Origin of the sequence: Cupriavidus pauculus (assembly GCF_002858765.1) — a bacterium.
Lineage (GTDB): Bacteria > Pseudomonadota > Gammaproteobacteria > Burkholderiales > Burkholderiaceae > Cupriavidus > Cupriavidus pauculus_B.
The window spans coordinates 55665-170772 of the sequence record NZ_PJRP01000003.1; the positions used below are offsets into that span (position 1 = coordinate 55665).

Below are 115108 nucleotides of genomic sequence, written 5' to 3' on the forward strand. Positions count from 1 at the left end.
AAATGATGCATGCCGCGCACCACCTGAACGGCCCCACGTTCGCGCATGAAATCCTGACCACCGGCGAGCTTGTCGCCGCCCTGCCCGCCACCCTGTCCACTGCCACACAGGAGGCCACGGCATGAACCTCACCGGCAATCTCCTGATCGGCGCGCAGGAAGTGCGCGCCACGGCCGGCGCCATGCGCGCGCTGAACCCCGCCACCAACCTCACGTTTGCACCCGATTTCGCATTTGGCGGCGCCGACGAGGTGGACCGCGCCGCGCAACTGGCCGATGAAGCCTTCGACAGCTATAACGCCACCAGCCTCGCGGTACGGGCGGCATTCCTGGAACGGATCGCTGGCGGGCTGGATGCCCACGCGCGGGTGCTGGCCCAGCGCGCTTCGCTGGAAACCGGCCTGCCAGCCGCCCAGCTGGAAGCCGAGGCCGCCAAGTCGGCAACGCAGTTCCGCCAGTTCGCGGGTGTCGTGCGCCGGGGCCGTTTCCGGCAGGCCACGATCGACCCGGCCCAGCCCGATCGCCAGCCGCGCCCGCGCATGGACCATCGCATGCAGAAGATCGGCATCGGCCCCATCGCGATCTTCGGCGCCAGCAATTTCCCGATCTCGTATTCGGTGGCCGGGGGCGACACGGCGTCGGCGCTGGCGGCGGGCTGCCCGGTCATCCTGAAGGCGCACAATGCGCACCCGGGCACCTCCGAGATCATGGGCCGCATCATCCAGCAGGCGGTCAAGGACGCCGGCCTGCATGAAGGCGTGTTCTCGATGCTGCGCGGCGACGGCAACGCGATTGGCGAGGCGCTGGTGGATCATCCGCTCGTCAAGGGCGTGACGTTCACGGGCTCCGAGGCCGGCGGCATGGCGCTGTATCGCCGCGCCCAGCAGCGGCCCGATCCGATTCCGGTCTTTACCGAGATGACCAGCGTGAACCCGACGTTCGTGCTGCCGGACGCCCTGGCAGCACGCGGCGCGCAGATTGGCGACGGCTTTGCCGAGCGGATGCTGGTCAACGTGGGCCAGGCCTGCCTGAAGCCCGCCATCCTGCTGGCTGTCGACGGCGCCGGCTACGACGCAATGCGCGAAGCCATGATTGCCCGCGTCCACGCCATGCACGCCCGCACGATGCTGACGCCGGGCATCCAGCAGGCCTACCGCAAGGGGCTGGACCGCCAGCATGCCGCCGGCGCGGAAACGATTGCCGCCGGCGTGGCGCCCACGGGCACATGGGACGGCCAGTCGTACCTGTTCGAGGTCGATGGCGCACGGCTGCGCGATGAGCCGGCCCTGCTGGAAGAAGTGTTCGGGCCGGCGGCGCTGCTGGTGCGCGTGAAGGATACGGACGAACTGGTCGCCATCGCGCGGCGCTTCCGCGGCCAGCTGTCGGCCACGCTGCATCTGGAACAGGCCGACCTTTCGCTGGCCACCCGCCTGCTGCCGATCCTGGAACGCCGTACCGGCCGCATCGTGGTCAACGCCTTCGCGCATCCGCAGGAGGTGTCCGATGCATCGATCCATGGCGGCCCCTTCCCGGCCACGTCGGACAGCCGCTTCACGTCGGTAGGCATGACCGCTGTCGAGCGCTTCCTGCGACCGGTCTGCTACCAGGGTTTTCCGGACGCGCTGCTGCCCGAGGCCCTGCGGCACGACAACCCGCTCGGCCTCTGGCGCCTGACCGATGGCGAACCCGCGCAGTCCTGATCACCGTCCCGAATCGAGGAGCCCCTCATGCAATATCTTGTTCTGGTATCCCGCAATGCCGTCGCCCCCAAGGAACCGCCGACGGCGGCCGAGCGCGAAGCGGAGTCCGAGTTCGTCCGTCATCTCCATGCGGAAGGCATGGTCCGGCAGATCTGGCTGCGCGATGGCGGCGCGGTGATCCTGGCGGAAGCTGCCGATGCCCAGTCGCTTGAACAGACGTTCGCCACGCTGCCGCTGGTGCAATCGGGTTTCCTGGATGCGCCCACGGTGATCCGGCTCCAGCCGTATCCGGGGTTCGGCCCGCGAGGGCCGCTGGGTTGAAGTAGGCCGGTGGGCGGCCAGGCTGGCGATCAGACGCCCGATGAGGCCGCCAATCAGGTCGCCAAATCAGGCCGCAGTGATGCAGTCCTGCTCGGCCTGGACGGCGGGCTCCGGCTCGTCGTCGGGCCCCATGCTGGAGGCCAGCACGAACTGGTCGCGGCCGCACTGCTTGGCCATGTAGAGTGCGCGGTCGGCTTCGGCAAACAGGTTGCGCCACAGGCCGTCGCGGCTCGACGGGCCGCCGTGCAGCTGCGCCACGCCGATGCTGACGGTGGCATGGGCACAACCGGGGCCGTCGCCGTCGGGCAAGGCAATCGCCCTGACCTTGCGCAGGATGCGGTTGGCCAGCGCCGTGGCCTGGTGCTCGTCGGTGTGCGGGCAGAGGATGCAGAATTCCTCGCCACCGTAGCGCGCGGCAAAATCCGAAGCGCGCCGCGAATTGTCGAGCGCGGTAGCGATGTCGCGCAGCACCTGGTCGCCGGCGTGGTGGCCGTGCCGGTCGTTGACGCGTTTGAAGTGGTCGACGTCGATCACCAGGCACGACAGCGGATCGCCATCGCGCTGCCAGCGCGCCACCAGGCCGATGGCGGTCATGTCCAGCGCGCCACGGTTCAGCAGGCCGGTCAGCGCGTCCAGGCGCGCGCCACTTTCATTGCGGGCGATGATCTGTTCCATCGCCATCAGGCTGAAGCCGAACAGGCCCAGCAGCACCGCCACCATCGGCGCCAGCGGCCAGATCGACGCGCTGGTCTGCAGGAAGAACGGCGTGATGGCCAGCCCCTTGAACGTGGCGCCGTAGCTCAGCGCCGCCACCTGCGAGCCAAGCAGCACGAGATGCGATGCCAGCACCAGCGGCCCGCCGATGCTGGTACGGCCGCGCCGGCTGCGCAGCATCGTGACGATGGTGACGAACGAGATCATGGCCAGCATGCCGTACGCCACGTTATGCAGCAGCACGCGGCCATCTGACAGGCCGGTCATCAGCACCAGCAGCACCAGCGTGACCAGCCCGATGACGCGCAACGGCAGCGCGCGATCCGCCAGGCCATAATAGACGCGCACGCCGCGATAGATCGTCAGCCTGCCGATCAGGTAGGCCGCGGCGCCCAGCGCGGAGAGCTGCAGCGAACCGCCGGCGGCGCTGGTGGCCACCACCAGGCCGGCGCCCGATGCCACCACATGCCCCACGGCCCACAGGCGCCCTGCCTCGCTGGCGCGCAGCGCGAGCACCAGCCCCGCGGCCATGACCAGCGTGCTGGAAAACACCACCATCATGACGACCAGAATCGTCTGCTGAGCCAGGTGCACGGGAATCGGTTTCCTCTTAAAGCTACCGGGGGCGGCTGCCGTTATGCACGTTAACCCTTTCTGGGTGACCCGACGTGAAGTGACAGTGGACTGAAACGCCGCGCAGGGGTGCGAGTCGAAGGCGAAAGGACGCATCATAGCCCGCACGCCAGCCGGGGCGCACCCCCGGCAAGCCGGGTACTCACCCCATTTTTGCAATGGTTTGCAATGCGCGGGAAAACCGCCAGGCGGAATGCTCAGTCGTCCTGCGGCGGGGTGGTCGGCATCGATCCGGCGCTGGCCGGCCTGACCTCCGGGAACGTGCCGCCCAGGGCCAGCGTCAACGCGCGCGCGGCGTCCAGCACCTGCTCGCGGAAGGCGTCGCTGAAGCGCGGCGTCGGGCAGGTCAGCGTCAGCGCGCCCTTCAGTTCGCCACCGGGGCCGAACACCGGCGACGACACGCCGGCGATGTCGGGGCTGCGGTCGCCCACCATCGCAATCACACCTTCGTCGCGAATCCTCTGGTAGATCTCGCCGCGTGCCCCGGCAAAGGCCCGCAGCACGCGCCCGCCCGAACCCCGGTTGCGTGGCAGCAGGTCGCCGGCGCGGATGTGGTCACGCACCGGCTGCGGCGAATCCACGCGATACAGGCACAGGCGGTGCTCGCCCTGCTCGATGTGGAACGCGGCCGATTCCCGGGTGACGCGCACCAGTTCGCGCAGCGCCGGCACCACCACCTGCTCCAGCGAGAACGACGCCGCGTAGACCGCGTTGAGCCGCGCCACTTCGGAACCCAGCGCGTAGCGGCCATCGGGCAGCCGCTGGATCAGCCGCGCGTGCTCCAGCGAAGCCAGCAGCCGCAGCAGCGTGCTCTTGTACAGGCCGCTGCGCTGGGCCAGTTCCGCCAGGCCCAGCGACGTGTCGCCCTCGCGGAATACCGACAGCACGAAGAGCGCCCGGTCGACGGCAATCGCACCGCCATCGGCGGCGTTCTTGTCGGCTTCGGAGAGCTGGGCGGCTTTACGTGGCATAGGCGGGCAGGCGGGGACAGGCCAATTGGAACGGGCGTCCACCGTATAGAACGGCCCCAGTGTTGTCAATGAGACCACAGCGGCGCATCAATGCCCCACGCGATGGCGGCAATGCCGGTATGATGGCGCCTTCCGGGTTTTCCCTAGGTCGTCGTACCAGGCGAGTCGAAGCCCGGCCAACCCGCGCCCCCAGAATCACCCATGTCCGCCCCGAGTCATTCATCGGTCACTCCGCCGCATGGCGAATCCGCCACCGGCAATGTGACCCGCCGCATTCTTGCCGTCGTTTTCTTCAACTTCATCGCCTATCTGGCGGTTGGCCTGCCGATCGCCGTGGTGCCGGGCTTTGTCCACGGCGACCTGGGCTACAGCGCCGTGCTGGCTGGCCTGGCGGTCAGCATCCAGTACCTGGCCACGCTGATGAGCCGCCCCTGGGCCGGCACGCTGTGCGATACGCAAGGCCCCAAGCGCTCGGTATTGACCGGCCTGGCGCTGGTCACGGGCAGTGGCGTGCTGACGCTGGTGGCGTCGCTGTTCGCTGGGAACGACTGGCTGGGGCTGGCCTGGCTGCTGGCGGGACGCCTGATGCTGGGCGCGGGCGAAAGCCTGGTCACCACCGGCACCATCGCCTGGGGCATCGGCAGCGCCGGGGCGCGTCATACCGCCAAGGTGATCTCGTGGAACGGCATCACCACCTACGGCGCACTGGCCGTGGGCGCGCCGGTTGGCGTGGTGCTGGCCAAATGGGGCGGCCTGGGCTCGATCGGCGTGGTGACCACGCTGATTGCCGGCGCGTCGCTGCTGCTGGCACGCCGCCGCACGCCCGTGCCGGTGCTCAAGGGCGACCGCCTGCCGTTCCGCCGCGTCTTCCGCGCCATGACACCGTTCGGCCTGTGCCTGGCGCTGGGCTCGGTTGGCTTTGGCGTCATCACCGCGTTCATCACGCTCTACTACAACAGCAAGGGCTGGGACCACGCCGCGCTGGCGCTCACCGCGCTGGGCACCTGCTTCGTGCTGACGCGCCTGGTAATGGCCGATGCCATCGCGCGCTTCGGCGGCTATGCGGTGGCGCTGGTGTCGTTTGCCGTGGAAGCCGCCGGCCTGGGCATCATCTGGATGGCCCACGCCCCCTGGCAGGCGCTGGCGGGCGCGGCTGTGGTCGGCTTCGGCTTTTCGCTGGTGTTCCCGGCGCTGGGCATGGAAGCGGTCAAGCGCGTGCCGGCCACCAATCGTGGTTCGGCGCTGGGCGCCTATGCCCTGTTCCTCGATTTCGCGCTGGGCCTGACCGGCCCGGTGGCCGGTTTCATCGCCCGGCAAGGTGACTACCCGAGCGTCTACCTGTTTGCCGCGCTCAGCGCCGTGCTGGCGCTGGTGCTGAGCCAGCTGCTGGCCGCGCGCTACCGCGACCAGCTTGCCCCGGCTACCTGATTACAGCCGTTCGCAGCAATAGGCTTCGGTACTGTAGGGAAACGACACCGCGTCGCGGCCCTGCAGCGCCGGATCGGCGTCGATCACCGCATGCAGGCGCGCCCGCACGGCGTCCTGCTCCGGCTGCGGCAGCGACGCGACGAAGCTCACCGACATCACGCGGTCGACAATCACCTGCTCCGGCGCGCCGGTATGCGTGTAGGGAAAGCGCGTCAGGCCGAGCGGCCCGAAGCCATCGGCCGGGAAGACCTTCTTCCAGTCGCCCTTGTAGAAGCGCGGCGCATCGCCCTCGTAGGGCGTCATGATCTCGGTCAGCCTGGCCACCCAGCCCACCGATTCGTCTCGCACATTCCAGATCAGCCCAAGCCGGCCGCCCGGCTTCAGCACACGGGCGATTTCCTGCATGGCGGCGGGATTGGCAAACCAGTGAAAGGCCTGCGCGCAGACCACGGCGTCGACGCTGGCGTCTGGCAGCGGCATCGATTCCGCACTGCCCTGCACGGCCCGCACCGCCGGCAACTTGCCCGAAAGCTGGGCGCGCATGGCATCGACGGGTTCCACGGCGATCACGCTGGCGCCGGTGGGCAACAGCAGTCGCGTGAACTTGCCGGTGCCGGCGCCCAGGTCAACCACGGTCTTGCCGGGCGCCAGCCCTAGCGTGTCGCGCAGCCAGGTGCCGAGTTCGGCGGGATATTCGGGACGCCCGCGGGCGTAGGTGTCGGCCTGGGACGAGAAGCCCTGGGCCGCGGCATGATGGATGGTCGTCATGACCCCGCACGATACGCCGGCGCCGTGACATCGGCAAGTCGCACCGCCGCAGGCGGCACCCATTCTTTCAGTGCTGCAGGCCCCAGCGGCGTACCGTCAGGCGTTCCAGCGTGGTGAACACCAGCCCCTCCACCGCCAGCCCGATCAGGATCACCGTGGCCAGCCCGGCGAAGACGCGGTCGGTGTACAGCTCGTTGCGGTTCTGGAAGATGTACCAGCCCAGCCCGCCCTTGCCGGACGACGCGCCAAACACCAGTTCGGCCGCGATCAGCGTGCGCCAGGCAAACGCCCAGCCGATCTTGAGGCCCGACAGGATGGCCGGCAGTGCCGCCGGCACCAGGATCAGCACCACGTAGCGCAGGCCACGCAGCCCATAGTTGCGGCCCGCCATGCGCAGCGTTTCGGGCACGCCGCGAAACCCCGCATAGGTGTTCAGCGCCAGCGGCCACAGCACCGAATGAATCAGCACGAAGACCAGGCTGCCCGTACCCAGCCCGAACCACAACAAGGCCAGCGGCAGCAGCGCAATGGCCGGCAGCGGGTTGAACATGGCCGTCAGCGTATCCAGCAGGTCGCGCCCGATGCGTGTCGACACCGCCACCGTGGTCAGCGCGAACGCCAGCACGATGCCCGCCACATAACCCTGCAACAGGATGGACAGCGACACCACGGCCTTGCCGGGCAGTTCGCCGCTGGCCATGGCGTCCACGAAGGCACGGGCGGTGGCCAGGAAGGTCGGCAGCAGCAGGTCGTTGTCCTGCACGCGGGCGACGATTTCCCACGCCACGGCCAGCACCAGCAGGATCGCGGCCTTGCGCAGCCAGCCCTGCTGCCACAGTTGGCGATACCACGGCAGCGCGCGGGACAACGGCACGGCGGTGAAAGGTTCGAGTTCGCGCTCGTATTCGGGGCGCAGGGCGGGGAGGATCGTCGACATGGTTCAGGCGGGGGACGGTGGGGCGTTCAGTGCGTGGCGGCGTGGTGGGTGCGGCCGGGCGCGGGGCCAGTGGTGGCGCCAGTCTCCTCTGGCGTGTCGAACAGCATCGCGTGGATACGCTGGGCAGCCTGCTGGAATTCCGCGCTGCCCTGGCTGGCCAGCGAGAACTGGTGGCTGTTCAGCTCCGCGCGCACCCGGCCCGGATGCGGCGACAGCAGCAGGATGCGGCTGCCCACCACCAGCGCCTCTTCGATCGAATGGGTCACGAACAGCAGCGTGAACGCGGCCTCGTCCCACAGCGCCAGCAGTTCCTCCTGCATGCGCCGGCGCGTCAGTGCGTCCAGCGCGGCGAACGGCTCGTCCATCAGCAGCACCTTGGGCCGCGTGGCCAGCGCGCGGGCAATGGCCACGCGCTGCTTCATGCCGCCGGACAACGTATGCGGGTAGGCATCGGCAAAGCCTGCCAGGCCCACCTTGCCCAGGAAATGCATCGCCACGTCGCCGGCTTCGGCCTTCGACAGGCCACGCGCCTGGCGCAGCGGAAACATCACGTTCTGCCTGACCGTCTTCCACGGCGGCAGCTGGTCGAACTCCTGGAACACCACGATGCGGTCCGGTCCGGGCGCCTGCACGCGCTGCCCTTCGAGCCGGATCTCGCCCTCGGCGGGCGGCACGAAGCCGGCAACGGCCTTGAGCAGCGTCGACTTGCCGCACCCGGACGGCCCCAGCAGCACGAAGCGGTCCGACGCATGCACGTCGAAGCTCACGCGGTGCGTGGCACGCACCACGCGCGTCGGCGTACGGTACTCGAGCGACACGCCATCCACCTGCAGCAGCGGCTGCGGATGGGGCACCACGCGCAGGTGCGGGTTTCCGTGATTTCCGTGATGGCTGTCGGCCATGTCAGCTCCCCTGCGCGGTGGCCGGGTCCTGGAAGAAGTAGTCCTGCCAGGACGCCGGGCGGTTCTTGATGGCGCCCACGCGATGCATGAAGTCGGCCAGCGGATAGGTGTTCTGCGGCGCGACCTTGAACTGCACCTGCGGGTTCTGGAGGATCTTTACCAGCAGCGCGCGGTCGATCTTTGCCTTGTTCACGCGGATGTAGACGTCGGCGGCGGCCTCGGGGTTCTTCGTCGCAAACGCGGCGGCCTCGGCCAGTGCATCGACAAACGCGCGATAGGTCTTGGGGTTCTCGTTGCGGAATTTCTCGGTGGCGTACAGCACCGTGGCCGAGCTTGGGCCGCCGAGCACGTCATACGAGTTCAGCACGATGCGGGCGTTCGGGTTGCCGGCCAGTTCCTGCTCCTGGAACGGCGGATTGCCGAAGTGGCCCGTGATCTCGGTACCGCCCGCGATGATGGCGGCAGCGGCATCGGGGTGCGGCACGGCCACGGTCCATTTGTCGAAGCGGTTGAATTCCTTGTCGCCCCACTGCTTGGCCGCGGCAAGCTGCAGCACGCGCGACTGCACCGACACGGTCACCGCGGGCAGTGCGATGCGGTCCTTGTCCGAGAAGTCGGCAATCGACTTCACCTTGGGATTGTTCGAGACCAGGTAGTACGGGAAGTTGCCCAGCGACGCCACGCCCTTCACGTTCTGGCGGCCGTGCGTGCGGTCCCACAGCGTCAGCAGCGGGCCCACGCCGGCACCGGCGATATCGATGGCGCCCGACAGCAGCGCGTCGTTCACCGCCGATCCGCCCGACAGTTGCGTCCATTCCACCTTGACGTCGATGCCCTGCTGCTTGCCGTGCTTCTCGATCAGTTGCTGGTCACGCGCCACGTTGAGCAGCAGGTAGACCACGCCGAACTGCTCGGCAATGCGGATTTTTCCCTCCGCGTGCGCGGTGCCGGTCAACGCCATGCCGGCGGTCAGGACAGCCAGCGTGGCGCGGCGGGCGAAGGAGTTGGCAAAGGGGCTGGCGAACGAGAAAACTGACTTGCGGACTGACATGCAAAGGGCTCCGGGGACGCGTGGTATTGGAATCGGATGAGGCTTAGAACGGCGTATCGCCTTCGATCGTGGTGCGGAACATCACGCGGCGCAGGTGGTCGGGCGTGCCGGCCGCCAGATGCAGCAGCGAGCGGTTGTCCCAGAACACCAGGTCGTGCGCGCGCCACGGGTGGCGGTAGACGTACTCGGGCCGCACGCTGTGCGCGAACAGTTCATCGAGCAGCGCACGGCTTTCGTCGTCAGGCAGGCCCACGATCTTCGTCGTGAAATGCTCGCTGACGAACAGGGCGCGGCGCCCGGTCTCCGGATGGGTGCGGACCACCGGATGCACCACGGGCTTGACCTGCGCGATCTGCTCCGGTGTCAGGTTCGGCCGCCACGGACTGCGCTTCTGCAGTTCGGCGTAGCGCGCCAGGTAGGTGTGTTCGGCGGTCAGCCCTTCGATCTTCTGCTTCAGCGCCGCCGGCAGGCCGTCGTACGCGGCGTGCATGTTGGCGAAGAGCGTGTCGCCGCCTTCCGCCGGCAGTTCGATGGCATGGAGCAGCGACCCCAGGCTGGGCGTTTCCTTGTACGACAGGTCCGAGTGCCAGAAGTGGCCCGCGTCGCCCAGCCCGATCGGCTTGCCGTCCTTCAGCACGTTGGACACGATCAGGATCTCGGGGTGATCGGCCAGCTGGAACTGGTGCAGCACGTGGATCTGCAGCGGGCCGAAGCGGCGGCTGAACGCAATCTGCTGGGCCGGCGTGATGCGCTGGTCGCGAAACACCACCACATGGTGATCCAGGTGAGCGCGGTGGATGCGCCGGAAGTCTTCGGCGGAAAGGGGCTGATCGAGGTCGAGCCCGATCACTTCCGCACCGAGTGCGGCATCCAGCGGTCGGATCTCGAAATCCTGCACGGTCTCTACGTCGGCAATCGTCATGGCAATTTGTGGCCTTGGGGGAAGCACAAGCCTTGCACTCTAGGGAGCCCGGATGCGGCACACAACGAATCAAATCGCGCGCCGTTATGCGGTCAGCGCATATGCACCCGTTGTGCGACCGACGCATAAGCAAGCGCACTTTCCTTCGTTCCCGCAGCACGCCACGTTGCGTAGGCTGACAGGTTGGTTCTCTCGAAGGATTGCCGCAATGTCATTCCCCAACACCACCCGCCGGCGCATCGTGCTGGGCGGCATGGCCGGCCTGGGCGCCATCGTTGCGCCCGCCATCTCGTCCACGGCCGCGCTGGCCGCCGACACGCCCGAGACGCTGCGCATTGGCTACCAGAAATCGTCGACGCTGATGATCTGGCTGAAGTCGCGGCAGGTACTGGAACAGTCGCTGGCGCCGCGCAAGGTCAGCGTGCAGTGGCACGAATTCACGTCGGGGCTGCCACTGCTGGAATCGCTCAACGTCGGCAACCTCGACCTGACCGCCGACGTGGCCGATGCCGTGCCGCCGTTCGCGCTGGCCGCAGGCGCCAGCATGACGTACTACGCCATCGAATCGCCGTCGCCCACGGCGCAGGCCATCGTGGTGCGCAGCGACTCGTCGATCCGCTCGGTCGCGCAGCTCAAGGGCCAGCGCGTGGCGTTCTCGAAAGGCGCCGGCGCGCACTACCTGCTGCTGGAGGCCCTGAACGAGGCGGGCCTGTCGATGCGCGACATCGAACCTGCGTACCTGACCCCGGCCGACGCCCGCGCGGCGTTCGAGCGCGGCAGCGTGGCCGCTTGGGTGATATGGGACCCGTTCCTGGCGGCGGTGCAGCGCCAGGCCAACGCGCGCATCCTGCGCGACGGCGCGAAGCTGTCGAGCTACCGGCGCTTCTATCTGGCCGCCACGCCGTACGCCAAACGCCGGCCCGACGTGCTGGCCACCGTCTATGGCGAACTGCGGCGCGCGGGCGAATGGGTCAAGGCCAACCCTGCCGAGGCCGCCGCATGGCATGCACCGCTGATCGGCCTGGACGCCGCCACCGTCGAAGCCGCCAACGCACGGCGCACCTATCAGGTACAGCCCGTGGACGCCGCCGCGCTCGACGAACAGCAGCGCATTGCCGACGCGTTCGCCGGCCAGTCCATCCTGCCGCGCAAGGTCACCGTGGCCACGTCGCCGGTCTGGAAGCCGGCGTAAATCGATCGGGTCTTCTCCCCTCTCCCGCAACGTGGGTGAGGGGTTGGGGAAGCCGGCATCGGGGCGCGGCTTGCCGACATCCCGTAGCTTGAACTGCCGGCACGCTTCCCCATTCCTCTTCCACCATGCTGAGGCGGGGCGAAAAGCGATACCTCGCGCCGTGCGCCAGCGCACGCCCCATCCCCTGTTCCGTGCCCTATAGTCGAAGGCAGCAGCGTCCACAAGATGCTGCGCCGCACAGGACACAGCGAACCACAAGGGGACCACCACATGGGCACTGTTGCGCGCTTTGACATCGGTTTTACCCGCTACCTTTCTCCCGAGGGCGCGCCTGCCCCGGACCTTCCCGCCTTCGCCCGCGACCCGGCCGCCCTGCTGCCGCTGTATCGCGCCATGGTGCTCACCCGGCAGTTCGACCTCAAGGCCATCGCCATGCAGCGCACGGGCCAGATCGGCACGTTTGCGTCCGCGCTGGGCCAGGAGGCGATTGGCGTGGGCACGGCCACGGCCATGCGGCCCGACGACGTACTGATACCGTCCTACCGCGACCACGCCGCGCAGTTTGTGCGTGGCGTCACGATGACGGAGAGCCTGCTGTACTGGGGCGGCGACGAACGGGGCAGCGGATTTGCGGCAGTGCCGCATGACTTCGGCAATTGCGTGCCCATCGGCACCCAGGTGGGCCACGCGGCCGGCGTGGCCTATGCGTTCAAGCTGCGCCAGCAGCCGCGCGTGGCGGTCTGCATCATTGGCGACGGCGGCACGTCCAACGGGGCTTTCTACGAAGGCATGAACATGGCCGGCGCGTGGCAGGTGCCGCTGGTCATCGTCATCAACAACAACCAGTGGGCCATCTCGATGCCGCGGGCCAAACAGACAGCGGCGGCCACGCTGGCGCAGAAGGCGATTGCAGCCGGCATCCCGGGCGAGCAGGTTGACGGCAACGACGTGATTGCCGTGCGTGATCGCGTGGGCGACGCCATCGAACGGGCGCGCGACGGGGCCGGCCCGGCCCTGATCGAGGCCGTCACGTATCGGCTGGGCGACCACACCACGGCCGACGATGCCTCGCGCTATCGCGACGACGCCACGGTCAAGGAAGCCTGGCTGCACGAACCCGTCAAGCGGATGCGCGACTACCTGGCCAGCGTGGGCGCGTGGGATGCCGGGCGCGAGGAAGCGCTGATCCGCGAATGCCAGCAGGCCGTGGCCGCCGCCGTGGAGGCCTACCTGCAACTGCCCCACCCCGACGTCTCGGCGATGTTCGATTGCCTCTACGAGACGTTGCCGGCCGCCATGGCCGACCAGTTCGACACCGCGCAGCGCTACGCCGCCCAGCACAAGGAGACCCAGCATGGCTGAACTGCATATGGTGGAAGCGGTCAACCTGGCGCTGGCCCACGCGCTGGAGCACGACCCCGACGTGGTGCTGCTGGGCGAGGACATCGGCGTCAACGGCGGCGTGTTCCGCTCGACGGCGGGCCTGCAGCAGCGCTTTGGCGAGGGGCGCGTCATCGACACGCCGCTGGCCGAAGGCGGCATCGTCGGCGCGGCCATCGGCATGGCGGCGATGGGCCTCAAGCCCGTGGCCGAGATCCAGTTCGCGGGCTTCATCTATCCGGCCATCGACAACATCCTGAACCACGCCGGGCACCTGCGACACCGGACGCGCGGCCGGCTCAGCTGTCCGCTGGTGGTGCGCGCGCCCAGCGGGGCCGGCATCCACGCGCCCGAGCACCATTCCGAAAGCCCCGAGGCGCTGTTCGCGCATATCCCGGGCCTGCGCGTGGTCATGCCATCGTCGCCGGCCCGCGCCTACGGCCTGCTGCTGGCCGCGATCCGCGACCCCGATCCGGTGATCTTCTTCGAGCCCACCCGGCTCTATCGCCTGTTCCGGCAGGAGGTGGAGGACACCGGCGAGGCGCTTCCGCTCGATGCCTGCTTCACGCTGCGCGACGGCACCGATATTACGCTGGTCAGCTGGGGCGCGATGGTGCAGGAAACGCTGGCCGCCGCCGACCAGCTGGCCGACGATGGCATTTCTGCCGCCGTGATCGACGTGGCCACGCTGAAGCCGCTGGACATGGAGACGATCCTGGAATCGGTGGCGCAGAGCGGCCGCTGTGTGATCGTGCACGAGGCGCCGCGCACGGCCGGGGTCGGCGCAGAGATTGCCGCCAACCTGGCCGATGCCGGGCTGTATTCGCTCAGCGCGCCGGTGCAGCGCGTGACCGGCTACGACACCGTGGTGCCGCTGGCACGGCTGGAACACAGCTACCTGCCGTCGGTGGCACAGATCGTGGACGCGGCACGGCGCGCGCTGGACGCCGGCTAAGCACTGCCAACCAGGAGACAACGATGCGGATCTTCAAGCTGCCCGACCTGGGCGAAGGCCTGCAGGAAGCCGAGATCGTGACGTGGCATGTCAAGCCCGGTGACGCCGTGCAGGCCGACCAGCCGCTGCTGTCGGTGGAAACGGCCAAGGCTATCGTCGAGATTCCCTCGCCGTTCGGCGGCCAGGTGGCCAAGCTGTTCGCGCAGTCCGGCGACATCGTCCACCTGGGCGCCCCGCTGGTGGGCTTCGAGGGGGCGGGCGCCACCGACGATGCGGGCACCGTGGTGGGCAACGTCAAGGTGGGCACGCACGTGGTGCGCGAAGGCGAAACACGCGTGGGGGCCGCCGGCATCCAGGGCGGGCACGGCCTCAAGGCCACGCCGGCGGTGCGGGCGCTGGCGCGCAAGCTGTCGGTGGACCTGGCCATGGTGACGCCTTCGGGCCGCGACGGCGTGATTACCGCTACCGATGTGCAGCGGGTGGCCACCACGCTGGCGGAGGTCGGCCCTGCCGAAGTGGTGCGCGGCGTGCGGCGTGCCATGGCCCAGAACATGGCGCGTGCGCAGAGCGAGGTGGCCGCGGCCACCGTCATGGACGATGCCGACCTGCACGCCTGGCAGACCGTGGGCACCACGGCGAGCGGGCACGACGTCACGATCCGGCTGGTGCGGGCGCTGGTGGCCGGGGTACGGGCCGAGCCCGCGCTGAATGCCTGGTACGAGGGCCGCACCGGCCGCCGCCATCTGCTTGAACGCATCGACGTGGGCATTGCGGCGGACCTGCCCGAGGGGCTGTTCGTGCCGGTGCTGCGCAATGTGGGCAAGCGCGATGCCGCGGACCTGCGCAACGGGCTCGACCGCATGCGGGCCGACATCAAGGCCCGTACCATCGCCCCCGAGGAAATGCGCGGCAATACCATCACGCTGTCGAACTTCGGCATGATTGCCGGCCGCTATGCGGCGCCGATCGTGGTGCCGCCCACGGTGGCCATCCTGGGCGCCGGCCGCATCCGCGACGAAGTGGTGGCCGCCGGCGGCCAGCCGGCCGTGCATCGCGTGATGCCGCTGTCGCTGACGTTCGACCACCGCGTGGTCACCGGCGGCGAGGCGGCGCGCTTCCTGCGTGCGGTCATTGCCGACCTGGAACGCCCGGACTAGGGAGTGACGCGCGCGATACCGGGCAACAATCCGCCATCGGAAGGAGCGCGTTCGTCACCGGGTGTCCCTATACTGGATAGTTCCGGCCACGACGGCTGCCGCGCCTGGCCGGACGATCCCATCCGATAACTGCAAACTACCCTGAAGGAGCCTGACCATGGCCATTCGCATTGGCGAGACCGCCCCCGACTTCACCGCAGAGACCACCGAGGGCAAGATCAACTTCCACGAATGGATCGGCGACAGCTGGGCCATCCTGTTCTCGCACCCCAAGGACTTCACGCCGGTCTGCACCACCGAACTGGGCTACATGGCAAAGCTGAAGCCCGAGTTCGACAAGCGCAATACGAAGATCATCGGCCTGTCGATCGACCCCGTGGGCGACCATTCGCGCTGGGCCAAGGACATCGAGGAAACGCAGGGCACCGCCGTGAATTACCCGATGATCGGCGACCACGACCTGGCCGTGGCCAAGCTCTACGACATGATCCACCCCGAGGCCAGCGGCAGCGGCCCGCGCACGGCCGTGGACAACGCCACGATCCGCTCGGTGTTCTGGATCGGCCCGGACAAGAAGATCAAGGCCATGCTGGTCTATCCGATGAGCGCCGGCCGCAATTTCGACGAGGTGCTGCGCCTGCTCGATTCGCTGCAGCTCAACGCCAAGCACGCGGTAGCCACGCCCGTAAACTGGAAACCCGGCGACGACGTGATTATCCCGACCTCAGTTTCTGACGACGACGCAAAGAAGAAATATCCGGACGGATTCAAGACCCTGAAGCCGTACCTGCGTACGGTGGCCCAACCGAAGTAACGCACGCCCACTGGCGCGGTATACCTGTTTGAGTTAGTCCATATGGCCTGTGGAACTATCCACAGGTTGCGTGGATAATCGCCCTCTTGACAGCCCGCAAACCCGCGCCAGCATTGAAGGGAGCTGGACTGCCTTTTTTTTGGGCAAACGTCGTTGCGGGGGTTTTATTGCCTTCGGCGGCGATTTATGCAGGGCGCTGCCGGACACCAAAATGACGCGCCCCTCGCCCGTGGAACGGGAGAGGGGCACAAACCTCCGGAAGCTGAAACCGACCGCGCCTGGCGCTTACGGATGCCGCGCCAGCACGCCGCGGATCGTATCGGCCAGGTCCTTGGCCAGGAACTTCGATACGTAGGCGTCGGCGCCCACCTTGCGGACGTGTTCCTCGCTGGCCTCGCCCGACAGCGACGAATGGATGATCACGGGCAGCGACTTCAGCCGTGCATCGGCCTTGATCTTGCGCGTCAGCGTGAAGCCGTCCATCTCCGGCATTTCCAGGTCGGTCAGCACCAGCGCCACTTCATCGCGGATCGGCTTGCCCTGGCTGGCCGTCAGTTCGGCGATCTGGCCAAGCATCTCCCAGGCTTCCTGCCCGGTCTTGGTCATCACCACCTGCACGCCCATGGCCTTGAGGCCGTTCTCGATCAGCCCGCGCGCCAGCGCCGAGTCGTCGGCGCACAGGATCTTGCTGCCCGGCCGCAGGTTCAGCTGCGGGCCCACCGTGGCGGGGTCGACGTCCGGCTGGCGGGTCGGCAGTACGTCGCGCAGGATCTGCTCGACGTCCAGTACCTGCACCAGTCGCGGGCTGTCGCCACCGACGTCGAGCTTGGCAATGCTGGTCACCAGCCCGCCCTTGACGCTGTTCTCGGCCGAGATCACCTGGCTCCAGTCCAGTCGTACGATCTCTTCGACGGCCTCGACCGCAAAGCCCTGCGTGGAGCGTGCGTACTCGGTCACCAGCATGATGTTCAGGCCCGACTTCGGCGAGCATTCCAGCAGGCGCGGCAGGTCGATGACCGGAATCACCTGGCCGCGGATGTCGGCCATGCCCAGGATCGACGGCTCGGCCCCCACCACCGTGGTGACCGGCGGCATGACCAGGATTTCCCGGACCTTGAAAACGTTGATGCCGAACAGTTCGGACTGTCCGCTATGCGTCGCATCGCCAAGTCGGAACAACAGCAACTCGAACTGGTTGTTGTTGGTCAGGTTGGTGCGCTCATCGATGTCTCTCATCGCGCTGGTCATGCTCTGGCTCCGCTTCGGCTCGGTATGTGTGGATATGGGTGTTGCCAAGGGGCTATCGGCGCCCCTGCCGTGACCTTTAGCCCGACATGCGCCACCGGCGCCGGTTGTGACGCATCGGTGGCCCCTTTTGCAGCACTTCACGGCCGGCGGACGACCCATGGCGTGGATCGAGGGAAATCCCTGAGCCGTCCCAGGCACCGGCCAGCCGTGGTTATTCGGGCGACGGCATGTTCCGCATGCGGCGCCGATGATGAACGTGGCGGATCCCTCGCCTACCTTTGAGCCTCGCCAGATCCCGCCCGTCAGAGGCATCGGACCGGCACCCGGCCCGAGTGGCCGGACACCGAGGAACGAGACACCCGCACCTTGCCCGATGCCAACGGGATCTCCGCCCTCGCACACCCGGAACCACGTGAGACGAGGCTGACGCCCGATCCGTACGCGGACGCGCGCAGCGCCCCTGCAAGGAGACAGACCATGATCGAACAGCCGTATCCGTCCGTCACGGACGTGGACGCTGCGCCGCCGCCGGCCAGCGGCAAGCTCGACCAGTATTTCGAGATCAGTTCACGCGGCAGCACGCAGCGCCGCGAAGTGCTGGCTGGCGTGACCACCTTCATGGCGATGGTCTATGCCGTGTTCGTCGTGCCCGGCATGCTGGGCAAGGCCGGCTTCGACACCAGCGCCGTATTCGTGGCCGTTTGCCTGACCACCGCCTTCGGCTCGCTGTTGATGGGCCTGTGGGCCAAGCTGCCCATTGCCATCGGCTGCGCCATTTCGCTGACGGCCTTCATGGCCTTTGGCCTGGTGCTGGGCCAGAAGCTGTCTCCCGCCGTGGCGCTTGGCGCGGTGTTCCTGATGGGCGTGGTGTTCACGGCCATCTCGGTCACCGGGGTGCGTTCCTGGATCCTGCGCAACCTGCCCGCCGGCGTGGCGCACGGCGCGGGCATCGGCATCGGCCTGTTCCTGCTGCTGATCGCGTCCAACGACGTGGGCCTCGTGGTGAAGAACCCCGGCCCCGGCCTGCCGGTGGCGCTGGGCCACATCACGGCCTTCCCGGTGATGATGTCGGTGCTGGGCCTGGCCGCGATCTTCGGCCTGGAACGCCGTCGCGTGCCGGGCGGCATCCTGCTGGTGATCGTCGCGATCTCCGCGCTGGGGCTGCTGTTCGATCCGGCCGTGAAATACACGGGCGTGTTCGCGCTGCCGTCGCTGTCCGCACCGGGCCATGCGTCGCTGATCGGCGCGATGGACATTCGCGGTGCCCTGTCGGCCGCCGTGCTGCCCAGCGTGCTGGCCCTGGTGATGACCGCGGTCTTCGACGCCACCGGCACGATCCGCGCCGTGGCCGGTCAGGCCAACCAGCTCGACGCAACAGGCCGCATCCACAATGGCGGCCGCGCACTGACCGCCGACTCGGTCAGCTCGATCTTCTCGGCGTTCTTCGGCGGCGCACCGGCCGCGGCCTATATCGAATCGACAGTCGGCGTGGCCGCCGGCGCGCGTACCGGCCTGGCCGCCGTCACCGTGGGCCTGCTGTTCCTGGCCGTGATGTTCTTCTCGCCGCTGGCCGGCCTGGTGCCGTCGTACGCCACGGCGCCGGCGCTGATGTACGTGGGCCTGCTGATGCTGTCCAGCGTATCGCGCCTGCATATGGACGATATGGTCGACTCGCTGTCGGGCCTGGTCTGCGCCGTGTTCATCGTACTGACGTGCAATATCGTCACCGGCATCATGCTCGGCTTCTGCACGCTGGTCATCGGTCGCATCGTCGCGGGCGAATGGCGCAAGCTTAATGTCGGCACGGTGGCCATTGCAGTGGCGCTTGCCGGGTTTTACGCAGGCGGCTGGGCTATCTGACCGTACGTCGACAGCCCGCCATTACCAGTCGGATATCCGCCAATAAGCGTCCGCCACCCGGACGCCCGCTATCGCGGCAACGAGGTCTCCTCCACCTGGATGACCGGTGGATTTGATGGCCCTCGGGGACTTTCCCCCCGGGGGCTTTTTTTATTGGGCGACGCCATTCGCTGCCATTCGCTGCCATTCGCCACCGGCGCCATATGGATCCGTTTCCAAGCCGCTCCGGTAACCCTCGATAAACTGGCGCGGATCGCCTGTTTCATTTGGCGTTAACGTTCGCCGCCCCGCTTCAGCCAGAAACATGCCAAAAATATCATCGCTGACAATCATGTAACTTGAAGCCCCATCCGTGAATCGCGGAACGAAAGCGGATAGGAACGGATGGAAGCGAAAATCCACGTCGGGTAAAAAATGCAATCGACTTGCCGGGATTGTTCGCACATGGATTTACGCGAATATCCGGGTGTCCACGGTTGCTTCCCATTACTGATTCTGGTTAGGATGCGGACCGGCGCCATTGAGAAACGCCGCGTTGGCGCCAAAACAATCTGGAAGAACCCGATAACAAGCTAGAGGGCATGCCGGTTTGATGCCAAGAGGGTTACGATTTCATTCCAATTCGCGTTTGAATCGTGCTTTTCCGGATAATTCTTGTAATATTTTTGTTATGCGGGCCGCTTTGCAGTCGTACACAACAGCGCCGCCAATCTGAACGGGGATCCAAAAATGCCAACTTACAAGCAACTGCTGGCTGAAAAAGAAGCACTGGAAGCAAAGCTCAGCGAAGTGCGTGCCAATGAAGTGGCCAGCGTGATCGAGCAGATTCGCCAGTTGATGGCCGATTATGATCTGACCGCCGAAGACATCGCCCCGAAACGCCGTCGTGGACGTCCGGCCGGTAGCGGCGCGGCACACAAGGCAGCCTCGGCACTGCCGCCCAAGTATCGCGATCCGAAGACCGGCAAGACGTGGTCCGGCCGTGGCCGCGCCCCGGCATGGCTGGGCAAGCGCCCGGAGCGCTTCCTGATCGAACAGGCCTGATCGCCCACCAATTCGCGGGACGCGCCGCCTAGCGCGTCCCCGCTCCCGTCCCCGCCCCTGCCTTCGCTCCGGCACCTGCCCCGGCCTCGCACAGATACTCCGGCCGCAGCGCCCTGAACCCTTGTTGCGTCGGCTCCTGAACCACCGTTGCCCCGCCTTCCGCATCCGGCTGCAGCCGCAGCACGCGCGCCGTGCATTGCGTCGCGGTGTCGTCGCGCATGTATCGGATTTCATACTGGCCGCTGACCTGCGGGACGAACGACACCCCGGTCGCGCAGCGCGCGTCGTCAGCCGGCGGCGCCGCGTACGATGTCACCGCGATATAGATCCGCTTGCCCGGCAGCACCTTGCGCTCGCGCGTGCGCGACGGCGGCTCCGGCGGCATGCCGGCCATATCCAGCGTCGAGTCGCGCCCCATCGAGGCCAGTTGCTTGCCCATGCCGGCCAGCACCTGCGGACGCGGCGCCGGACACTTGGCGGGGTCCAGCACGTTGAACGTCGTCCGGTCGTCGGTACTGGTCATCAGGCGCACGCTGGCATACGGCGCGTCCGACGGGATGCGGTAATATGACACGCAGCCCCCCAGCGGCAAGGCCAGGGCGATGGCAACAGGCACGGCGGCAATCGGAATCCTGCACATAGCGGGCGCGAAGCGGACAGTTGACCGAGGTTGGTGCCAGAGCATAGCCTTTCAACGACCGCGCCGACGTGGGCTGGACCACGTTGAGGATATCCACAGATTCTGTGGATATCCTGCCATGTCGCCCCGGCGAGGCCCAGTCAGTGCGGCATCGCACCGGACTGCCCAAGAATTAGGCAACCCCAGGGCATCTTCCGACACACGGCCGCAACAAATGACTGTAGGTCAGGTTCGCGCCGAACCCAAGTCCGACATGCCTGGCGGCGTTACGCTCCAGTGTTCGGCCAGGAAATCCACGAACGCCCGCACGCGCGGCGGCACCAGCCGGCGCTGCGGCATGACCGCGTAGATGCCCGTGACCGCGATGGGATGGTCGGGCAGAACCTGCACGAGCCGACCCGCCCGCAGGTCATCGCACACGTGCCAGGTGGAATGCATGGCGATACCGAACCCGGCCAGCGCCGCGTCGGCCAGCAACTCTCCTGTATTGGCCTCCACCCTCCCGCGCACCCGCACCGCAATCTCGCCGCCCTTGCCATCGTCGAAACGCCAGACATCCGATCGACCCTGTGCGCCCACCAGGACCAGGCACTGGTGCCGGGCCAGATCCTGCGGCGCCAGGGGCCAGCCGTGTTCGCGCAGGTAATCGGGCGACGCGCATAACAGGCGCTGGTTGTCCGCCAGCTTGCGTGCCACCAGCGTCGAATCCTCCAGCGCCCCGATGCGGATGGCCAGATCAAAGCCGCTGCTGACCAGGTCCAGCACATGGTCGGTCAGGTTGATGCTGACGTTGACCCCGGGATACCGCCTCAGGAATGCCGTCAGCAGCGGCGATACGTACTGGCGCCCGAACGATGCCGAGGTGGTCACGCGCAGCGTGCCCGTGATGCCGGTTCCCGACTGCCGCAACGCCCCCGACAACGCCTCCAGGTCTTCCACCAGTGCCCGCCCCTGTTCGGCCAGCACCGCGCCTTCCGGCGTGGCATGCAGGCGGCGCGTGGTGCGATGCAGCAACCGGACGCCAAGATCGCGCTCCAGCCGCTGCAGGCGCTGGCTGGCCACGGCCACCGAAATGTCCAGGCTGCGCGCCGCCGCGCTGATCGATCCCTGATCCAGTACCCGCAGAAAGAGCCCGATGTCTGCAATGCGATCCATGATTCTCAACAAATTCTTGAAACTGATTATTGATCTTGCCCGTTTTTCAGAAGATAGGAAAGGCCGACACTGCGGCCTTCCCTGCCATCCCATCGTCGGCTCAATGCCGGCCACCACCGGAGAAATCGCCATGGCTGCGCCCCCTTCCACCCCTGCCGCAGGGTCCCGCACACGGATGCCTGCGGCCCTGTACGCCCTGACGGCCGGCTCGTTCGGCATCGGCTGCGCGGAGTTCGTCATCATGGGCCTGCTGCTGCAGGTGTCGGCCGACCTGGGCGTCACCATCGCCTCGGCCGGCATGCTGGTTTCCGGCTACGCACTCGGCGTATTTGCCGGTGCGCCCGTGCTGACGCTGCTGACACGCCGCATGCCACGCAAGGCGGTGCTGATGGCGCTGATGATGATCTACACCGTCGGCAACGCGGCCTGCGCGCTTGCGCCCGACTACACCACGCTGATGATTGCGCGCGTGGTGACATCGCTGACGCACGGTACGTTCTTCGGCGTGGGCGCCGTGGTGGCCACGAGCCTGGTGCCTGCCAACCGTCGCGCTTCGGCCATTTCGGTGATGTTCTCCGGCCTGACGCTGGCCACGCTGCTCGGCATGCCGGCCGGTGCATGGCTGGGCCTGCAGTTCGGCTGGCGCTCGACGTTCTGGGCCATGACGGCGATCGGGCTGGTGTCGTTGACGGTTATCGCGCTGCTGGTGCAAACCAGCCGTGACGACGCCGCGCCCGTGCGGCTCGTCGACGAACTGAAGACCATCGGGCGTCCGCAGGTACTGCTGGGCCTGCTGATGACTGTGCTGCAGGCGCTTGGCACGTTCGCCGTCATCACGTACATCCAGCCGATGTTGACGCGCGTCACGGGCTTTGGCGAAAGCGCGGTGTCGCCAATCCTGCTGCTGTTTGGCGGCGGCATGATCATCGGCAACATTCTCGGCGGACGCATGGCCGACCGTCGCCCCACGGGTGCCCTGCTTGGCGCGCTGATCGCGCTGACGGTGGTGCTGGCCAGCATGACCCTGTCGCTGCACAACCATGTGGCCGTCGTGGTCTTCGTCGGCGTGCTCGGCATCGCGGCTTTTTCGACGGTATCGCCGCTGCAGTTGCGCGTACTGCGCCACGCCCAGGGTGCCGGCCAGAACCTGGCGTCGAGCTTCAACATTGCCGCCTTCAACCTGGGCAACGGTCTCGGCGCCTGGATGGGCGGCGCGGTGGTGGATCACGGGCCGGGACTGCAGGCCCTGCCGTGGATCGCGGCCATCGCGCCACTGGCGGCGCTGGGCATCGCGCTGCTGGCCGTGCGCATGGAACGCAGCGCATCGGGCAAACCCGGGGCGTACCATCTCGATCCTGCTTGACGACCGTCAACAAGGCCTCGACCGAACTTCACGATCATGCCCGCATGCTGCGGGCGTGCTCCGGTTCGTCGCAATACATGGCGCCTGCGCATCGACCCTGTGCGTTCCCCTCGCACCGCTCCGATTGCACAACCCGCTCGCCATGTCCGACGCCATGCTCGACGAAAACGATCTCTACAACCGCATTCAGGACGATTTCCCGCTGCACACGCGGCCCTACCAGACCGCCGGCGAGGCGTTCGACCTGTCCGAGCGCGCCATGCTCAGCCTGCTGGCGCGCGACGTGGGCAACGGACGCATCAGCCGCATCGGCGCCGTCTTCGCGCCCAACACCATCGGTGCCAGCACCGTGGCGGCGCTGTCCATCCCCCTCGCACGCATCGATCGCGTGGTCGAGCGCATCAACAGCGATCCCGATATCAGCCAGAGCCATGCCCGCGAGGGCCATCGCTACAACCTGTGGTTCGTGGCCGGTGCGCGCGACCGCACCACGCTCGATGGCGTGCTGTCGCGCCTTGCCATGGATATCGGGCAACGGCCCATCGACCTGCCCCTGGAACGCGAATACCGTACCGACCTGGGCCTGCCGCTGGGCGTCACCCGCAGCCCGCGTCGCGCGCCGCAGCAACCCTTGCAGATGTTGAATGCCCCCTTGCGGCCCGACCTCGACGAAGCAGACTGGCGGCTGGCCGCCGCGCTGGAGTCCGGCCTGGCGCTGACGCCGCAGCCGTATCACGCGCTGGCGCGGCGTACGGGACTGGCGCTGTCGGAAACACTGGCACGGCTGGCCAGGTGGCGAAGCGCGGGCGTGATCCGCCGCTTCGGCGCCATCCTGCGGCACCGCCCGTTCGGCTATACCCACAACGTGATGTGTGTCTGGAACGTGCCCGATGCCCGTGTGGATGCGGTCGGCCTGCGGCTTGCCCATGTGCCGCACGTCACGATGTGTTTCCGGCGTACGCGACGGCTGCCCGCGTGGCAGTACAACCTGTTCGCGATGATCCACGCCCGCAGCGCCAATGAACTGCACACCACGCTGGCGCGCTTCGACGCCGTGGGCGGCCTGGCTGACGCGCCGTGCGCGGTGCTGCAAGCCAGCCAGTGCTACAAGCAGCGCGGCACCCGCTTCGGGGGTGCCATGCCCGAGTTCTGATTCACGCGCCGCGCGGCTCCGGGAACAGCAGCGACAGCCGCTGCGCAAGCGCGCCCAGCCACTCGGGCCGTGGCGCCGCATCGAGCCAGTACTTGACCTCAAGGCCCAGCGCCGTGTCGCCGCGGATCGACAGGCGGCGCTGGAAGAACAGCGTGTCGGTGTCGGCATCGCCGCTGATCAGCCGCAGGTAGCTCAGCGCCGCCGCATGCAGCGTCAGGTCGGTTTCCCGGCCATCGAACGGCCCCGGCAGGAATCGGCCATTGGCGCACTGGAAGCGCACCTCCAGCCCCACATCGTCCACCGTCAGCGAGAACGTGCGGCCGTCCAGCGCCGCAGGCGGCTCCATCCAGCCGGCGCGGCGCATGGCCTCCAGCGCCACGACCAGCGGCGCGGCACGCATCGGCGCGGGCATATGCCGATGCACGCGCGTCATCATGGATTTCAGCATCGTCATGCCACGGCCCCTTCCTGCGTCAGCCAGTGAATGCCAGGCTTGCCGCTCCAGTACCCGTTGCTCGGCGTCGCGCCGGCCGGCATCACGGCACTTGGCGACGCGGCCCGTTCTCCGCGCCGGATGGCATCGAGATGGGCAATCGCTTCGAGCGTGCCTGTGGCATGCGGACTGACACGTGCGTACTCGATGCCCCCCTCGGCCATCTGCGACACCTGTGCGCACAGATCCAGGCAGGTAGCTGATTGCGTCTGGATGCCGTTGAGCGTGAAGAAATCCTGCCCTTCGCCTGTCCGGGCGACCAGGCCATCGGGATACTCGATGCAACGGAATTCGCAGGCGTCCTTGCGCAGCCGATGATGCCGGGCCGTGAAGCAGCGCGCCGAGAATGCCAGCGGCATGCGACCCCAGACCATGGCTTCCAGCGCCAGCCCTGCCGGGCGGGCCGCCGCCAGCGCCGCCATCGTGGTGCCATCCATCTCCACCGGCACCACGCATCCCTGTGCGCCCAGCCCGGCCAGCCACGCCAGCGTATCGGCGTGATAGACGTTCAGGTGCGGACCGCCCACGAAGGGCCGACCCGCCAAGGCGCGCACGGCGCCAAGGTCGTTGGCCTCCACCAGAAAATCCTCCTGGGCACAGACCCGGCGCATCACCGCGATATCGCTGTCCGACTCGACCAGTACCGGGGTGGACAGCACCACCTGCTTGCCCGCGTCGCGCAGCATCTGCGCCACCTCGATCCAGTCGGCCAGCCGCATTTCATGCCGGCGCGTGCAGACGGCCTCGCCCAGATAGACGCGCTCGACCGCGGTGTCGGCGATCGACGCATAGAACTCCAGCACCGTCGTGCGCGGCCAGTAGTACAACAGGGGGCCGAGCGCGATGCGGAACGGCTCGGGATTCAGTGGGATGATCGTTGCCATGATGGGCTGGAATGGGTCGGGTCTTGGAGAAAAACGGACCGGCGGCGCGGTGGCCGCCCAGGAGAATGGATCTACCGCCAAGGGCGGTCGTAGGCGCCTTGCGTCACCTGGTCGCCCTCGGCATGGCGGCCCAGCGTGGCCTGCCAGTCCTGGCGCGGGACAAAGCGTTTCGGGTCGCGGCAGGCATCGTCGATGGCCGCGCGCAGCACGCCCACCACATCGGCCACGTAGCGCGGGCTGCGCTGACGGCCTTCGATCTTGATGGCCGCGATGCCCATATCGATCAGCGACGGCAGCAGCGACACCGCATTGAGGCTGGTGGGTTCCTCCAGCACGTAGCCGCGCTCGTCTTCCACGGTGAATCGCCCCTTGCACAGCGTGGGATAGCCGGCCGGCTCGCCCGGCGCATAGCTGTCGATCAGGATGCCCGACAGCCGCGCGTGCATGGTGCCGTCCTGCTCGTCCCAACGCACCGCATGGGCCGGCGAACAGACGCCCTTGTTGTTGGGCGAATCGCCCGTGGCATATGACGACAGCAGGCAGCGGCCTTCGGCCATCACGCACAGGCTGCCAAAGCCAAAGACTTCGAGTTCGACATCGGTCTGCCGGGCCAGCCGGGCAATCTGGGGCACGGCCAGCACCCGGGGCAGCACCACCCGGCGGATACCGAACTGCTCGCGCATCAGCTCGATGGCGTCGGCATGCGTGGCGGAACCCTGAACGGAGAGGTGGATGCGCAGCGACGGGTGCCGCTTCGCGGCGTAGGCGATCAACCCGGCGTCGGCCATGATGACCGCATCGGCACCCAGGGCGGCGGCGGCGTCCACGGCATGGTGCCAGCGCTCCACATGGCCCATCTGGGCAAACGTGTTGATGGCGAACAGCACCTCGGCGCCGCGCGCATGCGCTTCGGCCACGCCGGTGCGGATATCGTCCTCGCTGAAGTTCAGGCCGCCGAAGTTGCGGGCGTTGGTGGCATCGCGCAGGCCCAGGTAGACCGCGTCGGCGCCGTGCTGCAGCGCCATGCGCAGCGCCGCGAGCGATCCGGCCGGCGCTACCAGTTGGGGGCGGCGAACAGGGTTCGCCGTAGATTGTGTCATCGCGTGATGATCCGGGAAGGGGAACCCCCGGATGCTAGCGATTCAACGAGATTGGGCCTTTGACCCTACGCAAACGTTGAGAGGGATCAACGCGCCGCCGCTGCCAACGTTGTCGATGCGGGCGCGCCCAGCCGGGCCGAAAGGCGGTCGGCCAGCGCGCGTACCTGCTGGCCGATGCGCTCGCCGGTGGCCGTGTCGATCTCGCTGGTCAGGTAGCTGACGGCGATGGCGCCGGTCGCGCGTGTCGCCTGCGCATCGAACACCGGCGCGCCGAAACAGGTCATGCCTTCGCGCATCTGGCCGTTGTCGACCGAATAGCCCGCCGCACGCACCTGCCGCAGTTCATCGGCCAGGGCGTCCGCCGAGGCCACGCTCGCCCGCGTGAGCGGCGGCGGCAGGCCATCGGCAAACAGCCGCTGGACATCGGCGGCAGGCATGGTGCTGAGCATGGCCTTGCCCGTGGCCGTGTAAGGCGCCGGCAGCCGCATGCCGATACGGAAGGTCACGCCCAGCGGACGGTCGCCGTTCTGGCAGGCCAGGTAGACCACGGCGTCGCCCTCCAGCATCGACAGCGTGACCGTGGCGTCGTGGAACGCGTCGGTTTCGTCCCACAGCGCACGGAATTCCTCGGTGATCTGCGTCTGCGCCAGGAAGGCGTTGGCCCAGGTCATCACGTGCGGCCCCAGCGCCATCGCCCCGCTGGGCAGCCGCTTGACCAGCTGCAGCTGGACGAGCGTGTCGCACATGCCATGCAGCGAACTCTTGGGTGCCCCGGTCAGCCGGGTCAGATCGGCCAGCGTCAGCGGATCGGGCGACGCGGCGATGGCATCGAGCACCTGCACGGCCCGTACCACGGCGGGAGACGTCGGCCGGTTGCCGGTGCCGCCCAGGGCGTCGGGATCGCCGGAAGTGGCGGAAGGGGTGGCGTAGGCGGATTTGGGCATGACGGACATTCACTATCAGAAGGAACAGACGGGACGAACCTGACCGCGTACGGAACGCGGGAGACCTACTGGCGGTCTCCCCAGCATGCGGGTATGATCGCGTCATCGTTCGACATACGGAATATAGTTCAATCTATTGAACGCAGGCAAGTCTTTTAGCGACCGAGCCTGTATTCGTGACTTCGGGGAATTTCGCCATGCAACTCAAGGATCCTTCACTGTTTCGCCAACAGGCCTATGTCGATGGCCAATGGCTGTCCGCCACGTCGGGCGCCACGTTCGACGTGACCGACCCCGCCACGGGCGAGGTCATTGCCAAGGTGGCCGACCTGGGTGCGGCCGAAACCGAGCGCGCGGTAGCCGCCGCCGAAGTGGCCCAGAAAAGCTGGGCCGCGCTGACCGGCAAGGCGCGCGCCAACATCCTGCGCCGCTGGTTCGATCTGATGGTGGCCAATACCGACGACCTGGCCTACCTGATGACCCGCGAGCAGGGCAAGCCGCTGGCCGAAGCCAAGGGCGAAATCGCCTATGCCGCCAGCTTTATCGAGTGGTTCGCCGAGGAAGCCAAGCGCGTGGATGGCGAAGTGCTGGCCAGCCCCGCCGCCGACAAGCGCCTGGTCACGCTGCGCCAGCCGGTGGGCGTCTGCGCCGCCATCACGCCCTGGAACTTCCCGGCCGCCATGATCACGCGCAAGGCGGCGCCGGCACTGGCAGCCGGCTGCGCCATCGTCATCAAGCCCGCCGAACTGACGCCGCTGTCGGCGTTTGCGCTGGCCGAACTGGCCCATCGCGCCGGCGTGCCGGCCGGCGTGCTGCAGGTGGTGACTGGCGATGCAAAGACCATCGGCACCGTGCTGACGGGCAGCCCGATCGTGCGCAAGCTGTCGTTCACGGGATCGACCGAAGTGGGCCGCATCCTGATGGCGCAGTCGGCGCCCACGGTCAAGCGCCTGTCGCTGGAACTGGGCGGCAACGCGCCGTTCATCGTGTTTGACGACGCCGATGTCGACGCCGCCGTCGAAGGTGCCATCGCCGCCAAGTACCGCAATGGCGGCCAGACCTGCGTCTGCGCCAACCGCTTCTATATCCAGGACGGCATCTACGATGCCTTCGCCGCCAAGTTCGCCGAGCGCACCAGCCAGCTACGCGTGGGTAACGGCCTGGAAGACGGCGTGGTCATCGGCCCGCTGATCGAGGACGCCGCCATCGACAAAGTGGTGTCGCTGCTGGACGACGCCACGTCCAAGGGCGCCCGCGTGCTGACCGGCGGCGGCAAGCACAAGCTGGGCGGCACCTTCTACACGCCCACCGTGATCACGGGCGCCACGGCCGACATGCGCGTGGCGCGCGAGGAAATCTTCGGGCCTGTGGCACCGCTGTTCCGCTTCAAGACCGATGAAGAAGCCGTGGCCGCCGCCAACGACACCGAATTCGGCTTGGCCGCCTATCTCTACACGCGCGATATCGCCCGCGCGTGGCGTACGGGCGAGGCACTGGAGTACGGCATGGTGGGCCTCAACACCGGCCTGATCTCGAACGAGGTGGCGCCGTTTGGCGGCATCAAGCAGTCGGGGGTCGGCCGCGAAGGCTCGCGCCACGGCATCGAGGAATACCTCGAGATCAAGTATCTTTGCCTGCAGATGTAAAGTTCCACTGTTGGAGGACGCCCCTCTCCCGCGCACGGGAGAGAAGCGTCCCGCGATAAAAACTCATCCCGGAGACACCATGAACCCGTTCCGCTTCCAGACCGTGCCGACGGTCGTCGTCGAATCCGGCGCGGCACGCCGGCTGGGCGCGCTGCTGCGCGAGGCGTTCCCGCAGGCACAACGCCTGTGCGTGATCACCGATGGCTTCCTGGCGAAGAGCGGGCTGCTGACGCCGGCGCTGGAAGACCTGGGCAAGCACGACTGGCAGGTGACCGTGATCGACGACGTGGTGGCCGATCCGCCCGAGCATGTCGTGCTGGAAGCCACCGAACGGGCCCGCCAGGCCAATGCCGAAGTCGTGCTGGGCCTGGGCGGCGGTTCGTCGATGGACGTGGCCAAGCTGATTGCCGTGCTGCTGCCGGCCACGCAGTCCATCAAGGACATGTATGGCGTGAAGAAGGTCACCGGCACGCGGCTGCCGCTGGTGCAGATGCCCACCACGGCGGGCACGGGCTCCGAAGTCACGGCGGTATCGATCGTCACCACGGGCGAGACCACCAAGATGGGCGTGGTCGCGCCGCAGCTGTTCGCCGACCTGGCCATCCTCGATGCGGAGCTGACGCTGGGCCTGCCGCGTGGCGCCACGGCGGCCACCGGCATCGATGCGATGGTGCATGCCATCGAGGCCTACACGAGCGCGCATCTGAAGAACCCCGTCTCCGACATGCTGGCCGTGCGGGCACTGGAACTGCTGTCGCAGAACCTGATGCGTGCCTGCGACAACGGCCACGACCTGGCTGCGCGCGAGGCCATGCTGCTGGGCGCGATGTTCGCGGGCCAGTCGTTCGCCAATTCGCCCGTGGCGGCGGTGCATGCGCTGGCCTATCCGATCGGCGGCATCTTCCACGTGGCGCACGGCCTGTCCAATGCGCTGGTGCTGCCGCACGTGATGAAATTCAACGCCCCGGCCGCCTGCAAGCGGTATGGCGAACTGTGCGATGTGGTGTTGCCCGGCACCACCGGCAGCGACGAGACCAAGGCCGCCGCGCTGATCGCGCATATCGAGGGCCTGATCGAAGCGACCGGCATTCCGCGCACGCTGCGCGACGTGGGCGTCAAGGAGCCGGACCTGCAGCGGCTGGCCAGCGATGCGATGCTGCAGACGCGCCTGCTCGTCAACAATCCGCGCGAAGTCACCGAAGCCGACGCCTTCGGCATCTACCGCGCGGCGTTCTGAGGCAGGCCCCGTGCCGGCCCGGCCCCATGATGCGCCTCAGGCGTCGTGCGGCCGGGCTTGTCTTGCAGGACGCCATCGCAGGCGTCGTCTTATTCCTACACCCATATCAGCCCCTGCCCGCCTCTGGGCGGAGTGGTGCTGTCCTAACCTGCAATAACAGGGACAGGCGCGCGGCGGCCTTGAAAACCGCAGCGCAGCCAGCACCACAACAAAGGAGCGCACCATGGGTATCGGCACCATTCTTCTGATCGTCCTCATCCTGCTGCTGGTTGGCGCACTGCCAACCTGGCCGTACAGTTCCGGCTGGGGCTACGGGCCAAGCGGCGGCCTGGGGCTGATCGTCATCATCGTCGTGCTCCTGGTGGTGTTGGGCCGGATCTAGCCGATCCGGGCCGTGGGTCGCGTGCCTCACCGCGACCCTAACCGCGAACGAAGGAGATCGACATGCCAGCCAAATCCAAGGCACAGCAGATGGCGGCCGGAGCCGCCTTGTCAGCGAAGCGCGGCGAACGCAAGTCCGGTTCGCTCAAGGGCGCATCGAAGTCGATGGCCAAGTCGATGAGCGAAGGCGAACTCGAGAAGATGGCCAGCACGAAGCAGAAGGGCAAGCCCATGCACAAGTCCAGGAGCTAGGGCTGGCTGGCCTTCGACACACGCCGCGGACGGGCGCTCCGACAACGGGCGCCCGTCCGCGGCGTTTTTTGCGTGCATCAGCGTTCGCGCGATCCCAAGCGCCCTCTCTGAGCGCCCTCCCCCTCAGCGCCCCTCCCGCTCGCACTTGCCCACGAAGCCCGGCAGCCGCTTGGCCTTGCTGCTGCGCGCCAGCTGGATGGCCTGGGTCATCGCCAGTGCAAAGCCCGGAATGCTTTCCATGTCCTCCGCCACGTGCCGGCGGAAGAACGCCGCCCAGCGAAAGTCGCCGTACGCGTTGCCCGGCTTGCGGTACGCGCCCGCATTGCGCGTAAAGGCGGCCAGGCTGCGGTACGGATCGTCGCGCATGCCCATCACCGTGGCGGGCAGGTCTTTCTCGGAAAGATGCTCGCCGTGTTCGTCGTAGGGATGCACATGGCCCAGCGCACGCATGCGCTTCCAGAACTTGCCGGGCGGCAGATGGCTCAGGTCGTCAAGGATGGCGACCGGCGCTTCCTGCCAGCCCAGCTCCAGCCAGGCACGCGCCCAGTGATGATGGTCGGCGATGTACAACGCCCCGCCTGGCCCGGCAATCGTCTGGATGCGGTGTTCCTCCAGAAACCGGCCTAGCGCCTTGGCGCTGCGTGGCCTGGCCGCGACGTCCATCTTTTCGTGGACCTGATAGAGGCCCAGCGTGATCTGCGTGGGTCGAAGCGTGCCCAGTTCCGCCTTGGCATGCGTGGCCATGGGTGCGTCCGTCCGTCGTCAGTTGTGGCTGGCGACCTGGCGGTCGACGTAGTGTTCGAGTTCGCTGCCGGGATCTTCGTTGCCGGTGCTGTCCTCGGCCACGGCTTCCTCCGCCACCGGCGCCGCATGCGCGGGCCGGGCATCGCCATCGGCCCCCTTGGCGGCACCCTGGCCGGGGATGGGCCAGCATTCGCCCTCGGCCGCATCCACGAGCGCGGGCGCGTGCGCCGGGTTGAAATCGGTCCACTGGCCGCCCTCCCACTTGCCCTTGGCCGCTTCACAATCGCTGGCGCCGCCTTCGCGCAGCACGTCCAGCACCTCGTCACGGCGGTCGCCCTTGGCGCGTGCGGCGAGCAATACCCCCGGAGGGCGGGCGCCGCCCGGGTCCACCGACATGATCGAGACGTCCCACACCGAGAACCCGCGCGCATACAGCTTCTGCGCGGCGTGCTCTGCCTCGGGAATGGACGCAAAGCGCCCGGCAACTATCGAAGACATGATGTTTCTCCCTGTGTTCAAGCGTTGACCACTTCACCTCCGTTGATATGGAGGATCTGCCCGGTGATATAGCTTGCGGCTTCGGACGCCAGGAACACGTAGCCCGCAGCCACCTCGAACGGCTGGCCCGGACGGCCCATCGGCGTCTTCTTGCCAAACTCCGCCACTTCGTCGGCGGTAAAGGTCGACGGAATCAGCGGCGTCCAGATCGGCCCCGGCGCCACGCCATTGACGCGGATGCCGCGCTTGACCACCTGCAGCGCCAGCGAGCGCGTGAACGCCACGATGGCGCCCTTGGTAGCAGAGTAGTCCAGCAGATGCGCACTGCCGCGATACGCGGTCACCGAGGTCGTATTGAGGATCACGCCGCCCTGCGCCAGATGCGGCAGGGCCGCGCGGGTCACGTGGAACATCGCGAACACGTTGGTCCGGAAGGTGTTCTCCAGCTGCTCGGTGCTGACATCCTCCAGAGATTCCTGCGGATGCTGCTCCGCCGCATTGTTGACCAGCACGTCGAGCCGGCCGAACGACTTCAACGTGTCGGCGACCAGCTTGTCCGCATGCTCCACGTTGGCGATGTCCCCGGCGATGGCCAGCGCCCGCTGGCCGGCCTCGGCCACAAGCCGTTCGGTCTCCCTGGCATCGTCGTGTTCGTCCAGGTAGGCGAACGCGACGTCGGCCCCCTCTCGGGCAAATGCCACGGCAATGGCGCGGCCGATACCGCTATCGCCCCCCGTCACCAGGGCCACCTTGCCCTTCAGGCGGCCGCTGCCGACATAGTCTTCGGCGCCGCTGTCGGGCCTGGGCACCATTTCGCTTTCCAGGCCAGGCTGGCGGTCCTGATGCTGTGGCGGGAGTTTGCTCGGGGTAGACATGGCCGCTTCGCTTTCAGTGCAATCGTCAATGCTGTCGGGGTGCGCAAATTCCGTGCCGCGCCTGTGCATTTGCGCGGCCCCGGCGCCATGCGGGCCAGCGGCGGTGCCCGCGCGCCGGAGATGCGTAACGGTTACAAGCGGTGGCAACGATTGCCGGAAGCGGAGCGCCTGCGACGCAGCCACAGCACGGCACAAACCTTGCTGCTTGCTGGCCAGTTCCTTGTCCTGGAGATCAGACACCCATGGCGAAACGCACACGGCGGCTTGGCAAGGATGCGGCACTGATGGTGCCCATCGGTCACCTGCACCCCACGCAGATCACGGTCGGGGCATACCACGTCGCGCAGAAGATGCATGTCACCCGGCGCCTGGCCCATTCCGACGTGCCGGGCTTCCTGGACCAGCACCGCGTGCATATCGTGATCGGCCCCGAGCAGGCGCTGTATATCGTCGATCATCACCACTGGGTGCGTGCTTGGCAGGACATGGGCATCGACATGGTGCCGGCGCTCGTCCGCAACGACTACAGCCATCTGTCGGTCCGCGCGTTCTGGAAGCGGATGACCGACGAACACATGGTGCATCCGTACGACGAACGCGGACGGCGGCGGCCGATCAGCGAACTGCCATCGGACGTCCACAGCATGCGCGACGATCCTTACCGTAGCCTGGAAGCGTTCGTGCAACTGGCGGGCGGCTATCGCAAGGTCAAGACCGCATACTCCGACTTTCGCTGGGCCGACTTCTTCCGCAAGCAGATCAAGGGGCCACTGGACACGCACCACACTTTCGCGGCGGCACTTGCCAAGGGATTGCAGCTTGCCACGAGCCCGAAGGCGCGTGACCTGCCCGGATACCTTGGGCCGTGCAGGAAGACACGCCAGAAACGCTAGTGCCGTTCTGGCGGCGTTCTCGTCAACATCACGCGACCGCTCCGCGCCGCGCGCGATCCCGCGCGTTGTCGCGCGCCAGCGTCAGCACGCAGCACAGCAACAGGTAGGCGCGCTTGAATTCGCCGGCGGCCTCGCGCGGGCTACCGCTGCGCGCGTGGCGAAAGCCGGCATCGAGCCTCGCCTCGATACCGCGCTCCACGTCGGGCTGGGTGTAGAGGGATCGTGTACGGTTCTGCCACAGCGCCATGGTCGCCGTATGCCGGCTGTCGAGCGCAGCCGGGGAAAGTGCGTCCTCGCGCTTGCTCAACGCCAGGCGCATCTCGCACAGCGCCTGCATCAGCACGCGCGCCTGGCGCAGGTCATTGCCACGCGGCGCCCGGGCCGTCGCACCCTTGCCATGCAGCGCCTTGGCGGCCAGCCGCGCGGGCGATACATGCAGCGCTGTACCGATGCCGACGCAACTATCGTCGGCATCGTCGGCATCAGATGTTGAGAAATTCCCAGCAGTGGGTAGCGACTGACGCGCTTCCGTGAGATAGGTTGCCGGGCTGCTGCTGTCAGCCTCAAGGAAACCGATGACTGCGTGTTCCACCTTGGACCTCGATTGCTATGCTGTTCTGCTTGTTGTTGGTACAAGCATCGATGCAATAGCCGTGCCGGTTTGCAAAGGCGCCGACGCCCGCTGTCTCAAGCCGCTCTCCGGGTGGGTCGCGCCAGCGGGGCGGTACTTTCCAGCAGGGCCAGCAGGCGCGCCTCGTCGGTACGCAGGCGCATGCCTGCACGGGGTGCCGGTAAAGCCTGCAATGCGCCAGCCATGAACGCGGCCAGCACATCCGGATGCACATAACACTTGCGGCAAACCGCCACCGTGTTGCGTAGCCGCTGCGCCACGTTGCGGATCACGTCGACCATCGCCTTCTTGCGGGCTGCCTCCGTATCGGCCGGGGTCTTGCGCAGCAGCGCCAGCGCATGCACGCTGCCCGCCCATGTGCGGAAGTCCTTGGCCGTGAATTCGCCGCCCGTGACCTCCTGCAGATAGGCGTTGACGTCGACCGAGCCAATCTCGCGCACCTCGCCGTCGCTGTCCTTGTACTTGAACAGCCGCTGGCCCGGCAGGTCCGCGCAATTGCGCACCACCCGCGCCAGCCGCGCGTCGTTGACCGACACATCGTGCGTGACGCCGCTCTTGCCAGTGAACTGAAAGCGCAGGCGGCTACCTTGCACGGCCACGTGTTTGCGCTTCAGCGTGGTCAGCCCGTAGGTGCGGTTCTGTTCCGCGTAGCGAGGCGTGCCCACGCGCACCAGCGTGGCATCGAGCAACGTCACCACCGCAGCCAGGACCTTCTCGCGCGGCATGCCATTGCGCGCCAGGTCGCGTGTGACACGGCCCCGCAGATGCGGCAGCGCCTGGCCGAAGGACATCAGCCGCGCGTACTTGTCGGCGTCGCGCAGCGCGGCCCAGTCGGCGTGATAGAGATACTGCTTGCGGCCGCGCGCATCGCGGCCCGTGGCCTGCAGATGGCCGTCGGGGTCCATGCAGATCCAGACCGATTCGTAGGCGGGCGGAATCGCCAGCGCATCGATGCGCGCCTGCGTGGCGGCGTCCACGCGCTTGCCGTCGGGCCGGACATAGGTGAAGCCCTTGCCGGCCCGGCGTCGGGCGATGCCGGGCTCGCTGTCGTCGACATGATGCAGACCCGCCTTGCGCAGCGCTGCATCAAGGGTTGGGGTCGAACTCGGCGTCGAAGTCTGCCTGTCCGGATCGGCAACAGTGGTCTGGGTCATGTGCATGCGCGTACGCATGAGCCATGCCATCCGACTTCAACGCGCCACGGCTAGGTGGCGCATCGCGCGCTTGCAGTATTTACCGATCCAAATGGGCTTCGGCAGGCGCGCATTGCAAATTCTGCCGTCCGACAGGAATGCTTCTTGCGCGATCCGGCGACGTACCTGCCGCCCATCCCTCTCCCCGCATGGCATATGAAGGAGCCTCCTCATGCCAGAACGTATAGAACGTAGCTGCAATCGTGATCGAACCTCCCAGCGCATGTCACGCCGCTGGCCGCTTCATGTCGTGGCCATTGCCATGGCCTGCTGCGGCGCAGCAGGCGTCTCGCTGGCGCCAGCCGCTCCGCCGGTAGCCGACGCGCCGCTGGCCCCCACCCCGCCAAAGCCGGCCAAGCCGCCCGCCACATCGCTGTCCACCGACGACCTGCGCTTCGTGGACGAGGCGCAGATGACCACCCACCTTGAGATCTCGGCCGGCGAAATGGCGCTGGAAGTGTCCAGGGACCCCAAGATCCACGCCTTCGCGCGCCAGATGGTGGAGGACCACAAGGAAGCGCTGGGCGCCCTGCGCGGCATCGCCGCCGACAAGGGCATCACGCCGCAGGATCGCGTGCCCGAGGCCCCTGAACTGACACGGTTAAAGTCTCTCAAGGCCGATGAATTCGACCAGGCCTATATCCGGACCATCGGCATCGACGCCCACGAGCAGGCCGTGCTGCTGTTCCAGAACCAGTCCACGCGCGGCAAGGATCCTGCCCTGCGCGCCTTTGCGTCGCGCCTGCTGCCCGCGCTGCGCGAGCACCTGAAGCAGGCGCGCGCAATGGACCAGCGCGTCACGGCGGGTCGCTAGCCGCATCGGCAGGCCACGGCCACCGCTACTCCGCCGCGCGCTCGGGGCGCGGCCGCGCGGCAATGACCTGCGGATCGTTCTCGTCGTCCCCGCCCGCCAGCACCGCCTCGCGCGCCATGTCCTCGCCACCGTTGCCCTTGCGCTCCGGTTCCAGCCCGTCGTCGTGATGCGGCGTCTTTTGCGCCGTCGATGCCTTGGACGGCCGGGCCGGCACGGCTGGCCCGGTACGGGCCTCGGTGACCATCTCGCGCAGCCAGCCCAGCAGCAGCTTCGTGTACGCGCGCTGACTGTCCTCGCTGTTCAGCCCGTGGTCCGCACCCTTGAGCACGCGGTACGTGATCGAACTGGCCTGGATGCAGGCATCCACGTAGCTCAGCACCGCCGTGTGCGGCACGATGTTGTCGTGCTGCGATTCCACCACCAGCACATCGCCCTTGAAATTGGTGCAGGCACGCAGCGCGCGATTGGTATCGGCAGCCACCACCTTGCGACGATAGGCCACCAGGTCCTGGTCGCGATGCAGTTGCCGCTTGGGCGATTCCCACCCTTCGTCCATGTACAGCGCCGGCGCACGAAATGCAAGCCAGCGCACGGGCCTGAGTTCGCACAGCACGGCGGACAGATACCCGCCGTAGCTGCTGCCCACCACCGCGATGGCGTTGCGGTCCACCTCGGGATGCCGCACCAGCATGTCGTAGGCGGACAGTACATCGGCCAGGTTGCGCATGCGGCTGACCGTCTCGTATTGCGCCGACGTACCGGCGTGACCGGTCAGGTCGAAGGTCATGCAAACCGCCCCCAGGCCGGCCACTTCGCGGGCCCGGGCCAGGTACTGCTGCTGGCTGCCGCCCCAGCCATGCACGAACAGCACGCCGGGCAGCTTGGTGGCGGGAGAGATCACGGTGCCCGCGATCATCCCGCCTTCGGTATGGATCTGTATCGATTCTTCATGGGTTGCCATCGGAAACGGACTCCAGTCTCGCGTATTTGGTCAGTGCACCGACACTGCGGTCTTCTCCCTGGAAATAGACGTCCGCATCTTCCGGTACGGTTGCGCCCTCGCCATAGATCTCGCGCGTACACGCGGTGGCACGCACGCATTGCGGATCGTCGCGGAACGCGGCCAGTGCCGCCAGTTCCGCGCCCGTGGCACCACCCACGCGCCACGACTGTTCCAGCACACCGAGTCGCGGCTGGCCGTTGTCGCTGCCAAACGCCACGTCGTAGTTGCAGCGCGACATCAGCACACCCGGAAAGCACTCGACGGCAGCCGCGTGATACGCCATCGCGGCCAGCACGGCATCGCGCAGGTGGACTTCGAGCGGATGCGCCAGCAGGTCTTTCAGCGTGCCACGCACCACGCGCAGCGTAGACCCGCCATAGACCTTGCGGCCGGTGTTGTCGGGCGTCAGGTCCTGCGTGCCGCAGTAGCTGGCGCACAGTTCGCCGATCTGGATCTGCCCCACGCTGAACGTGAGCACATCGTCGAGATTGCGTTCCAGCACCAGCCCTTCTCGCTCCACACGCGCCGCATCCAGCGTCTGCAGCGCCTGGTCCAGTTCCGCATCGTTCGCCACCACCTGCTGGCCTAGCCCGCCAATCCCGCACGGCTCCTTGACGCGTACCTTGCCATCGCGCAGCATCGCACGCCCGGCGCGGCGGGCGTCGTCGAGCGAGAACGCCGTGAACCCCGGCAACACGTGCCCGCGAATGCGCGCGGCGAACGTATCGTTCCAGCCCGCGGGGGCGGCGGCGTCGGGCGCCACCCGCCCGTGCGAGATCGCCTTGGTGGCGATGAACGCGTGCGGCACCACGCCGCCCAGCAGGTCATCCAGACCAGCGATGCCAAGCTGGCGCGCGCTGTCGACGCCGGTCAGCGTGTCGGCCGGCACGAAGTAAAGCCGGCCGTCCGCGGGCCGGTGCGTGGTCGCGTCGTAGCTGCCGGCAAACGTGAAGCCGGCCAGCTTGGCCACCCGCTGGGCGATGCCCTTGAGCGTGGCACCCTGGTGGCTGTCCGGGTCATCGCAATCGGCACGGCCGTACACCACCACGCGCACGTCGCGTTGCTGCGGATCGGGGGCCGGGGCGGCATCCATGGCCACCGCGGTAGCTGCTGCATCGGGAGTCACTGGGGTTGCCAAGTCGGGCTCCTCTGCGGCCAGGCCGCGTTTGTCGTTTCAGCGTTTCAGGATCCGGTGGTCGCCTGTCGCGCCTGCCACTACGCCGTGGCTGACGCCTGACGGTTGTCCTCCGGCTTGCGCCGTGCGTGCCGCACGCGGGACTTTTCGGCGTGGTTCTCGTTGGCTTCGTCGATCGAATGGCTGCATTTGACGTCGCCCTCCTCGTCGGCCAGTTCGGCCAGATGGCGATAGAACTTCACCAGCTGGCGCAGTTCCTCCTCGTCAAGATCCTCGATGGACACCAGGTGGTTGCTGGCCTCGCGGTGCGACGCCAGCAACTCGTTGAGCTTCAGGTGGACCGCCATGGCGTCCTTGTTCTGGCTCTGCTGGATCAGGAACACCATCAGGAAGGTGACGATGGTGGTGCCGGTGTTGATGACGAGCTGCCAGGTCTCGGAGTAACCAAAGAGCGGCCCCGTGACGGCCCAGGCCAGGACGACAAAGACGGCGAGCGCGAAGGCCACCGGCGAGCCGGCCTGACGCGTCGCGGCGCCGGCAAAGTGGTCGAACAGGTGGAACAGGCGGCGATGCGTGGGCTGCTGTTGCATGAAACGCTCCCGTGGCAAGGCAGGACTGTCTACATTGTAGGGAGCGCCTCAACGCAGTTTCAGTCGGTGGCGTCCTACAAGGATGTCATCCGGCACCGTGACATGTCGTTTTTACAAGCAACGATCCGGAGGCCGGGGCGCTGCGGTGGGCATGGCGATTGCGTCTCACCGGCATTCCGGGCGCGGCGTTGCCGCCGCGCGCCATCACCTACCAGACGAGGACCGCCATCATGCAAACGGAAAGCGAAGCACCACGCCGCACCAGCCCAGACGACGATGACGAACTGCTGCGCGAGCGTGTCGGCACCTGTATCGCTGAATTCTGCGGCGGCGATATGCCCGACGGCGTGGCCGTGCATGTGGTGGAGCGCCGCGTGACGATTACGGGCCAGGTAGAGGACATCGATATCGCCCAGCGCATCGAAAAGGCCGCATCCACGCCCCCGGGCATCCTCGGCGTGTCGAACCAGCTCACCACGCGCGTACCCCCGCCGCGCGAGGTGCCCGGCCAGCCCCCGCTGGCCACGGGCATACGCGCCGATCCAGCGGAAAAGCCGGCCGGCCAGATCAATCACAAGGTTTGACAATGCATACGGCGCCGGCCCCTGGAGCGGGGGCGGCGCCGCGCAAACCTGCACCGGGGCATTCACCCCGGCCCGCATTTCACCCCGGCCCGGTCAGGCCCACGGGTCGTACCGGTCCTTCTCCCAGTATGGCGAGATGCCGTAGTACTCGTGGATGCTCGTGGCCCACTCCGAATTCGCCATGGTGGGCCAGTGCTCCTTGTCGAATCCCGGCGCGGCCTTGATGCGTTCCTTTTCGATCCCCAGCACAAAGCACTTGCGGCGCGTGTCCAGCGTCAGAGCCGACCACGGCAGCGCATGGAGCTTTTCGCCAATGCCGAGGAAGCCGCCCATCGCCAGTACCGCATAGGCAATACGGCCGCCCAGCACGTCGACCATGATGTGGTCGATGGTGCCGATCTCCTCGCCGGACGGGTCCACTACCTTGTTGCCTTCCAGCGTGTCGGACGCCATCACGAACGGCCCGCATCCGGCCGTGGTCTGGTCAACGTCCCCAATAATTGACGCGCCGCGCGGCGGCGTACCGGCGGGCGGGGTCTGCGGGTCCATGGGCTTCATGTGCGGTTCCCACATTCATCGGCTCGCCGGCACTGGCGCCGCCAGCGGATCGAAATCCTCCCAATGGCCATCGCGCCACTGGCCCTCCGCGCGCTCCACATCGCGCGCGCCGCCGCGACGCAACTCGCCCGCCACCAGGGCCGTATTGGCGTCACTCACATGAGCCGCCAGCAGCACGCCGGCGTGTCGCACCGGCCCGGCGCTGCGATCGGTGCCGGCCAGCGCGCCCATCAAGGATCCGGCATAGGCGCCAACCCCTGTGGCAAAGGCCATGACCAGTACCAGTACCCACGGCTGCAGAGACGCCGCGGCGAACCATGCGCGCGCGGCCGCAACCAGGCAGACCCCGACGGCAAAGCCGATGACGGCGCCGATCAGGATGCCGCGCCCGGCGCCGGGTCCGGCGTCGCGTGCGCCGGGGTCCACAGCCTCGTCACCCCCTATCGGAAAGGTGGCGTGCTGGCCCGGCGGGTTGACATAGAACATGGTCAGATCGTCCTGCCTGACGCCCTTGGCCATCAAACGTGATGCAGCAGTCTCGGCCCGGGCAAACGTTTCAAATCGTCCTGCGATGATCGTAGACATCCTGAGGCTCCGTTCAAAGGCATGTTGCAGTGCAAGGGTGGGGCAGCGATCACATGGCGATCGGAAGGTGCCACGGGATGTGCCCCGAAGGGGTGACCTTGGCCTTCCTTCAGCCCCTGCCTTGCTCAACGCTTCTTGTCACCGCGGTCACTGACGCCGGTGCGATGCGCGGCGGCCTTTTCGCCCGCTGGCTGATGTTCGCTGCCCTTCTTCAGCTTCCAGTCCACGTCGTCGCGGCGCGTGGCGGTCTGACGCTCGGCATGTTCGGCCGCGCCCGGCGAGATCGGGTCGCTGGCGGGGAAGGTCATGTCGAGCGATTCATCCACGGCGGCCTGGTAGGTCTTGGCGGCCTTGTCTGACTTGCCAGCGCTGGCCTTGTCCGCCGAGGGGGTAGATGGCTTGGTCGACGGCTTGGTAGATGGCTTGGCCGAAGGCTTGTGTGAACCCTTCGGAGCATGAGCGTGTGACATGGCATCTCTCCTGTTCGGAATCGGATTCGGGTCCCCTGTCTGCGAGGCTCCGTCCGTGAACGATGCAAACGCCGGGCCAGCGCCGCAAACCCGCTCAAGATCGTGGCGGGGTGCGCGCAGCGGCGCGTCATGGCGGGAACAGCCGGGAGAAAGTGGGAGGGAAGGCGTACCGTGGCGCTGCAGATTGTGCGCCATGCGGTAAAAAATGCTCAGGCGGGACGTGCCGTCCCCACGCGCGGGAAGCGTACGGCGATGCAGACCGTGACGTTGTCGGTGTCGCCGCAGTTTTCGTTCTCTGCGGTCAGCGCGGCACCTTGCAGTTCCACCATCCGCCGCGTCAGCAACAGCGCGGTGCTCTGCCGGGGCGAATGCCCGCCGCTGGCTGGTGCGCGGCGGCCGAAGAAGTCGCTCAGCGCGGCAAGCCTGGTCTCGCCTCGCGTCCGCTCCACGGGGGGGCTTTCGGTAATGCGGAACTTGACGTAGCCGGCTTCGGCGCTCAGGTACACCCGCACCGACCCGCCGGCGGCCGCGCGCCAGATGCAGTGGACCAGAAGATGCCTGAGCAGCGGGCCGATGCGCAGCGCATCGCCCGGCACCGTAAATCCGGTGCCCGCGTTGTCCTGCGTATCCAGTGTTGCCAGGATGACACCGCGCGCTTCGGCGGCGGCCCGCTTGTCCTCGATGGCCAGCCCAGCCAGCACGCGCAGATCGGTTTCTTCCCAGGACGGACCGCGATCGTCGGCCAGCAGCCGCACCCCTTCTTCCATTTCCTCGATCAGGGCCAACTGCTGCTGCATGCCCGATCGCATGCCGTCCAGCGCGCGCTGCGCCGGCGCGGCCAGCGAATCGATCGAGCGGTCCAGTACGTAGCTCCAGCTCTGGATGGCATTGAGCGACGACCGCAAATCATGCGCGGCCTGCTCGATCAGCGCACTCACCTCGCTAATGCTGCGCACGGCGGGCGGGGCGTCGTCTGGGGCACCCCCGCCGGCCGAAGGCGGCACGGCAGAAGGAGGAATGCGCGGAGCGTCAGTCATGTTCAGCCATTGGATCGGCAATCATTTCGGGAACGATCATGTTCCGAACACGCAAGAACCATGCGCTGGCATCGCCAGCCCGTCTTGCGCGCCACGTCGCATGCGTCCGCAGCCTTGGCCCGACACCCCGTCACGAGGCGGCAGGCGGGCTGGCGTCGCCGCTACGCGATGCCCGCAGCCATTCCGGCAACTCGCCTTTGGCTGCATAGTCCTCCAGCCGGTTGTACAAAGTCTTCAAACTGATACCCAGAATTTCCGCTGCGTGCTTCTTTACGCCGGCACATTGTTCCAGCGTGGCAAAGATCAGCTGGCGGTCGGCCTCGGCCAGCGACATGCCCACCGGCACCGACACCACGGCCGTGCCGGTGCTGGGCGCGGCGGCCACCTGCAACGGGATCTGGACTTCAGTGATGACATCCTGGTCGGCCATGATGTACGCGCGCTGTACGAAATTGCGCAGCTCGCGCACGTTGCCGGGCCATGAATGCATGCGCAGGCTCTCCAGCACGGCGGCCGAGAACCGGCGCTGCGTGCCCTGCTCGGCGTTCAGTTGCTCCAGCATCGTGTTGCCGATCTGCACCACGTCTTCGCCACGGGCGCGCAGCGGCGGCAGTTCGATCGGGAACACGTTGAGCCGGTGATACAGGTCCGCGCGCAGCTTGCCGTCGGCCACGGCCTCTTCGGGATTGCGGTTGGTGGCCGCCAGCACGCGCACATCCGCATGGGTCTCGCGGTTGGTCCCCACGCGCATGAAGGCACCGGTTTCCAGCACGCGCAGCAGTTTCACCTGCAGCTCCGCCGGCATCTCGGTGATTTCGTCGAGAAACAGCGTGCCACCATCGGCGCGTTCAAAGTAGCCCTTGTGCTGGCGGTCCGCACCCGTGAAGCTGCCACGTTCGTGACCGAACATCTCGGTCTCGATCAGCGTGGGCGAGATGGCCCCGCAGTTGACGGCCAGGAACGGCTGGCGGCGGCGCGCCGACAGTTCATGCACGGTTTGCGCGGCCAGTTCCTTGCCCGTACCGCTTTCGCCGATCAACAGCACGGTGGCCTCGGTGGGGCCCACCTTGCTGAGCTGGTCGTAGACGACCTGCATGGCCTCCGAACTGCCCAGCAGCCGGCCAAAGCGCCCGTAGCGGCGCAGTTCGCCACGCAGCGAATGCACTTCGGCACGCAGTTCGCTGGTGGTGGCAATGCGCTTGAGCACGGTCTGCAGCCGCGTGACGTTGATCGGCTTGACCAGATAGTCGGTGGCACCCAGGCGCAGGGCCTCGACGGCCGATTCCACGCTGGCGTAGCCGGTGGTCAGGATCACCTCCACCCCGGCAGAACCCACCTCGTCGAACAGCTCCATGCCATTGCCGTCGGGCAGGCGAAGGTCGGCCAGGATGGCATCGGGCATGCGCCACCCGATTTGCAGGCGGGCCTCGCGCAAGCTGTTGGCACTGGCAGAAGAAAAGCCTTCGATCGCAACGATCTCCGCCAGCGCCGCGCAGGCGTTCTCGTCGTCGTCAACGATCAGGATATGTGGCATAGGAGAGTCGGGTCGCGTCGTGAATAGCGTCGTATGACCGGCGTCTGTTTGTCATGGGCCCGCAGGTGGCGGCTGATTGGCCAGGGCGCATGCGGACGGCACACGCCTGAGAATAGGCTGAAGTGTAACGACAGTCCCCTGGCCATTATGCCGGTGTCCGTCTGACACGCCTGTGGGACCATGCCGCGACAGCGTTTCAGGCGGTAGCCACCCGGCGCGTGAACAGATAGCATGATAGACATCTTCCACCATTGCGACGCGCCTGCGCGCCCCGGCCGCCCCCGAATTTGCTTTTCACGCGCCGGACAGCAGGCTCCATCGACCCCGTGTCAACCACTGCCACGCTCCCTTCCGGCCGCCCCGCCGCGCCGCCCCGCCCTGCGGGCCGCCGCGCCGCACCCGCGCAGGTTTCGCTGCTATGGGAAAGTACCTCGCCAGCCATGCAGCGGCTGATCGGCCAGCTGAATCGCGTGGCCGCCACCGACGTGACCATGCTTGCGGTCGGAGAAAGCGGCAGCGGCAAGGAGGTGGTGGCGCGCGCGGTGCATGAGCGCAGCACCCGCCGGTCGGGGCCGTTTGTCGCGGTCAACTGCGGCGCCATCGCGCCCACGCTGATCGAATCCGAACTGTTCGGCCACGAGAAAGGCGGCTTCACTGGCGCGCTGGAGCAGAAGGCCGGCTATTTCGAGCAGGCCCAGGGCGGCACGCTGTTCCTGGACGAAGTCACCGAAATGCCGCTGGAGATGCAGATCAAGCTGCTGCGCGTGCTGGAAAGCCGCTCGTTCCATCGCGTGGGCGGCGACGCTCCGATGGTCAGCGACGTGCGCATCCTGGCCGCCACCAACCGCGACCCCATGGACGCCGTGCGCGGCGGCCAGTTGCGCGAAGACCTGCTGTACCGCCTGGCCGTGTTCCCGCTGCATATCCCGCCGCTGCGCGAGCGCCCGGAAGACATCATTCCGCTGGCGCGCCATTTCCTGGACGAGTTCAACGCCATGGAGCAGACGGAAAAGTCTTTCTCCCCCGGCTCGCTCGAACGGCTGGTGCGCTACGACTGGCCCGGCAACGTACGCGAGCTGAAGAACTCCATCTACCGCGCCTACATCCTGGCCGACCGTCAGGTGGAGATCGGCAATCCAGGCCTGGCCAGCCAGCCGCCGCGCCCCACCACGGTGGACGGCGTGGTCAGCGTGCGCGTCGGCACCACGCTGGCCGACACCCAGCGCGAGATCATTCTGGCCACGCTGGCCAAGTACGATGGCGACAAGCGCCAGGCCGCCAAGGCACTGGGTATCAGCCTCAAGACGCTGTACAACCGCCTCGACGTCTACCGGGCAAGCTGAAGCGCGTTTCCCAAGGCATCGCCCATCCTGCTGGTCTGCCGTGTGGTGGGCCGGCGCCTTGCTCACCCCTCGCTCATTCCCTGGCTGACGCCTTCGCGATTCCCCGCGCCGGCACCCATTCGGGTGTCCTGAAAGCCAGCATTCCGACCGCCGGGCATTCCTACGCCCCAGCCGTTTCGACCCTGTATTTCTTACATAGCTGACTGCGCAGCGGTGTTGTCCGACATCCGCGCGATCCCTTGCTGCACCGCACGTCGGGCGTGACGACAAGGCTGGCGCCGTCGCTGGCATGCCCTCTGCATGTCCTCATGGAATTGACATGACGCGCGCCCGCCTGCCCCACGGGCGCCCCACGGCCAGAGGACGTGTGACGTGCGCATTTGCCAAATCAACCTGACGGAATCGCGGGCACTGGACAACGACGCACTGGTGCGCGCTGCCAGGCTCGGATTCGACCATATCCTGCTGGCCGGCTGGTCGGCCTCTCACTCCCGCCCCGACGCCCTGAAAGCGGCGTTCGACACCTGCCGCAAGCACGGCCTGGCGCCGCTGCTGGACCTGGCGCTCGATCGCTTGCCCAAGGACACGGCGGCCATGCACGACGGCTGGGTCGACCATGCCCGGCCTGCCGGCAGCCCCAGTGCCACCGATAACCACCTGCCCGGCGTGCGCGTGCGCTGGTTCGACGACGCCACGGCAGGCCAGTTGCTGGCCTGGTGGAGCGCCCAGTTGGGCGATGCGCTGGCCGCTGGCGCGGCGGGCTTCTGCTGCAGGGCACCATCACGCGTGCCCGGACGGCACTGGGCCGCGCTGATCGAGACGCTGCAGCGCAACAGCGGGCAGAACAAGGACGCCAATGGCGGCAGCGGCGGCAGCACGCCGCTGTTCCTGGCGTGGACACCCGGCACCACGCCGCAGCAACTCGATGACCTGGCCACCGCGCCCTTCGACGGCGCCTTCTCGTCATTGCCGTGGTGGGACTATCGCAGCGCCTGGCTGACCGAGGAAATCGCCCGTCTGCGACGCTTTGGCCGGGTGCTGGCGGCGCCCGCACTGGCGCCGGACGGCGTCGACGTGCTGGCCGCGCGGCGGGCACTGTGGACGGCCGCCGCCATCGGCGATGGCTGGATGGTGCCGGCCGGATACGAGACCGGCGCTGCTGCCGCGCATGGCGCACCCGGCGCCGCGCTCGATGCATCGCCCAGCGCGCAGGCCGACGGCCATCCCGACGATATCGTCGACGCGCCCTACGATCTGACCCATGAACTGATGCAGGCCAACGCCTGGCTGGCGGCGCGCGACGACGAGCCCGCCGTGGCGGTGCGGCAGGTCAGCGGCCCCGACGCCCCGCTGACCGTGCTGGCGCGCGTGCCGCGCCACGCGGCCAACGGCGCGGCCGGCGAGCCCGCGCTGACCGTGGTGCTGAACCCCTGCCCCGTGCAGCCGGCATCGTTCGGCGTCGACCGGGTGCTGAGCGGCCTGCCGCAACCATCGGCCACGCTGACACCCGTTGACGGCGGCCCCGGCGGCACGCTCGAAGACGGGCTGGACAACCTGAGCCCCTGCAGCACGATCACGCTGCCGCCCGCGGACATCCGCCTGTTCGAGGCCGTGCCGGCGCCCGTCGTCACGACGACCGGGCGCAAGAATGCGGGCAATGGGGCGCGCAAATCAGCAGACCGGGCGCCCGACCGCACGCTGGCCGCCGCCATGGAAGCCCCGCGCGTGGCCATCGAGAACCTGTCGCCCACCACCGACAACGGCCGCTTTGCCGTGCGCCGCACCGTGGGCGAACGCGTGGAAGTCAGCGCCGATATCTGGATGGACGGTCACGACAAGCTGGCCGCCGTAGTGCTCTGGCGCGGCCCGGGCGAACAGGCGTGGCGTGCCGCCCCGATGGTCCACATCGTCAACGATCGCTGGCGCGGCAGCTTTCCGATGGTGGCCATGGGCCGTCATGAATTCACGGTCGAGGCCTGGCGCGATACCTTCGCCAGCTGGCTGGACGAAGTCGGCAAGAAGCGCAAGGCCGGCGTCGACATCAAGCTGGAGATCGAAGAAGGCGCGCGACTGGTGGCGGCCACGCTCGGCACGCCGGACGCGAGTGCCATCGCCGATGCCGGCGCGGTCATGGCCGATCTGTCGGCCGCCGCCGACGACGCCCTGCGCCTGGAGATCCTGCTCTCGCCGCGCACCGAGGCGGCCATGCGCGCGGCGATGGAAACCCCGGCTGGCCGCCCATTCGCCAGCCGCTATCCGACCACGATGCCCATCGAGGCCGACCGCCTGGCTGGCCGCTTTGCCAGCTGGTACGAACTGTTCCCGCGCTCGGAGAGCGGCGACGTGAGCCGCCACGGCACGTTCGACGACGTGATCCGCCGCCTGCCCGCCATTCGGGCGATGGGCTTCGACGTGCTGTACTTTCCGCCCATCCACCCCATCGGGCAGGCGCACCGCAAGGGCAAGAACAACAGCCTGAAGGCCGAGCCCGGCGATGTGGGCAGCCCGTACGCCATTGGCAGTACCGAGGGCGGCCATGACGCCATCCATCCGCAACTGGGCACGCTGGAGGACTTCCAGCGCCTGCGCCAGGCGGCTGCCGACATGGGCATCGAACTGGCGCTCGACTTCGCCATCCAGTGTTCGCCGGACCATCCCTGGCTGCGCGAGCGCCCCGAATGGTTTTCGCACCGGCCGGACGGCACGCTGCGCTATGCCGAAAATCCGCCCAAGAAGTACGAGGACATCGTCAACGTCGATTTCTATGCGGCGCCACCCGGCGGCGAACAGCTCTGGCAGGCGCTGCGCGACGTGGTGATGTTCTGGGCCGACCAGGGCGTACGCATCTTCCGCGTGGACAACCCGCATACCAAGCCGCTGCCGTTCTGGGAATGGATGATCGCGGACGTGCGCGCGAAGCACCCGGACACGCTGTTCCTGGCCGAGGCCTTCACGCGGCCCAAGATGATGGCGCGGCTGGCCAAGCTGGGCTTCTCGCAGTCGTACACGTACTTCACCTGGCGCAACACCAAGGCCGAGCTGATCGAGTACATGACGGAGCTGACGCAAAGCCCGCTGCGCGAGTTCTACCGCCCGCACTTCTTCGTCAACACGCCGGACATCAACCCGTTCTTCCTGCACGATGGCGGGCGCCCGGCGTTCCTGATCCGTGCCGCGCTGGCCACGCTGCTGTCGGGCCTCTGGGGCATGTACAACGGCTTCGAGGTCTGCGAAAGCGCCCCGTTGGTGCTGAACGGTGTGGAGAAAGAGGAATACCTCGACTCCGAGAAGTACGAACTGCGCGTGCGCGACTGGCAGGCGCCGGGCAACATCGTGGCCGAGATTTCGCGGCTGAACCAGATCCGCGCGAACCATCCGGCCCTGCAGAACCACCTGGGCCTGCGCTTCTATCACGCCAGCGACGACGCCGTGCTGTACTTCGCGCGCTTCGTGCCCACCGGGGCCGAACACGCGGGCGCATTCGGCGACGACGTGCTGCTGGCCGCCATCAGCCTGGACCCGCGCGCCCCGCGCGAGACCGACATCGAACTGCCGCTGTGGGAATGGGGCCTGCCGGACAACGCCGCGCTGGATGCCGAGGACCAGATGTTCGGCACCCGCTTCACCTGGCACGGCAAGCGCCAGCGCATCCGCCTGAATCCGCAAGAGCTGCCGTTCTCGCTCTGGCACGTCAGGCCCCAACGACAACCGGGAGACCCGGCATGAAGCCACTCTCCGAGCGCGCCAACGCCGCCCTGCTCAACGCCGATCCGCTCTGGTACAAGGACGCGGTGATCTATCAGCTGCACATCAAGTCGTTCTATGACGCGAATGGCGACGGGGTGGGCGACTTTGCCGGCCTGCACGCCAAGCTAGACTACCTGGTCAGCCTGGGTGTCGACACGATCTGGCTGCTGCCGTTCTACCCGTCGCCGCGCCGCGACGACGGCTACGACATTGCCGACTACCGCAATGTCCACCCCGACTACGGCTCGCTGGCCGAGGCGAAGCGATTCGTGTCGGCGGCGCACGCCCGCGGCCTGCGCGTCATCACCGAACTCGTCATCAACCACACGTCCGACCAGCACCCCTGGTTCCAGCGCGCCCGTCGCGCCAAGCCCGGGTCCGCCGCGCGCAACTACTACGTATGGTCCGACAACGACCAGAAGTACACCGGCACCCGCATCATCTTCTGCGACACCGAGAAGTCCAACTGGAGCTGGGACGCCGAGGCCGGCGCGTATTTCTGGCACCGCTTCTACTCGCACCAGCCGGACCTGAACTTCGACAATCCGCAGGTGCTCAATGAAGTGCTGTCGGTGATGCGCTTCTGGCTCGACATCGGCATCGACGGCCTGCGCCTTGACGCGGTGCCGTACCTGGTGGAACGCGAAGGCACCAGCAACGAGAACCTGCCCGAAACGCACGAGGTGATCCGCAAGATCCGGCGCCACCTGGATGACCGGTATCCCGGCCGCATGCTGCTGGCCGAGGCCAACATGTGGCCCGAGGACGCCCAGCAGTATTTTGGCGGGGCCAGTGGCGGCGGCACCGCCGACACCACGGGCGCGGCCAGCCCGGACGGCGGCATCCAGGGCGACGAATGCCACATGTCGTTCCACTTTCCGCTGATGCCGCGCATGTACATGGCCATCGCCCGCGAAGACCGCTTCCCGATCACCGACATCATGCGGCAGACCCCCGAGGTACCGCCGAACTGCCAGTGGGCCATCTTCCTGCGCAACCACGACGAACTGACGCTGGAAATGGTGACCAGCAGCGAGCGCGACTACCTGTGGGAGGTCTACGCATCGGACCGCCGCGCGCGCATCAACCTTGGCATCCGCCGCCGGCTGGCGCCGCTGATGGAACGCGACCGCCGCCGCATCGAACTGATGAACAGCCTGCTGTTCTCGATGCCGGGCACGCCCGTGATCTACTACGGCGACGAAATCGGCATGGGCGACAACATCCACCTGGGCGACCGCGACGGCGTGCGCACGCCGATGCAGTGGTCGCCCGACCGCAACGGCGGCTTCTCGCACGCGGACCCCGAACGCCTGGTGCTGCCGCCCCTGCAAGGGCCGCTGTACGGCTACGAGGCCGTCAACGTCGAAGCGCAGACGCGCGACCCGCATTCGCTGCTGAACTGGATGCGCCGCATGCTGGCGCTGCGCCGCCAGCACCGCGCCTTCGGCCGCGGCACGCTGCGCTTCCTGTTTCCGGGCAACCGCAAGATCCTGGCGTACCTGCGCGAATACGATGGCGAGCACATCCTGTGCGTGGCCAACCTGTCGCGCGCGCCGCAGGCCGTGGAGCTTGACCTGTCCCAGTTCAATGGCCGCGTGCCCGTGGAAATGCTGGGCGCCACGCCCTTCCCCGCCATCGGGCAACTGACGTATCTGCTGACGCTGCCGCCGTATGGCTTCTACTGGTTCGCGCTGAGCGAGGACGCGCAGCCGCCGTCGTGGCACGTCAACGCGCCGGAGCAGATGGTGGATCAGGTCACGCTGGTGCTGCAGAACCTGGGCGGCCGTTCCGAACTGACCGACTCGGCACGCCGCGTACTGACCACCGAGGTCTTGCCCAACTACCTGGCGCGCCGCCGCTGGTTCGCGTCGAAGGGCGAGCGCATCGAACGCGTGACCGTGGCCTATGCCTGTCCGGTAGCGCGCATCGGCACCAGCGAGGAGGTCTGGCACTGCGAGGTCGAGGTATCGCTGCCGGGCCGCACCGAGTGTTACCAACTGCCGGTGGCCCTGCTGTGGGACCGCGAAAGCACCGACGGCATGTCGCAACTGATGACGGGCCTGTCGATGGCCCGCATCCGGCGCGGCGCCCGCGTGGGGGTGGCCACCGACGGCTTCGTGGTCGAATCCTACGCCCGCGCCGTCGTGCAGTCGCTGCGCGACAACGCCAGCGTCGAGACGTCGCACGGCACCATCCGTTATCTGGCCGAACCGGGCCTGGCCGATGCCCAGCTCGAAGACGAGCCGGTGCAATGGATGTCGGCCGAACAATCGAACAGCTCGCTGGCTTTCGGCAACACGGGCGTATTGAAGCTGGTGCGGCGCGTGGCCGGGGGCATCCACCCCGAAGCCGAGATGACGCGCTACCTGACCAGCCACGGCTACACCCATTCGGCGCCACTGCTGGGCGAAGTCGTGCGCACCGGCGCCGATGGCACCCCGCACACACTGATGCTGCTGCAGGGCTACATCCTCAACCAGGGCGATGGCTGGGACTGGACGCTGGACTACCTGGGCCGGTCGATCGACGACGCCCTGCCGGCCACCGAAACCGACAACGACGACGAGTTCGGCGAAGCCATGGCCGGCTACGCCACCATGGTCGGCACGCTGGGCCGGCGTCTGGCCGAACTGCACGCGGTACTGGCGCAGCCGGCCCACGAAGACGCCTTCGCGCCGGTGGCCGCCACCGAGGCGCAGGCCACCGAATGGGCCGAAGAGGCGCTGCGCGCGCTGGAAGAAGCCCTGGCCCTGCTCGAAGCGCGCCGCGCCAATGCCACCGGCGCCTTCGCCCGCGACATCGACACGCTGCTGGCCGCGCGCGGCAAGCTGCCGCATCTGGTGGCGCGCCTGGCCGCCGCCGCGCCCGACAGCCTGCAAACGCGTATTCACGGCGACTTCCACCTGGGCCAGGTGCTGATCGCCCAGAACGACACCTACCTGGTCGACTTTGAAGGCGAACCGCGCCAGCCGCTGGCCTTCCGCCGGCGCAAGACATCGCCGCTGCGCGACGTGGCCGGGCTGTTGCGGTCGATCGATTACGCCGCCGCCACCGTGGGCACCGACCGGCAGGAACGTACGCACGCCGCGCTGCCGCCCGCGCAGGCCGAACGCCGTGCCGCACTGCTGGACCGCTTCCGCACCACCGCCGGCGACGCATTCCTGAACTGCTACCAGCAGGCCATGGCGGCCGCGCCGCAGCCCTGGGCCGCCGCCGGCCAGCTGCAACCGCTGCTGGACCTGTTCCTGCTCGAACGTGCGGCCTATGAAGTGGGCTACGAGGCAGCCAACCGCGTGGCCTGGATCGACCTGCCGGCCAGTGGCCTGGCGCGCCTGGTCCGCAAGCTGCTGGGCGACGAGCCGCAAGGAGACGACCATGGACAGGAATGATGCCGCCATGCTCGAATCCCCCGCGCCGACACTGCCCGGGCCGGTCATCGATGCGCTGCGCGAGGCCCGTCTGGCCGATCCGTTCGGCGTACTGGGCCCGCATCGCGACGAACACGGCGCGGTGGTGCGCGCCATCGTGCCCGGCGCGGCGGCGATCCAGCTGACCGGCGCCGACGGCGAATTCCTGGCCGACATGACGCGCCTGCATGCCGATGGCGTGTTTGCCGGCCGCCTGCCCGGCTTTTCGGACCGGCAACCCACCGCCCCCGATTACCGGCTGCGCATCCGCTGGCCGGACGGCAGCGAGCAGATCGGCGCCGACCCGTATGCGTTCGGGCTGCTGCTGGGCGAACTCGACCTGCACCTGTTCAACGAAGGCCGCCACCTGGAACTGGGCAAATGCCTGGGCGCGCAATGCCTGACGATCGACGGTGAACCGGGCGTCCGGTTTGCCGTATGGGCACCGAATGCGCGGCGCGTGTCCGTGATTGGCGAATTCAACGGCTGGAACCCGGCGCGGCACCCCATGCGGTTGCGGCACGGCTCAGGCGTCTGGGAACTGTTCGTGCCGCAGGGCATGGGCGTGAGGCCGGGCAGCCGCTACAAGTACGACATGACCGGCCCGCAGGGCGAAGCACTGCCCGACAAGGCAGACCCGGTGGCGCAGGCCACCGAACTGCCGCCGGCCACGGCATCGGTGGTGGCGTGCGCGGGGCATGCCGCCCCGCCGTTCGGCTGGAACGATGCCGCATGGATGGCGCAGCGCGCCAGCACCGATCCCTATGCCGCGCCGATGTCGGTCTACGAGCTGCACGTGCTGTCCTGGCAGCGCGCGGCCAACGACAGCGGCCGGGGCTGGGACATCCTGGCCGAACGGCTGGTGCCCTATATTCGCGACCTCGGCTTCACGCATATCGAACTGCTGCCCATCACCGAACACCCGTTCGGCGGATCGTGGGGCTACCAGCCGCTGTCGCTGTTTGCCCCCACGGCGCGCCTGGGCTCGCCCGAGCAGTTCGCAACGTTCGTCGATCGCTGCCACCAGGCCGGCATCGGCGTGATCCTGGACTGGGTGCCGGCGCACTTTCCGACCGACCCGCACGGGCTGGCGATGTTCGACGGCACCGCGCTGTACGAACACCAGGACCCGCGCGAAGGCTATCACCAGGACTGGAACACGCTCATCTACAACCTGGGCCGCAACGAGGTGCGCGGCTTCCTGCTGGCCAACGCCGTCCACTGGCTCGAACACTTCCACGTCGACGCGCTGCGCGTGGACGCGGTGGCGTCGATGCTCTATCGCGACTACAGCCGCGAAGCGGGCCAGTGGGTGCCAAACCGCTTTGGCGGCCGCGAGAACCTGGAATCCGTGGCGTTCCTGCGCGAGATGAACACCGTGGTGCACGAACGCTGCCCTGGCGCGCTGACCATCGCCGAGGAATCCACGGCATGGCCCGGCGTCACGGCCAGCGTGGAATCGGGCGGACTGGGCTTCAGCTTCAAGTGGAACATGGGCTGGATGCACGACACGCTGCGCTACCTGGGCCACGCGCCCATCCATCGCCCCTGGCACCACGGCGACATGACGTTCGGCATGGTCTACGCGTGGTCGGAGGCGTTCGTGCTGCCGCTGTCGCACGACGAAGTGGTGCATGGCAAGGGATCGATGATCGGCAAGGCGCCGGGCGACGACTGGCAGCGCTTTGCCAACCTGCGCGCGTACTACGGCTTCATGTGGACGCATCCCGGCAAGAAGCTGCTGTTCATGGGCGGCGAGTTCGCGCAATGGCGCGAATGGAACCACGACGACGAACTGGACTGGGGGCTGCTCGACCAGCCCGCGCATCGGGGCGTGCATTCGCTGGTGCGCGACCTGAACCGGCTGTACCGCGACCTGCCGGCGCTGCACGCGATGGATCACCGTCCCGAGGGCTTCCAGTGGATCGTGGGCGACGACCACCAGAACAGCGTGTTTGCGTACCTGCGGCGCGCCGGGCCCGACAGCGAAGACGTGGTGCTGGCCGTCGTCAACATGACGCCGGTGCCGCGCCACGGCTATCGCCTGGGCGTGCCGTTCGCCGGAACATGGGAGGAATGCCTGAATACGGATGCCGAAATCTACGGCGGCAGCAATCTGGGCAACGGCGGGCGCGTGCAGGCCGACGCGACGCCGTCGCACGGCCAGCCCGCGTCGTTCTCGCTGACGCTGCCGCCACTTGCCACGCTGATCCTGCGGTACGCACCGGAGCCTGCTGCCTGACACCCGGAAGTCCCGACACTGCCAGCAGGACGAGCCATCACCACACACATAACCAGAACAACGAGGAGCTTCACGCATGGCGAGCCTTACCGTTGATCGCCTGCTGCCCGGCAAGCCGTATCCGCTTGGCGCCCACTGGGACGGCCTCGGCGTCAACTTCGCGGTGTTCTCCGCGAACGCCAGCCGCATCGACCTGTGCCTGTTCTCGCCGAACGGGCGCAAGGAGCTGCAGCGCCTGGCGCTGCCCGATTGCACCGACGAAATCTGGCATGGCTACCTGCCCCATGCCCAGCCCGGATTGCAATACGGCTATCGCGCGTTCGGGCCCTACGAGCCCGCTCGCGGGCATCGCTTCAACCCGCACAAGCTGCTGCTGGACCCCTACGCCCGCGCGCTGAGCGGGCCGGTGCGCTGGTCCGACGCCCTGTTCGGCTACCGCCTCAACAGCCCGCGTGCCGACCTCACGCCCGACCGTCGCGACAGCGCGCCGACAATGCCGAAGGCAGTCGTCATCGACGAGAGCTTCAACTGGGGCGACGACCGGCCGCCGCGCGAGCCATGGACCACGACCTCGATCTACGAGGTGCACGTGCGCGGCGTGTCGATGCTGCGCGACGACCTGTTGCCGCAATACCGTGGCACCTTTGCCGCGCTGGCCGATCCGCGCTTTGTCGAACACCTGCTGCAGATGGGCGTCACGTCGATCGAGCTGCTGCCCATTCACGCGTTCCTGCAGGACCGCTTCCTGGTGGAGCGCGGCCTGCGCAACTACTGGGGCTACAACACGCTGGCGTTCTTTGCGCCGGAGCCGCTGTATCTGTCCGGCCGCCAGCACCATGAGGTGAAGATCGCGATCCGTCGCCTGCATGCGGCCGGCATCGAGGTCATCCTGGACGTGGTCTACAACCACACGTGCGAAGGCAACGAGCTGGGCCCCACGATGTCGTGGCGCGGGCTGGACAACGCCAGCTACTACCGGCTGATGCCTGGCGACGAGCGCCACTACATCAACGACACCGGCTGCGGCAACACGCTGAACCTGTCGCACCCACGCGTGCTGCAGATGGTGATGGATTCGCTGCGCTACTGGGTGGAGGTATTCCACGTGGACGGCTTCCGGTTCGACCTGGGCAGCACGCTGGGCCGTGAAAGCAACGGCTTCGACCCGGGATCGGGCTTCTTCGACGCCATCCTGCAAGACCCGCTGCTGTCGCGCGTGAAGCTGATTTCCGAGCCCTGGGACCTGGGCCCCGGCGGCTATCAGGTGGGCAACCATCCACCCGGCTTTGCCGAGTGGAACGACAAGTTCCGCGACAACGTGCGCCGCTTCTGGCGCGGCGACGCGGGCCAGCGCGGCGAACTGGCGGCACGGCTGACCGGTTCCGCCGACCTGTTCGACCACCGCCACCGCAAGCCGTGGGCCAGCGTCAACTTCATCACCGCGCACGACGGCTTCACGCTGGCCGATGTGGTCAGCTACGCGCACAAGCACAACGAGGCCAATCACGAGGACAACCGCGACGGCAACGACGACAACGCCAGCGCCAACTGGAGCCCGGACGGCAGCATCGAAGGCCCCACCGACGACGAGACCGTGCTGGAGACCCGTGGCCGCGTGGCACGCGCCATGATGGCCACGCTGCTGCTGTCGCAGGGCACGCCGATGATCACGGCCGGCGACGAATGGGGGCGCGGCCAGCAGGGCAACAACAACGCCTACTGCCAGGACAACGAGTTGTCGTGGCTGAACTGGAACGATGCCGCCGCCCCTTCCAACGCGCCCATGCGCCAGGTGGTCAGGCGCCTGCTGGCCCTGCGCCGCCGGTTGCCGGTGCTGACCGAGAACCGCTTCGTCCATGGCCGCTCGCAGCCGGCGCCGGGCCTGCCCGATATTGCGTGGTTCGGGCCCGACGGCAACGAACTGAGCAGCGAGCAATGGGCCAATCCCGAAGACCGCACGCTGGCACTGCGCCGCGCCACGCACAGCCCCGAGGAAGAGGTGGAAGTGATCGTGCTGTGCCTGAACGCCAGCCACGAGGACGTGATTTTCCGCATGCCGACGCCGGGCGAGGACTGGCACCTGCTGTTCGACAGTACCGCGCCTGACCTGGAGGACGAACCCGTCGCGCTCGATGCCGAGGGCCGCCCGGCGTACAAGGTACCCGCGCGCGGGCTCGCGCTGCTGGTGGCCGCGGTGCCCAAGGACGAGGACCCGTCGCGATGAGCGAAGACGACCCGCTCCATCTGCTGGCCGAGCGCGCCGGGCTGCAAGTGCGCTGGCGCGACGCATGGAACCAGCCACAGACGCTCTCGCCAGATGCGCTGCGCACGGTGCTGACGGCGCTGGACCTGCCCTGCGGCACGTCCGGCGAGTGCGAAGCATCGCGCGCCCGGCTCGCCGCCGACGATGGCGCCCATGCGTTACCGCCGCTGATTACCGCAGACCAGGGCCGGCCCGTGGTGGTGCCATGGGCGCACACCCTGCCGGAGCGGCCTTATCGCCTGGAATGCGAGGACGGCACGATGATCGAAGGCATCGCCCGGCGCACCGGCGACGGCACGCTGGAGATGGCCCCGGTGTCGCAGTGGGGCTACCACCATCTGTTGCTGGGCGATGTGGAGACCACCCTCGCAGTGGCGCCGCCGCGCTGCTTCAGCGTGGCCGATGCGCTGGCGGCGTCGCCGCGCACGGTGCTCGCCAGCAAGCCTTGGGGGCTGTCCGTGCAACTGTACGGGCTGCGGCGCGGCACCGATGGCGGGCCAGGCGGTCTGGGCGACCTGACCACGCTGGCGCTGATGGCGGAGGCGGCAGCAGGCGCCGGCGCCGATGCCATCGCGATCAATCCGCTGCACGCGGGGTTTCCGGCGCTGCCCGAGCGTTTCAGCCCCTACTCGCCGTCCAGCCGCATCTTCTTCAACCCGCTCTACGCGGACCCGGCGCGTGTGTTTGGCCAGGCCGCCGTGGACCACGCAGTGGCCGCGCTGGGCATTGGCGCGGCGCTGGCCGAAGCCGAGCGCCGCACCGAGATCGACTGGCCGGCCATCGCCAATGTACGGCTGCGACTGCTGCACTGGCTCTGGCAGCATCACGACACCCTGCTGCCCGCCGCGCAGCAACAGGCATTTGCCACCTTCCGCGCACGCGGCGGCAAGGCCCTGCTGGCCCACGCGACATTTGAAGCCATTCAGGCGGAGCGATTGGCCGCCGCCACTGGCGATGACGCCATCCGCGATGCGGCCGACTGGCGACGCTGGCCCGCCACGCTGCGCAGCCCCGAGGGTGCGGCGGCCATGGCCATGGCCACGACGGCCGCCGATGCCGTCGGTTATCACGCCTTCCTGCAATGGCTTGCAGCCGACGGGCTGGCAGACGCCCAGCAGCGGGCCCGCGCGGCCGGCATGGCGATTGGCGTGATCGCCGACCTTGCTGTCGGCACCGACCCCGGCGGCAGCCACGCGTGGACGCGCCAGGCCGAGATCCTGAACGGCTTCCACGCCGGCGCGCCGCCGGACCTGTACAACCCGCTGGGGCAGGACTGGGGCGTGGCCGTGTTCTCGCCGCGCGGCCTGCGCCGCAACGGCTATGCCGCCTTTGTCGAGATGCTGCGGGCCAACCTGGCCCATGCCGGCGGCCTGCGCATCGACCACGTGCTGGGTCTGGCGCGCATGTGGCTGGTGCCTGAAGGGGCGCCGGCCAGCGCGGGTGCCTACCTGACCTATCCGCTCGACGACCTGCTGCGCCTGGTGGCCATCGAATCGTGGCGGCACCGCGCAATCATCATCGGCGAAAACCTGGGCACGGTGCCGGAGACGCTCGATACCGCACTGGCAGCGCGTGGCGTACTGGGCATCGACGTGCTGTGGTTCGTGCGCGAAGCCGAGGACAAGGCCGGGGCCGGGGCCGAGGACGACAAAGGCGTCGACGCCAGGGCCGACGCCCTGCCCGACGTCCCGCCCTCGCCACCCGCCCAGGCACCCAGCGAAAGCCCGGTCGCCGCCGAGCCCATCAGCGCCGCGTTCTTGCCGCCCGAGCGCTGGCCCGCGCTGGCCGTGGCCACCACGACCACGCACGACCTGCCGACGATCGCGGGCTGGTGGGCGGGCCGCGACATTGCCTGGCGCGCGCGGCTGCACCAACTGGCCGCCGACGAGACCGAGGCCGGGCTGATGGCGCTGCGCGCCGCCGAACGCAGCGCGCTGTGGCAAGCCATGCGTGACGGCGGCGTGGCGCACGGCGCCGAACCCTCGGCCGAGGCCGAGGCCGCGCCCGTCGAAACCGTGTTGCGCTGGCTGCATCGCGCGCCCTGCCCGTTGCGGCTGGTGCCGGTGGAAGACCTGCTGGCGCTGCGTGAGCAGCCGAACCTGCCGGGTACGGTATCCGGCCATCCAAACTGGCAGCGGCGGCTGGATGCCGATCCGCGCGACCTGTTCACGCGTCCGGAAGTGGCGCGGCGGGTGACGGCCCTGCGCGACGGGGACGAAGGGGATGACCGTGACGATGCGGACGATGGGAACGATCGGGCCGGCGGAGATCGCGATGCGTGACGCCTCAGGAAGCGTGCAGATCGGCCAGCGCCCGGCAGAGCGCCTCGACGGTCAGCGGCTTGACCAGGTGCGCGTCGAAGCCGGCGGCCTCGGTACGCCGCCGGTCGTCGGGCGAACTCCGGCCGGTCAGCGCGAAGACACGCAGTCCCAGGCCGGTCTGGCGCAGCGCATCCAGTACCTCGTAGCCGCTCATGTCCGGCATCTCCAGGTCCAGCAGCACCACATCGGGCGCGAAGCTGCGCACCGCTTCCACGGCGCGCATGCCGGTGTAGACCGGCTGGGCGTGATGCCCGAGCACGGTCAGCAACTCGGCCATGCTGTCGGCCGAATCGGCACTGTCATCGACAATCAGGATGCGCTGGCCCGCGCACTGCGCCGTGCCCGGGCGCGGCACGCTGGCGCCGTCCATCTGCACCTCGGGCAGCATGACCGTGAACGTGCTGCCGTGGCCCTCGCCCGCGCTGCTGGCCTGGATGGCGCCGCCGTGCGCCTCGATCACGGCCCGCGCCAGGGCCAGGCCGATGCCCAGCCCGGAGCGCGCGGTTTCGTCGCCTTCCTGCGCGAACAGGTTGAAGATGCGGTCCAGCGCCTCCGGCACGATACCGCGCCCCGTATCGCTGATCGTGGTCACCACGTTGCCGGCGTCCGCGCGCACGCGTACCGTCACCGTGCCGCCGCGCTGCGTGTACTTGGTGGCGTTGCTGAGCAGGTTCGACAGCACCTGCTCCAGCCGTGCGGCATCGCCATTGACGAAGACGGGATCGGCTGGCAGCACCACCTCGAACTTCTGGCTGGCACCGTCCAGCGCGGGCCGCATTGCCTCGATGGCGGTGGCGACCACCTCGTTGTAGAGGATGGGCACCGGCTGCACCTTGAGCTTGCCCGATGTCACGCGACCCACATCCATCAGGTCGGTCACCAGTCGCGTCAGCAACTGCAGTTGCCGGCCGATGATTTCGGCGCAATGGCGGATGCGGGTGTCGGCCACCGGTGTCAGCCGGATCACGTCCACGGCATTGCGGATCGGGGCCAGCGGATTGCGCAGCTCATGGGCCAGGATGGCCAGGAACGACTGCACGCGTCGCCCCGCGTCTTCCAGATCGGCCAGGCGAGCCGCGTCGGTGAGATCGCGCGCGGTCCACAGCACGCCCGATACGCCCTGGTCGGCATTGCGCAGCAGCGCCTGGCGGACATGGCACCGCACCAGCGTGCCGTCATGACGCTGCAGGCGTTGCTCGCCGGACCACGCGCCGCTGGCCCGCACGGCCTCGAGCAAGCCGGGGGCGCTGGCCGGCGGGTTGCCGGAGGCCCCATCGGACGCCGTGGCCGGCGCCATGTCCGGCGCCATATCGGCCCGGGGAGGCCGGGGAGGCCGGGGATACAGCAGCGACAGCGACTGCCCTACCGCTTCCGGCGCCGTGTAGCCGAACAGCGCCTGGGCGCCGGCGTTCCAGCTTCGGATCTGCCCTTCGGGGCCAAGCTCGCAGATGGCACTGTCATCGATCGTGTCGAGCAGGTCGTGCCAGCGCGCCTCGACCACCCTGACATGCTCTTCGGCGGCGTACTGGATCGTGATGTCGCGGTAGACCACGGCAAAGCCGTCGGGCCCGACACTGCGGTCACTCGGCCGGCGACTGTCCTGGTCACCATCCGGCCCGGCCAGCGCCACGATCACCACGCTGGCATAGAACACGCTGGCGTCGCGGCGCATGCGCCACCCCTTGTCCTCGGCCCGTCCGTGCGCCCGGGCCGTCGTCAGCAACTGTTCGGCGGTGGCGGCCCCGTCGCCTGGAAAGGCGGGATCGGCGGGATCGGCGGGGTCGGTCGGATTGGCGGGATCGGCGGGATGAAAGCGCGACAGCGGCGAACCGATCACCTCGTCGGCGGTGAACAGCAGTACACGCCGCGCGGCCTCGGTCCACGCACTGACACGGCCATCCCTCGACAGCACGAAGATCGCGGTGTCATCGACGGCATCGAGCGCATCAAGCAATGCGGCACCCGGCAGGGTCATGGCTACGCTCCTTTCTGTCTTGTTGCAGCCGCCGTTCTTGGAGGCGGTCAACGCATCCGGCGCTCCGTCCCGGCGGCCCGGGACGTGTGCGTCGTTTCCCACATCGTTTGCATCATGGGCACGGGCTGTCGCGCCACGTCCGGTACATGCCAGCGCAGTGCGGTTTGCAAAAACTACAACGGGATGCCGAAAGCGCTAGCCGTGTTCGCGCGCGGTCTTGCTGACCGATGGCGGCGGCGGATGCTTGTCCGGCAGGTTGCGGGCGGGCTGGTCCCCTTTTTCCTTGTTGTGATCGGGGCTCTGGTCGGGCCGACGGTCCGGCCGGCGCACGGGGTCATGCGGGATGTGGGTAGCCATGGCGCGTCTCGCAGTGGTTTGCAGGATGGGAAGGCCCCTTGCGCTGCAGTTTTCATACCAGCACCGGCAACAGTGCTTCCCCGGTGCCGCCTGATTTCTTTTCTAGCCTGAAACCATCAAGAAGTCTCCCTCCATGTTGATCTGCCCAGGAGTCAAGTGATGACCGATGCATCCCGGCTGCGGCCGGCCCCAGCCGATGCAACCCGCGGCACCCAGACCGCCGCGACTGCCGTGCCCGAGAGCGCGGACGACACGCGCACCGCGATGTCCAGCGCCACCATCCGGCGCGCCTTCCTGGATCACGTGTTCTACACCCAGGGCAAGCTGCCCGGCCATGCCAGCGGCAACGATCTCTACCAGGCGCTGGCGCACACGGTGCGCGACCGGCTGGTGCAGCGCTGGATCAGCACCGCCGAGACCTACCAGACGCAGCCGTCGCGCACGGTGGCCTACCTGTCGGCCGAATTCCTGATGGGGCCGCACCTGGGCAACAACCTCGTCAACCTGGGCATCGTCGACGAGGTGCGCGCGGCCATGACCACGCTGGACCTGGATCTGGACGACATCCTCTCGCACGAGGAAGAACCGGGGCTGGGCAACGGCGGCCTGGGCCGGCTGGCCGCCTGCTTCATGGATTCGCTGGCGACGCTGGAAATTCCCGCGCTGGGCTACGGCATCCGCTACGAGTACGGCATCTTCCACCAGAACATCATCGACGGGCAGCAGGTGGAAACCACCGATACCTGGCTGCGCCATGGCAACCCGTGGGAGATCCAGCGATCCGAATGGGCCGTACAGGTGCGGCTGGGCGGCCACACCGAGCACTACACCGACGACCGCGGCCGCTACCGCGTGCGCTGGGTACCCGACAAGACCGTGGTGGGCGTGCCGTTCGATTCACCGATCCTGGGCTACCGGGTCAACACGGTGAACACGCTGCGCCTGTGGCGCGCCGAGGCCACCGAGGCGTTCGACTTCCACACCTTCAACCGGGGCGACTACCTGGGCGCGGTCAGCAAGAAGGTGACGTCGGAGAACCTGACCAAGGTGCTGTACCCGAACGACGAAACGCAGCAGGGCAAGGAACTGCGGCTGGAGCAGCAGTACTTCTTCGTGGCCTGCTCGCTGCAGGACATGCTGCGGCTGCTGGCCTCGCACGGCATACCGGTGTCCCGCTTCCACGAGAAGTTCGCCGTGCAACTCAACGACACCCACCCCGCCGTGGGCATCGCCGAACTGATGCGGCTGCTGGTGGACGACCACGGCCTGGGCTGGGACGATGCCTGGCACATCACCCGCAACGCCTTTGCCTACACGAACCACACGCTGCTGCCCGAGGCACTGGAACAGTGGCCGCTGGAACTGTTCAAGCGCGTGCTGCCGCGCCACCTGGAGATCATCTACGAGATCAACGCACGGTTTCTGGACGAGGTGCGCATCCGCTTCTACGGCGACGAATCGCGGCTGGCGCGGCTGTCGCTGGTCAACGAGCAAGGCGGACGCTTCGTGCGCATGGCGGGGCTGGCCTGCGTGGGCAGCCACGCCATCAACGGCGTGGCCGACCTGCACTCGCGCCTGATGCGCGAGGACGTGCTGCAGGATTTCTACGCCATGTGGCCCGACAAGTTCACCAGCATCACCAACGGCGTCACGCCCCGGCGCTGGCTGGCGCTTTCCAATCCGCGCCTGACCCGACTGGTCAGCGACGCCATTGGCGATGGCTGGATCAAGGACCTGAGCCAGTTGCAGGCGCTGGAGCCATACGCCGACGATGCCGGCTTTCGTGCCCAGTGGCAGGCCGTGCGCCGCGACAACAAGCGCGACCTGGCGCAGCTGATCCGCGATACCACCGGCGTGACGGTGGACCCATCGTCGATGTTCGACGTGATGGTCAAGCGTATCCACGAGTACAAGCGCCAGCACCTGGCCGTGCTGCACATCATCGCGCTCTACCACCAGATCAAGTCCGATTCGCGCGCCGACATCCCGCCGCGCACGTTCCTGTTCGCGGGCAAGGCCGCGCCGGGCTACCACTACGCCAAGCTGATGATCCGCTTCGTCACGTCGGTGGCGGAGGTGATCAACCGCGACCCGCACGTGCGCGACCGGCTCAAGGTGGTCTTCCTGCCGAACTTCAACGTGACCTATGGCCAGAAGATCTACCCGGCGGCGGACCTGTCCGAGCAGATATCGCTGGCGGGCAAGGAGGCCTCCGGCACCGGCAACATGAAGTTCGCCATGAACGGCGCCATCACCATCGGCACCATGGACGGCGCCAATATCGAACTGCGCGACGCCATCGGCGCGGACAACTTCTTCCCGTTCGGGCTCAATGCGTCAGAGGTCTATGCGCTGCGGGCGGCCGGCTACCATCCGTCCACCTACTACGAATCGAGCCCCGAACTGCGCGCGGTGGTGGACCTGATCCAGCACGGCTTCTTCTCGAAGGGCGACGCGGCCGTGTTCCGCCCCTTGTTCGACGGGCTGCTGCTGCACGACCCGTACATGCTGATGGCCGATTTCGCGTCGTACCTGCAGTGCCAGCGCGATGTGTCGGCCGCCTATGCCGACCCGGCACGCTGGCAGCGCATGTCGGTCCTGTCGACCGCGCGGTCGGGCCGGTTCTCGTCGGACCGGGCCATCCGCGAGTACTGCGAGCGCGTCTGGCATGTCGACCCGGTGCCCGTGTGCCTGCTGCGGCGGTCCAGCGGCCAGGTCCAGGGGCCGCGCCGCGCCGGCGACGCCATCGGCAGCTTCAGCGAGCGCTGCCAATAGCCCCGGCAGTAGCGCTGTCATCACATGCCCGGCGGGCCGACGCCATCGATTGCAGATTGGTGGATGGCCGGCCCGCCCGCGGCAGTTTCTACAACGGCGGCGGCACCTTATACATCGGCGTTGCTCGCGCGCGGCCCCGCCATGGCAGCGGCCTCAGGCGTCACGCGGCACGCCGGCCGCCGGCCGGGCTGGCACAAAGTTCGCATTGCAATGCTTCTGCGTCCGGCGGCGCCCTGTGTGCGGCGCCGCACGGACCGTCCAGTACATCCCAGCAGAACGGCAAACCAGCGGGAGTCTCTCCTTGAACGCGAACACCTTGTTTGTGGCGGCAGAAGCCCAGCCCCTGGCCAAGACAGGCGGCCTGGCTGACGTGGTAGGCGGACTCGCGCAGGCGCTGCTGCAGCGCGGCGCCGATGTCACGATCCTGATGCCGGGCTACCCTCGCGCGGTGGCGGCGGCACGCGACGTGCACAGCCTCGGCGCCATCCACCTGCCAATGGCCCTGCCTCCCGGACACAGCCCTGCGCGGCTGCTGCAAGGACTGATGCCGGACAGCGGCGTGCGCGTGGTGTTCCTTGACTGCCCGTCGCTCTACGACCGGCCGGGGTCGCTGTACGTTGACGCCACCGGCCGCGACTTCTGCGACAACGCCCAGCGCTTTGCCGCGCTGGCGCATGCCGCCACGGCCATCGCGGCGGGCGAAACGCCGCTGCCGGTGCCGAGCCTGGTGCATGCACACGACTGGCACGCCGCGCTGACGCCGCTGCTGATGCACGCGCGTGGCCTGCGCATCCCCACCGTCTGCACGATCCACAACCTGGCCTTCCAGGGCGTGTTTCCGATGGCCGCGGCCGGGCCGCTGGGCCTGCCCCCGCAATCGCTGACGCCGGACGGCATCGAGTTCTGGGGCAAGATCAACTTCCTGAAGGCCGGTATCCGCTATGCCGACCGCGTCACCACGGTCAGCCATACCTATGCGCGCGAAATCCTGACGCCGCACTTTGGCCATGGGCTGGACGGCCTGCTGGCGCATCGTGCGGCCGTGCTGGGCGCGATCCCGAACGGTGTCGATACCGACGCCTGGTCGCCACGGACCGACCGCCTGCTGCCGCAGCGCTACGACGCCCGCAGCCTGACGGGCAAGCGTGCCTGCAAGGCCGCCCTGCAGGCGCGCCACGGCCTGCCGGCGGACGCCGACCGCCCGCTGATCGCCATGGGCAGCCGCCTGACCCACCAGAAGATGGCCGACGTGGCGCTCGACGCCATCGACCTGGCGCTTGCCGCGCACGCCGATGCGCAGTTCGTGGTACTGGGTTGCGGCGATCCGAAGCTGGAAGCGGCGTATGGCGCGCTGGCCCAGCGGCATCCGCAGCGCGTGGGCGTGGCCATCGGCTATCGCGAGGAAGATGCGCACCTGCTGCACGCGGGCGCGGACATGCTGCTGCACGGCAGCCGCTTCGAGCCCTTCGGCCTGACGCCGGTCTATGCCATGCGCTACGGCACCGTGCCGATCGTGTCGCGCGTGGGTGGCCTGGCCGACACCGTGCGCGACGTGGGCGAGGGCACCGCACCGGCCGCACGCGCCAACGGCATCGTTTTCGATGGCGAATCGGCCGAGGCGATGTGCGCCGCCATGGCCCGTGGACTAGGATGGTATGGCCGCCAGCGTCACTGGCGCAGCCTGCAACGTACCGGCATGCAGACCGACTTCGGCTGGGAAGGCCCCGCGCACCAGTACCTGGCCCTGTACGGCGCGTTGGCGCCGGCCCTGGCGCATGTACCGGCAGTGGCCGCCGAACCCGTGGCCACGGCGCCGACGGTACAGCCGGCGCGCGGTGGTCGCCGTCCGGTGGCCGTGCCCGACGCACCGGCACTGTCGCCGGCCGATGCCGGCGCGGCCGTGACGCCCGCCTGACCCGCGTGCAGCCTGCCACGTAACTGGATGTGCGATTGCCTGCCCGAAGGTAGCTCCCGATGATGACTGCTACGCCATCCCCGCCGCCCCGTGACGGCCTGCCGGTCCACTCGAACTGGCAAACCCTGGGCGCCGATGCCCGGCTGCTGCCCTGCGGCGACGAAGCCGCCACGGGTTACTGGTTCGGCCCGGTCCGCCTGGCGGACGGCCGCGTCCGGTTCCGCCTGTGGGCGCCCGACGCCGCCGCGCAAGGCCATGCGGTACGGCTCGAAGTGGCGGGCATGGCACCGGTGGTGATGATGGAAGGCAAGCACGGCTGGTTCGAGGCGGTGGTGCCTTGCTGCCACGGCGTGCGCTACTGGTTCCGGCTGGACGACGGCACGATCGTGCCCGATCCGGCTTCGCGCCTGCAGGCCGACGACGTCCATGGCGCCAGCGTGCTGTGCCTGCCCGAGAACGGCGCCGCCTACGCCTGGCAGCACACCGAATGGCGCGGGCGCCCCTGGCACGAAGCCGTGATCTACGAGCTTCACGTGGGCCTGTTCGGCGGCTACACGGGCGTGATGTCCGAGCTGCACCGCCTGGCGGCACTGGGCTTCACCGCCATCGAACTGATGCCGCTGTCCGAGTTTCCCGGCGCCCGCAACTGGGGCTACGACGGCGTGTTGCCGTTCGCGCCCGAGCGCAGCTATGGCTCGCCCGACGAACTGCGGGCGCTGATCGACGCGGCCCATGGGCTGGGCATGATGGTGTTCCTGGACGTGGTCTACAACCACTTCGGGCCCGAGGGCAACTACCTGCACCAGTACGCCAGCCCCTTCTTCCGCACCGACCGGCAGACGCCATGGGGGCCCGCCATCGACTTTCGTCGCGCGGAGGTCCGCCGCTTCTTTGGCGAGAACGCGCGCTACTGGCTGGAATCGTTCCGCTTCGACGGCTTGCGGCTCGACGCCGTGCACGCCATCGAGGACGAAGGCTGGCTGCCGCAACTGGCCCACGACCTGCGTGCCTGCCTGCCCGACCGCCATGTGCATCTGGTGCTGGAAAACGACCACAACGATGTGGCGCTGATGCAGGCCGGCTACGACGCGCAGTGGAACGACGACGCCCACCACGCGCTGCACGTGCTGCTCACGGGCGAGCACGACGGGTACTACCGCGAATACCAGGCCGAACTGCCGGGCGCCACGCCCGCGAAGGCCGTCGGCACGCCAGCGTTGCATCACCTGGTGCGCGTGCTGGGCGAAGGCTTCGCCTGGCAGGGCGAGGTATCGCCGCACCGCAGTGGCGACCAGAACGGCCCGCTCCAGGGCCGCGAGGTGCGGCGCGGGCAGCCCAGCGCGGCGCTGCCCCCTTCATCCTTCGTGATGTTCCTGCAGAACCACGACCAGACCGGCAACCGCGCGTTCGGCGAGCGCCTGACGACGCTGGCCGCCCCCGACGCCCTGCGGGCGGCCGTGGCACTGCAACTGCTCTGCCCGCAGATACCGCTGGTGTTCATGGGCGAGGAACATGGCGCGCGCACGCCCTTCCTCTACTTCACCGACCATCCGCCCGAACTGGCGCAGGCGGTGCGCGACGGCAGGCGCCGCGAATTCGCCGCGTCGGCGGCCTTCCGCGACGACGCCCATGCCGCGCGCATCGCCGACCCGAACGCGCCGCAGACGTTCGACGCCTCGCGCCCGGTCTGCGACGACACCGACGGCGATTGCCGCGCGTGGAACCACTACTACGGCGAACTGCTGTCGATCCGCCGCAACGAAATCATGCCGAGGCTGCGCCACTGCCAGCCCGATGGCGTCACGCCGCTGGCCGACCGCGCGCTGGTGGCGCGCTGGCGCCTGGGCGACGGCAGCCGGCTGTCGATCTGGCTCAACCTTGGCGCCGAGCCGGTGGAAGCAGACTGTGCCGGGGGCCGGATGCTGCATGCCAGCCAGGCTGGCGCCATTGCATCGCTCAATGCCGGCATCCTGACCGAACGCTGCTGCGTCGCCTGCCTGCATCCGGCCTGAAACCCGGCCTGAAATCCGGCCCGAAATCCGGCATCACATCCGCCCGAGATCGCCATGACCACACCCGCCGACGTGAATCACGCCGACCTCGATCACGCCGGGGTGCCCCGTGCCACGGCGCGGCTGCAGTTGCATGCCGGCTTCACCTTTGCCGATGCGGCGGCGCTGGTGCCCTATTACGCCGGCCTTGGCATCAGCCACCTGTACCTGTCGCCGGTCACCGAAGCGCGCCCGGGGTCCACGCACGGCTACGACGTCACCGATGGCACGCGGATCAGCGCGGCGCTGGGGGGCGAGGACGGCTTCGTGGCGCTGGCCACCCAGGCGCGCGAAGCAGGCCTGGGCATCGTGCTGGACATCGTGCCCAACCACATGGCCGCCGATGCCACGCACAACGCATGGTGGCGCGATGTGCTGGCGCAGGGCGAGCGCAGTGCCTTTGCCCACTACTTCGATATCGACTGGCAATCGCCTGACCCGGAACTGCGCGGCAAGGTGCTGCTGCCGATTCTGGGCGACCCGTACTGGCAGACGCTGGCGTCGGGCGCGCTGACGGCGCAGCGCGACGGCGATGGCCGGGCGACGTTGCGCTACGGCGACCACGACCTGCCGCTGGCCATGCCGGACGGGTCAGCCATTCCCATTGACCCGCAGGCGCTGCACGCGCTGCTGGAAGGTCAGTCCTACCGGCTGGCATGGTGGCGTACCGGGGCGGCCATGCTGAACTGGCGTCGCTTCTTCGAGATCACGGACCTGGTGGGCGTGCGCCAGGAATGCGAGGACGTGTTCGAGGCCACGCACGCGCTGCCGTTCCGGCTTTACCGCGAGGGCTGGATCGACGGGCTGCGCATCGACCATGTGGACGGGCTGGCCGACCCGGCCGGCTACTGCCGCCGCGTACGCGCGCGGCTGGACGCGCTGCGGCCGGGAAGGCCCGCCGCATTGGCGCTGGCGCATCCATGGCTGGTCGTCGAGAAGATCCTGGGCGAGCACGAGCCGCTGCCGTGCGACTGGCAGGTGGATGGCACCACCGGCTACGACTTCATGGACGAAGTGGGCGCCGTGCTGCACGACCTGCACGGCGCGGCCGGGCTGAACATGCTGTGGCTGCAGATCAGCGGCGACGACCGCACGTTTGCCGAACAGGTACATGCCGGACGGCATCGCGTGCTGGCCCGCCACCTGGTCACGGAGGTCGAGTCGCTGTGCGCGCGGCTGCTGGCGCGGGCGCGCGGCGACGTGGCCACGCGCGACCTGTCGCCGCACGCGCTGCACCATGCGCTGACGGCGTTCATGACGGCCATCCCCGTGTACCGCTGCTACTACGTGGCCGACGACGATGGCCGGGACCGCACGTCTGACGACGACATGGTGTCGGCGGCCGCCGATGCCGCGCGCCACCACCTGGCGCCGGACGAGTCGGCCGCGCTCGACTTCATCGTGGCCGCGTTGCGCGCCGACAGCCCGCTCGACAGCCCGGACGGGCAGTTGCGCACCAGACTCCAGCAACTGATGCCGGCGCTGGCGGCCAAGTCCACCGAGGACACGGCGTTCTACCGCTATGGGCGGCTGCTGTCCCGCAACGAGGTGGGCAGCGACCCCGGCACGCTGGCCATCGCGGCGGAACGCTTTCATGAGCGGATGCAGGCGCGCGCCGACGCGTGGCCCCATGCCATGCTGGCCGTGTCCACCCACGACCACAAGCGCGGCGAGGACGCGCGCATGCGGCTGGCGGCGCTGAGCGAGTTGCCCGAGGCGTGGGCCGAAGCCGTGGCCGGCTGGGAAGCGCATCTGGCGCCGCTGCTGGTGGCGTCGCCCCGGGGCCCTGACGGCATCGACCGGCTGATGCTGTACCAGACGCTGGTGGGCGCATGGCCCGCCGATCCACGCGCGCTGGAGTCCGAGGAGGGCCAACGCGCCTTCGTCGACCGCATCCTGGCCTGGCAGCGCAAGGCCATTCGCGAGGCCAAGCGCCATGGCAGCTGGACCCATCCCGATACCGAATACGAGAACGCCTGCGAGGCCTTTGTGCCTGCCATGGCCATCGGCGGCACCGACAGCATGCTGGAGCGCGTTGGCGCCTTCGCTTCGCGCATCGGCACGGCCGCGGCGCTGAACAGCCTGGCGCAGACGCTGCTGCAGCTGACCGCGCCCGGCGTGCCAGACCGCTACCAGGGCAATGAAACATGGGATTTCAGCCTGGTCGATCCCGACAACCGGCGCGCGCCCGATTACGCGCGGCTGCAGGCGCAACTGGAATGCCGTGGCGGCTGGTCGCACTGGCTTGCGCATTGGCGCGACGGCCGCATCAAGCAGCAACTGATCCGCAGCGTGCTGGCGTTCCGGCGCGAGAACCCCGCGCTGTTCGCCCAGGGCGGCTACCGGCCGGTGTCGGCCAGCGGCGAACTGGCCGGCTGCGTGCTGGCGTTTGCGCGCCAGTGTGGCGGCGTGGAAGCCGTGGTGGCCGTGACCCGGCTCGCCGCGCGCCATGTGGACCCGGCACAGCCGCGCATTCCGCCCCATTGCTGGCACGACACGGGCCTGCATACGGGCGATGGCAATGGCGATGGCGGCGGCGGTGGCAACAGCGGCGGCGGCTGGACCGACATCCTGACCGGCCATGCCGTGACATCGCACGCGGGATGGTTGCGCGCCAAGGACGTGTTTGCCACGCTGCCCGTGGCGCTGCTGGTGCGCCGGTGACGCCTAGCCCTGGCCCAGGGCGCCGGCCAGTTGTGCGGTCAGCTGCGCGGCCGCGTCGTCGTCGGTGCGCTCGAACCGCAGCGGTGTGACCGACACCGCGCCACGCCCCACCACCATCGCTTCGGCATCGTCCACGTCGGGCCGGGGGCCGCGCGAGAACTGGAGCCAGTGATAGGGAATGCCGCGCGGGTCGACATGCGCGCGCACGTCGATGGCCTTGACCAGCCCCATGCCCTGGCGCGACACCACCAGCGGGCCGGCCTGCTCTGGCTCGACATCGGGAAAATTCACGTTCAGGCACGCCCCGTCCGTCCAGCCCACCGCCAGCAGTCGACGGATCACGTCCGGCGCCAGCGTGCGTGACGTCTGCCACTTCACCGCGTTGCGATCGGTGAATACCTGGCTCAGCGCGATCGAGCGGATGCCGAGCAGCATGCCGGTCATGGCAGCGCCCACCGTGCCGGAGAACACCGTTTCCAGCCCCAGGTTGCCGCCCCGGTTGATGCCGGACAGCACCACGTCCGGCGGCGCGTCGCGCATGAGATGGCGCGCGGCCATCACCACGCAGTCGCCGGGGGTACCGCTGATGCCGAAACGGCGCGGCCCGTGCTCGGTCACCCGCAGCGGCGCGTGCAGGCTGATCGAGTGCGACGTGCCGCTCTGGTCGTGATCGGGCGCCACGATCCAGACCTCTCGGGCCAACGTGGCCGCCACCTGTTCCAGCACGGCCAGGCCGGGCGCGTCGATACCATCGTCATTGGTCAGCAGCACGCGGTCGACTACGAAATCGGACATGAATGACACCTTCGGGGGACGGTTGAACGGCCCCTACTGTATCCCAAGCCTCGGACGTACCGGGCTCCGCCGCGTTCGGCAGGCGTAACCATCACAAGCCTGATCCATCACAGAAAACAAGTTAGATTTTTAGTTGCGTGACGAAACCAAGTTGCCTATAGTTTCGTCACGCAACTATGTGGGCCGGCACTTCGCGCGTCCGGCCTGCTGACGGAGAACATCTTGGATCGTCGCCTTCTTATCCTCGCCCTGGGCATGTTTGCCCTGGGGACTGACAGTTTTGTCTTCGCGGGGATCCTCCCCGAAATCGCCCACCACTTCGACGTCAGCATCGGCGCGGCCGGGCAGATGACCACGGTGTACGCGATCAGCTATGCGTTGCTGGCACCGGTACTCGCGGCGCTGGCCGCAGGCATGCCGCGCAAGCGCGTGTTGCTGGTCGGGCTTGGCCTGTTTGTCGTGGCGAATATCGCGACGGCGCTGGCACCGACACTGGGCTTCGCGTTGCTGACGCGCGTGGTGGCCGGATTCGGCGCCGCGCTGTTCTCGCCCACCGCCAGCGGGGCGGCCACGATGCTGGTACAGCCCGAGCGGCGCGGCTTTGCGCTGTCGATCATCGTTGCCGGCCTGACCACCGCCACGGCCCTGGGCACGCCGATTGGCGCGGTCATCGGCGGCCTCGTGGACTGGCGCTGGACACTGGGTTTCGTGGCCGCGCTGGGCGCGGTGGCCTTTGCCGGCGTCTGGGCATTGATGCCCGAGGTGCCGCTGCCGCCGGCCGTGTCGCTGCGCAAGCGCTTTGCGCCACTGGGCGACCCCCGCGTTGGCCTGATCCTGACGACCACGCTGCTGGCACAGATCGGCACCTTTATCGTCTACACGTACTTCTCGGTCGTATTCGATCGCGCCATCGGCGGCAGCGCGGCGGTGCTGGGCGGATTGCTCGTACTCTGGGGATTGGCCGGCACGCTGTCCAATCTGTTCACGGGCCGCATTCTCGACAGGATGGGCGCCAACCGCGTGGTTGTGGCCATGCTGACCGCTGTGACGCTGAGCCTGGGGCTGATGCCGTGGACCGGGGCGCATCTCTGGACCGCCGCCATCGCCGTCACGCTCTGGGGCGCATGCTGCTGGGGGGTGCTGGTGCCGCAACAGTTCCGGCTCGTCACGCTGTCGCCGTCGATGGCGCCGCTGCTGGTGGGCCTCAATACATCGGCCACGTATGTCGGCGTATCCATCGCCGGCCTGCTTGGTGCCGCGGCCATCCCCAGCATCGGCGCGCACAACCTCGGCTACGTGGGCAGCGGCCTGCTGGTGCTGGCCCTGATCGTTTCGTATCTGGCCACGCAGCGCGTTGCCGCCGTGGCGAAGGCGCAGACCGCCGGCGCCAGTGCGCAGGTCTGCGCGTGACACGGCGCCTGCGCCACACCTGCTTGCATCCCAGTTAGTTGCGTGACGAAACTAATGTATGGTACAAGAAGGCCTTCAACCCGGATTGCCGATCACCAGGAGTTCTCGCCATGTATCGCAAGCGCTTTACCGACATGAACTGCTCCATTGCTCGCTCGCTGGAGGAAGTCGGCGAATGGTGGTCGCTGCTCATCGTGCGGGAATGCATGCAGGGCTCCACGCGGTTCGACGAATTCCAGAGCGGGCTGGGCATTGCACGCAACGTGCTGACCGCGCGCCTGGAGCGGCTGACCGAGCTGGGCATTCTTGAACGCTTTCCGCTGGAAGGCCGCGCTAACACCGAGGGCTATCGCCTGACGACGAAAGGCGAAGACCTGTACCCGGTGCTGGTGGCGCTGATGCAGTGGGGCGACCGATGGGCGACGGCAACGGGCAAGCCACCCGTGTCGCTGGTCGAGGACGCCACCGGCAAACCCATCGAGACCCTTGTCGTGCGATCCGTCGATGGCAAGCCTTTGTCATTCCGGCAAGTGCGATACACCGCCGGACCGGGCGCCACGTCGACCACGATGGAAGTGATCGACAATCGTAACGGGCGTGTGCTCGGCGGCTAGACGCAGACGGCAGTGGCCCCGCGCAAAGCGCCAACAAAAAAGCCCACATCACCGGTGAAGGGCTTTTTCATTGCAGCGTGCTGTGCGCGCTCGCCTCAGTGCAGGCGGTGCGCGTCGCTGTCGAGCGCCCGCTCTGCCGCATCGCCGGTCACGCCACGGTAGTAGAGATGGACGCCGATGGCCAGCGAGTCGTGACGGATTTCATGCAGTGCGCGCCACGCCTGCACGGGATCCTTGAAGACCAGATAGTGTGCCTCGCGTTCCACCAGCGTGGCCACCTCGTGCAACCCGTGGTTGCGCAGCGCACCCACCAGGTGATCGAGACTGCGATGCGTGCGGGCATCCGTACGCGGATAGAGCATGTGCAGCACGGCAACCGGTGAAGCCGCCGGCTGGGCCGTGAACGCGGCAACGATGTCCTGATGGTGGATGGCCGTGACGGCATCGTCGTTGGCCTGCGTGCGGAAGGACTGAAGTCCTGCGTCGAGGGTCGTGTTATTCATCTCAGCACCTCCTGGTCGAAATCTGAATGACGGTGGTGCAAAGATAGGGGATTTTTGACGCGCCGCAATACGCGTTTCACGCAACAGTGAATTCCAGCTATTCCGCCGAACGGAACACGCACCAGGATGTCCATGGATCGCTTTTCTTACCATCTGCTTTCCGCAGGCTTTCATTCAGCTTTCGCCGCTGCCCCACAGCGGATGCGGCAGCAGCGGCGGCACATCACTCGAACGGACGCGGCTTCGGCGTCTTGTCGTTCGAGGGCAGCAGCACGGGCAGCGTGATGCGCGGCTGATCGCCCGTCAGCGTATGCAGGAAGGCCACGATATCGGCATTTTCCTTGGCCGTGAACTTGCGGGCGAGTTGCAGGCGGCCCATCACGTCCACCGCCTCGGTCAGCGTGGCGGCCTCGCCGTCGTGGAAGTATGGATACGTCAATGCCACGTTGCGCAGTGTGGGCACCTTGAAGCTGAAGCGGTCGGCGTCCTGCCCGGTCACGCCGGCCCGGCCTTCGGACGGATTCTTTGTCTTGTACGGCTCCACCAGCCCCATCTTCTGGAACGACGTCCCGCCAAGGTTCGGGCAGTTGTGACACGCCACGCAGCCGGATGACTTGAACAGCTGGTAGCCGCGCAGTTTCTGTGCATCGATGGCTGTCTTGCCCCCTTCAGCCATTTGTCGAAGCGGGCATGGGGCGTGACCAGCGTCTCCTCGAACGCGGCAATGGCCAGCGTGATCTCGTGCATCGTCAGCTTGCCGGACTTGAACAACTTGCGAAATTCGGCCCGGTACTCGGGGATCGATGTCACGGTGTCGACGGCCAGGTCATGCGTAAAGGCCATCTCGATCGGGTTGGCGATGGGCCCGTGGGCCTGTTCCTGCAGGTCCTTGGCGCGGCCATCCCAGAACTGGACTAAATTCAGGCTCGAATTGAGAACGGCTGGCGAATTGACGAGCCCCTTGTTCCATTTGTCGCCAATCGACGTCTTCAGTTTGTCCGAGCCGCCCATGCTGAGGTTGTGGCACGAATTGCACGAGATGAAGCCCGAGCGCGACAGGCGGGGATCGAACCAGAGCTTTTCTCCCAATGCCACGCGGGCCGGATGCTTGATCTTGGCCGGTTCGATGGGCTGCACGGGCTCGCCTGCTGTGCGGTGGCCGGCGCCACGCCGGCGACGATGGCCGCCGTGATCCACAACAGGGTCGGTAGGAAATGTCTGGGCTTCATGGGAGGACTCCGAACTTTGCTGAACCGCTCCGCATGGCTGATGCAGCGGAACGGGCATCCGGATTAGGCTCCCACGCCCTGATGCTGGCCCTTGATGGGCGTCAACGCTACCCTGAAAGCAGACGGAAAGGTGCGTCTGCATATCCATACGCGAACTTCTTCGTTGGCGGCGTGTATCGCGCGCCCTACGATCTGGTCTTTGCCCCTTGGGGAAGTTCGCGGCAGTTGCCAGGGTCAGGCGCTGGCCAGCCCGCGCTGCAAGGCCGTTTTAAGCATCGAGAAGACATGTCGTGCCACAGGATTGACCGCATTCGGACGCGCCCAGAGGTAGTACGTGACATCGGGCAGCCGTGGCAAGCCATCGCTTTCGCCCAGGATGCGCATGTCCGCCTGCAGCAGGTCGATGCTGCGCGCCGTGATACCCAGCCCGGCGCGCAACGCCGCCTTGATGCCGATCAGGCTCGGGGCCAGATAGGCGATACGCCATGGCACGTCGGCCTGCGTCAGCGATTCCAGCGACAGCTTGCGGAACAGGCTCGGCTCGTCGGCCAGGATCAGCGGCACCGGCGAGCCCCGTTCATAGACGAAGTCCGCCGCGCAGACCCAGATGGTCGGGGTGGTGCGCAGCACGATGCCTTCGAGCGCGCTGTCTTCGCGCGTGGAAACCGTCAGGTCGATCTCGCCGCGCCGCAGCGACTCCATCAGGAACGGGCTTCGACCGACGTGGATCTCCAGCCGCAAGGCGGGCGACGACCGCGCGATGTGCGACAGCAGCACCGGCAGGATGGTATCGGCCACGTCGTGCGGCGCACCAATGCGCAACGACCCCGTCAGGTCGCCCTCGCGCAGCACGCGCAGCGCCTCGTCGTTGGTGCTGAGCAGTTGCCGGGCATATTCGAGCAGCTTCTTGCCGTGCCGCGTGAACAGCTTGCTGCGCCCGTGGCGCTCGAACAGCGGCAGGTCCAGCTGCTCTTCCAGCCGCTGCATCTGCTGGGTGACCGCCGATTGCGTGCGCTGCACGGCCTCGGCGGCGGCCCCGAACGTCTCGTGATCGGCAATGGCCACCAGCGTACGCAGCAGATCGAGGTCAAGGTTTCTCATTCATTAGCAGCGCTAATGGATTTTCGTCGCGCATTAAGTGGTTTTCAGGACAGGTGTTCATTACAGTGAAACACGAAGCACCGTTCTACCCCCGAAAAACAGAGATTGCAAGGATTGATCGCACCATGTCCCTCGCAGCACAGCGCCAGTCCGCCGTTGGCGACACCATCGAATCCATTAGAAACATTGTAGACAAGGGCGGCGTCACCCGCGCCAGCCTGGCCGAAGTGCTACCCCTCGTGGAAGACCTGGCCGCCCGCACCGAACTGTGGAATGAAGCCGACTATCCACCGCCCGAGGCCAACGAGCGCCAGGCCCGCTACCTGATTGCCGAAGATCCGAACCAGACCTACGCGCTGTACCTGAACGTGATGCGGCCCGGCAAGCGCATTCCGCCGCACAACCACACCACCTGGGCCTGCGTGGCCGGGGTGACCGGCGTGGAGTTCAACGACGTCTATGTGCGCACTGACGACGGCAGCCAGCCCGGCGTGGGCACGCTGGAACATTCGCGCACCGTGGAAGTGGGCCCGCGCAACGGTATCGCCCTGCTCCCCGACGACATCCATTCCGTGGCGATCCAGGGCGATGCCGTCATCCGCCACCTGCACATGTACGGTCGCGCGCTCGAAACGCTGACCGAACGGCTGACGTTCGACCTCGAGACCGGACGCTGCCAGATCATGAACGTGGGCGTACAGACCCGCCGCTAAGCCACACCCTGACCGGGGCCACTGCGCGCCCCGGACTCCCGAGATCCAGGCCGACACCTCGCCCTTGCAGCGAGGACGGCCCCCTTTTTGCCCAAATTTCATGACCCAGCCCACCCACACCGCCGTCGACGCCGTCACCCTGAAGGGCTGGCTGCACGATGCCGACGAAATCGCGCTGTTCGATGTCCGCGAGCAAGGCCAGTACGGCGAGGGCCATCCGTTCTATGCCGTGCCGATGCCCTTCAGCCGGCTGGAGCTCGATGTCGGCCGCCTGGCGCCCCGCACCGATGCGCGCATCGTGCTGGCCGATGACGGCGACGGCGTGGCGCAGGCCGCCGCCGCGGCGCTGGCATCGCTTGGCTACACAAACCTGTTCGTGCTCGACGGTGGCATGCCGGCCTGGCGCGCGGCCGGCTATACGCTGTTCGCGGGCGTGAACGTCCCGTCCAAGACCTTCGGGGAACTGGCCGAGCACCACTACCACACGCCGCGCGTGACCGCGCAGGAACTGGCTGCGATGCAGGCCGGCCCGCAGGCGCCAGTGGTACTCGACGGACGCCCCACCAGCGAATTCCGCAAGATGAACATCCCGGGCGCGATCTGCTGCCCCAATGGCGAGCTGGCCTACCGACTGCGCGACCTGGTGCCCGACAACACCACCCCCATCGTCATCAACTGCGCGGGCCGCACGCGCAGCATCATCGGCGCTCAGTCGCTGATCAACTTCGGCGTGGCCAATCCGGTCTACGCGCTCGAAAACGGCACGCAGGGCTGGTACCTGAACGATTTCACGCTTGAGCACGGCGGCACCGCACGCTACCCGGACAACGGCCTGCCGCAGGAAATCGACGCCGCCCGCGACAACGCGCAGGCGCTGACGCAGCGCTTCGACGTACCCCACATCGACGCCGCCCAGGCCAAAGCCTGGCTGGCCGACACGGCACGCACCACGTTCCTGTGCGACGTGCGCACCGCCGAGGAATTCGCCATCCAGACGCTGCCCGGCGCGCAGCACACGCCCGGCGGCCAGCTGATGCAGGCCACCGACCAGTACGTCGGCATCCGCCGCGCCCGGCTGGTGCTGTTCGATGCCGAAGGCGTGCGCGCCACCGTGGTAGCCAGCTGGCTGCGCCAGATGGGCCATGACGCCGTGGTGCTCGACGGCGGCCTGCAGGCCGGCCTGGCCGCAGGCGTGCGCGCCGCCCAGGGCCCCACGCATGAAGTGACCGCGCTGCCGGCCGTCTCCGCCGCACAACTGGTGACCGGCCTGACCGCCCAGTCGATGCTAGCGCTGGACCTGCGCGGCAGCATGGCCTACCGCGCCGGGCACGTGGCCGGCGCCCGCTGGTCCACCCGGGCCCGCCTGGCGCAAGACCTGCGCGGCGTGCCGCATGACACCACGCTGGTGCTGATCGGCGATGCCGATGGCGACGACGCCGCCGAACTGGCCGTGGCGGATCTGCGCGCGCTCGGTTTCCGCAACCTGCGCCGGCTGCAGGGTGGCTTTGCCGCCTGGCGCGATGCCGGCAATGCCGTGCGCCAGGGCGCCGACACGCTGCCCGACGCGCGCTGCATCGACTACCTGTTTTTCGTGCATGACCGCCACGACGGCAACAAGGCCGCCGCGCGCCAGTACCTGGCTTGGGAAACGGGCCTGATCGCCCAGCTCGACGCGCAGGAGCTGGCCACGTTCCGCTTCCCGCCTGCCGGCTGATTGCCACCCGAGCCATCCCACTTTCAACCTGCCATAGAAGAACGAGGTCGCCCCCCATGTCCCGTCCGATGTCATCCCGCCTGTCGTCACGTCTTGCGCAGTACCTGGTTGCCGCTTGCACCGTCACGCTGTCCGTCGCCGCGCCGGCGCAGCAGCCCGTGGCGCCCGTCAACGGATTTCCGTCGCAGCCGCTGCGGATCGTGTCGCCGTTCCCCGCCGGCGGCGGCAACGATGCGGTGACCCGCGTGGTGGCCACGCGGCTGTCGCAAGTACTGGGCCAGAGCGCCGTGACCGACAACCGGGGCGGCGCGGGCGGCAACATCGGCACGCGCTACGTGGCCGAGGCCAAGCCCGACGGCTATACGGTGCTGACCTCGCAGGTGTCGATCATGGCCGTGAACCCGACGCTGTATCGCGCGCCGGGCTTCGATCCGGTCAAGCAGTTCATCCCGGTCACGCAGATCAACGCGGCGCCGCTGGCCATCGTGGTATCCGCCAACGCCCCGTGGAAGACCTTCGAGGAACTGGCCACGCAGGCCAAGGCGCAGCCGAACAAGATCACATTCGCCACGCCCGGCAACGGCACGCTGTCGCACCTGGTGGGTGTGGTGCTCGACAAGGACAGCCAGGTGTCGCTCCAGCATGTGCCATACAAAGGCGCGGGTCCGGCCATCAACGACCTGCTTGGCGGCCAGGTAGATGTGCTGATCACGTCCACGTCGTCGGTGTCCGGATTCATCCAGACCGGCCGCATGCGTGCGCTGGCCGTCACCAGCCCGCGCCGACTCGGGGTATTCACCAAGGTGCCGACACTTGAAGAGCTGGGCTATCGCAATGCACGCTTCGAGGACTGGTACGGCTTCTTCGTACCGGCCGGCACGTCGCCGGAACGCGTTGCGCTGCTGAACCGAGCCATGGTGCAGGTGCTGCAGATGCCCGAGGTGGTGAAAACCATCAACGAGGGCGGCAGCGACGTGGTGGCCAACAGCTCCGAGGCATTTGCCGCGCAGATGAAGCAGGACATCACCCGCTGGTCGCAGATCGTCAAGCTGTCCGGCGCGCACGTCGACTGATGCTTCGGATGCAGGCACGCGCCTTGCGACACCCTCCTACAACATGCGCCAACCCACAGGCCAGCCAATGACGAAAGCGCTCCCCACACGCCTTGTCCATGCCGGACGCACCGCAGCCGTGCCCGGCGGACAGCCGGTCAACCCGCCCGTGGTGCGCGCCAGCACCGTACTGTTCGACTCCGTCGCGCAGCAGCGCGAGATGCGCGCCCGGCGTGACACCGAGCGGCTGTTCACATACGGCGCGCGCGGCAATCCCACCAACTTCGCGCTCGAAGACATGGTGACCACGCTCGAAGACGGCTATCGCACGCGGCTGTTTCCGTCGGGCCTGGCCGCCGCCGCCATGACGATCCTGGCCTACGTGCGCCCCGGCCAGCATGTGCTGCTGCCCGATTGCGTCTACGAGCCGGTGCGCAACCTGGCCAACGGCTTCCTGCGCCAGCACGGCATCGCCGCCGACTTCTACGCGGCCAACGGTTCGGACCTGGACGCGAAGCTGCGCCCCGAGACGCGGCTCGTCTATGTCGAGGCGCCCGGTTCGCTGGTCTATGAAATGTGCGACCTGCCCGCGCTGGCGGCCCGCGCCCACGCGCACGGCGCGCTCGTGGCAGCGGACAACACCTGGGGCTCGGGCATGCTGTATCGCCCGCTGACGCTGGGCGCCGACATCTCGCTGATGGCCGCCACCAAGTACCTGGGCGGCCATTCCGACGTGATGATGGGCACCGTCTGCACCACCGAGGCCGCGTGGCAGCCGCTGGCCACCATGGCCGATGCCTTCGGCATGACCGTGAGCCCCGATGACGCCTACCTGGTGCAGCGCGGCATCCGGTCGCTCGGTGCGCGCCTGGCGCAGCACCAGGCCGGCGCGCTGACCGTGGCGCAGTGGCTGCTCGACCGCCCCGAGGTGGCCGACGTCTTCTGCCCCGCGCTGCCGCACGATCCCAACCATGCCCTGTGGCAGCGCGACTGCCACGGCACCAACGGCCTGGTGTCGTTCACGCTGCGTTCGCAGGCGCCGGTGGCGCCCGAACGCTTCGTCGACAGCCTGCGGCTGTTCGGCATCGGCGCCTCGTGGGGCGGCTTCGAGAGTCTGGCCGTGCTGGCCGACATGCGGCGCGCGCGCAGCGTCACGGACTGGTCGCAGCACGGCACCGTGATACGCCTGCACATCGGCCTCGAAGCCGTACCCGACCTGCTGGCGGACCTGGATCAGGCCTTCGCCGCCATCGCCCATCTCGAATCGACAGAAAAGGACCCTTCCCATGCCCATCATCGGTGACTGGCTGCGCCAGCAATCCGGCCCCGCCCGCACCAGCGGACAGTTGCCCGTTGGCTCGATGGCCTCGGGCATGTCCGTCGCGCTGCCCTACGTGGCCGTGCGTGGCGCGCAGCCGGGCCGCACGCTCTGGCTGCACGGCCAGGTGCATGGCGACGAGATCAACGGCATGGTGGCGGCCCTGCGCTTTGCGCGCAGCCTGGACCCGGCCACCATGCGCGGCAACGTGGTGGTCACGCCCACCGGCAATCCGCAGGCGCTGGACGCACGGCGCAAGCGCAATCCGTATGACGAGCTCGACCTGGACCAGACCTATCCGGGCAACGCGGGCGGCCTGGTGTCCGAGCGGCTGGCCCATGCGCTGATGAGCGAGGTGCGCGGCGTGGCCGACGTGCTCATCAACCTGCATACGATGAACCCGCTGTTCGATGCACGCCCCTACACGGTCTACAAGGTCCACCCGGGCAGCCGCGTGACCGAGGCCGATGTGCTGGCCGCGATGGCGCCCTTTCACCCGCACGTGGCCTGCCAACAGGACGTGGGCGGCAAGGGCGAGCTGCCCGGCAACATCGCCGGCGCGCTCGATTACCAATGCCTGGCCGCCGGTGTCTGCGCGTTCATGCTCGAACTGGGAAGCGGCAGCCGCTTCGAGGCCGACAACATCGCCGTGGCCGAGACCGGCTTCCACACGCTGGCCGTGCAGATGGGCATTCTCGACGGCCCGCCGGCCAAGGCCGCCGCCACCACGCTGCGGCGCGTGACGCGGCGCGGCTGGATCACCGCCGATGACGGCGGCCTGTTCATTCCGGCCGCTCGCGCCGGCGACCACGTTGGCGAAGGCGAGTCGATTGGCGACACGCTCAAGCTCGATGCCTCGCTCACGCCAGTCAAGCCGCTCACGCGCGACGGCGTGCTGATCGGCCTGCGCAGCGACCCCGTTGTCCACACCGGCGAGCGCCTGGCGTTCGTGGCGTGGGAATGGGACACGGTGTCGGTCTAGTTTCTGTTTTTCGGCATGACGACGGCCTGCCGCCAGAACGCCTTACCAAAGCCTCAAGCAAGACCATCGGAGCCTTACCATGTTTGCCCGCCGCGCCCTCGTTCTCAGCCTTTCCCTCCTGACACCCCTGGCCCACGCGGCCTGGCCCGACTCGTCGAAGCCGATCCGCGTGGTGGTCGGCTTCCCGCCCGGCGGCGGTGCCGACGCGCTGGCGCGCGCCATTGCCCCGGCGCTGTCAGACCAGCTCAAGGCCAACGTCATCATCGATAATCGGCCCGGCGCGGGCGGCCTGATTGCCACCGACCTGGTAGCCAAGGCCGCGCCCGATGGCTACACGCTCTACATCGCCACGCCGGGATCGTTCACGATCTGGCCGAACCTGCGCAAGCTGGCCTATGACCCGCGGAAGGACTTTGCGCCGGTCAGCGTGCTGGTAACCATGCCCAACGTGCTGGTGACCGGCGCCGACACGCCGTACAAGGACGTGCAGGGCCTGCTGGCGGCCGTGAAGAGCGCGAACGGCAAGTTCTCGTATGCGTCGGGCGGCAATGGCACGATCGGCCAGATTGCCGCCGAGCAGTTCAAGATGCTGGCGGGCGTGCAGATGCAGCATGTGCCGTATAAAGGCACCACCCCGGCGCTGACCGACGTGATGGGTGGCGTGGTGCCGATCACGTTCTCCGATCCGTCGGCCAAGCCGCTCATCGCTTCCGGCAAGCTGCGCGTGCTGGCGGTGACCACCGCCAAACGCTCGCCGCAGTTCCCCGGCGTGCCGACCGTCGCCGAAGCCGGCGTGCCCGGCTACGACGTCACCAACTGGTATGGCCTGGTGGCACCCGCCGGCACCCCGCCCGACGTCATCGCGCAGTTGAACAAGGCGCTGGTCAAGGTCATGGCCGATCCGGACATCCGCCACCGGCTGGCCATATCGGGCATGGATGCCACCTCCGACACGCCGCAGCAGTTCGCCAAACTGCTCGACACCGAACGCGCCAAGTGGGGCGAGCTGATCCGCAAGGCCGGCATCCAGGGCGACTAATACCGTGACCGTCCGCCGCTACCCGCAACTGGCGCACTGGGGCGCCTTCACGGCCGTCGTCGAGGATGGCACGCTGATCCGCTGCGAGCCATTCGCCGCCGATCCCAATCCGTCGCCCCTGCTCGATTCCATCGTGCCGATGGTCTACTCGCCCACGCGCATCCGTACCCCGATGGTGCGGCGCGGCTGGCTGGCGCAACGCGAGGCCAGCGACGGCCATGCGCGCGGACGCGACGATTTCGTCGAAGTCTCGTGGGACGTGGCGCTCGATCTGGTGGCCGGCGAGATCCGCCGCGTGCGCGAGAAACATGGTCCCGACGGCGTCTTCGGCGGCTCGTACGGCTGGTCGTCGGCCGGGCGGCTGCATCACGCGCGCTCGCTGATCCGCCGCTTTCATTTCACGGGCGGCGGCTGCGTCGACCAGGTGGGCAACTACAGCTGGGGCACCGCGCAGTTCCTGCTGCCGCACGTGATCGGCACCGACCGGCCGCTGACAGGGCGCGTCACGGCCTGGCCCAGCCTGATCGCCCATACTGAAGTCTTCGTGGCCTTCGGCGGGCTGGCGCTGAAGAATGGCCAGGTGTCGTCGGGCGGCGCCGCCGAGCACACGCAGGAACAATGGCTGCGCAAGCTAGCCGCCAGCGGCGCCACGGTCATCAACATCAGCCCCACGCGCGACGATTGCCCCGATTTCCTCGGCGCAGAGTGGATTCCGATCCGGCCGAATACCGATGTCGCGCTGATGCTGGCGCTGGCCTATGAACTGCGCCGCACCGGCGCGCACGACGCGGCGTTCCTGCAGTCGCATTGCAGCGGCTGGGCCGAACTCGACGCCTATCTGCTGGGCCGCGCCGACGGCGAGCCGAAGACGCCCGCCTGGGCATCCGCCATCACCGGCATTCCAGCCGCGCGTATCGCCCAACTGGCCGCCCAACTGGCCGGCAAGCGCAGCTACCTCACCTGCAGCTTTGCGGTGCAGCGCCAGCATCGCGGCGAACAGCCGTACTGGATGGCCATTGCGCTGGCCGCCATGCTGGGCCAGATCGGCCTGCCGGGCGGCGGTTTCGGCTTCGGGCACGGATCGATGAATGGCGTGGGCAACCCGCGCGTGGCCACGCCGGGCCCCGAAATGCCGGTGGGCCGCAACCCGGCCAACCTGGACATCCCCTGCGCGCGGCTGTCGGACATGCTGCTGAATCCGGGCACCGCCTACCGGTTCAAGGGCGAGACGCGGCACTATCCCGACGTAAAGCTGGTGCACTGGGCCGGCGGCAATCCGTTTCACCACCATCAGCAGCTTTCCCGGCTGCGCCAGGCGTGGGCGCGCCCCCAGACCGTAATCGTGCAGGACATCTGCTGGACAGCCACCGCACGGCATGCCGACATCGTGCTGCCGGTGACCACCGCACTGGAACGCAACGATATCGGCGGGTCGTCGCGCGACCGCTATGTGCTGGCCATGCACCAGGCCATCGCGCCATTGCATCTGGCACGCAGCGACCTCGATATCTTCACCGACCTGTCGGACCGCCTGGGCTATCGCGCGGGCTTTACCGAAGACCGCGACGAACGGGGCTGGGTCGCGTCGATCTACTCCCGCTGCCGCGACGCCCAGGCAGGCGCCGGCATCGAACTGCCACCGTTCGACCAGTTCTGGCGCAGCGGCCACGTGGCGCTGCCCGCCCCCACCGAAGACTTCGTGCTGTTCGACGATTTCCGGCACGATCCGGTGGCGCATCCGCTGCGCACGCCAAGCGGGCGTATCGAGCTTGCCAGTCCAACCCTCGGCGCATTGTCCGACGACTGCGGCACCCATCCTAACTGGCAGCCGCCCGTCGAATGGCTGGGCGCGGCCGAAGCACGGCGCCACCCGCTGCACCTGGTATCGGTGCAGCCGGCCGACCGCCTGCATAGCCAGCTTGAACCGGCCCCACTGGCGCAATCGGGCAAGGTGGCCGGCGCGGAACGGATCACGCTGCATCCGGCCGACGCAGCCGCGCGCGGCCTGCATCCCGGCATGCGGGTGCGCGTGCATAACGCACGCGGCGCGATTGCGGCCGGCCTGGCGGTGAGCGATGGCGTGGCGCCCGGTGTGGCGATGATGGCCACGGGCGCCTGGTACGACCCCGACGCCGACGGCGTGGACCGCGCCGGCGCCGCCAACACGCTGACGCTCGACATCGGCACATCGGACCTGACCCAGGGGCCGAACGCGATGAGCTGCCTGGTGGAGGTATCGCGGGAGGGGTAGCGTTGGCTAGCCGGGCCTGACCGGCCCCAACTGCGCCCCTGACCCATGCAAACCGGCTCCGCACCTTCCGTCACTCGCGCCGCCTCGCCGTCGTTGGCGACAGGTTCCCGTCGATTCGGCCCCTGCCCCTGGCAAGGGCCTTCACCGTGGCATATACCTGTCACATTGCAACGACACACACGACGAGGACCGAGCCATGCGACACATGCATCCCCCGTTCCCCCCCGCCAGCGCCGATGACGAGCAGGCCTGGGCCTACTGGCGCGCCCGCCGCATGATGCGGGCGCTGCGCGGCTGGTATATCCACCTGCTGATCTACGTGGTGGTGAACAGCTGGCTGTGGCTGCGCTTCTTCTATTTCCCGTCGCCGTCGTGGTCGCACTACGCCACCACCGGCTGGCCGTGGCCGCTGACCACGACGCTGGCCTGGGGGCTGGGGCTGGGCGTGCATGGCATTCTGGTCTGGACGCGCCTGTCGCGCTGGGGCCGGGACTGGGAGACCCGCAAGATCCAGGAATTCATGAACCGGCAGCCGTGATCGGACGCCCCCCCCGGCCTCCGGGGCTTACATCTGCCGGAACTTGTGCACGTAGGCGCGCGATACCGGCAGTTCGGTATCGCCGCCGCGCATCCGCACGAACAGGCGCCCCGAATCGTCGCGCCGCGTGCCGGCCACGTGCTCCATGTTGACGATGGTCGAGCGGTGCACCTGCCAGAAAACCTCGGGGTCCAGACCGTCGATCAGTTCCTGCAGCGGCGTGCGGATCAGGTGCTCGCCTTCCTGCGTGTGGACTACCACGTACTTGTCGTCGCTCTGGAAATACAGCACGTCCTGGATCGGCACGTGGCTGGTGGTGTTGCCCCGGCTCGCGCGCACCCACCGCAGCGGACCGGCACCTTCCGCGCGTGCCTGTCCCCGCGCCAGCTGGCCCAGCAGTTGCGCCAGTTCGGGCAGCGGCGCCGCATCCTGGAAGGCCTTGCGCAGCCGCTCGATGGTGCGGCCCAGCCGTTCGTCGGTGACGGGCTTGACCAGGTAGTCGACGGCGGCGCGCTCGAACGCGTCCAGCGCGAACTCGTCGTAGGCGGTGACAAACACCAGGCGCGTGTCGGTCTCGATGCCCTGCGCCACTTCCAGCCCCGACAGGCCCGGCATCTTGATGTCGAGAAACGCCACGGCGGGTGCCAGCCGCGCGATGGCCTCGGCGGCCTCCAGGCCGTTGGCGGCCTCTGCCACGATGTCCAGCTCCGGCCACAGCCGCGCCAGCTTGCCGCGCAGGTGCGCGCGCAGGTGTTCCTCGTCGTCGGCGATCAACGCGGTGGGCTTCATGCGGGGTCTCCGTTCCGGAAGGCGGCTGGCAGCGGGATGTCGATCAGCACGGCCGTGCCGGGCGCACGGTCTTCGATGCGGACATGGGCGTCGCCGTCATAGAGCACCGCCAACCGCTCGCGCAGGTTGGACAGTCCGACGCCGGCATTGCCGCCCGGCCTGAAGCCCATGCCGTCGTCCTCGATCGTGGCCAGCATGCGCGGGCCGCGACGCTCCAGCTTCACCAGCAGATGGCCGCCTTCCACCTTCGGCTCCAGCCCGTGCTTGACGGCGTTTTCCACCACGGGCTGCAGCAGCATCGGTGCCAGCGGCACGGTGCCCAGCGATGCATCGACGCCCACCGTGTACTGCAGCCGCTCGCCCATGCGGATCTTGATCAGGGCCAGGTAGTCGCGCAGCAGCGTGGCTTCCTGCGCCACGGTGCCCTGCGTGGCGCGGCTGGCGGCCAGCGATGCCCGCAGGTACGCGATGAAGTGTTCGAGCATCAGCGTGGCCTTCTGCGGTGCGGGCTCGATCAGGCTCACCACGTTGGCCAGCGTGTTGAACAGGAAGTGCGGCTCGATCTGCGCCTGCAGCAGCCGCATCTGCGCTTCCACCAACTGCTTCTCGGTGGACAGCGTGCGCACCTGGTCGCGCGCCATGAATTCGGCGATCTTGCGCGCTTCCCAGCCCCGGCCCAGCAGGCCGACCCGGCTCCAGGTCATGATGCCGTGCACGGCCAGGCCGATGCCCCAGCCCATCAGCGGCGCTCGCACCCACGGCCGCTCGGGCGACGTCACCAGGTTGATGACGATCAGCAGCGCGTTGACCCCCACGTAGATCAGCGCGTGCATGTAGAAGAAGCGCAGCGCCCGCACGCGGCGGCGCGCGTCCTGGTAGGCGCGCTGGTCGGCGGCGGTACGCCAGAGGTCTGGATCGACGGAACGCAAGGTGGAATCCCGGGCGGGCGTGGAGTTGCCGCGAGGTTACCACCGGCGTGGCAAGGCGGACACGGGAAAAGCGCGGATCGACAGGAATCCGGCGCCGCCCGTCGATGCGCGGCGCCAGTGGCTGGCAGCCGGTGCCGTGCATCGTGCCGCATTGCAGCACACGGACGCCCGGCAAGGCCGGCACACCGCTAGCGCGGGAAGGGGCGGTGCAGCGGCAGTTCCGGGTTGAGCCGCACGCCAAAGCCCGGCGCATCCAGCGCGGACGCCTTCATCCGGCCGTTCACGGGTACCGGCTCGTCCAGCAACTGCGGATCGAACATCGGCACGATCTGGTCGGCGCCCGGCGACATGTTCAGGAATTCGGCAAACGGGCTGTTATGGCGCGTGATGACGAAGTGGTAGCTGTAGACCGACGACCCGTGCGGCACCACGAGCTTGCCGTGGGCGTCGGCCAGCGCAGAGATGCGGATCAGCTCGGTGATGCCGCCGCACCAGCCCACGTCGGGCTGGATGATGTCGCAGCAGCCCATCTCCAGCAGCATCCTGAAGCCCCAGCGCGTGGCCTCGTGCTCGCCGGTGGTCACCAGCATGCCGCGCGGCACGTTGCGGCGCAGTTCGGCATAGCCCCAGTAGTCGTCGGGCGGCAGCGCCTCCTCGATCCATTTCAGGCCGAAGTCGTGGTACGCCACCTGCGCCAGGCGCGTGGCGTATTCCACGTCCAGACTCATCCAGCAGTCGTACATGAGCCAGAAGTCCGGGCCGCACGCCTCGCGCATCTGCCCCAGCAGTTCCAGGTTCCGGCGCAGCCCCGCCTCGCCTTCGGCCGGGCCGTGGTGCAGCGGCAGCTTGCCGCCGATAAAGCCCTGCTTCCTTGCCAGATCGGGGCGCGCACCGGTCATGTAGAACTGCAGTTCGTCGCGCACCGGCCCGCCCAGCAGCGCATGCACGGGCTCCTTCCGCACCTTGGCCAGCAGGTCCCACAGCGCCAGGTCGACCCCCGAGATCGTGTTCAGCACGATGCCCTTGCGGCCGTAGTACAGCGTGGCGTTGAACATCTGGTCCCAGATCTTCTCGATGTCGGTGACCTTCTGGCCTTCGATGAACCGCGCCAGGTGGTTCTCGACGATCCAGCAGCCCAGCTCGCCGCCCGTGGTGACGGCAAACCCGACCGTGCCGTCGCTGGCCTCGATTTCCACCACCAGCGTGCCCAGCACGTTGATGCCAAAGCTCTGCCGGCTGCGCCGGTATTCGGGGTACTTCGCCATCGGCGTGGCGATGTGGTCGTCGATCCAGTGGCCGGCGCCCTGGTCGTGATAGTCGGCGCCGGCGCCGCGCAGCGTGAAGGCACGGACGTGCCGGATGGTGGGCATGCTCATGATGCGGTGCTCCAGGAATCAGGAAAATTGGCGATGGGCGGACGCATTGGCCTGTGCCTGCGCCGGGCGCGCGCCGCGCAGCCCCAGGCACAGCAGTCCGCCCACCACGGTAATCGCGGCCAGCAGGTTCATGCCCGCCGTGTGCGACGCAAACGCCTGCTCGGCCCACGTCTTGATATTCGGCGCGACAAAGCCGCCCAGCGCCCCCAGCGAGTTGATCAGCGCAATGCCGCCGGCCGCCGCCGCGCCACCGAGGTAGCTGGTGGGAAAGGTCCAGAACAGCGGCTGCACGGCGATAAAGCCGGCCGCCGCGAAGCACAGCGCCACCAGTGCCAGCAGCGACGACGACGTATGCACGGACAGCGCAATGCCCGCCGCCGACACCACCAGCGTGGCCAGCGCCAGCCGCGCATGGTTGCCGTGCCGCTCGGCCAGGCGCGGCAGCACGTAGGCCGCCGCCAGCGCACAGACCCACGGAATCGCCGTGACCAGCCCCACCTCGAAGCCCACTTTCTTGCCCAGCAACGCCGCCACCTGGGTCGGCAGGTAGAACACCACGCCGTACACGCTGGCCTGGATCAGGAAGTAGATCAGCGCCAGGAACAGCACCCGTCCGTTGCCCAGTGCATGCAGCACCGTGCTGGGGCCGTGTGCCACCTTGAACTGCTCCTCGCTTTCGATGGCCTGGGCTAGCGTCTCGCGCTCCTCGGCGCTGAGCCAGCGCGCGTCGCGCGGATCGTTGTCGAGATACCAGTAGGCCCACACACCCACCACGCTGGCCAGCAGCCCTTCCACCAGGAACAGCCACTGCCAGCCCTTCAGGCCCAGCGCGCCGTCGAATTCCAGCAGCAGGCCCGACAGCGGGCTGCCAAAGATAAAGGCCAGCGGCGCGCCGAAGTAGAACAGCCCCATGACCCGCGTGCGCGCGCTGGCCGGGAACCACTTGGTCAGGTAGTAGATGACGCCCGGGAAGAAGCCCGCTTCGGCCACGCCCAGCAGAAAGCGCAGCACGTAGAACGCCGTCTCGCTGTGCACGAACATCAGCGCGGCCGATACCATGCCCCACGTCACCATGATGCGGCACATCCAGATCCGCGCGCCCACCCGGTGCATGATCAGGTTGCTCGGCACCTCCAGCAGCGCGTAGCCGATGAAGAACACGCCCGCGCCCAGCGCGAACATCGCGTCGGAAATGCCGGTGTCTAGCTGGAAGGCTTTCTTGGCAAAGCCGATGTTGGCGCGATCCAGGAACGCCAGCACGTACATCAGCAGCAGGAACGGCACCAGGCGCGCGATGGCCTTGGCCGTGACGGACGCCAGGTCCGGACGGTGGGATTGCATGACGAGTGTCTCCTCTGCGCCAGGGCCGTGGCGGGCCGTGCGCATGGGTTGAGGTAGCCGCCCCGGGATGCTTGCCCCGGGGTCTGTGCCGCTGGAACTTCGCTTAGTAGGTGGCGCGTCCGCCTGACAGGTCGAACACCGCGCCCGTGCTGAAGGCACAGTCCTCGGTGGTCAGCCAGGCGATCATCGAGGCGGCCTCATCCACTTCCAGGAAGCGCCCCATCGGGATCTTCGACAGCATGAACGCGATGTGCTGCTCGCTCATCGAATCGAAAATCGGCGTGCGCGCGGCGGCCGGCGTCACGGCGTTCACCAGCACGCCACTCTGCGCCAGTTCCTTGCCCAGCGACTTGGTCAGGCCGATCACGCCCGCCTTCGACGCGCTGTAGTGCGACGCATTGGGGTTGCCCTCCTTGCCGGCCACCGAGGCAATATTGACGATGCGCCCGAACTTGCGCGCCATCATGTGCGGCACCACCGACCGGCACGTCAGGTAGCTGCCGATCAGGTTCACCTCGATCACGCGCCGCCAGACGGCGGGGTCCAGTTCCCACGTGGTGGCATTGCCGCCGGTGATGCCGGCGCTGTTGACCAGCGCGTCGATGTGCCCCAGCTTCTGGATCGTGGCTTGCGTGGCCTTGTCGACGGCAGACGCGTCGGTCAGCTCCACGACCTCGCCGGTGATCTGGCCCAGCTTCGACAGCGCCTCGCAGGCCCTGACCAGCTGCGCCTCGTTGACATCCCACAGCGACACCACAGCGCCCGAGCGCAGCATCCGTTCGGCCACGGCGTAGCCGATGCCCTGCGCGCCGCCGGTAATCACGGCCACGCGGCCCTTCAGGTCGAGCTGGTTCATTGCTGGTCTCCCACGTTGGCCGCCACGGTGCGCTGCTGCTGTTCGCCCAGCCCGGTGATGCCCAGGCGCATGGTCTGCCCCACCGTCAGGTACACCGGCTGCGGCTTTTGCCCCAGGCCCACGCCGGGGGGCGTGCCGGTGGAAATCACGTCGCCAGGCTGCAGGCTCATGAACTGGCTGATGTAGGACACCAAGGTCGGCACGTCGAAGATCATCGTGCGCGTATTGCCGTGCTGGTAGCGCTTGCCATCCACGTCCAGCCACATCTCCAGGGCCTGGGCGTCGGGCACCTCGTCACGCGTGACCAGCCACGGGCCCATCGGGCCGAACGTGTCGCAACCCTTGCCCTTGTCCCACTGGCCGCCGCGTTCCAGCTGATAGGCACGCTCGGAGACGTCGTTAACGATGCAGTAGCCGGCCACATGGTCCAGCGCATCGGCCTTCGACACATAACGCGCCGTCTTGCCAATCACCACGCCCAGTTCCACCTCCCAGTCCACTTTTTCCGCGCGCGGCGGAATCTCCACGTCGTCGTTCGGCCCGACGATCGCGCTGGTGGCCTTCATGAACAGCACCGGCTCGGTGGGAATCGGCATGCCCGATTCGGCCGCGTGGTCGGAGTAGTTCAGGCCCACGCAGATCATCTTGCCGACGTTGCCCACGCACGCGCCGATGCGCGGCGAGCCTTCCACCAGCGGCAGCGATGCCGGGTCCAGGGCGGCCAGGCGGGCCAGCGTTGCGGGGGAAAGGGTGGCGCCGGTGATGTCCGGCACGTGGGCAGAGAGGTCGCGCAGGCGTCCCTGGGCATCGATCAGGCCGGGCCGTTCCTGGCCAGCCGCACCGTGGCGAATCAGCTTCATCTTGTCTCCTGTCTTTATGGTGATGGGGTGAGAAGCATCCGTTGCACTGTAAGCCGGCAGGCTATATCGTTCCAATCAATTTACAAGAGCGAGCTATTCCATTCTGGAATCGCCGAGGAGACACCGCATGTCGCTGACACGCCGCCTGGTGAATCGGCTGAAACTCAAGCATTGGGCGCTGCTCAGTGCCTTGGCCGATACACCCACGCTGAACCAGGCCGCCGCGCTGATCAACGTCACCCAGCCGTCCGCCACCAAGATGCTGGCCGATATCGAACAGGCGTTTGGCTTTGCCATCTTCGAGCGTCACGCGCGTGGCATGCGGCCGACGCCGCTGGGCATCGAGGTGGTGACCTATGCCCGGCACACGCAAGCCAGCCTGGACCGCTTTCTGGAGGATATGGAGGTGCGCCGCCGGGGCGGCCACGGGCATCTGGTCTTCGGCGCGATCATGGGCGCCGCGCCCGATCTGGTGGCGGCGGCCGTGGCCGACATCAAGCGCGAGCGGCCGCGGCTGGGTGTGCGCATCCTGGGCGAAACCAGCGACCAGATCGGCGTGCTGCTGGAGCGACACGAGATCGAACTGGCCGTGGGCCGGTTTGCGGGCCCGCTCGACCACAACAAGTTCGACTTCTGCCCGCTGTCCGACGAACCGCTGCGGATCGTCGTGCGCAGCGGGCATCCGCTGGTGCAGGCGTTCCAGCAGCGCGATCACGACGGCCTGGGGTGGGACGAACTCGTGCGCTGGCCGTGGGTGCTGCAGACGCTGACCAGCCCCGCGCGGCTGATGCTGGAAGACCAGTTCGCGCAGGCCCAGGTGTCCACGCCTCAGGACGTGATCGAGTGTTCGTCGATCTTCGCCACGCTGCAGCTGCTGCAGTCGGGCGATGCCATCGCGATGCTGCCCGAATCGGTGGTCCGCGATCATGTCCGGGCGTCGCTGCTGGCCACGCTGCCCGTGGACGTGGGGCAGGACATGAAGGCCTTTGGCATCCTGACCCGCAAGAACGAGGCGCTGTCAGACGTCGCCACGGCATTCGTCGGCCACCTGCAGGCGCGGGCCCAATCGAAGGCGGCCCAGGCAGCCGCCAGCTAGTTGGCGTGGCTGTGGCGTGGCTGTGGCGTGGCTGTGGGCCCGCTACGGACCAGCGACGGGCCTAGCGGCCGAAGCGGCGCGGATCGTACGGCGCGGGGTCCACGTAAGGCGTTTCGCGGTCGAACAGTTCACCCAGCAGCCGCGCCGTGGCCGGCCCCAGCGTCAGGCCCTGGTGGCCGTGGCCGAAGTGGAACCACAGGTTGGCATGGCGCGGCGCCCGCCCCACCACCGGGCGCATGTCGGCGATGCAGGGCCGCGCGCCCATCCACGGCTGGGCTTCCACCGGCTGGCCCAGCCGCACCAGATCGCCGGCCAGCATTTCGGCGCGCACCGACTGCACCGGCGTGGGCGGCGATTCATGATGCGCGAACTCGGCGCCGGTGGTCAGCCGCAGCCCCTGGCGCATCGGCGCCAGCAGGATGCCGTTTTCGGCGTCGAGCAGCGGCCTGGCCGGCATGGCGTCCACCTGGTAATGGCGGTGGTAGCCGCGCTTGACGAACAGCGGCAGCCGGTATTCGAGCCGCCGCGTCAGCCCCGCCGCCCAGGGCCCCAGCGCGATCACGGCGTGCTCGGCCTCCACGGCGCCATCGCGCGTGCGCACGGTCCAGCCGCTGCCCGACTGGCGCAGCGTCTCGGCATCGCCCTGCAGGAGCACCCCGCCCTCGCGCTCGAACAGCGCCGCGTAGCGCGCCACCAGTTCGCCGGGGTCGCTGACCGTCCACGGGTCCTGCCAGTGCACCGCGCCAGCCATCGACCGTTGCAGCACGGGTTCGGCGGCGGCCAGTGCCGCACTGTCCAGGATCGCATGCCGCAGATCGTGCGCGGCCGCCACGGCGTTGGCCGCCTTCGCCGCCGCGTCGAATGCGGCCTGGGTCCGGTATGCCTCCAGCCAGCCGGACTTGCGAACCAGGTCCTGGGCACCAGCACGCTCGATCAGCGGCGCGTGCTCGTCGATGCAATGGCGAATCAGCGCCGCGTAGGCGCTGATCGTGGCCGTATAGCGCTCCGGCGCCGATGCGTGCCAGTAGCGCGCCAGCGACGGCACCAGCGACGGCAGCGCACGCAGGTGGTAATGCACGTCGTTGCCGCGCCGCGCCGCCACCCGCAGGATGGCCTGCCAGGCGCGCGGAAACGCGTACGGCTGCACGGCCTCGCGCTGGATGATGCCGGCGTTGCCGTACGACGTCTCGCGGCCCGGCGCCTTGCGGTCGATCAGGCACACGGCATGGCCGCGCTGCTGCAGCGCCAGCGCGGTGGCAACGCCAACGATGCCGGCGCCCAGCACAATGACTTCGGTCTGGCGGGCGGTTCTGGAAGCTTCTGTCATGAGGTCTTGCTTGCGGATGTAGCGGTCTTGCGTGTCCGGGCGACCTTGCCAGCACTGTCAGCGCTGCCGGTACTGCCAGTGCTGCGGTTGCCGTGGAGGCTGCGGTGTGCGATGTCGATCTCCCGGGCCGTTTCGCGCAGGCATTCGGCCAGCTCGGCCACGCTCGGCGGCAACCGGCGGTCGCGCAGCGTGATGATGCCCACGGGCGGCAAGTCCACTTCCACGGCCATCGCCAGCACGTGAAAGCGCCCTTCGGCCTGCAACTGGCGGCCTACGGAGCCCGCGACGAACCCCACCGCCTGCCGTGTGGTGACGGCCAGGTACGACGACGACTCGATCACGTCGGCCGGGGGCTGCTGCCCATGACGGAAGAACGCCTGCTCGATCTTGACCCGCAGCGACGCCCACGGCGGCGGCATCACCAGCGGATGCCGCGCCAGGTCGGCCCAGTCGGTGCTGGCCTGCCGCGACAGCGGATGGCCAGCGGCCACGATGGCCACCATCGGGTCCTCGTAGAGCGCGTCGGTAATCAGGTCTGGCGCGGCATAGGCGGGTTCCAGGCGGCCGACGATCACGTCGAGTTCCGACAGGCGCAGGCGCGGCAGCAGGTGCGTGAGGTCGCCCTCCTCGACCAGCACCGTCGCCCGGGGCGAGCGGTCCTTGAGGCGCGCCACGGCCTGGGCCAGCAGCACGGGCAGCGTCGCGCCCATCGATCCCACGCGCACACGGCCCGCCGCGCCACTGGCCACGGCCTCGATCTCGTCGCGCGTCACGTCGTACTGGGCGAGCACGGCGCGCGCAAAGCGCACCAGCGATTCGCCGGCCGGCGTGGGCTCCGTGCCGCGCGTGGACCGCGTGAACAGCGTCAGACCCAGCATCTTTTCCACTTCGGCCAGCACCTTGGACACCGCAGGCTGGCTGACCGACAGGAATTCGGCCGTGCGGCCAAGATGGCGGAACTCGTCCAGCGCCACCAGCAGTTGCAGGTGGCGAAGCTTGATGTTGGAGCGGAAGGCCCGGTCGATATGCGCCATGGCAGCGAGTCTACCTAACCGGAAGGTTATGAAGCAATGCCAATTTTCTATTGGAAGGTTATGTTCGGCGCGCCCACAATCGCTGCCAGAGCGGGTTGGCATCGAAGCCGGTCCGCGACCTAAAACAAGATCGGAGACATCCCCATGACGCAAGGTCTTCCCCCCAGCCTTTCGCGCCGCCGGCTTCTGCTGGGCAGCGCCGCCACCGCCGCCGTTGCCGCTACCGGCACGGCCAGCCTGCTTGTGCCGCGTATTGCACGCGCGGCCGGCGAGTATCCCGACCGTCCCATCACGTTCATCTGCCCCTGGCCGGTGGGCGGCACGGCCGACCAGTCGATGCGGGCCCTGTGCCAGGTGGCGTCGGGGATCCTCAAGCAGTCGATCGTGGTGGAAAACCGCGCCGGGGCATCGGGCATGATCGGCACCAAGGCGCTGGCCCGCGCCAACCCCGATGGCTACACCATCGGCCAGATTCCGATTTCGGTCACGCGCTTCTCGCAGTTGGGCATGCTGCAGCTGGACCCGCGCACCGAACTGACCTACCTGGCGCGCACCTCGGGCCAGACCTTCGGCATCGCCGTGCCGGCCGGCTCGCGCTTCAAGACGCTGGCCGACGTGGTGGCCGAAGCCAAGGCGCACCCCGGCAAGATCACCTACGCGCATGCCGGCATCGGCGGCGCCACGCACGTCGGCATGGAGCAGTTCGCGCTGGCCGCCGGCGTGAAGTTCAACGCCATCGCCTACAAGGGCGGCTCGCAGGCCCTGCAGGACGTGCTGGCCAACCAGGTGGACCTGCTGGCCGATTCCAGCTCGTGGGCTCCCCATGTGGAAGCCGGCAAGCTGCGCCTGCTGGCCACCTGGGGCGAGCAACGCACGCCGCGCTTCAAGGACACGCCGACGCTCAAGGAACTGGGCTACAACGTCGTGGTGGAAGCGCCCAACGGCATCGGCGCGCCCAAGGGCCTGCCGCCCGAGATCGAAAAGAAGTTGCGCGATGCCTTCCGTGCCGCTGTGTCCAGCGCCGAATTCAAGACGGTGGCCGCGCGCATCGACGCGCCGATCATGTACCTGGACGGCCCCGACTACAAGAAGTACGTCGCCGAGGTCTACGGCCAGGAGACGCAGCTGATCCAGCGCCTGAAGCTCAAGGAAATGCTCGCGCAGAGCTAACCCGCCCCCACTCTGTCAATCGTGACCCTGAACCCCGTCATTCGCCTGCACGCCAACGATAACGTCCTGATCGCCCGCGGCGACCTGACGCTGGGCCAGCACCTGGACGACCTGGGCGTGCGTGTGCGCGCCCAGGTGCCCGCCGGCCACAAGATTGCCGCCCGTGCGATTGCGCGCGGCGAGCAGGTCAAGAAGTACGACACCGTGATCGGCGTGGCCGACCGCGACATCGCCGCCGGCGAGCACGTGCACAGCCACAACCTGCGGCTCGTGGATTTCTACCGCGATCCCGCGTTCGGCGCCGATGTACGCCCCGTGGACTACGTGCCCGAAAGCGAGCGCGCGACGTTCATGGGCTACGTGCGGCCCGACGGCCGCGTGGGCACGCGCAATTTCGTCGGCATCCTGTCGTCGGTGAACTGCTCCGCCACGGTCATCAAGCACATCGCCGCGCACTTCACGAAGGAACGGCTGGCCGCCTATCCCAATGTCGATGGCGTGGTGGCGTTCGCGCAGAGCAGCGGCTGCGGCATGTCGTCGCCCAGCGAGCACTTCGACCTCCTGCGCCGCACCATTGCCGGCTACGCCCGGCACCCCAACCTGGCGGGCGTGCTGATCGTCGGCCTTGGCTGCGAGCGCAACCAGGTGGTGTCGCTGGTGGAATCGCAGGGGCTGGTGCCCGGAGAGAACCTGCACACGCTGGTGATGCAGGACACGGGCGGCACGCGCGCCACGATCGAAGCCGGCATCCGCGCCATCGAGGCCATGCTGCCGGCCGCCAATGCGTTCCGGCGCCAGCCCGTGAGCGCCAGCCATATCAAGATCGGCCTCGAATGCGGTGGGTCGGACGGCTTTTCCGGCATCACGGCCAACCCGGCCCTGGGCGCGGCCATGGATATCCTGGTGCGCCACGGCGGCACCGCGATCCTGTCGGAAACCCCCGAAATCCACGGCGTGGAATACATGCTCACGCGCCGGGCGGTGACGCCCGAGGTGGGCCAGAAGCTGCTGGACCGCCTGGCCTGGTGGGAACGCTACACCGCCGGGCACAACGCCCAGTTCAACGGCGTGGTGGGCCACGGCAACCAGCAGGGCGGCCTGGCCAACATCTTCGAGAAGTCGCTGGGCTCGGCCATGAAGGGCGGCACCACGCCGCTGCAGGCCGTGTACGAGTACGCCGAGCCGATCGACAAGGCTGGCTTTGTCTTCATGGACTCCCCCGGCTACGACCCGGTGGCCGCCACGGGCCAGATCGCCAGCGGCGCCAACCTGATCTGCTTCACCACGGGGCGCGGCTCGATGTTCGGCTCGAAGCCGGCCCCGACGATCAAGCTGGCGTCGAATTCGCCGATGTTCCGCCGGCTCGAAGAAGACATGGACATCAACTGCGGCCTGGTGCTCGATGGCGAGCTGAGCGTGGCCCAGATGGGCGAACGGATCTTCGCGCACATCCTGCGCGCCGCCTCCGGCGAGCCCACCAAGAGCGAGCTGCTAGGCCTGGGCGATCATGAATTCGTGCCCTGGCATGTGGGGATTGTGAGCTAGGCACTTCGCAAATCACACGCTTGCCCTCTCCCCCGACCCCTCTCCCGCAAAGCGGGAGAGGGGCGCAAACCAGTGGATCTTGAGCCACCCGATGTTGTCTCCCCCTCCCGCCCTGCGGGAGAGGCGCGGGGGAGAGGGCCAGCCCTTCAAATTCCGACCACACATCCCGATGCTGACCACCCTCACCGACCCCACCCTGCTCCGCAGCCAGAACTTCATCGACCAGCAGTGGTGCGACAGCCGTGCCCGCCTGGAAGTGACCAACCCCGCCACGGGCGCCGTGATCGCCGACGTACCGGACAGCGATGCCGACGACGCCCGGCGCGCCGCCGATGCCGCCGCCACGGCCTTCCCGGCCTGGAGCCGCCGCACCGCGCGCGACCGCGCCCAGATCATCAAGCGCTGGCACGCGCTGATCCTGGCCAACGAGCAGGACCTGGCGCGCATCATCTCTGCCGAGCAGGGCAAGCCGATGCACGAGAGCCTGGGCGAAGTGCGCTACGGGGGATCGTATGTGGAATGGTTCGCCGAGGAAGCCACGCGCATCTGCGGCGACGTGGTGGCCGAGGCCGTGCCCGGCCGCAAGATGCTCGTGCTGAAAGAGCCCGTGGGCGTGGTGGCGGCCATCACGCCGTGGAATTTCCCGCTGGCAATGATCGCCCGCAAGATCGCCCCCGCCCTGGCCGCCGGCTGCACCGTGGTCGCCAAGCCCGCCGAAGACACCCCGCTGACCGCGCTGGCATTGGTCCGCCTGGCGGAACAGGCGGGCCTGCCGCACGGCGTGCTCAATATCGTCACGGCATCGCGCACCAACACGCCGGCCGTGGTCGATGCCTGGCTGGCCGATGCGCGCGTGCGCAAGATCACGTTCACTGGCTCCACGCCGGTGGGCAAGCACCTGGCCCGCGAATCGGCCGGTACGCTCAAGAAGCTGTCGCTGGAACTGGGCGGCAACGCCCCGTTCATCGTGTTCGACGATGCCGACCTCGATGCCGCAGTCGATGGCCTGATGGCCGCCAAGTTCCGCAACGGCGGCCAGACCTGCGTGTGCCCCAACCGCGTCTACGTGCAGGCCGGCGTCCACGACGCCTTCGTCAGCAAGCTGGCCGCCCGCGTGGGCGCGCTGCATGTGGGCCCGGCCACCGAGCCCGCCGCGCAGATCGGCCCGATGATCAACGCCCGCGCCGTCGACAAGATCGACCGCCATGTGCGCGATGCCGTGGACCAGGGCGCCCGCGTGGTGGTGGGCGGCGAGCGCGTGCGCACCGGCGACGGCCCGCACTACTACGCCCCGACCGTGCTCGTCGGCGCCACGCCCGCGATGGCGCTGGCGCACGAGGAAACCTTCGGCCCCGTGGCGCCGGTGTTCCGTTTCACCCACGAGGACGAAGTGATCCGCGACGCCAATGACACGCCGTTCGGCCTGGCCGCCTATTTCTATTCCAACGACGTGCGCCGCATCTGGCGCGTGGCGCAGGCGCTGGAAACCGGCATCGTCGGCATCAACGAGGGCGCGCTGGCGTCCGAAGCGGCGCCGTTCGGCGGCGTGAAGGAATCGGGCTACGGCCGCGAAGGATCGCGCCATGGGCTTGACGATTACATGCATACCAAGTATCTGTGCCAGGGCCAGTTGCACTGACAACGCCCATCGAACCCGTTCGACACCCCCGGACCGACAGGAGACACCCCATGCCCGCCCACAACCCGTTCAAGGCCGCCCTGGCCGCCCGCCAGGCCCAGATCGGACTCTGGATGTCCGCCGCCACGCCCTACCTGGCCGAAGTCAGCGCCACGGCCGGCTTCGACTGGCTGCTGGTGGACGGCGAACACGCGCCCAACGACGTGCGCACCATCCTGCAGACGCTGCAGGTGCTGGCCCCGTACCGCTCGCAGCCCGTGGTGCGCGCCGTGTCGGGCGAGACCGCGCTGATCAAGCAGTTGCTTGACATCGGCGCCCGCACGCTGCTGATTCCGATGGTGGATACCGCCGAGCAGGCCGCTGCGCTGGTGCGCGCCACGCGCTATCCGCCGTTCGGCGTGCGGGGCGTAGGCAGCGCCGTGGGCCGCGTGTCGCAATGGAGCGCCCGCAAGGATTACCTGGCCGTGGCCGATGACGAGGTCTGCCTGCTGGTGCAGGCCGAGACCGTGACTGCCATGCAGAACCTGGAGGCCATCTGCGCGGTCGACGGCGTGGATGGCGTGTTCATCGGGCCGGCCGACCTGGCCGCGTCGATGGGCCATCGCGGCAACCCGGGCCATCCTGAGGTGCAGGCGCAGATCGAGAGCGCCATGCGCACGATCATCGCCAGCGGCAAGGCCGCCGGCACGCTGACTTCAGACAATGCGCTGGCTCGTCGTTACCTGGAACTGGGCTGCACCTTCGTGGCCACCGGCGTCGACGTGCTGGTCTACGCCAACGCGGCGCGCAAGCTCGCCGCCGAATTCCTGCCGGAGCGCGCCCAACAGGTGTCCGCGCCCGGCGCCGCCTACTGAGTATCGAAGATGTCCTCGCTACCTTCCCAAGCCTTGCCTTCCCAAGCTGCCCTGCTCCAGGCCATGCAGGCCATCGTCGGCCCCAACGGCTGCCTGACCGCCGACGCCGACACCGAACCGTTCGTGACCGACTACCGCCGCATCTATCACGGCAAGTCGCCGCTGGTGGTCATGCCCGCCACCACCGAACAGGTCAGCCGGGTGATGGCCTGGTGCTATGACAACAACGTGCCCGTGGTGCCCCAGGGCGGCAATACGTCGCTGATGGGCGGCGCCGTGCCCGACGACAGCGGCACGGCCATCGTGATCAGCCTGAAGAAGATGAACCGCGTGCTGGCCATCGACACCGTCAACGACACGATGACCGTGGAAGCCGGCGTGACGCTGTCCGGCGCGCGCGCCGCGGCCGACGATGCCCGGCGCCTGTTTCCGCTGCGCATCGGCTCGGAAGGCTCGTGCCAGATCGGCGGCAACCTGTCGACCAACGCGGGCGGCACGGCCGTGCTGCGCTACGGCAACATGCGCGACCTGGTGCTGGGCATCGAGGTGGTGCTGCCCGACGGGCGCATCTTTTCGTCGCTCAAGGGCCTGCGCAAGGACAACACCGGCTACGACCTCAAGCACCTGTTCATCGGCGCCGAAGGCACGCTCGGCATCATCACCGGCGCCGTGCTGAAGCTGATGCCGCAGCCGCGTTCCACCGCCGTCGCCTTCGTGGCCGTGGACGGCCCCGAGGCGGCCGTCAAGCTGCTGGGCGAAGCCCGCGCGCTGTCGGGCGGCGCAGTCACGGCCTTCGAGCTGATCTCGGCCCCGGCGCTGGACCTGGTGCTCGAATACCTGGGCGACGTGCCGTCACCGCTGCCGGCACGCCATGACTGGATGGTGCTGATCGAGCTGACGTCGGGCACCGACGGGGAAACGCTCAGCGGCACGCTGATGGAGATTCTGGAATCGGGCCTGGGCAACGCCTGGGTGGTGGATGCCGCCGTGGCGTCGAGCCTGGCCGACGTGCAGCAGTTCTGGCGCATCCGCGAGGAAATCTCGGACGCCCAGACCCGCACCGGCGGCAGCATCAAGTGCGACATCTCGGTTCCGGTGTCGCGCATCGCGCAGTTCATCGAGAAGGCGTCGGCCGAGGTGCTGGCGCTGGAGCCGGCCACCCGCATGGTGATCTACGGCCATATGGGCGACGGCAACGTCCACTTCAACCCGCTGCGCCCGAAGGACCGCGACGCCAAGGACTTCCTGGCGCAGTGGTACAAGCCCGTGTCGGATCTGGTCGACGGGCTGGCCCATGCCGAGAACGGCTCGATCTCGGCCGAGCACGGCGTCGGCGTGGCCAAGCGCGACGACCTGAGCCGCTACAAGTCGCCCGTGGAGCTGGAACTGATGTGGCAGGTCAAGCGCGCGCTCGATCCGAAGAACCTGTTGAACCCTGGCCGGGTGCTGCCACGGATCGCTGGGCCCGCTGACTGAGCCATACCCCGCCCAGCACCAGCACCATGCCCGCGATCTGCGCGGTGCTCAGCGTCTGGCCCAGCACGATCCAGCCGATCAGCACCGCCGTGAGCGGGCTCAGGAACCCCAGCGTCGCCACGGCGCCGGGGCCCAGGCGCGCGATGCCCCGGAACCACAGCACGTAGGTCAGCGCCCCGCCGATCACCGTCAGCCACGCCATGCCCAGCACGTTGGCCAGGGTGGGCGTCGGCAGCGGCGGTTCCAGCCATAGCGCGAAGGGCACCAGCAGGATGCCGCCCGCCGTCAGTTGCCAGGCCGTGAAGGTCAGCGCCGGCACCGGCGGCTGCCAGCGGCGCGTGAGCACGGTGCCCAGCGCCATCGACACCGCCCCGGCCAGTCCGGCCGCCACGCCCACCGCATCGAGCGTGGCCTTTGGGGTCAGCACCAGCAGCGCCACGCCCGCCAGCCCGGCCAGCGCCGCGGCAATCGCGGCCATCCGGATCGCAGATCCCAGCAACACACGCGACAGCCCGATCACGATCAGCGGCTGGATGGCGCCGAGCGTGGCCGCCACGCCACCGGGCAGCCGGTAGGCCGAGACGAACAGCATGGCCCAGAAGAACGAGAAATTGAGCGCGCCCAGCACCAGCAGTCTGAGCCACCAATTGCGCGCCGGAAACTGCCGGCCCAGCAGCCAGAGCAGGATGCCGGCGGGCAGCGCACGCAGCGTGGCGACCGTCAGCGGATAGCCGGCGGGCAGCCAGTTGGTGGTCACCAGGTACGTGGTGCCCCAGATGGCGGGCGCCAGCGCGGTCAGCAGCAGGTCTGTCGAACGGCGGGTGGTCATGGGGATTCCCTTTGGGACCAGCGCAGGTGGATGCACGCAGCGGAATGTGCGCACATTACAGGACCGGCCGGTCCGCCGGAAGCCGATGGATATGGAACACAGCATTTACCGCGCGTCATGAATCGGCCAGCCATGAAAAAAGCGGGGCCGCAGCCCCGCCTTCCGGTGACCGGGCGCCGCCCCTGACGGGTGGCCCCGGTCTCGCGCTGGTGCAAGCCCTAGCGCGGATTCTTCTTCATGTCTTCCTTGGTGTCGCCATAGGCCGCTTGCGTGCGGCCGGCCACCTGCTGGGCCTTGCCCTTCATTTCCGTGGACGTCTTGCCGGTCACCTTGCCGGCCAGTTCCTTTGCCTTGCCCTTGGCCTCGTTCATGCGGCCCTTTACCTGGTCCTTGTTCATGATCGCACTCTCCTGATGGATCGGTTCGTAGGGCGTCCGGTGTCTGCGCGCTGGCCCGGCTGGCGGGCCCTGCGGCAGGCAACGGCGCTACTGGACAGTGTAGAAAGGGCGCGGCGCCCGCCGTGTAGGACATGGCCGCAACCGGCTGTCGGACGGTGCCAATGCGCCCTGCGGCAGCCTTTGCAACCCGCCCTTGCACACGCCGCACGGCCGCCCACAATGGATACTGGCGTCCGCTGGATGAGCCACTTAAAGCACCACTTAAGCCGCCGCTTAATCCGCCATTCATCGAACCGCGATACGCTTGCGCCACTTCACCCTTCGTGGCCCTGTTCGCCCCTTTCGCCCCCCTTTCGTACCGTTTGCCCCCGCCCCGCCATATGGACGGTCATCTGCACATCCAACACCTCACCGGCCACGGCCGCGGCCCCTATACGTTCGACGTGACCGGCGGCAAATGCACGGTGCTGTCCGGGGTCTCGGGCAGCGGCAAGAGCCTGCTGCTGCGCATGATCGCCGACCTCGACCCCAGCGACGGCCACGTGCGCATCGGCAACACGCCGCGCGAGGCGCTGAGCGGGCCGGCATGGCGGCGCGAGGTGACCTATGTGGCGGCCGAATCGGGCTGGTGGGCCGACGACGTGCGCAGCCATTTCGACGAACTCGACCCCGCCGATACCCGGCTTGCCCGCCTGGCGAGACAAGTGGGCCTGCGCGACGACATCCTGGCGGCGCGCGTCAGCCACCTGTCCACGGGCGAGCGGCAACGGCTGGCGTTGCTGCGGGCCATCGTCCGCCGCCCGCGCTTCCTGCTGCTCGACGAACCCACCTCGGCGCTGGATCACGACACCACGCTGGCCGTGGAAGCCGTGCTTCGCGAAGTCATGGCCGAAGGCGTCGGGTTGCTGATCGTTTCTCACAACACCGACCAGGCGGCGCGCCTGCAGCACGCGCACTGGCGCCTGTGTCCGGCCGGACTGGAGCCCATCCACCCATGAACCCGATCCTGCTGACAACGGGCGATCTGACGCTGGCCAGCCTGCTGATCGTGGCGGGCGCGGCGCTGTCGCTGGCCATGTCACTGGGCATTCATCGCGCGCTGCTCTGGGCCGCGGTTCGCATGGTGGTGCAACTGATGCTGGTGGGGCTGGTGCTGCGCGCCGTCTTTGCGCTGTCGTCACCGTGGCTCACGCTGCTGGTGGTGACGGCGATGGTCTTTGCCGCGGCGCGCGAATCCGGCAGCCGGCTCGAGCGTCGCTTTGCGCCGCGCTGGCAGATGGCGATCGGGCTGGCATCGGTCAGCGCGCCCACGCTGGTCATCACGGTACTGGCCCTGGTCACCGCCCTGCGTCCCACCCCGTGGTACGACGCGCGCCACGCCATTCCGCTGGCCGGCATCATCCTGGGCAACGCCATGAACGCGGCCAGCCTGACGCTGCATGCCACGCTCAATGCTGCCTGGCACCAGCGCCAGGCCATCGAGGCCAGGCTGGCCCTGGGCGACGACCGCCATGCCGCCTTGCGCCCCATCCTGCGGCAAGCCGTGCGCGGCGGGCTACTGCCGACGATCAATACGATGGCGGCGGCGGGCATCATCACGCTGCCGGGCATCATGACCGGCCAGATCCTGGCCGGCATGGACGCGATGGACGCCGCGCGCTACCAGATCCTGCTGATGTTCCTGCTGGCCGGCGGCAGCATGCTGGCCGTGGTGATGGCCGGCTGGCTGGCCGTCTGGCGCCTGACCGACGAGCGGCACCGCCTGCGCCTGGACCGGCTGCACGCGGCCTGACCTGTCGCAGGCGTCTTCGTTTGCGCCGTCGTTTGCGCGCCACCCCGGGCCGCGACATGAATCCCCTTCTGACCCATGGCCCAGCCCGCGTGCATTCGGCATCGTCGAAAGCACGCGGCGACAACAGCGAACGTCACCGGCGGCCCGCTTCTCCTCACGCTCAATTGCAACAGCCTTAACACCATTGGCATGGCAATTCGTAGAACTGCCATGGGGAGACACATTTCCTTGCACCCGTCTCATTTTGAATGAGAAAAATCCCATTCAGATTGACAAAAAACGAGCCAAATCAAAGCTGAAATATCCATGCCTTCCGATCATTGCGGACTCTTTCCCAACCTGGAGAACAAGGCATGAAAATCAAACTGGCAGCGGCCGCTGCGATCGCGATGTTTGCCACGGGTGCGCAGGCACAGTCGAGCGTGACCCTGTACGGTGTTGCCGATGTCGGCGTGGAATACCTGAACCGCACCGCCGGCGACCACAGCAACGTGCGCATGCAGCCTGGCAACGGCCTCACCACCGGCTCCTGGTGGGGCATGCGCGGCACGGAAGACCTGGGCGGCGGCCTCAAGGGCGTGTTAGTGCTGGAGAGCGGCTTCAACCTGGACACGGGCGCATCGACCGACAGCCGCCTCTTCAACCGGCAGGCGTTCATCGGCCTGCAGGGCCGGTACGGCGCCCTGACGCTGGGCCGCCAGCAGACGCCGATCTACGACTTCACGCTGGCGTTCGACCCCATGGCCGCCAGTTCGCAATACTCGATCCTCAACCTGGACCCGTTCATGGCCAGCCGCGCCGACAACGCCATCCAGTACAAGGGCACGTTCGGCGGCCTGACGGCGGCGGCGCTGTACAGCTTCGGCTACGACACGAGCGACGTCCTGGGCATCGGCGGTGGCGAGATCCCCGGCAACTACAAGAAGGGCCGCCAGTACGCGGCCAGCCTGCGCTACACGACGGGGCCATTCGACATGGGCGTGGTGTATGACCTGCGCCAGCCCGACACCCGAATGCGTAGCTGCCGGCCACGGACGCGCGCTGGTCCTTGAGATGGGGCCCGGCCGAGGTCTTTGCCGGCTACAGCTGGGAGAACTTCACCGGTGCGGGCGCGGCCTTCCACCACAACAACCTCTACTGGCTCGGCCTTGGCTACCAGGCCACGCCGGCCCTGATGCTGAAGGGCGCGGTCTACTACAACGACTGGGCCGAAACGAGCGTCGACCCGATGGTCTTCGTCGCCACGGCCGACTACGCGTTCTCCAAGCGCACCAGCGCCTATCTGGACCTCGGCTACGCCTGGAACCGCTCCAGCAATGGCGTTTCGTCGCACGCCAGCCTGAGCAGCGACAACATCCGTGCGGGCGACAGCCAGTTCGGCGCGATGGTGGGGGTGCGCCACCGCTTCTGACCCCGCAGCAAGACACTTTCCACTTTCCAATTTTGCCCGGCCGCGTGCCGGGCTTTTTTGTTGCCGATGGCCTCGCGTGTTCCGCGCAGCGGAAGCCCCGCACCACGGGGGCGCCGCAGATGCTACGCTGCCGCGACCTTCCACCACGTTCCCGACCATGGCCGCCCCGACGCCCCCGACCTTTGAAACGCTCCAGTACGCCGTGCAGCAAGGCATCGCCACGATTACGCTGCACCGTCCCGACAAGATGAATGCCTTCACGCACCAGATGTGCGAAGAGCTGATTGCCGCCTTCGACGCGACCGATGCCGATGATGCGGTGCGCGCCGTCGTCGTGACCGGCAGCGGCCGCGCGTTCTGCGCGGGGGCCGACCTGTCCAGCGGCGGCGCCACGTTCGACTACGAGAAGCGCTACGGCGCAACCGGCGTCAAGCGCGACGGCGGCGGCCGCGTCGTGCTGCGCATCTTCCGCAGTCTCAAGCCGGTCATCGGCGCCGTGAACGGCGCGGCGGTGGGCGTCGGCGTCACCATGCAGTTGCCGATGGACATCCGCATCGCCTCGACCGACGCAAAGTTCGGCTTCGTGTTCGCGCGGCGCGGCATCACGCCGGAAGCCGCCTCGTCATGGTTCCTGTCGCGCGTGGTGGGTATTTCGACCGCGCTCGAATGGTGCTTTTCGGGCCGGGTGTTCAGCGCGCAGGAAGCGCACGAACGCGGCCTGGTGCGCTCGCTCCATGCCCCCGAGGACCTGCTTCCCGCGGCCTACGCCCTTGCCCGGGAGATTGCCGACAACGCTGCGCCCGTCTCGGTCGCCATGGCACGCCAGATGATCTGGCGCATGGCGGGCGCGGCCCACCCCATGGACGCGCATCGGCTGGACAGCCGCGCCATCCAGTCGCGCGGCCAGTCGGACGACGCCAGGGAAGGCATCGCCAGCTTCCTCGAAAAGCGTCCCGCCCACTTTCCGAACCGCGTCTCGGACCAGTTGCCGGACTTCTTCGACTGGCAGGGCGAGCCGGACTTCGAGTAAGGCTCGGGTGCCCTCGGGCACCTGGCCCGATCTCGTGTATAACGGCTGCTGCCCCACTCCAATGACAAGGTATCCATGAAGCCATCCCGCTTTGCCCTCGCCGCGCTGCTGGCGTGCGCCGCCCCCCTGTCTTTTGCCGCCGACGCCAACCCCAAGGTGCTGTCCGCCGCCGAGCACTACCGTGGCGACGCACTGCAGTTGCTGGAACGCCTGGTCAATATCGACTCGGGCACCGGCAACGAGGCGGGGCTGGCCCAGATCGGCACCATCGTTACCGATGAACTGTGCAAGGCGGGCGCGAACGTGGAGACGGTTTCCGCAGCGCCGGCCGTGGGCAACAACATCCTTGCCACGTGGAAGGGCACCGGCAAGACCCGCATCCTGCTGATGGCCCACATGGACACCGTCTTCAAGGACGGCACCGCTCGCGCCAAGCCGTTCTACATCAAGGACAAGCGCGCCTACGGCCCCGGCGTGATGGACGACAAGGGCGGTATCGTCGCGGGGTTGTACGCGATGAAGATCCTCCAGCAGCTCGACTTCAAGCAGTACGGCCAGGTCACGCTGCTGCTCAACACCAACGAGGAAACGGGTTCCAAGGGCACGCGCGCGCTGATCGAGCGCGAGGCCAGGCAGCATGACGTCACTCTCAACCTCGAACCGGGCCGGCCCGCAGACGGGCTGGTGGTCTGGCGCAAGGGCAGCGGCACGGCGGAGATCGACGTCAAGGGCAAGGCGGCTCACGCGGGCGTCGCGCCGGAGTCAGGCCGCAATGCCGCCACCGAACTGGCGCACCAGGTGCTGCAACTGGGCAAGCTCGGGGACAGCGCCAAGCAGACGACCTTCAACATCACCGTGCTCAAGGCGGGCGGCGCCACCAACGTCATTCCCGACCAGGCCACCGCTTTCGCAGACTTGCGCGTGGCAGTGCCGGAGGAATTTGACCGCGTGGAGCGCGACCTGGCGCGCGTGTCGGCCAACAAGCTGGTGCCCGATACGGAGGTGAAAACCTCGCTGGTACGTGGTTTCCCCCCGATGCCGCGCAATGCCGCGTCGGACCAGCTGGCCGCCCGCGCGCAAGCCATCTATGGCGAAATCGGACGCAAGCTGACGCTGGAGGGTAGCGGCGGTGCCGCCGACTCAAGCCTGTCCGCTGGCGTCGGCACGCCCACGCTCGACGGCTTCGGCATCGTAGGGGGCGGCATCCATACGCCGGACGAATACGCCGAGGTCGAAAGCGTGGTGCCGCGGCTTTATCTGCTGTCGCGGATGATCATGGAACTGGGCGCAAGCAAGTAAGCAAGCCAGGGTTCGCCGGCAACTTGGGCCGGCAACTTGGGCCGGCAACTTGGGCCGGCAACTTGGGCCGGCAACTTGGGCCGGCAACTTGGGCCGGCAGCTTAGGCCGGCAACTCAGCGCCGGCCACCCGCCAGCTTGCGCGCATCGGGGTGGCCGCGCAGCCGCCACATCGCCACACAACCCAGCGCCGGACCGATGGCCAGCATGCCGAAGCCGGCGCGCCAGCCCAGCCATTCGACCACGTCGGGCACCAGGTGGATGCTGGCCAGCGTCAGCAGAAAGCCGGCACAGGTCTGCGCGGTCAGCAGGGTGCCGATCGATGACGGTTCGGCCAGCTCGGTCACGCTGGCCGAGAACTGGGCGGAATCGGCGATGACCGACACGCCCCAGACCAGCGCCACCGTCACCAGCACCGCCATCGGTGCCGTATCGAGCCAGCCCATCAGCGCCGCGCAGCTTGCGCTGGTGGCCATGGCGCCGATGGTGACGGCCGTGCGGCCCACGCGGTCGGCCAGCCACCCGCCCACCCAGGCGCCCAGCGCGCCAATGGCAATCGCGGCGAATGTCAGCAGTTCCGCCCGGCCCCGCGCATCGGCCATGCCCCGTGCGGCGAACGTCTGCTGCAGGAACAGCGCCAGCCACGCCCACATCGCATAAAGCTCCCACATATGTCCCAGGTAGCCCAGGTTGGCCAGACGCACCGCCGGCTGGCGCCAGGCCTGCGCGATCTTGGCGGGATCGATGCGTGCGGCCTTTCTGAGATTGGGACCAATCGCGGCCATGCCGATCAGCAGCGCCGCGCCCGCCGCACAGGCCGCCGCCACGGCGTAGATCGTGCGCCAGTCCGGGCCGCCTGCGGCGGACGTCAGCCACGCGGCCACCAGATGCGGACTGGCCGATCCCAGCGTCAGCGCGCCCACCAGCAACCCAATCAGCAAACCCAGGTCCGCGCGGGCCCACGTTGCCGCCAGGCGCATGCCCACCGGGTAGACGCCGGCCATGCACATGCCCGTGATGAAGCGCAGCGCCACCACCGCCCCGCCCGTGGGCGCGATGAACGCGAGCATGCCCGTGGCCAGCGCGGCCACCAGCGCCGAGCCGGCAAACAGACGGCGCAGGTCGTAGCGGTCGGGCAGCGATAGCAGCGCCGACATCAGCGTGCCGGCCACAAAGCCAAACTGCACGGCGCTGGTCAGCAGCGCCTCGTCGAAGGGGGAGATTGCCTCGGTGCGCTTGATCAGCGCCACGGCGGTACTGGCGGAGAACCAGACGCCCATCGCCGCCACTTCGGCCAGCAGCAGGATGGCGATCGAGAACAGCTTGCCGCGCTGGCGCTGCTGCGCCGGCGCGGCTGTCGAAGTCGGTGCCGTCATCTCAGGCGGTCGTTGGGTGTGCGGCGGTGCCCACGGGGTGGAAATCCCGGCCGAAATAGATCAGGCCGGCCCGCCCGCTGGCGCTGTGCGCAGCCTTGACGGCGCAGAAGAACACCGTATGCGTGCCCACTTCGGTCACCGAGGTGATCTCGCAATCAAGGGCGCTGACGGCGCCGTGCAGCACCGGCGCGCCCGTGGCCAGCTGCTGCCACTCCGCGCAGGCAAAGCGCTCGTCGAGCGACAGGTCCTTGTCGGCAAAGCGCATGGCCACGTCGCGCTGCTCGGCGGCCAGCACGTTCACGCAGAGCCGGCCGTTCTGGCGAATCGCGGCGTTGTTGCGGCTGGACCGGTTGATGCAGACCAGCAAGGTGGGGGGATCGTCGGTAACCGGGCAGACGGCGGACGCCGTGCAGCCGGCCAGCCCGGCCACGCCGTCCGTGGTGATGACGTTGACGGCGGCACCCAGGCCCGCCATCGCGTCGCGAAAGGTTGTCTTGTCTACCATGATGCGTCTTGTCTATGCCCGGTTGGCGCCGGTTCCGCGATATTGCGCCGCCGCGTGGGTGGCTGGCAAGCGCGCCGTGCCGAACAGCTTGTCGCGATAGGTGCCCGGCTGGTACGCCGTCTTGTAGGCGCCGCGCTCCTGCAGCAGCGGCACCACCAGGTCGATCACGTCCTCGAAGCACTCCGGCACCACCGTGCGCGACAGGTTGAAGCCGTCCACGCCGGTCTCCTCGCTCCAGGCCATCAGCAGGTCCGCCACATGCTCGGCCGATCCCACCCATGGCGGCTGGCGGCTGCCCAGCACCATCTGTTCCAGCAGCTTGCGGCGCGTCCATTGCGGGCCCGCGCTGCGCGTCATGGCCTCCACGTTCGACACAATGGCCTGGCTCTTGCCCGTCTGGATCGGTTCGTCCAGGTCATAGCGCGCGAAGTCGATGCCCAGCGACGCCGCCGCGTGCACCAGCGCGGCTTCGGAACTGACGTAACGCCGATACTCCTCGAACTTCTCGCGCGCCTCGGCATCGGTGCGGCCCACAACCAGCGTGGCGCCCAGGAACACCTTCACATCGTCGGCCTGGCGGCCCAGTTGTACCGCCTGCGCGCGGATGTCATCGACGATCTCCTTCACGCCCTCTTTCTTCTGTCCGTTGACGAACACGCACTCGGCGTGCGTGGCGGCAAAGCAGCGGCCGCGCGTGGACGAACCGGCCTGGTACAGCACCGGCGTGCGCTGCGGCGATGGCGCGCACAGGTGCATCGCATCCACCTTGTACTGCGGGCCGTGATGATGGATCACGCGCACTTTTTCGGGATTGGCATAGACGCCGGTGGCACGGTCGGCCACCACGGCGTCGTCGTCCCAGCTGCCTTCCCAGAGCTTGTAGACCAGCGCCATGTACTCGTCGGCCAGGTCGTAGCGGTCGTCATGGGCCACCTGGCCGTCGATGCCAATGGCCCGCGCCGCGCTGTCCAGATAGCCGGTGACGATGTTCCAGCCGATGCGCCCGCCGGTCAGGTGGTCCAGCGTGGACATGCGGCGCGCGAACAGGAACGGCTGCTCGTAGGTGAGATTGGCGGTCACGCCAAAGCCCAGGTGCCGCGTCACCGCCGCCATGGCAGGAATCACCAGCGTCGGGTCGTTGACCGGCACCTGCACCGCGCCGCGCAGCGCCGCGTCGGGGCTGGTGCCATAGACGTCGTAGACACCCACCACGTCGGCAAAGAAGAGGCCGTCGAACAGGCCGCGCTCCAGCGTCTTGGCGTAATCGATCCAGTACTGAAGCTCGGCGTAACGGTGCGACTGATCGCGCGGATGGGTCCACATGCCCTGCTGGATGTGGCCGACACAATGCATGTCGAAGGCGTTCAGACGGATTTCACGGGGCATGGGGGCGGCTCCGGGTGGCATGGCTGGGTGGGTTTTCATCCACTATAGTGGACGAATGCGCATCATCGTGAAGATTTTGCGGTGAGGGTTAACCCGTTCCCGGCCATGCCGCTTCTATAATCCGACCACCCTCCCGATCCTCGCCACCATGAGCCGCCTGCCCGACGATCCCACCACCGCCATTTCCGCCCGCGTGCGCATCGAGCGCGAATCGCGCGGCTGGTCTCTGGCAGAACTGGCGGACCGCTCCGGGGTATCCAAGGCGATGATCAGCAAGATCGAACGTGGCGAGGCCAGCCCCACGGCCACCGTGCTGGGACGCCTGTCAGGTGCCTTCGGGCTGCAACTGTCGATGCTGCTGGCGCTGGCCGAGCAGGCTGGCGAACGCCTAAGCCGCGCCGCCGGGCAGCAGGTGTGGCAAGACCCGGAAACGGGCTACACCCGCCGCGCCGTGTCGCCGCGCAACGGCGGCATGCTGGAACTGGTGCAAGTCACGCTGCCCGGCCACGCGCGGGTGACGTATCCGTCGTCGGCCTTCACGTTCCAGCACCAGCAGATCTGGGTGCTCGATGGCACGCTGGTCTTCGAGGAAGGCGAACTGGCGCACACGCTGGCCGCTGGCGACTGCCTGCAGCTCGGGCCGCCGGCGCCCTGCACGTTCATCAATCCCGGCCCGGACGCCTGCGTCTACGTGGTGGCGCTGGTGCGCCGCTGATCAGGGCTGGTCGGCGTCGATCCACACGCGTGTCGACGCCCCCGCGCGCGTCAGCCGCATCTGGTAGGTGTAACGCTCCGGATGGTAGAGCCCCACCAGGAACTGCACCGGCCGCCCGTTCGCGTCGGAAGCCACGCGCGACACGCGCAGCAACGGCACGCCGGGCGCGATGCGGAAGATGCGTGCCACATCCAGATCGGCCACGGCGGCGCCCAGCGTCTGTTCGGCCGATACCACCTCGATGCCATGCTGCTCCAGCGCCACCAGCATGGGCGTGTCCTGCAGCGTATGGCGGTCCAGCGCGGCCGCGAGGTCGTCGGGCACGAACACTTCGGTATAGGAGATCGGCTGCGCCTTGAACTTGCGCACCCGCACCACCTTGAGCACGGGCGCGCCCGGCGGCAGGGCCAGCGCGGCGCTGACGGCGGCGGGCGCCGCCATGCGTTTCCATTCCAGCACCTGCACGCGCGTGCGCATGCTGACGCTGACGATGTTGTCGAGCAGCCCGCCACGCACGGTCTGCACGGCGGCCTCGGGCTGTGGCACGTTGCGTGCGGTCGGCACCGTGCCCTTGCCGCGCAGCCGCATCACCAGCCCTTCTTCCTGCAACCGCGCCAGCGCCGACCGCACCGTCACGCGCGCCACGCCAAATTCCTCGGCCAACTGGCGTTCGCCGGGCAGCGGCAGGCCGGTTGCGTAGTGGCCGCCGCGAATGCGCTCGCGCAGGATCAGGCGAACCTGCTGGAAGCGCGGCAGGGAAGTCAGCGGAGCGTGGGCGTCGAGCATCGGGCGGGACGGCAGACAGGCGGTGCGGGCCGGAAAGTGTGGACCGAGGATATGTGGGCCAGGGATGTCCGAGCCAGGGAATCCGGGGGCAACGAATCCGGGGGCGATACCGCCACGGTACGCGTGCCGGCCCGGTCAGGCAAGCACGCGTCGCATCGGGTTACTCGTACTGCTTGCCCAGCGCCAACATCTCCGGCGTGCCGATGACGCCGTTGAGCGCCTGGAACGACAGCATCTTGTCCAGGTACGGCGTGGTAGTGCCGTTGGCGTGCAGGCTGGCCAGGTAGTCGCGCAGCGCAAAGCTCAGCGCGCGCACGGTGCCGCCCGGGAAGATCACGATGCGGAAACCGATGTCCTCCAGTTCGGCGGCCGGCAGCACGGGCGTCTTGCCGCCCTCCACCATGTTGGCCAGCAGCGGCGCACGGCGACCCAGGCGGCCGATGGCTGCCGTCATGTCCTCGCGGCTGCGTAGCGCTTCCACGAACAGCACATCGGCACCGGCCTCGGCATACTGCTCGGCGCGCGCCAGTGCCGCTTCCATGCCCTCCACGGCCACGGCGTCGGTGCGCGCGATGATCAGC

The 115108-nt window shown here is 68.1% G+C and carries 99 protein-coding genes and 2 pseudogenes (2 of these 101 only partly in view); 52 read left to right on the forward strand and 49 right to left on the reverse strand.

The window, feature by feature from the left end; genetic code table 11:
* The 3 genes in view from CYJ10_RS08715 to CYJ10_RS08725 are tightly spaced (at most 27 nt apart) and all read left to right on the forward strand, a layout consistent with a single transcriptional unit that may run on beyond the window.
* A protein-coding gene (locus CYJ10_RS08715) for an isochorismatase family cysteine hydrolase (protein ID WP_101681119.1) crosses the window boundary here: on the forward strand, positions 1-125 show its final stretch. Its footprint begins 532 nt before the window's first position; only the last 125 of its 657 coding nucleotides appear in the window; its start codon lies off the left edge, out of view; it ends in the stop codon at positions 123-125.
* Positions 122-1699: an aldehyde dehydrogenase (NADP(+)) gene (locus CYJ10_RS08720; protein WP_101681120.1), complete on the forward strand. Its 1578-nt coding sequence runs from the start codon at positions 122-124 to the stop codon at positions 1697-1699. The genes CYJ10_RS08715 and CYJ10_RS08720 overlap by 4 nt, the downstream gene beginning before the upstream one ends.
* Positions 1700-1726: 27 nt before the next feature.
* Positions 1727-2020: a hypothetical protein gene (locus CYJ10_RS08725; RefSeq protein WP_101681121.1), complete on the forward strand. Its 294-nt coding sequence runs from the start codon at positions 1727-1729 to the stop codon at positions 2018-2020.
* A 66-nt stretch (positions 2021-2086) separates the two neighbouring features.
* On the opposite strand, the gene CYJ10_RS08730 is transcribed toward CYJ10_RS08725, so the two are convergent.
* Positions 2087-3328 carry a GGDEF domain-containing protein gene (locus CYJ10_RS08730; RefSeq protein WP_101681122.1) on the reverse strand — a complete coding sequence of 414 codons (1242 nt, stop codon included), beginning with the start codon at positions 3326-3328 and terminating at the stop codon, positions 2087-2089.
* A gap of 236 nt (positions 3329-3564) precedes the next feature.
* The gene (locus CYJ10_RS08735) at positions 3565-4338 is read right to left on the reverse strand and encodes an IclR family transcriptional regulator (protein WP_101681123.1); all 774 of its coding nucleotides are present in this window, start codon (positions 4336-4338) and stop codon (positions 3565-3567) included.
* A 201-nt stretch (positions 4339-4539) separates the two neighbouring features.
* Here CYJ10_RS08735 and CYJ10_RS08740 point away from each other — a divergent pair, with 201 nt between their 5' ends.
* Complete coding sequence (locus CYJ10_RS08740; protein ID WP_101681124.1) at positions 4540-5766, forward strand: MFS transporter; 1227 nt, start codon at positions 4540-4542, stop codon at positions 5764-5766.
* Here CYJ10_RS08740 and CYJ10_RS08745 read toward each other — a convergent pair whose 3' ends face one another.
* The 5 genes from CYJ10_RS08745 to CYJ10_RS08765 form a co-directional block, all read right to left on the reverse strand.
* Positions 5767-6534 carry a class I SAM-dependent methyltransferase gene (locus CYJ10_RS08745; protein ID WP_101681125.1) on the reverse strand — a complete coding sequence of 256 codons (768 nt, stop codon included), beginning with the start codon at positions 6532-6534 and terminating at the stop codon, positions 5767-5769. It lies immediately after the preceding gene.
* Between the two features lie 67 nt (positions 6535-6601).
* Positions 6602-7471 carry an ABC transporter permease gene (locus tag CYJ10_RS08750; protein WP_101681126.1) on the reverse strand — a complete coding sequence of 290 codons (870 nt, stop codon included), beginning with the start codon at positions 7469-7471 and terminating at the stop codon, positions 6602-6604.
* A 26-nt stretch (positions 7472-7497) separates the two neighbouring features.
* Positions 7498-8373: an ABC transporter ATP-binding protein gene (locus CYJ10_RS08755; RefSeq protein ID WP_101681127.1), complete on the reverse strand. Its 876-nt coding sequence runs from the start codon at positions 8371-8373 to the stop codon at positions 7498-7500.
* 1 nt (position 8374) lies between these two features.
* On the reverse strand, positions 8375-9424 hold the full coding sequence (locus CYJ10_RS08760; protein WP_101681128.1) for an ABC transporter substrate-binding protein: 1050 nt from the start codon (positions 9422-9424) through the stop codon (positions 8375-8377).
* Positions 9425-9467: 43 nt separating this feature from the next.
* Complete coding sequence (locus tag CYJ10_RS08765) at positions 9468-10346, reverse strand: TauD/TfdA dioxygenase family protein (RefSeq protein WP_101681129.1); 879 nt, start codon at positions 10344-10346, stop codon at positions 9468-9470.
* Positions 10347-10554: 208 nt separating this feature from the next.
* Here CYJ10_RS08765 and CYJ10_RS08770 point away from each other — a divergent pair, with 208 nt between their 5' ends.
* The 5 genes from CYJ10_RS08770 (at position 10555) to CYJ10_RS08790 (ending at position 15844) form a co-directional block, all read left to right on the forward strand.
* Positions 10555-11538: an aliphatic sulfonate ABC transporter substrate-binding protein gene (locus CYJ10_RS08770; protein ID WP_101681130.1), complete on the forward strand. Its 984-nt coding sequence runs from the start codon at positions 10555-10557 to the stop codon at positions 11536-11538.
* A gap of 270 nt (positions 11539-11808) precedes the next feature.
* Positions 11809-12900, forward strand: coding sequence for a pyruvate dehydrogenase (acetyl-transferring) E1 component subunit alpha (gene pdhA, locus CYJ10_RS08775; protein WP_101681131.1), 1092 nt, complete (start codon positions 11809-11811; stop codon positions 12898-12900).
* Complete coding sequence (locus CYJ10_RS08780; protein WP_101681132.1) at positions 12893-13873, forward strand: alpha-ketoacid dehydrogenase subunit beta; 981 nt, start codon at positions 12893-12895, stop codon at positions 13871-13873. The genes pdhA and CYJ10_RS08780 overlap by 8 nt, the downstream gene beginning before the upstream one ends.
* Positions 13874-13896: 23 nt before the next feature.
* Complete coding sequence (locus CYJ10_RS08785) at positions 13897-15030, forward strand: dihydrolipoamide acetyltransferase family protein (protein ID WP_101681133.1); 1134 nt, start codon at positions 13897-13899, stop codon at positions 15028-15030.
* 157 nt (positions 15031-15187) lie between these two features.
* On the forward strand, positions 15188-15844 hold the full coding sequence (locus CYJ10_RS08790; RefSeq protein WP_101681134.1) for a peroxiredoxin: 657 nt from the start codon (positions 15188-15190) through the stop codon (positions 15842-15844).
* A 285-nt stretch (positions 15845-16129) separates the two neighbouring features.
* On the opposite strand, the gene CYJ10_RS08795 is transcribed toward CYJ10_RS08790, so the two are convergent.
* A complete protein-coding gene (locus tag CYJ10_RS08795) occupies positions 16130-17092 on the reverse strand; it encodes a chemotaxis protein (protein ID WP_101681135.1) in 963 nt (320 codons plus the stop codon).
* Between the two features lie 477 nt (positions 17093-17569).
* On the opposite strand from CYJ10_RS08795, the gene CYJ10_RS08800 reads away from it, so the two are divergent.
* Positions 17570-18952 (forward strand): NCS2 family permease, encoded by a 1383-nt coding sequence (locus CYJ10_RS08800; RefSeq protein ID WP_101681136.1) that lies wholly within the window; start codon positions 17570-17572, stop codon positions 18950-18952.
* 150 nt (positions 18953-19102) lie between these two features.
* Here CYJ10_RS08800 and CYJ10_RS33645 read toward each other — a convergent pair whose 3' ends face one another.
* Complete coding sequence (locus CYJ10_RS33645) at positions 19103-19285, reverse strand: hypothetical protein (RefSeq protein WP_146002001.1); 183 nt, start codon at positions 19283-19285, stop codon at positions 19103-19105.
* 396 nt (positions 19286-19681) lie between these two features.
* On the opposite strand from CYJ10_RS33645, the gene CYJ10_RS08805 reads away from it, so the two are divergent.
* Complete coding sequence (locus CYJ10_RS08805; RefSeq protein WP_101681137.1) at positions 19682-19996, forward strand: H-NS histone family protein; 315 nt, start codon at positions 19682-19684, stop codon at positions 19994-19996.
* Between the two features lie 28 nt (positions 19997-20024).
* Here the strand turns inward: CYJ10_RS08805 and CYJ10_RS08810 are convergent, their stop codons facing one another.
* Both CYJ10_RS08810 and CYJ10_RS08815 read right to left on the reverse strand, forming a co-directional pair.
* Positions 20025-20636 (reverse strand): hypothetical protein, encoded by a 612-nt coding sequence (locus CYJ10_RS08810; protein ID WP_101681138.1) that lies wholly within the window; start codon positions 20634-20636, stop codon positions 20025-20027.
* A 225-nt stretch (positions 20637-20861) separates the two neighbouring features.
* A complete protein-coding gene (locus CYJ10_RS08815; protein ID WP_101681139.1) occupies positions 20862-21791 on the reverse strand; it encodes a LysR family transcriptional regulator in 930 nt (309 codons plus the stop codon).
* Positions 21792-21921: 130 nt separating this feature from the next.
* Between CYJ10_RS08815 and CYJ10_RS08820 the strand changes: the two genes are divergently transcribed.
* A complete protein-coding gene (locus CYJ10_RS08820) occupies positions 21922-23154 on the forward strand; it encodes an MFS transporter (RefSeq protein ID WP_101681140.1) in 1233 nt (410 codons plus the stop codon).
* Between the two features lie 154 nt (positions 23155-23308).
* Complete coding sequence (gene ahbB, locus CYJ10_RS08825) at positions 23309-24307, forward strand: siroheme decarboxylase subunit beta (protein ID WP_101681520.1); 999 nt, start codon at positions 23309-23311, stop codon at positions 24305-24307.
* A gap of 1 nt (position 24308) precedes the next feature.
* Here the strand turns inward: ahbB and ubiT are convergent, their stop codons facing one another.
* The 4 genes from ubiT to CYJ10_RS08845 form a co-directional block, all read right to left on the reverse strand.
* On the reverse strand, positions 24309-24761 hold the full coding sequence (gene ubiT / locus CYJ10_RS08830; RefSeq protein WP_101681141.1) for a ubiquinone anaerobic biosynthesis accessory factor UbiT: 453 nt from the start codon (positions 24759-24761) through the stop codon (positions 24309-24311).
* Entirely contained in the window at positions 24758-25684 is a 927-nt protein-coding gene (locus CYJ10_RS08835) for a U32 family peptidase (protein WP_101681142.1), read from the reverse strand. The genes ubiT and CYJ10_RS08835 overlap by 4 nt, the downstream gene beginning before the upstream one ends.
* Before the next feature lie 71 nt (positions 25685-25755).
* The gene (gene ubiU / locus CYJ10_RS08840) at positions 25756-26784 is read right to left on the reverse strand and encodes a ubiquinone anaerobic biosynthesis protein UbiU (protein ID WP_180862874.1); all 1029 of its coding nucleotides are present in this window, start codon (positions 26782-26784) and stop codon (positions 25756-25758) included.
* Between the two features lie 86 nt (positions 26785-26870).
* Positions 26871-27728, reverse strand: a complete 858-nt coding sequence (locus tag CYJ10_RS08845; protein WP_101681521.1) for an IclR family transcriptional regulator — start codon at positions 27726-27728, stop codon at positions 26871-26873.
* A gap of 197 nt (positions 27729-27925) precedes the next feature.
* Here CYJ10_RS08845 and CYJ10_RS08850 point away from each other — a divergent pair, with 197 nt between their 5' ends.
* From CYJ10_RS08850 to CYJ10_RS08865, 4 genes are all read left to right on the forward strand, one after another.
* Positions 27926-29374, forward strand: coding sequence for an NAD-dependent succinate-semialdehyde dehydrogenase (locus CYJ10_RS08850; protein WP_101681144.1), 1449 nt, complete (start codon positions 27926-27928; stop codon positions 29372-29374).
* Between the two features lie 79 nt (positions 29375-29453).
* Positions 29454-30611, forward strand: coding sequence for an iron-containing alcohol dehydrogenase (locus tag CYJ10_RS08855; protein ID WP_101681145.1), 1158 nt, complete (start codon positions 29454-29456; stop codon positions 30609-30611).
* Between the two features lie 223 nt (positions 30612-30834).
* On the forward strand, positions 30835-30993 hold the full coding sequence (locus CYJ10_RS08860) for a DUF3309 family protein (protein WP_082926650.1): 159 nt from the start codon (positions 30835-30837) through the stop codon (positions 30991-30993).
* A 62-nt stretch (positions 30994-31055) separates the two neighbouring features.
* Positions 31056-31244 carry a DUF3008 family protein gene (locus CYJ10_RS08865; protein WP_101681146.1) on the forward strand — a complete coding sequence of 63 codons (189 nt, stop codon included), beginning with the start codon at positions 31056-31058 and terminating at the stop codon, positions 31242-31244.
* Positions 31245-31367: 123 nt separating this feature from the next.
* Here the strand turns inward: CYJ10_RS08865 and CYJ10_RS08870 are convergent, their stop codons facing one another.
* From CYJ10_RS08870 to CYJ10_RS08880, 3 genes are read right to left on the reverse strand one after another with little or no spacing between them, the layout of a single operon-like run.
* Complete coding sequence (locus CYJ10_RS08870; RefSeq protein ID WP_101681147.1) at positions 31368-31988, reverse strand: ParB-like protein; 621 nt, start codon at positions 31986-31988, stop codon at positions 31368-31370.
* Positions 31989-32006: 18 nt separating this feature from the next.
* The gene (locus tag CYJ10_RS08875; protein ID WP_101681148.1) at positions 32007-32486 is read right to left on the reverse strand and encodes a hypothetical protein; all 480 of its coding nucleotides are present in this window, start codon (positions 32484-32486) and stop codon (positions 32007-32009) included.
* Positions 32487-32503: 17 nt separating this feature from the next.
* Positions 32504-33361 carry an SDR family oxidoreductase gene (locus CYJ10_RS08880; protein WP_101681522.1) on the reverse strand — a complete coding sequence of 286 codons (858 nt, stop codon included), beginning with the start codon at positions 33359-33361 and terminating at the stop codon, positions 32504-32506.
* Positions 33362-33603: 242 nt separating this feature from the next.
* On the opposite strand from CYJ10_RS08880, the gene CYJ10_RS08885 reads away from it, so the two are divergent.
* Positions 33604-34254, forward strand: coding sequence for a ParB-like protein (locus CYJ10_RS08885; protein ID WP_101681149.1), 651 nt, complete (start codon positions 33604-33606; stop codon positions 34252-34254).
* A 28-nt stretch (positions 34255-34282) separates the two neighbouring features.
* Here CYJ10_RS08885 and CYJ10_RS08890 read toward each other — a convergent pair whose 3' ends face one another.
* Positions 34283-34846, reverse strand: a complete 564-nt coding sequence (locus CYJ10_RS08890; RefSeq protein ID WP_101681150.1) for a hypothetical protein — start codon at positions 34844-34846, stop codon at positions 34283-34285.
* Between the two features lie 95 nt (positions 34847-34941).
* The gene (locus CYJ10_RS08895) at positions 34942-36039 is read right to left on the reverse strand and encodes a DNA topoisomerase IB (RefSeq protein ID WP_101681523.1); all 1098 of its coding nucleotides are present in this window, start codon (positions 36037-36039) and stop codon (positions 34942-34944) included.
* Between the two features lie 211 nt (positions 36040-36250).
* Between CYJ10_RS08895 and CYJ10_RS08900 the strand changes: the two genes are divergently transcribed.
* Entirely contained in the window at positions 36251-36892 is a 642-nt protein-coding gene (locus CYJ10_RS08900; RefSeq protein ID WP_101681151.1) for a DUF4142 domain-containing protein, read from the forward strand.
* A gap of 25 nt (positions 36893-36917) precedes the next feature.
* On the opposite strand, the gene CYJ10_RS08905 is transcribed toward CYJ10_RS08900, so the two are convergent.
* The 3 genes from CYJ10_RS08905 to CYJ10_RS08915 all read right to left on the reverse strand — a co-directional run bounded on the left by CYJ10_RS08905 (position 36918) and on the right by CYJ10_RS08915 (position 39620).
* The gene (locus tag CYJ10_RS08905; RefSeq protein WP_101681152.1) at positions 36918-37853 is read right to left on the reverse strand and encodes an alpha/beta hydrolase family protein; all 936 of its coding nucleotides are present in this window, start codon (positions 37851-37853) and stop codon (positions 36918-36920) included.
* Positions 37840-39033, reverse strand: a complete 1194-nt coding sequence (locus CYJ10_RS08910) for a DUF3182 family protein (protein ID WP_257993194.1) — start codon at positions 39031-39033, stop codon at positions 37840-37842. The genes CYJ10_RS08905 and CYJ10_RS08910 overlap by 14 nt, the downstream gene beginning before the upstream one ends.
* Before the next feature lie 77 nt (positions 39034-39110).
* Positions 39111-39620: a low affinity iron permease family protein gene (locus CYJ10_RS08915; protein ID WP_101681153.1), complete on the reverse strand. Its 510-nt coding sequence runs from the start codon at positions 39618-39620 to the stop codon at positions 39111-39113.
* A gap of 230 nt (positions 39621-39850) precedes the next feature.
* Here CYJ10_RS08915 and CYJ10_RS08920 point away from each other — a divergent pair, with 230 nt between their 5' ends.
* Entirely contained in the window at positions 39851-40204 is a 354-nt protein-coding gene (locus CYJ10_RS08920; protein WP_101681525.1) for a BON domain-containing protein, read from the forward strand.
* A 93-nt stretch (positions 40205-40297) separates the two neighbouring features.
* On the opposite strand, the gene CYJ10_RS08925 is transcribed toward CYJ10_RS08920, so the two are convergent.
* The 5 genes from CYJ10_RS08925 to CYJ10_RS08945 form a co-directional block, all read right to left on the reverse strand.
* Positions 40298-40762, reverse strand: a complete 465-nt coding sequence (locus CYJ10_RS08925) for a PRC-barrel domain-containing protein (RefSeq protein WP_101681526.1) — start codon at positions 40760-40762, stop codon at positions 40298-40300.
* A 15-nt stretch (positions 40763-40777) separates the two neighbouring features.
* Positions 40778-41347 carry a hypothetical protein gene (locus CYJ10_RS08930; protein WP_101681154.1) on the reverse strand — a complete coding sequence of 190 codons (570 nt, stop codon included), beginning with the start codon at positions 41345-41347 and terminating at the stop codon, positions 40778-40780.
* Between the two features lie 125 nt (positions 41348-41472).
* Positions 41473-41817, reverse strand: coding sequence for a hypothetical protein (locus CYJ10_RS08935; RefSeq protein WP_101681155.1), 345 nt, complete (start codon positions 41815-41817; stop codon positions 41473-41475).
* 209 nt (positions 41818-42026) lie between these two features.
* Positions 42027-42854: a sensor histidine kinase gene (locus CYJ10_RS08940; protein ID WP_257993195.1), complete on the reverse strand. Its 828-nt coding sequence runs from the start codon at positions 42852-42854 to the stop codon at positions 42027-42029.
* Between the two features lie 130 nt (positions 42855-42984).
* Positions 42985-44388, reverse strand: a complete 1404-nt coding sequence (locus CYJ10_RS08945; protein WP_101681156.1) for a sigma-54-dependent transcriptional regulator — start codon at positions 44386-44388, stop codon at positions 42985-42987.
* Positions 44389-44714: 326 nt separating this feature from the next.
* Here CYJ10_RS08945 and CYJ10_RS08950 point away from each other — a divergent pair, with 326 nt between their 5' ends.
* The 6 genes from CYJ10_RS08950 to malQ all read left to right on the forward strand — a co-directional run bounded on the left by CYJ10_RS08950 (position 44715) and on the right by malQ (position 59675).
* Positions 44715-45731, forward strand: a complete 1017-nt coding sequence (locus tag CYJ10_RS08950) for a sigma-54 interaction domain-containing protein (RefSeq protein ID WP_257993196.1) — start codon at positions 44715-44717, stop codon at positions 45729-45731.
* A gap of 372 nt (positions 45732-46103) precedes the next feature.
* Positions 46104-49457: an alpha-1,4-glucan--maltose-1-phosphate maltosyltransferase gene (locus CYJ10_RS08955; RefSeq protein WP_101681158.1), complete on the forward strand. Its 3354-nt coding sequence runs from the start codon at positions 46104-46106 to the stop codon at positions 49455-49457.
* A complete protein-coding gene (gene treS, locus CYJ10_RS08960; RefSeq protein WP_101681159.1) occupies positions 49454-52870 on the forward strand; it encodes a maltose alpha-D-glucosyltransferase in 3417 nt (1138 codons plus the stop codon). The genes CYJ10_RS08955 and treS overlap by 4 nt, the downstream gene beginning before the upstream one ends.
* A 7-nt stretch (positions 52871-52877) precedes the next feature.
* Complete coding sequence (gene glgB / locus CYJ10_RS08965) at positions 52878-55130, forward strand: 1,4-alpha-glucan branching protein GlgB (protein ID WP_101681528.1); 2253 nt, start codon at positions 52878-52880, stop codon at positions 55128-55130.
* A gap of 76 nt (positions 55131-55206) precedes the next feature.
* Positions 55207-57354, forward strand: coding sequence for a glycogen debranching protein GlgX (gene glgX, locus CYJ10_RS08970; RefSeq protein ID WP_101681160.1), 2148 nt, complete (start codon positions 55207-55209; stop codon positions 57352-57354).
* Positions 57351-59675, forward strand: a complete 2325-nt coding sequence (gene malQ / locus CYJ10_RS08975; RefSeq protein WP_101681161.1) for a 4-alpha-glucanotransferase — start codon at positions 57351-57353, stop codon at positions 59673-59675. The genes glgX and malQ overlap by 4 nt, the downstream gene beginning before the upstream one ends.
* A 4-nt stretch (positions 59676-59679) precedes the next feature.
* Here malQ and CYJ10_RS08980 read toward each other — a convergent pair whose 3' ends face one another.
* The gene (locus CYJ10_RS08980; protein ID WP_146002002.1) at positions 59680-61689 is read right to left on the reverse strand and encodes a hybrid sensor histidine kinase/response regulator; all 2010 of its coding nucleotides are present in this window, start codon (positions 61687-61689) and stop codon (positions 59680-59682) included.
* Positions 61690-61884: 195 nt separating this feature from the next.
* Entirely contained in the window at positions 61885-62046 is a 162-nt protein-coding gene (locus CYJ10_RS34060; RefSeq protein WP_180862875.1) for a hypothetical protein, read from the reverse strand.
* Positions 62047-62310: 264 nt separating this feature from the next.
* Here CYJ10_RS34060 and CYJ10_RS08985 point away from each other — a divergent pair, with 264 nt between their 5' ends.
* The 4 genes from CYJ10_RS08985 to treY all read left to right on the forward strand — a co-directional run bounded on the left by CYJ10_RS08985 (position 62311) and on the right by treY (position 71451).
* Positions 62311-64821 carry a glycogen/starch/alpha-glucan phosphorylase gene (locus tag CYJ10_RS08985; protein WP_101681529.1) on the forward strand — a complete coding sequence of 837 codons (2511 nt, stop codon included), beginning with the start codon at positions 62311-62313 and terminating at the stop codon, positions 64819-64821.
* Between the two features lie 301 nt (positions 64822-65122).
* Complete coding sequence (glgA, locus tag CYJ10_RS08990) at positions 65123-66736, forward strand: glycogen synthase GlgA (RefSeq protein ID WP_257993198.1); 1614 nt, start codon at positions 65123-65125, stop codon at positions 66734-66736.
* A gap of 62 nt (positions 66737-66798) precedes the next feature.
* Positions 66799-68748 carry a malto-oligosyltrehalose trehalohydrolase gene (gene treZ, locus CYJ10_RS08995; RefSeq protein WP_180862894.1) on the forward strand — a complete coding sequence of 650 codons (1950 nt, stop codon included), beginning with the start codon at positions 66799-66801 and terminating at the stop codon, positions 68746-68748.
* A 54-nt stretch (positions 68749-68802) separates the two neighbouring features.
* A complete protein-coding gene (treY, locus tag CYJ10_RS09000; protein WP_101681164.1) occupies positions 68803-71451 on the forward strand; it encodes a malto-oligosyltrehalose synthase in 2649 nt (882 codons plus the stop codon).
* 3 nt (positions 71452-71454) lie between these two features.
* Here treY and surE read toward each other — a convergent pair whose 3' ends face one another.
* Positions 71455-72246, reverse strand: coding sequence for a 5'/3'-nucleotidase SurE (gene surE, locus CYJ10_RS09005; RefSeq protein WP_101681165.1), 792 nt, complete (start codon positions 72244-72246; stop codon positions 71455-71457).
* Between the two features lie 222 nt (positions 72247-72468).
* On the opposite strand from surE, the gene CYJ10_RS09010 reads away from it, so the two are divergent.
* Both CYJ10_RS09010 and CYJ10_RS09015 read left to right on the forward strand, forming a co-directional pair.
* On the forward strand, positions 72469-73656 hold the full coding sequence (locus tag CYJ10_RS09010) for an MFS transporter (RefSeq protein ID WP_180862876.1): 1188 nt from the start codon (positions 72469-72471) through the stop codon (positions 73654-73656).
* 110 nt (positions 73657-73766) lie between these two features.
* Positions 73767-74270 carry a winged helix-turn-helix transcriptional regulator gene (locus tag CYJ10_RS09015; protein ID WP_101681166.1) on the forward strand — a complete coding sequence of 168 codons (504 nt, stop codon included), beginning with the start codon at positions 73767-73769 and terminating at the stop codon, positions 74268-74270.
* Positions 74271-74365: 95 nt separating this feature from the next.
* Here CYJ10_RS09015 and CYJ10_RS09020 read toward each other — a convergent pair whose 3' ends face one another.
* The 3 genes and pseudogenes from CYJ10_RS09020 to CYJ10_RS09030 form a co-directional block, all read right to left on the reverse strand.
* Positions 74366-74773 (reverse strand): hypothetical protein, encoded by a 408-nt coding sequence (locus CYJ10_RS09020; protein ID WP_101681167.1) that lies wholly within the window; start codon positions 74771-74773, stop codon positions 74366-74368.
* A gap of 223 nt (positions 74774-74996) precedes the next feature.
* Positions 74997-76002, reverse strand: a pseudogene (locus CYJ10_RS09025) (cytochrome-c peroxidase).
* Positions 76003-76236: 234 nt separating this feature from the next.
* Positions 76237-77103: a LysR substrate-binding domain-containing protein gene (locus tag CYJ10_RS09030; RefSeq protein ID WP_101681168.1), complete on the reverse strand. Its 867-nt coding sequence runs from the start codon at positions 77101-77103 to the stop codon at positions 76237-76239.
* Positions 77104-77228: 125 nt separating this feature from the next.
* On the opposite strand from CYJ10_RS09030, the gene CYJ10_RS09035 reads away from it, so the two are divergent.
* The 8 genes from CYJ10_RS09035 to CYJ10_RS09070 all read left to right on the forward strand — a co-directional run bounded on the left by CYJ10_RS09035 (position 77229) and on the right by CYJ10_RS09070 (position 86710).
* On the forward strand, positions 77229-77816 hold the full coding sequence (locus CYJ10_RS09035; protein WP_101681169.1) for a cysteine dioxygenase family protein: 588 nt from the start codon (positions 77229-77231) through the stop codon (positions 77814-77816).
* A gap of 100 nt (positions 77817-77916) precedes the next feature.
* Positions 77917-79530: a rhodanese-like domain-containing protein gene (locus tag CYJ10_RS09040; RefSeq protein ID WP_101681170.1), complete on the forward strand. Its 1614-nt coding sequence runs from the start codon at positions 77917-77919 to the stop codon at positions 79528-79530.
* Positions 79531-79586: 56 nt separating this feature from the next.
* The gene (locus tag CYJ10_RS09045) at positions 79587-80603 is read left to right on the forward strand and encodes a Bug family tripartite tricarboxylate transporter substrate binding protein (protein WP_374703241.1); all 1017 of its coding nucleotides are present in this window, start codon (positions 79587-79589) and stop codon (positions 80601-80603) included.
* Positions 80604-80670: 67 nt separating this feature from the next.
* Positions 80671-81885 carry a cystathionine beta-lyase gene (gene metC / locus CYJ10_RS09050; RefSeq protein ID WP_101681172.1) on the forward strand — a complete coding sequence of 405 codons (1215 nt, stop codon included), beginning with the start codon at positions 80671-80673 and terminating at the stop codon, positions 81883-81885.
* Positions 81869-82882 carry a M14 family metallopeptidase gene (locus CYJ10_RS09055; protein ID WP_101681173.1) on the forward strand — a complete coding sequence of 338 codons (1014 nt, stop codon included), beginning with the start codon at positions 81869-81871 and terminating at the stop codon, positions 82880-82882. The genes metC and CYJ10_RS09055 overlap by 17 nt, the downstream gene beginning before the upstream one ends.
* A gap of 79 nt (positions 82883-82961) precedes the next feature.
* Positions 82962-83921, forward strand: coding sequence for a Bug family tripartite tricarboxylate transporter substrate binding protein (locus tag CYJ10_RS09060; RefSeq protein ID WP_101681174.1), 960 nt, complete (start codon positions 82962-82964; stop codon positions 83919-83921).
* Positions 83922-83925: 4 nt separating this feature from the next.
* Positions 83926-86172, forward strand: a complete 2247-nt coding sequence (locus CYJ10_RS09065) for a molybdopterin-dependent oxidoreductase (protein ID WP_101681175.1) — start codon at positions 83926-83928, stop codon at positions 86170-86172.
* 205 nt (positions 86173-86377) lie between these two features.
* Positions 86378-86710 carry a 2TM domain-containing protein gene (locus tag CYJ10_RS09070; RefSeq protein ID WP_374703252.1) on the forward strand — a complete coding sequence of 111 codons (333 nt, stop codon included), beginning with the start codon at positions 86378-86380 and terminating at the stop codon, positions 86708-86710.
* A 27-nt stretch (positions 86711-86737) separates the two neighbouring features.
* Here CYJ10_RS09070 and CYJ10_RS09075 read toward each other — a convergent pair whose 3' ends face one another.
* The 6 genes from CYJ10_RS09075 to CYJ10_RS09100 form a co-directional block, all read right to left on the reverse strand.
* Entirely contained in the window at positions 86738-87499 is a 762-nt protein-coding gene (locus CYJ10_RS09075; protein WP_101681177.1) for a LytR/AlgR family response regulator transcription factor, read from the reverse strand.
* Positions 87496-88356, reverse strand: coding sequence for a sensor histidine kinase (locus CYJ10_RS09080; RefSeq protein ID WP_101681531.1), 861 nt, complete (start codon positions 88354-88356; stop codon positions 87496-87498). The genes CYJ10_RS09075 and CYJ10_RS09080 overlap by 4 nt, the downstream gene beginning before the upstream one ends.
* A 260-nt stretch (positions 88357-88616) precedes the next feature.
* Entirely contained in the window at positions 88617-89804 is a 1188-nt protein-coding gene (rhmD, locus tag CYJ10_RS09085) for an L-rhamnonate dehydratase (RefSeq protein WP_101681178.1), read from the reverse strand.
* Between the two features lie 18 nt (positions 89805-89822).
* Positions 89823-91145, reverse strand: a complete 1323-nt coding sequence (locus tag CYJ10_RS09090) for an MFS transporter (RefSeq protein WP_180862877.1) — start codon at positions 91143-91145, stop codon at positions 89823-89825.
* Between the two features lie 103 nt (positions 91146-91248).
* Positions 91249-92001 (reverse strand): SDR family NAD(P)-dependent oxidoreductase, encoded by a 753-nt coding sequence (locus tag CYJ10_RS09095; RefSeq protein ID WP_101681180.1) that lies wholly within the window; start codon positions 91999-92001, stop codon positions 91249-91251.
* On the reverse strand, positions 91998-92861 hold the full coding sequence (locus CYJ10_RS09100; RefSeq protein ID WP_101681181.1) for a fumarylacetoacetate hydrolase family protein: 864 nt from the start codon (positions 92859-92861) through the stop codon (positions 91998-92000). Before CYJ10_RS09100 ends, CYJ10_RS09095 begins: the two co-directional genes overlap by 4 nt.
* A gap of 127 nt (positions 92862-92988) precedes the next feature.
* Between CYJ10_RS09100 and CYJ10_RS09105 the strand changes: the two genes are divergently transcribed.
* The gene (locus tag CYJ10_RS09105) at positions 92989-93957 is read left to right on the forward strand and encodes a LysR family transcriptional regulator (RefSeq protein ID WP_101681182.1); all 969 of its coding nucleotides are present in this window, start codon (positions 92989-92991) and stop codon (positions 93955-93957) included.
* Positions 93958-94018: 61 nt separating this feature from the next.
* On the opposite strand, the gene CYJ10_RS09110 is transcribed toward CYJ10_RS09105, so the two are convergent.
* Together CYJ10_RS09110 and CYJ10_RS09115 are read right to left on the reverse strand one after the other, a co-directional pair.
* A complete protein-coding gene (locus tag CYJ10_RS09110) occupies positions 94019-95284 on the reverse strand; it encodes an NAD(P)/FAD-dependent oxidoreductase (RefSeq protein WP_101681183.1) in 1266 nt (421 codons plus the stop codon).
* Positions 95281-96318 (reverse strand): LysR substrate-binding domain-containing protein, encoded by a 1038-nt coding sequence (locus tag CYJ10_RS09115; RefSeq protein WP_101681184.1) that lies wholly within the window; start codon positions 96316-96318, stop codon positions 95281-95283. Before CYJ10_RS09115 ends, CYJ10_RS09110 begins: the two co-directional genes overlap by 4 nt.
* A gap of 144 nt (positions 96319-96462) precedes the next feature.
* On the opposite strand from CYJ10_RS09115, the gene CYJ10_RS09120 reads away from it, so the two are divergent.
* The 5 genes from CYJ10_RS09120 to CYJ10_RS09140 all read left to right on the forward strand — a co-directional run bounded on the left by CYJ10_RS09120 (position 96463) and on the right by CYJ10_RS09140 (position 103002).
* Complete coding sequence (locus CYJ10_RS09120; protein ID WP_101681185.1) at positions 96463-97488, forward strand: tripartite tricarboxylate transporter substrate binding protein; 1026 nt, start codon at positions 96463-96465, stop codon at positions 97486-97488.
* 21 nt (positions 97489-97509) lie between these two features.
* Positions 97510-99033, forward strand: coding sequence for a UxaA family hydrolase (locus CYJ10_RS09125; protein ID WP_101681186.1), 1524 nt, complete (start codon positions 97510-97512; stop codon positions 99031-99033).
* Positions 99034-99202: 169 nt separating this feature from the next.
* Complete coding sequence (locus CYJ10_RS09130) at positions 99203-100672, forward strand: NAD-dependent succinate-semialdehyde dehydrogenase (protein WP_101681187.1); 1470 nt, start codon at positions 99203-99205, stop codon at positions 100670-100672.
* 50 nt (positions 100673-100722) lie between these two features.
* The gene (hpaI, locus tag CYJ10_RS09135; protein ID WP_101681188.1) at positions 100723-101526 is read left to right on the forward strand and encodes a 4-hydroxy-2-oxoheptanedioate aldolase; all 804 of its coding nucleotides are present in this window, start codon (positions 100723-100725) and stop codon (positions 101524-101526) included.
* Between the two features lie 63 nt (positions 101527-101589).
* Complete coding sequence (locus tag CYJ10_RS09140) at positions 101590-103002, forward strand: FAD-binding oxidoreductase (RefSeq protein WP_101681189.1); 1413 nt, start codon at positions 101590-101592, stop codon at positions 103000-103002.
* On the opposite strand, the gene CYJ10_RS09145 is transcribed toward CYJ10_RS09140, so the two are convergent.
* Together CYJ10_RS09145 and CYJ10_RS09150 are read right to left on the reverse strand one after the other, a co-directional pair.
* A complete protein-coding gene (locus tag CYJ10_RS09145; protein ID WP_101681190.1) occupies positions 102926-103831 on the reverse strand; it encodes an EamA family transporter in 906 nt (301 codons plus the stop codon). The genes CYJ10_RS09140 and CYJ10_RS09145 overlap by 77 nt on opposite strands.
* 218 nt (positions 103832-104049) lie before the next feature.
* Complete coding sequence (locus CYJ10_RS09150; protein WP_066741513.1) at positions 104050-104229, reverse strand: CsbD family protein; 180 nt, start codon at positions 104227-104229, stop codon at positions 104050-104052.
* A gap of 380 nt (positions 104230-104609) precedes the next feature.
* Here CYJ10_RS09150 and CYJ10_RS09155 point away from each other — a divergent pair, with 380 nt between their 5' ends.
* The 5 genes and pseudogenes from CYJ10_RS09155 (at position 104610) to CYJ10_RS09175 (ending at position 109761) form a co-directional block, all read left to right on the forward strand.
* The gene (locus tag CYJ10_RS09155) at positions 104610-105227 is read left to right on the forward strand and encodes an ABC transporter ATP-binding protein (protein WP_101681191.1); all 618 of its coding nucleotides are present in this window, start codon (positions 104610-104612) and stop codon (positions 105225-105227) included.
* Positions 105224-106021 (forward strand): ABC transporter permease, encoded by a 798-nt coding sequence (locus tag CYJ10_RS09160; RefSeq protein ID WP_101681192.1) that lies wholly within the window; start codon positions 105224-105226, stop codon positions 106019-106021. The genes CYJ10_RS09155 and CYJ10_RS09160 overlap by 4 nt, the downstream gene beginning before the upstream one ends.
* Before the next feature lie 353 nt (positions 106022-106374).
* Positions 106375-107432: pseudogene (locus tag CYJ10_RS09165) on the forward strand (porin).
* Positions 107433-107589: 157 nt separating this feature from the next.
* The gene (locus tag CYJ10_RS09170; protein WP_101681193.1) at positions 107590-108462 is read left to right on the forward strand and encodes a crotonase/enoyl-CoA hydratase family protein; all 873 of its coding nucleotides are present in this window, start codon (positions 107590-107592) and stop codon (positions 108460-108462) included.
* Positions 108463-108537: 75 nt separating this feature from the next.
* Positions 108538-109761 carry a M20/M25/M40 family metallo-hydrolase gene (locus CYJ10_RS09175; protein WP_101681194.1) on the forward strand — a complete coding sequence of 408 codons (1224 nt, stop codon included), beginning with the start codon at positions 108538-108540 and terminating at the stop codon, positions 109759-109761.
* Positions 109762-109875: 114 nt separating this feature from the next.
* On the opposite strand, the gene CYJ10_RS09180 is transcribed toward CYJ10_RS09175, so the two are convergent.
* From CYJ10_RS09180 to CYJ10_RS09190, 3 genes are read right to left on the reverse strand one after another with little or no spacing between them, the layout of a single operon-like run.
* Positions 109876-111135 carry an MFS transporter gene (locus CYJ10_RS09180; protein ID WP_101681195.1) on the reverse strand — a complete coding sequence of 420 codons (1260 nt, stop codon included), beginning with the start codon at positions 111133-111135 and terminating at the stop codon, positions 109876-109878.
* A gap of 1 nt (position 111136) precedes the next feature.
* The gene (locus tag CYJ10_RS09185) at positions 111137-111640 is read right to left on the reverse strand and encodes a flavin reductase (RefSeq protein WP_101681196.1); all 504 of its coding nucleotides are present in this window, start codon (positions 111638-111640) and stop codon (positions 111137-111139) included.
* A 12-nt stretch (positions 111641-111652) separates the two neighbouring features.
* Positions 111653-113026, reverse strand: a complete 1374-nt coding sequence (locus CYJ10_RS09190) for an LLM class flavin-dependent oxidoreductase (RefSeq protein ID WP_101681197.1) — start codon at positions 113024-113026, stop codon at positions 111653-111655.
* A 148-nt stretch (positions 113027-113174) separates the two neighbouring features.
* Here CYJ10_RS09190 and CYJ10_RS09195 point away from each other — a divergent pair, with 148 nt between their 5' ends.
* Positions 113175-113741: a helix-turn-helix domain-containing protein gene (locus tag CYJ10_RS09195; protein ID WP_101681198.1), complete on the forward strand. Its 567-nt coding sequence runs from the start codon at positions 113175-113177 to the stop codon at positions 113739-113741.
* On the opposite strand, the gene CYJ10_RS09200 is transcribed toward CYJ10_RS09195, so the two are convergent.
* Together CYJ10_RS09200 and CYJ10_RS09205 are read right to left on the reverse strand one after the other, a co-directional pair.
* Positions 113742-114527: a GntR family transcriptional regulator gene (locus CYJ10_RS09200; protein WP_101681199.1), complete on the reverse strand. Its 786-nt coding sequence runs from the start codon at positions 114525-114527 to the stop codon at positions 113742-113744.
* 160 nt (positions 114528-114687) lie between these two features.
* Positions 114688-115108, reverse strand: partial view of an isocitrate lyase/PEP mutase family protein gene (locus CYJ10_RS09205; protein WP_374703242.1) — the 3' portion only. 446 nt of this gene lie beyond the right edge of the window; 421 of the gene's 867 nt are visible here — the last part of the coding sequence; its start codon lies beyond the right edge, outside the window; the stop codon is at positions 114688-114690.

Coding starts and splice junctions, on each gene's coding strand:
- CYJ10_RS09100 (WP_101681181.1), bottom strand. CDS start 92,861: ATGAAGCTGATTCGCCACGGTGCGGCTGGCCAGGAACGGCCCGGCCTG.
- CYJ10_RS34060 (WP_180862875.1), bottom strand. CDS start 62,046: ATGGCTACCCACATCCCGCATGACCCCGTGCGCCGGCCGGACCGTCGG.
- hpaI (WP_101681188.1), top strand. CDS start 100,723: ATGCCCGCCCACAACCCGTTCAAGGCCGCCCTGGCCGCCCGCCAGGCC.
- CYJ10_RS08795 (WP_101681135.1), bottom strand. CDS start 17,092: ATGACCAGCGCGATGAGAGACATCGATGAGCGCACCAACCTGACCAAC.
- malQ (WP_101681161.1), top strand. CDS start 57,351: ATGAGCGAAGACGACCCGCTCCATCTGCTGGCCGAGCGCGCCGGGCTG.
- CYJ10_RS09075 (WP_101681177.1), bottom strand. CDS start 87,499: ATGAAGCCCACCGCGTTGATCGCCGACGACGAGGAACACCTGCGCGCG.
- metC (WP_101681172.1), top strand. CDS start 80,671: ATGACGAAAGCGCTCCCCACACGCCTTGTCCATGCCGGACGCACCGCA.
- CYJ10_RS08810 (WP_101681138.1), bottom strand. CDS start 20,636: ATGTGCAGGATTCCGATTGCCGCCGTGCCTGTTGCCATCGCCCTGGCC.
- CYJ10_RS08920 (WP_101681525.1), top strand. CDS start 39,851: ATGCAAACGGAAAGCGAAGCACCACGCCGCACCAGCCCAGACGACGAT.
- CYJ10_RS08925 (WP_101681526.1), bottom strand. CDS start 40,762: ATGAAGCCCATGGACCCGCAGACCCCGCCCGCCGGTACGCCGCCGCGC.
- CYJ10_RS08750 (WP_101681126.1), bottom strand. CDS start 7,471: ATGTCGACGATCCTCCCCGCCCTGCGCCCCGAATACGAGCGCGAACTC.
- CYJ10_RS08720 (WP_101681120.1), top strand. CDS start 122: ATGAACCTCACCGGCAATCTCCTGATCGGCGCGCAGGAAGTGCGCGCC.
- CYJ10_RS08835 (WP_101681142.1), bottom strand. CDS start 25,684: ATGGCAACGATCATCCCACTGAATCCCGAGCCGTTCCGCATCGCGCTC.
- CYJ10_RS09095 (WP_101681180.1), bottom strand. CDS start 92,001: ATGAACCAGCTCGACCTGAAGGGCCGCGTGGCCGTGATTACCGGCGGC.
- CYJ10_RS09045 (WP_374703241.1), top strand. CDS start 79,587: ATGTCCCGTCCGATGTCATCCCGCCTGTCGTCACGTCTTGCGCAGTAC.
- CYJ10_RS08815 (WP_101681139.1), bottom strand. CDS start 21,791: ATGGATCGCATTGCAGACATCGGGCTCTTTCTGCGGGTACTGGATCAG.
- CYJ10_RS08735 (WP_101681123.1), bottom strand. CDS start 4,338: ATGCCACGTAAAGCCGCCCAGCTCTCCGAAGCCGACAAGAACGCCGCC.
- CYJ10_RS09175 (WP_101681194.1), top strand. CDS start 108,538: ATGAAGCCATCCCGCTTTGCCCTCGCCGCGCTGCTGGCGTGCGCCGCC.
- CYJ10_RS08845 (WP_101681521.1), bottom strand. CDS start 27,728: ATGCCCAAATCCGCCTACGCCACCCCTTCCGCCACTTCCGGCGATCCC.
- CYJ10_RS08740 (WP_101681124.1), top strand. CDS start 4,540: ATGTCCGCCCCGAGTCATTCATCGGTCACTCCGCCGCATGGCGAATCC.
- CYJ10_RS08985 (WP_101681529.1), top strand. CDS start 62,311: ATGTCCAGCGCCACCATCCGGCGCGCCTTCCTGGATCACGTGTTCTAC.
- CYJ10_RS09120 (WP_101681185.1), top strand. CDS start 96,463: ATGACGCAAGGTCTTCCCCCCAGCCTTTCGCGCCGCCGGCTTCTGCTG.
- CYJ10_RS33645 (WP_146002001.1), bottom strand. CDS start 19,285: ATGATTGTCAGCGATGATATTTTTGGCATGTTTCTGGCTGAAGCGGGG.
- CYJ10_RS08905 (WP_101681152.1), bottom strand. CDS start 37,853: ATGGCAACCCATGAAGAATCGATACAGATCCATACCGAAGGCGGGATG.
- CYJ10_RS08790 (WP_101681134.1), top strand. CDS start 15,188: ATGGCCATTCGCATTGGCGAGACCGCCCCCGACTTCACCGCAGAGACC.
- CYJ10_RS09180 (WP_101681195.1), bottom strand. CDS start 111,135: ATGACGGCACCGACTTCGACAGCCGCGCCGGCGCAGCAGCGCCAGCGC.
- rhmD (WP_101681178.1), bottom strand. CDS start 89,804: ATGAGCATGCCCACCATCCGGCACGTCCGTGCCTTCACGCTGCGCGGC.
- CYJ10_RS08875 (WP_101681148.1), bottom strand. CDS start 32,486: ATGTCTTCGATAGTTGCCGGGCGCTTTGCGTCCATTCCCGAGGCAGAG.
- CYJ10_RS09015 (WP_101681166.1), top strand. CDS start 73,767: ATGTATCGCAAGCGCTTTACCGACATGAACTGCTCCATTGCTCGCTCG.
- glgX (WP_101681160.1), top strand. CDS start 55,207: ATGGCGAGCCTTACCGTTGATCGCCTGCTGCCCGGCAAGCCGTATCCG.
- CYJ10_RS09170 (WP_101681193.1), top strand. CDS start 107,590: ATGGCCGCCCCGACGCCCCCGACCTTTGAAACGCTCCAGTACGCCGTG.
- CYJ10_RS09030 (WP_101681168.1), bottom strand. CDS start 77,103: ATGAGAAACCTTGACCTCGATCTGCTGCGTACGCTGGTGGCCATTGCC.
- CYJ10_RS09035 (WP_101681169.1), top strand. CDS start 77,229: ATGTCCCTCGCAGCACAGCGCCAGTCCGCCGTTGGCGACACCATCGAA.
- CYJ10_RS08770 (WP_101681130.1), top strand. CDS start 10,555: ATGTCATTCCCCAACACCACCCGCCGGCGCATCGTGCTGGGCGGCATG.
- CYJ10_RS08895 (WP_101681523.1), bottom strand. CDS start 36,039: ATGACCCAGACCACTGTTGCCGATCCGGACAGGCAGACTTCGACGCCG.
- CYJ10_RS09140 (WP_101681189.1), top strand. CDS start 101,590: ATGCAGGCCATCGTCGGCCCCAACGGCTGCCTGACCGCCGACGCCGAC.
- surE (WP_101681165.1), bottom strand. CDS start 72,246: ATGTCCGATTTCGTAGTCGACCGCGTGCTGCTGACCAATGACGATGGT.
- CYJ10_RS08915 (WP_101681153.1), bottom strand. CDS start 39,620: ATGCAACAGCAGCCCACGCATCGCCGCCTGTTCCACCTGTTCGACCAC.
- CYJ10_RS08725 (WP_101681121.1), top strand. CDS start 1,727: ATGCAATATCTTGTTCTGGTATCCCGCAATGCCGTCGCCCCCAAGGAA.
- CYJ10_RS09190 (WP_101681197.1), bottom strand. CDS start 113,026: ATGCCCCGTGAAATCCGTCTGAACGCCTTCGACATGCATTGTGTCGGC.
- CYJ10_RS09110 (WP_101681183.1), bottom strand. CDS start 95,284: ATGACAGAAGCTTCCAGAACCGCCCGCCAGACCGAAGTCATTGTGCTG.
- CYJ10_RS08765 (WP_101681129.1), bottom strand. CDS start 10,346: ATGACGATTGCCGACGTAGAGACCGTGCAGGATTTCGAGATCCGACCG.
- CYJ10_RS09020 (WP_101681167.1), bottom strand. CDS start 74,773: ATGAATAACACGACCCTCGACGCAGGACTTCAGTCCTTCCGCACGCAG.
- CYJ10_RS09090 (WP_180862877.1), bottom strand. CDS start 91,145: ATGCAATCCCACCGTCCGGACCTGGCGTCCGTCACGGCCAAGGCCATC.
- CYJ10_RS08805 (WP_101681137.1), top strand. CDS start 19,682: ATGCCAACTTACAAGCAACTGCTGGCTGAAAAAGAAGCACTGGAAGCA.
- CYJ10_RS09195 (WP_101681198.1), top strand. CDS start 113,175: ATGAGCCGCCTGCCCGACGATCCCACCACCGCCATTTCCGCCCGCGTG.
- CYJ10_RS08785 (WP_101681133.1), top strand. CDS start 13,897: ATGCGGATCTTCAAGCTGCCCGACCTGGGCGAAGGCCTGCAGGAAGCC.
- CYJ10_RS09115 (WP_101681184.1), bottom strand. CDS start 96,318: ATGGCGCATATCGACCGGGCCTTCCGCTCCAACATCAAGCTTCGCCAC.
- CYJ10_RS09155 (WP_101681191.1), top strand. CDS start 104,610: ATGGACGGTCATCTGCACATCCAACACCTCACCGGCCACGGCCGCGGC.
- CYJ10_RS09145 (WP_101681190.1), bottom strand. CDS start 103,831: ATGACCACCCGCCGTTCGACAGACCTGCTGCTGACCGCGCTGGCGCCC.
- CYJ10_RS08800 (WP_101681136.1), top strand. CDS start 17,570: ATGATCGAACAGCCGTATCCGTCCGTCACGGACGTGGACGCTGCGCCG.
- treS (WP_101681159.1), top strand. CDS start 49,454: ATGAAGCCACTCTCCGAGCGCGCCAACGCCGCCCTGCTCAACGCCGAT.
- treZ (WP_180862894.1), top strand. CDS start 66,799: ATGACTGCTACGCCATCCCCGCCGCCCCGTGACGGCCTGCCGGTCCAC.
- CYJ10_RS09130 (WP_101681187.1), top strand. CDS start 99,203: ATGCTGACCACCCTCACCGACCCCACCCTGCTCCGCAGCCAGAACTTC.
- CYJ10_RS08850 (WP_101681144.1), top strand. CDS start 27,926: ATGCAACTCAAGGATCCTTCACTGTTTCGCCAACAGGCCTATGTCGAT.
- CYJ10_RS08885 (WP_101681149.1), top strand. CDS start 33,604: ATGGCGAAACGCACACGGCGGCTTGGCAAGGATGCGGCACTGATGGTG.
- CYJ10_RS08780 (WP_101681132.1), top strand. CDS start 12,893: ATGGCTGAACTGCATATGGTGGAAGCGGTCAACCTGGCGCTGGCCCAC.
- CYJ10_RS09185 (WP_101681196.1), bottom strand. CDS start 111,640: ATGGTAGACAAGACAACCTTTCGCGACGCGATGGCGGGCCTGGGTGCC.
- CYJ10_RS08945 (WP_101681156.1), bottom strand. CDS start 44,388: ATGCCACATATCCTGATCGTTGACGACGACGAGAACGCCTGCGCGGCG.
- CYJ10_RS09160 (WP_101681192.1), top strand. CDS start 105,224: ATGAACCCGATCCTGCTGACAACGGGCGATCTGACGCTGGCCAGCCTG.
- CYJ10_RS08745 (WP_101681125.1), bottom strand. CDS start 6,534: ATGACGACCATCCATCATGCCGCGGCCCAGGGCTTCTCGTCCCAGGCC.
- CYJ10_RS08860 (WP_082926650.1), top strand. CDS start 30,835: ATGGGTATCGGCACCATTCTTCTGATCGTCCTCATCCTGCTGCTGGTT.
- CYJ10_RS08940 (WP_257993195.1), bottom strand. CDS start 42,854: ATGACTGACGCTCCGCGCATTCCTCCTTCTGCCGTGCCGCCTTCGGCC.
- CYJ10_RS09105 (WP_101681182.1), top strand. CDS start 92,989: ATGTCGCTGACACGCCGCCTGGTGAATCGGCTGAAACTCAAGCATTGG.
- CYJ10_RS08980 (WP_146002002.1), bottom strand. CDS start 61,689: ATGACCCTGCCGGGTGCCGCATTGCTTGATGCGCTCGATGCCGTCGAT.
- CYJ10_RS09150 (WP_066741513.1), bottom strand. CDS start 104,229: ATGAACAAGGACCAGGTAAAGGGCCGCATGAACGAGGCCAAGGGCAAG.
- treY (WP_101681164.1), top strand. CDS start 68,803: ATGACCACACCCGCCGACGTGAATCACGCCGACCTCGATCACGCCGGG.
- CYJ10_RS08930 (WP_101681154.1), bottom strand. CDS start 41,347: ATGTCTACGATCATCGCAGGACGATTTGAAACGTTTGCCCGGGCCGAG.
- ubiU (WP_180862874.1), bottom strand. CDS start 26,784: ATGACACAATCTACGGCGAACCCTGTTCGCCGCCCCCAACTGGTAGCG.
- CYJ10_RS08900 (WP_101681151.1), top strand. CDS start 36,251: ATGCCAGAACGTATAGAACGTAGCTGCAATCGTGATCGAACCTCCCAG.
- CYJ10_RS08880 (WP_101681522.1), bottom strand. CDS start 33,361: ATGTCTACCCCGAGCAAACTCCCGCCACAGCATCAGGACCGCCAGCCT.
- CYJ10_RS08820 (WP_101681140.1), top strand. CDS start 21,922: ATGGCTGCGCCCCCTTCCACCCCTGCCGCAGGGTCCCGCACACGGATG.
- CYJ10_RS08855 (WP_101681145.1), top strand. CDS start 29,454: ATGAACCCGTTCCGCTTCCAGACCGTGCCGACGGTCGTCGTCGAATCC.
- CYJ10_RS08755 (WP_101681127.1), bottom strand. CDS start 8,373: ATGGCCGACAGCCATCACGGAAATCACGGAAACCCGCACCTGCGCGTG.
- pdhA (WP_101681131.1), top strand. CDS start 11,809: ATGGGCACTGTTGCGCGCTTTGACATCGGTTTTACCCGCTACCTTTCT.
- CYJ10_RS09070 (WP_374703252.1), top strand. CDS start 86,378: ATGCATCCCCCGTTCCCCCCCGCCAGCGCCGATGACGAGCAGGCCTGG.
- CYJ10_RS09040 (WP_101681170.1), top strand. CDS start 77,917: ATGACCCAGCCCACCCACACCGCCGTCGACGCCGTCACCCTGAAGGGC.
- CYJ10_RS08935 (WP_101681155.1), bottom strand. CDS start 41,817: ATGTCACACGCTCATGCTCCGAAGGGTTCACACAAGCCTTCGGCCAAG.
- CYJ10_RS09055 (WP_101681173.1), top strand. CDS start 81,869: ATGCCCATCATCGGTGACTGGCTGCGCCAGCAATCCGGCCCCGCCCGC.
- ahbB (WP_101681520.1), top strand. CDS start 23,309: ATGCTCGACGAAAACGATCTCTACAACCGCATTCAGGACGATTTCCCG.
- CYJ10_RS08870 (WP_101681147.1), bottom strand. CDS start 31,988: ATGGCCACGCATGCCAAGGCGGAACTGGGCACGCTTCGACCCACGCAG.
- CYJ10_RS09060 (WP_101681174.1), top strand. CDS start 82,962: ATGTTTGCCCGCCGCGCCCTCGTTCTCAGCCTTTCCCTCCTGACACCC.
- CYJ10_RS09200 (WP_101681199.1), bottom strand. CDS start 114,527: ATGCTCGACGCCCACGCTCCGCTGACTTCCCTGCCGCGCTTCCAGCAG.
- CYJ10_RS08760 (WP_101681128.1), bottom strand. CDS start 9,424: ATGTCAGTCCGCAAGTCAGTTTTCTCGTTCGCCAGCCCCTTTGCCAAC.
- ubiT (WP_101681141.1), bottom strand. CDS start 24,761: ATGACGATGCTGAAATCCATGATGACGCGCGTGCATCGGCATATGCCC.
- CYJ10_RS08865 (WP_101681146.1), top strand. CDS start 31,056: ATGCCAGCCAAATCCAAGGCACAGCAGATGGCGGCCGGAGCCGCCTTG.
- glgB (WP_101681528.1), top strand. CDS start 52,878: ATGCTCGAATCCCCCGCGCCGACACTGCCCGGGCCGGTCATCGATGCG.